Origin of the sequence: Cedecea neteri, from assembly GCF_000758325.1 — a bacterium.
In the GTDB taxonomy this organism is placed as follows: domain Bacteria; phylum Pseudomonadota; class Gammaproteobacteria; order Enterobacterales; family Enterobacteriaceae; genus Cedecea; species Cedecea neteri_B.
This window is the reverse complement of the sequence record NZ_CP009459.1, coordinates 2522724-2638066: the sequence shown is the minus strand read 5'-3', so window position 1 is coordinate 2638066 and position 115343 is coordinate 2522724. Positions and strand designations below refer to the sequence as shown.

Annotated in this window: 97 protein-coding genes and 1 tRNA gene (2 of these 98 cut by a window edge); 44 read left to right on the top strand and 54 right to left on the bottom strand. The window is 53.8% G+C overall.

All coding sequences use genetic code 11. The annotated features are described in order from the left end of the window. Positions 1 to 794, bottom strand: the 5' portion of a protein-coding gene (locus tag LH86_RS12400) for an HARLDQ motif MBL-fold protein (protein ID WP_039301710.1). 88 nt of this gene lie to the left of the window's left edge; the window shows 794 of its 882 coding nt (coding positions 1–794); the start codon lies at positions 792 to 794; its stop codon lies beyond the left edge, outside the window. Positions 795 to 868: 74 nt separating this feature from the next. On the opposite strand from LH86_RS12400, the gene LH86_RS12395 reads away from it, so the two are divergent. The 4 genes from LH86_RS12395 to LH86_RS22580 all read left to right on the top strand — a co-directional run bounded on the left by LH86_RS12395 (position 869) and on the right by LH86_RS22580 (position 3497). Beyond that, positions 869 to 1771, top strand: a complete 903-nt coding sequence (locus LH86_RS12395) for a LysR family transcriptional regulator (protein WP_039306149.1) — start codon at positions 869 to 871, stop codon at positions 1769 to 1771. Between the two features lie 66 nt (positions 1772 to 1837). Further along, positions 1838 to 2287 carry a winged helix-turn-helix transcriptional regulator gene (locus LH86_RS12390; protein WP_039301707.1) on the top strand — a complete coding sequence of 150 codons (450 nt, stop codon included), beginning with the start codon at positions 1838 to 1840 and terminating at the stop codon, positions 2285 to 2287. Between the two features lie 173 nt (positions 2288 to 2460). Further along, entirely contained in the window at positions 2461 to 3249 is a 789-nt protein-coding gene (locus LH86_RS12385; protein ID WP_039301704.1) for an SDR family NAD(P)-dependent oxidoreductase, read from the top strand. 98 nt (positions 3250 to 3347) lie between these two features. Further along, complete coding sequence (locus tag LH86_RS22580) at positions 3348 to 3497, top strand: hypothetical protein (RefSeq protein WP_156107025.1); 150 nt, start codon at positions 3348 to 3350, stop codon at positions 3495 to 3497. On the opposite strand, the gene LH86_RS12380 is transcribed toward LH86_RS22580, so the two are convergent. Genes LH86_RS12380 through folE2 form a run of 6 tightly spaced genes read right to left on the bottom strand, consistent with a single transcriptional unit; the run spans position 3494 to position 9122 of the window. After that, positions 3494 to 4843, bottom strand: a complete 1350-nt coding sequence (locus LH86_RS12380) for a dihydroorotase (protein WP_039301701.1) — start codon at positions 4841 to 4843, stop codon at positions 3494 to 3496. The two genes, LH86_RS22580 and LH86_RS12380, sit on opposite strands and share 4 nt — an antisense overlap. Before the next feature lie 31 nt (positions 4844 to 4874). Next, positions 4875 to 5873 (bottom strand): FecCD family ABC transporter permease, encoded by a 999-nt coding sequence (locus LH86_RS12375; RefSeq protein ID WP_039301698.1) that lies wholly within the window; start codon positions 5871 to 5873, stop codon positions 4875 to 4877. After that, a complete protein-coding gene (locus tag LH86_RS12370; RefSeq protein ID WP_156107067.1) occupies positions 5873 to 6823 on the bottom strand; it encodes an ABC transporter substrate-binding protein in 951 nt (316 codons plus the stop codon). Before LH86_RS12370 ends, LH86_RS12375 begins: the two co-directional genes overlap by 1 nt. Positions 6824 to 6842: 19 nt before the next feature. Beyond that, positions 6843 to 7640, bottom strand: coding sequence for an ABC transporter ATP-binding protein (locus LH86_RS12365; RefSeq protein ID WP_039301692.1), 798 nt, complete (start codon positions 7638 to 7640; stop codon positions 6843 to 6845). 2 nt (positions 7641 to 7642) lie between these two features. Then, on the bottom strand, positions 7643 to 8203 hold the full coding sequence (locus tag LH86_RS12360) for a carbonate dehydratase (RefSeq protein WP_039301689.1): 561 nt from the start codon (positions 8201 to 8203) through the stop codon (positions 7643 to 7645). After that, on the bottom strand, positions 8193 to 9122 hold the full coding sequence (gene folE2 / locus LH86_RS12355) for a GTP cyclohydrolase FolE2 (RefSeq protein ID WP_156107024.1): 930 nt from the start codon (positions 9120 to 9122) through the stop codon (positions 8193 to 8195). The genes LH86_RS12360 and folE2 overlap by 11 nt, the downstream gene beginning before the upstream one ends. A 247-nt stretch (positions 9123 to 9369) precedes the next feature. Here folE2 and LH86_RS12350 point away from each other — a divergent pair, with 247 nt between their 5' ends. Both LH86_RS12350 and LH86_RS12345 read left to right on the top strand, forming a co-directional pair. After that, positions 9370 to 9981 carry a methylthioribulose 1-phosphate dehydratase gene (locus LH86_RS12350; protein ID WP_039301684.1) on the top strand — a complete coding sequence of 204 codons (612 nt, stop codon included), beginning with the start codon at positions 9370 to 9372 and terminating at the stop codon, positions 9979 to 9981. A 127-nt stretch (positions 9982 to 10108) separates the two neighbouring features. Beyond that, a complete protein-coding gene (locus LH86_RS12345; protein WP_039301681.1) occupies positions 10109 to 10786 on the top strand; it encodes a hypothetical protein in 678 nt (225 codons plus the stop codon). Between the two features lie 83 nt (positions 10787 to 10869). On the opposite strand, the gene LH86_RS12340 is transcribed toward LH86_RS12345, so the two are convergent. Next, the gene (locus LH86_RS12340; protein ID WP_039306146.1) at positions 10870 to 11757 is read right to left on the bottom strand and encodes a LysR family transcriptional regulator; all 888 of its coding nucleotides are present in this window, start codon (positions 11755 to 11757) and stop codon (positions 10870 to 10872) included. A 145-nt stretch (positions 11758 to 11902) separates the two neighbouring features. On the opposite strand from LH86_RS12340, the gene attM reads away from it, so the two are divergent. Then, on the top strand, positions 11903 to 12685 hold the full coding sequence (gene attM, locus LH86_RS12335; protein ID WP_039301678.1) for an AttM family quorum-quenching N-acyl homoserine lactonase: 783 nt from the start codon (positions 11903 to 11905) through the stop codon (positions 12683 to 12685). Between the two features lies 1 nt (position 12686). Here attM and LH86_RS12330 read toward each other — a convergent pair whose 3' ends face one another. Next, positions 12687 to 13874 (bottom strand): sensor histidine kinase, encoded by a 1188-nt coding sequence (locus LH86_RS12330; protein ID WP_039301675.1) that lies wholly within the window; start codon positions 13872 to 13874, stop codon positions 12687 to 12689. Then, positions 13871 to 14569 (bottom strand): response regulator, encoded by a 699-nt coding sequence (locus LH86_RS12325; RefSeq protein ID WP_039301671.1) that lies wholly within the window; start codon positions 14567 to 14569, stop codon positions 13871 to 13873. Before LH86_RS12325 ends, LH86_RS12330 begins: the two co-directional genes overlap by 4 nt. Before the next feature lie 125 nt (positions 14570 to 14694). On the opposite strand from LH86_RS12325, the gene LH86_RS12320 reads away from it, so the two are divergent. Both LH86_RS12320 and LH86_RS12315 read left to right on the top strand, forming a co-directional pair. Next, positions 14695 to 15483 (top strand): MipA/OmpV family protein, encoded by a 789-nt coding sequence (locus tag LH86_RS12320; protein ID WP_039301667.1) that lies wholly within the window; start codon positions 14695 to 14697, stop codon positions 15481 to 15483. A gap of 359 nt (positions 15484 to 15842) precedes the next feature. Continuing rightward, positions 15843 to 16181, top strand: coding sequence for a helix-turn-helix domain-containing protein (locus tag LH86_RS12315; protein WP_039301664.1), 339 nt, complete (start codon positions 15843 to 15845; stop codon positions 16179 to 16181). An 80-nt stretch (positions 16182 to 16261) separates the two neighbouring features. Here the strand turns inward: LH86_RS12315 and LH86_RS12310 are convergent. Both LH86_RS12310 and LH86_RS12305 read right to left on the bottom strand, forming a co-directional pair. Then, positions 16262 to 16349 (bottom strand) — tRNA-Ser (locus tag LH86_RS12310). Between the two features lie 157 nt (positions 16350 to 16506). Continuing rightward, positions 16507 to 18132: an ABC transporter substrate-binding protein gene (locus LH86_RS12305; protein WP_039301662.1), complete on the bottom strand. Its 1626-nt coding sequence runs from the start codon at positions 18130 to 18132 to the stop codon at positions 16507 to 16509. 226 nt (positions 18133 to 18358) lie between these two features. Here LH86_RS12305 and yccA point away from each other — a divergent pair, with 226 nt between their 5' ends. Next, entirely contained in the window at positions 18359 to 19018 is a 660-nt protein-coding gene (yccA, locus tag LH86_RS12300; RefSeq protein ID WP_039291604.1) for an FtsH protease modulator YccA, read from the top strand. A gap of 136 nt (positions 19019 to 19154) precedes the next feature. Next, entirely contained in the window at positions 19155 to 19484 is a 330-nt protein-coding gene (gene tusE, locus LH86_RS12295; RefSeq protein ID WP_008461270.1) for a sulfurtransferase TusE, read from the top strand. On the opposite strand, the gene yccX is transcribed toward tusE, so the two are convergent. Next, positions 19481 to 19771 (bottom strand): acylphosphatase, encoded by a 291-nt coding sequence (yccX, locus tag LH86_RS12290; RefSeq protein ID WP_039301659.1) that lies wholly within the window; start codon positions 19769 to 19771, stop codon positions 19481 to 19483. The genes tusE and yccX overlap by 4 nt on opposite strands. Positions 19772 to 19932: 161 nt before the next feature. Between yccX and rlmI the strand changes: the two genes are divergently transcribed. Both rlmI and hspQ read left to right on the top strand, forming a co-directional pair. Continuing rightward, a complete protein-coding gene (gene rlmI / locus LH86_RS12285) occupies positions 19933 to 21123 on the top strand; it encodes a 23S rRNA (cytosine(1962)-C(5))-methyltransferase RlmI (protein ID WP_039301656.1) in 1191 nt (396 codons plus the stop codon). Positions 21124 to 21184: 61 nt separating this feature from the next. Next, positions 21185 to 21502, top strand: coding sequence for a heat shock protein HspQ (hspQ, locus tag LH86_RS12280; protein WP_008461265.1), 318 nt, complete (start codon positions 21185 to 21187; stop codon positions 21500 to 21502). A 29-nt stretch (positions 21503 to 21531) separates the two neighbouring features. Here hspQ and LH86_RS12275 read toward each other — a convergent pair whose 3' ends face one another. Then, on the bottom strand, positions 21532 to 21945 hold the full coding sequence (locus LH86_RS12275) for a CoA-binding protein (RefSeq protein ID WP_008461263.1): 414 nt from the start codon (positions 21943 to 21945) through the stop codon (positions 21532 to 21534). A 168-nt stretch (positions 21946 to 22113) separates the two neighbouring features. On the opposite strand from LH86_RS12275, the gene csgI reads away from it, so the two are divergent. After that, positions 22114 to 22761, top strand: a complete 648-nt coding sequence (csgI, locus tag LH86_RS12270; protein ID WP_039306143.1) for a curli synthesis inhibitor — start codon at positions 22114 to 22116, stop codon at positions 22759 to 22761. A gap of 99 nt (positions 22762 to 22860) precedes the next feature. After that, positions 22861 to 23319, top strand: a complete 459-nt coding sequence (gene mgsA, locus LH86_RS12265; protein ID WP_008461260.1) for a methylglyoxal synthase — start codon at positions 22861 to 22863, stop codon at positions 23317 to 23319. Here the strand turns inward: mgsA and helD are convergent, their stop codons facing one another. After that, positions 23320 to 25374, bottom strand: a complete 2055-nt coding sequence (gene helD, locus LH86_RS12260; protein ID WP_039301653.1) for a DNA helicase IV — start codon at positions 25372 to 25374, stop codon at positions 23320 to 23322. 130 nt (positions 25375 to 25504) lie between these two features. Here helD and LH86_RS12255 point away from each other — a divergent pair, with 130 nt between their 5' ends. Together LH86_RS12255 and yccS are read left to right on the top strand one after the other, a co-directional pair. Next, positions 25505 to 25951: a YccF domain-containing protein gene (locus LH86_RS12255; RefSeq protein ID WP_039301650.1), complete on the top strand. Its 447-nt coding sequence runs from the start codon at positions 25505 to 25507 to the stop codon at positions 25949 to 25951. A gap of 12 nt (positions 25952 to 25963) precedes the next feature. Further along, positions 25964 to 28102, top strand: a complete 2139-nt coding sequence (yccS, locus tag LH86_RS12250; RefSeq protein ID WP_039306141.1) for a YccS family putative transporter — start codon at positions 25964 to 25966, stop codon at positions 28100 to 28102. Here yccS and LH86_RS12245 read toward each other — a convergent pair. Continuing rightward, on the bottom strand, positions 28087 to 28716 hold the full coding sequence (locus LH86_RS12245; RefSeq protein ID WP_039301647.1) for a TfoX/Sxy family DNA transformation protein: 630 nt from the start codon (positions 28714 to 28716) through the stop codon (positions 28087 to 28089). The genes yccS and LH86_RS12245 overlap by 16 nt on opposite strands. A gap of 217 nt (positions 28717 to 28933) precedes the next feature. On the opposite strand from LH86_RS12245, the gene sulA reads away from it, so the two are divergent. Then, the gene (sulA, locus tag LH86_RS12240; protein ID WP_039301643.1) at positions 28934 to 29443 is read left to right on the top strand and encodes an SOS-induced cell division inhibitor SulA; all 510 of its coding nucleotides are present in this window, start codon (positions 28934 to 28936) and stop codon (positions 29441 to 29443) included. A 357-nt stretch (positions 29444 to 29800) separates the two neighbouring features. Then, positions 29801 to 30856, top strand: a complete 1056-nt coding sequence (ompA, locus tag LH86_RS12235; protein WP_039301640.1) for a porin OmpA — start codon at positions 29801 to 29803, stop codon at positions 30854 to 30856. 91 nt (positions 30857 to 30947) lie between these two features. On the opposite strand, the gene matP is transcribed toward ompA, so the two are convergent. Further along, a complete protein-coding gene (gene matP, locus LH86_RS12230) occupies positions 30948 to 31400 on the bottom strand; it encodes a macrodomain Ter protein MatP (RefSeq protein WP_039301638.1) in 453 nt (150 codons plus the stop codon). Positions 31401 to 31576: 176 nt separating this feature from the next. Between matP and LH86_RS12225 the strand changes: the two genes are divergently transcribed. From LH86_RS12225 to LH86_RS12205, 5 genes are all read left to right on the top strand, one after another. Further along, a complete protein-coding gene (locus tag LH86_RS12225; protein ID WP_039306138.1) occupies positions 31577 to 33331 on the top strand; it encodes an AAA family ATPase in 1755 nt (584 codons plus the stop codon). A 68-nt stretch (positions 33332 to 33399) separates the two neighbouring features. Continuing rightward, complete coding sequence (gene fabA, locus LH86_RS12220; RefSeq protein ID WP_008461248.1) at positions 33400 to 33918, top strand: bifunctional 3-hydroxydecanoyl-ACP dehydratase/trans-2-decenoyl-ACP isomerase; 519 nt, start codon at positions 33400 to 33402, stop codon at positions 33916 to 33918. A 232-nt stretch (positions 33919 to 34150) separates the two neighbouring features. Continuing rightward, positions 34151 to 35239 carry an ABC transporter substrate-binding protein gene (locus tag LH86_RS12215; protein WP_039301635.1) on the top strand — a complete coding sequence of 363 codons (1089 nt, stop codon included), beginning with the start codon at positions 34151 to 34153 and terminating at the stop codon, positions 35237 to 35239. 88 nt (positions 35240 to 35327) lie between these two features. Continuing rightward, the gene (locus tag LH86_RS12210) at positions 35328 to 37097 is read left to right on the top strand and encodes an ABC transporter permease (RefSeq protein WP_008461246.1); all 1770 of its coding nucleotides are present in this window, start codon (positions 35328 to 35330) and stop codon (positions 37095 to 37097) included. Beyond that, positions 37090 to 38160, top strand: coding sequence for an ABC transporter ATP-binding protein (locus LH86_RS12205; RefSeq protein WP_039301632.1), 1071 nt, complete (start codon positions 37090 to 37092; stop codon positions 38158 to 38160). The genes LH86_RS12210 and LH86_RS12205 overlap by 8 nt, the downstream gene beginning before the upstream one ends. A 71-nt stretch (positions 38161 to 38231) precedes the next feature. Here the strand turns inward: LH86_RS12205 and rmf are convergent, their stop codons facing one another. From rmf to rlmKL, 6 genes are all read right to left on the bottom strand, one after another. Continuing rightward, positions 38232 to 38399 (bottom strand): ribosome modulation factor, encoded by a 168-nt coding sequence (gene rmf, locus LH86_RS22095; RefSeq protein ID WP_008461244.1) that lies wholly within the window; start codon positions 38397 to 38399, stop codon positions 38232 to 38234. A 259-nt stretch (positions 38400 to 38658) separates the two neighbouring features. Further along, on the bottom strand, positions 38659 to 39225 hold the full coding sequence (gene pqiC / locus LH86_RS12200; protein ID WP_008461243.1) for a membrane integrity-associated transporter subunit PqiC: 567 nt from the start codon (positions 39223 to 39225) through the stop codon (positions 38659 to 38661). Next, a complete protein-coding gene (gene pqiB, locus LH86_RS12195; RefSeq protein ID WP_039301630.1) occupies positions 39222 to 40862 on the bottom strand; it encodes an intermembrane transport protein PqiB in 1641 nt (546 codons plus the stop codon). Before pqiB ends, pqiC begins: the two co-directional genes overlap by 4 nt. Continuing rightward, a complete protein-coding gene (gene pqiA, locus LH86_RS12190; RefSeq protein WP_039301627.1) occupies positions 40852 to 42120 on the bottom strand; it encodes a membrane integrity-associated transporter subunit PqiA in 1269 nt (422 codons plus the stop codon). Before pqiA ends, pqiB begins: the two co-directional genes overlap by 11 nt. Before the next feature lie 16 nt (positions 42121 to 42136). Then, complete coding sequence (locus LH86_RS12185) at positions 42137 to 44044, bottom strand: ABC transporter ATP-binding protein (RefSeq protein ID WP_008461239.1); 1908 nt, start codon at positions 44042 to 44044, stop codon at positions 42137 to 42139. A gap of 5 nt (positions 44045 to 44049) precedes the next feature. Further along, positions 44050 to 46173 carry a bifunctional 23S rRNA (guanine(2069)-N(7))-methyltransferase RlmK/23S rRNA (guanine(2445)-N(2))-methyltransferase RlmL gene (gene rlmKL, locus LH86_RS12180; RefSeq protein ID WP_039301623.1) on the bottom strand — a complete coding sequence of 708 codons (2124 nt, stop codon included), beginning with the start codon at positions 46171 to 46173 and terminating at the stop codon, positions 44050 to 44052. 103 nt (positions 46174 to 46276) lie between these two features. Here rlmKL and LH86_RS12175 point away from each other — a divergent pair, with 103 nt between their 5' ends. Continuing rightward, entirely contained in the window at positions 46277 to 47392 is a 1116-nt protein-coding gene (locus tag LH86_RS12175; RefSeq protein ID WP_039301620.1) for a YcbX family protein, read from the top strand. Here the strand turns inward: LH86_RS12175 and zapC are convergent. After that, positions 47389 to 47931 (bottom strand): cell division protein ZapC, encoded by a 543-nt coding sequence (gene zapC / locus LH86_RS12170; RefSeq protein WP_039291557.1) that lies wholly within the window; start codon positions 47929 to 47931, stop codon positions 47389 to 47391. The two genes, LH86_RS12175 and zapC, sit on opposite strands and share 4 nt — an antisense overlap. A gap of 153 nt (positions 47932 to 48084) precedes the next feature. Further along, positions 48085 to 49095 (bottom strand): quinone-dependent dihydroorotate dehydrogenase, encoded by a 1011-nt coding sequence (pyrD, locus tag LH86_RS12165; protein WP_039301617.1) that lies wholly within the window; start codon positions 49093 to 49095, stop codon positions 48085 to 48087. Between the two features lie 247 nt (positions 49096 to 49342). On the opposite strand from pyrD, the gene ssuE reads away from it, so the two are divergent. The 5 genes from ssuE to ssuB are packed head-to-tail and all read left to right on the top strand — an operon-like array spanning position 49343 to position 53598. After that, positions 49343 to 49918 carry an NADPH-dependent FMN reductase gene (gene ssuE / locus LH86_RS12160; protein WP_039301614.1) on the top strand — a complete coding sequence of 192 codons (576 nt, stop codon included), beginning with the start codon at positions 49343 to 49345 and terminating at the stop codon, positions 49916 to 49918. After that, on the top strand, positions 49911 to 50888 hold the full coding sequence (locus LH86_RS12155; RefSeq protein ID WP_039301610.1) for a sulfonate ABC transporter substrate-binding protein: 978 nt from the start codon (positions 49911 to 49913) through the stop codon (positions 50886 to 50888). The genes ssuE and LH86_RS12155 overlap by 8 nt, the downstream gene beginning before the upstream one ends. Beyond that, positions 50885 to 52030: an FMNH2-dependent alkanesulfonate monooxygenase gene (ssuD, locus tag LH86_RS12150; RefSeq protein WP_039301607.1), complete on the top strand. Its 1146-nt coding sequence runs from the start codon at positions 50885 to 50887 to the stop codon at positions 52028 to 52030. The genes LH86_RS12155 and ssuD overlap by 4 nt, the downstream gene beginning before the upstream one ends. 9 nt (positions 52031 to 52039) lie before the next feature. Beyond that, positions 52040 to 52831, top strand: a complete 792-nt coding sequence (gene ssuC / locus LH86_RS12145; RefSeq protein WP_039301605.1) for an aliphatic sulfonate ABC transporter permease SsuC — start codon at positions 52040 to 52042, stop codon at positions 52829 to 52831. Next, positions 52828 to 53598, top strand: a complete 771-nt coding sequence (ssuB, locus tag LH86_RS12140; RefSeq protein WP_039301603.1) for an aliphatic sulfonates ABC transporter ATP-binding protein — start codon at positions 52828 to 52830, stop codon at positions 53596 to 53598. Before ssuC ends, ssuB begins: the two co-directional genes overlap by 4 nt. Before the next feature lie 85 nt (positions 53599 to 53683). Here the strand turns inward: ssuB and pepN are convergent, their stop codons facing one another. Then, the gene (gene pepN / locus LH86_RS12135) at positions 53684 to 56296 is read right to left on the bottom strand and encodes an aminopeptidase N (RefSeq protein ID WP_039301602.1); all 2613 of its coding nucleotides are present in this window, start codon (positions 56294 to 56296) and stop codon (positions 53684 to 53686) included. A gap of 215 nt (positions 56297 to 56511) precedes the next feature. On the opposite strand from pepN, the gene LH86_RS12130 reads away from it, so the two are divergent. The 5 genes from LH86_RS12130 (at position 56512) to LH86_RS12110 (ending at position 63855) form a co-directional block, all read left to right on the top strand. After that, entirely contained in the window at positions 56512 to 57756 is a 1245-nt protein-coding gene (locus LH86_RS12130) for a hypothetical protein (RefSeq protein WP_052045577.1), read from the top strand. Between the two features lie 263 nt (positions 57757 to 58019). Next, positions 58020 to 59222, top strand: coding sequence for a nicotinate phosphoribosyltransferase (gene pncB / locus LH86_RS12125; RefSeq protein ID WP_039306132.1), 1203 nt, complete (start codon positions 58020 to 58022; stop codon positions 59220 to 59222). A gap of 177 nt (positions 59223 to 59399) precedes the next feature. Next, positions 59400 to 60800 carry an asparagine--tRNA ligase gene (gene asnS, locus LH86_RS12120; protein ID WP_039291539.1) on the top strand — a complete coding sequence of 467 codons (1401 nt, stop codon included), beginning with the start codon at positions 59400 to 59402 and terminating at the stop codon, positions 60798 to 60800. A gap of 596 nt (positions 60801 to 61396) precedes the next feature. Next, a complete protein-coding gene (gene ompF / locus LH86_RS12115; RefSeq protein ID WP_039301599.1) occupies positions 61397 to 62479 on the top strand; it encodes a porin OmpF in 1083 nt (360 codons plus the stop codon). Positions 62480 to 62664: 185 nt separating this feature from the next. Further along, complete coding sequence (locus tag LH86_RS12110; protein WP_039301597.1) at positions 62665 to 63855, top strand: amino acid aminotransferase; 1191 nt, start codon at positions 62665 to 62667, stop codon at positions 63853 to 63855. A gap of 56 nt (positions 63856 to 63911) precedes the next feature. Here LH86_RS12110 and LH86_RS12105 read toward each other — a convergent pair whose 3' ends face one another. From LH86_RS12105 to cmoM, 7 genes are all read right to left on the bottom strand, one after another. Further along, entirely contained in the window at positions 63912 to 64559 is a 648-nt protein-coding gene (locus LH86_RS12105; RefSeq protein ID WP_039301595.1) for an MBL fold metallo-hydrolase, read from the bottom strand. 39 nt (positions 64560 to 64598) lie between these two features. Then, the gene (locus tag LH86_RS12100) at positions 64599 to 65147 is read right to left on the bottom strand and encodes a YcbK family protein (protein WP_039301593.1); all 549 of its coding nucleotides are present in this window, start codon (positions 65145 to 65147) and stop codon (positions 64599 to 64601) included. A gap of 184 nt (positions 65148 to 65331) precedes the next feature. Further along, positions 65332 to 67170: a L,D-transpeptidase gene (gene ldtD, locus LH86_RS12095; RefSeq protein ID WP_039301590.1), complete on the bottom strand. Its 1839-nt coding sequence runs from the start codon at positions 67168 to 67170 to the stop codon at positions 65332 to 65334. A 182-nt stretch (positions 67171 to 67352) separates the two neighbouring features. After that, positions 67353 to 71810: a chromosome partition protein MukB gene (gene mukB / locus LH86_RS12090; protein WP_039301587.1), complete on the bottom strand. Its 4458-nt coding sequence runs from the start codon at positions 71808 to 71810 to the stop codon at positions 67353 to 67355. Next, positions 71807 to 72523, bottom strand: coding sequence for a chromosome partition protein MukE (gene mukE, locus LH86_RS12085; protein ID WP_008461197.1), 717 nt, complete (start codon positions 72521 to 72523; stop codon positions 71807 to 71809). Before mukE ends, mukB begins: the two co-directional genes overlap by 4 nt. After that, the gene (gene mukF / locus LH86_RS12080; RefSeq protein ID WP_039301584.1) at positions 72504 to 73826 is read right to left on the bottom strand and encodes a chromosome partition protein MukF; all 1323 of its coding nucleotides are present in this window, start codon (positions 73824 to 73826) and stop codon (positions 72504 to 72506) included. Before mukF ends, mukE begins: the two co-directional genes overlap by 20 nt. Positions 73827 to 73829: 3 nt before the next feature. Next, a complete protein-coding gene (cmoM, locus tag LH86_RS12075) occupies positions 73830 to 74606 on the bottom strand; it encodes a tRNA uridine 5-oxyacetic acid(34) methyltransferase CmoM (protein WP_039301582.1) in 777 nt (258 codons plus the stop codon). A gap of 132 nt (positions 74607 to 74738) precedes the next feature. Between cmoM and elyC the strand changes: the two genes are divergently transcribed. Further along, positions 74739 to 75518, top strand: a complete 780-nt coding sequence (gene elyC / locus LH86_RS12070; RefSeq protein ID WP_039301579.1) for an envelope biogenesis factor ElyC — start codon at positions 74739 to 74741, stop codon at positions 75516 to 75518. Here the strand turns inward: elyC and LH86_RS12065 are convergent. From LH86_RS12065 to serC, 12 genes are all read right to left on the bottom strand, one after another. Next, positions 75495 to 76388 (bottom strand): YcbJ family phosphotransferase, encoded by an 894-nt coding sequence (locus LH86_RS12065; RefSeq protein WP_039301576.1) that lies wholly within the window; start codon positions 76386 to 76388, stop codon positions 75495 to 75497. The genes elyC and LH86_RS12065 overlap by 24 nt on opposite strands. A 137-nt stretch (positions 76389 to 76525) precedes the next feature. Beyond that, positions 76526 to 77272: a 3-deoxy-manno-octulosonate cytidylyltransferase gene (gene kdsB, locus LH86_RS12060; protein WP_008461192.1), complete on the bottom strand. Its 747-nt coding sequence runs from the start codon at positions 77270 to 77272 to the stop codon at positions 76526 to 76528. After that, positions 77269 to 77451, bottom strand: a complete 183-nt coding sequence (ycaR, locus tag LH86_RS12055) for a protein YcaR (RefSeq protein WP_039291513.1) — start codon at positions 77449 to 77451, stop codon at positions 77269 to 77271. Before ycaR ends, kdsB begins: the two co-directional genes overlap by 4 nt. Positions 77452 to 77499: 48 nt before the next feature. After that, positions 77500 to 78732, bottom strand: a complete 1233-nt coding sequence (locus LH86_RS12050; protein ID WP_039301573.1) for a winged helix-turn-helix domain-containing protein — start codon at positions 78730 to 78732, stop codon at positions 77500 to 77502. A gap of 43 nt (positions 78733 to 78775) precedes the next feature. Continuing rightward, positions 78776 to 79759: a tetraacyldisaccharide 4'-kinase gene (lpxK, locus tag LH86_RS12045; RefSeq protein ID WP_039301571.1), complete on the bottom strand. Its 984-nt coding sequence runs from the start codon at positions 79757 to 79759 to the stop codon at positions 78776 to 78778. Further along, positions 79756 to 81504, bottom strand: a complete 1749-nt coding sequence (msbA, locus tag LH86_RS12040; protein ID WP_039306130.1) for a lipid A ABC transporter ATP-binding protein/permease MsbA — start codon at positions 81502 to 81504, stop codon at positions 79756 to 79758. Before msbA ends, lpxK begins: the two co-directional genes overlap by 4 nt. 37 nt (positions 81505 to 81541) lie before the next feature. After that, positions 81542 to 83809: a ComEC family protein gene (locus tag LH86_RS12035; protein WP_039301568.1), complete on the bottom strand. Its 2268-nt coding sequence runs from the start codon at positions 83807 to 83809 to the stop codon at positions 81542 to 81544. Positions 83810 to 84012: 203 nt separating this feature from the next. Beyond that, the gene (ihfB, locus tag LH86_RS12030) at positions 84013 to 84297 is read right to left on the bottom strand and encodes an integration host factor subunit beta (protein WP_008461182.1); all 285 of its coding nucleotides are present in this window, start codon (positions 84295 to 84297) and stop codon (positions 84013 to 84015) included. 115 nt (positions 84298 to 84412) lie between these two features. Then, the gene (gene rpsA, locus LH86_RS12025; protein ID WP_039301565.1) at positions 84413 to 86086 is read right to left on the bottom strand and encodes a 30S ribosomal protein S1; all 1674 of its coding nucleotides are present in this window, start codon (positions 86084 to 86086) and stop codon (positions 84413 to 84415) included. Between the two features lie 114 nt (positions 86087 to 86200). Beyond that, on the bottom strand, positions 86201 to 86884 hold the full coding sequence (gene cmk, locus LH86_RS12020) for a (d)CMP kinase (protein ID WP_039301562.1): 684 nt from the start codon (positions 86882 to 86884) through the stop codon (positions 86201 to 86203). Positions 86885 to 87076: 192 nt separating this feature from the next. Further along, the gene (aroA, locus tag LH86_RS12015; protein ID WP_039306126.1) at positions 87077 to 88360 is read right to left on the bottom strand and encodes a 3-phosphoshikimate 1-carboxyvinyltransferase; all 1284 of its coding nucleotides are present in this window, start codon (positions 88358 to 88360) and stop codon (positions 87077 to 87079) included. A 77-nt stretch (positions 88361 to 88437) separates the two neighbouring features. After that, complete coding sequence (gene serC, locus LH86_RS12010; RefSeq protein ID WP_039291499.1) at positions 88438 to 89523, bottom strand: 3-phosphoserine/phosphohydroxythreonine transaminase; 1086 nt, start codon at positions 89521 to 89523, stop codon at positions 88438 to 88440. A 338-nt stretch (positions 89524 to 89861) separates the two neighbouring features. Here serC and ycaO point away from each other — a divergent pair, with 338 nt between their 5' ends. The 4 genes from ycaO to pflA all read left to right on the top strand — a co-directional run bounded on the left by ycaO (position 89862) and on the right by pflA (position 96155). Beyond that, entirely contained in the window at positions 89862 to 91622 is a 1761-nt protein-coding gene (gene ycaO / locus LH86_RS12005) for a 30S ribosomal protein S12 methylthiotransferase accessory factor YcaO (RefSeq protein ID WP_039306122.1), read from the top strand. 406 nt (positions 91623 to 92028) lie between these two features. Then, the gene (focA, locus tag LH86_RS12000; RefSeq protein ID WP_039301559.1) at positions 92029 to 92886 is read left to right on the top strand and encodes a formate transporter FocA; all 858 of its coding nucleotides are present in this window, start codon (positions 92029 to 92031) and stop codon (positions 92884 to 92886) included. Positions 92887 to 92937: 51 nt separating this feature from the next. Continuing rightward, positions 92938 to 95220 carry a formate C-acetyltransferase gene (pflB, locus tag LH86_RS11995; RefSeq protein ID WP_039301556.1) on the top strand — a complete coding sequence of 761 codons (2283 nt, stop codon included), beginning with the start codon at positions 92938 to 92940 and terminating at the stop codon, positions 95218 to 95220. A gap of 194 nt (positions 95221 to 95414) precedes the next feature. Further along, entirely contained in the window at positions 95415 to 96155 is a 741-nt protein-coding gene (pflA, locus tag LH86_RS11990) for a pyruvate formate lyase 1-activating protein (protein ID WP_039301553.1), read from the top strand. A gap of 120 nt (positions 96156 to 96275) precedes the next feature. Here the strand turns inward: pflA and LH86_RS11985 are convergent, their stop codons facing one another. The 9 genes from LH86_RS11985 to lrp form a co-directional block, all read right to left on the bottom strand. After that, positions 96276 to 97424: an MFS transporter gene (locus LH86_RS11985; protein WP_008461162.1), complete on the bottom strand. Its 1149-nt coding sequence runs from the start codon at positions 97422 to 97424 to the stop codon at positions 96276 to 96278. 296 nt (positions 97425 to 97720) lie between these two features. Then, positions 97721 to 98581 (bottom strand): dimethyl sulfoxide reductase anchor subunit family protein, encoded by an 861-nt coding sequence (locus tag LH86_RS11980; RefSeq protein ID WP_039301550.1) that lies wholly within the window; start codon positions 98579 to 98581, stop codon positions 97721 to 97723. A gap of 1 nt (position 98582) precedes the next feature. Continuing rightward, positions 98583 to 99200 carry a DMSO/selenate family reductase complex B subunit gene (locus LH86_RS11975; RefSeq protein ID WP_008461158.1) on the bottom strand — a complete coding sequence of 206 codons (618 nt, stop codon included), beginning with the start codon at positions 99198 to 99200 and terminating at the stop codon, positions 98583 to 98585. A 10-nt stretch (positions 99201 to 99210) separates the two neighbouring features. After that, complete coding sequence (gene dmsA, locus LH86_RS11970; protein WP_039301547.1) at positions 99211 to 101652, bottom strand: dimethylsulfoxide reductase subunit A; 2442 nt, start codon at positions 101650 to 101652, stop codon at positions 99211 to 99213. A gap of 345 nt (positions 101653 to 101997) precedes the next feature. Further along, the gene (gene serS, locus LH86_RS11965; protein WP_008461154.1) at positions 101998 to 103290 is read right to left on the bottom strand and encodes a serine--tRNA ligase; all 1293 of its coding nucleotides are present in this window, start codon (positions 103288 to 103290) and stop codon (positions 101998 to 102000) included. 94 nt (positions 103291 to 103384) lie between these two features. After that, on the bottom strand, positions 103385 to 104728 hold the full coding sequence (locus LH86_RS11960; protein ID WP_008461151.1) for a replication-associated recombination protein A: 1344 nt from the start codon (positions 104726 to 104728) through the stop codon (positions 103385 to 103387). Positions 104729 to 104736: 8 nt separating this feature from the next. After that, the gene (gene lolA / locus LH86_RS11955; RefSeq protein ID WP_039301544.1) at positions 104737 to 105348 is read right to left on the bottom strand and encodes an outer membrane lipoprotein chaperone LolA; all 612 of its coding nucleotides are present in this window, start codon (positions 105346 to 105348) and stop codon (positions 104737 to 104739) included. A gap of 175 nt (positions 105349 to 105523) precedes the next feature. After that, positions 105524 to 109237, bottom strand: a complete 3714-nt coding sequence (locus tag LH86_RS11950) for a DNA translocase FtsK 4TM domain-containing protein (RefSeq protein WP_039301540.1) — start codon at positions 109235 to 109237, stop codon at positions 105524 to 105526. Between the two features lie 120 nt (positions 109238 to 109357). Further along, on the bottom strand, positions 109358 to 109852 hold the full coding sequence (lrp, locus tag LH86_RS11945) for a leucine-responsive transcriptional regulator Lrp (RefSeq protein WP_000228469.1): 495 nt from the start codon (positions 109850 to 109852) through the stop codon (positions 109358 to 109360). 492 nt (positions 109853 to 110344) lie between these two features. Here lrp and trxB point away from each other — a divergent pair, with 492 nt between their 5' ends. From trxB to aat, 4 genes are all read left to right on the top strand, one after another. Then, the gene (gene trxB / locus LH86_RS11940; RefSeq protein ID WP_039291478.1) at positions 110345 to 111313 is read left to right on the top strand and encodes a thioredoxin-disulfide reductase; all 969 of its coding nucleotides are present in this window, start codon (positions 110345 to 110347) and stop codon (positions 111311 to 111313) included. Positions 111314 to 111426: 113 nt separating this feature from the next. After that, positions 111427 to 113193: a heme ABC transporter permease/ATP-binding protein CydD gene (gene cydD / locus LH86_RS11935; protein ID WP_039301537.1), complete on the top strand. Its 1767-nt coding sequence runs from the start codon at positions 111427 to 111429 to the stop codon at positions 113191 to 113193. Beyond that, complete coding sequence (cydC, locus tag LH86_RS11930; protein WP_039301533.1) at positions 113193 to 114914, top strand: heme ABC transporter ATP-binding protein/permease CydC; 1722 nt, start codon at positions 113193 to 113195, stop codon at positions 114912 to 114914. The genes cydD and cydC overlap by 1 nt, the downstream gene beginning before the upstream one ends. A gap of 262 nt (positions 114915 to 115176) precedes the next feature. Next, positions 115177 to 115343 carry the start of a leucyl/phenylalanyl-tRNA--protein transferase gene (gene aat, locus LH86_RS11925; RefSeq protein ID WP_039301531.1) on the top strand. Its footprint extends 529 nt past the window's final position, so only the first 167 of its 696 coding nucleotides appear in the window; its start codon is at positions 115177 to 115179; its stop codon lies beyond the right edge, outside the window.

Sequence of the window (115343 nt, the reverse complement as noted above, 5' to 3'; positions counted from 1 at the left end):
TTGCTATCTCCGGCGGCAAGCCGGGCCTGTTTCTCCGCAAGATCAAAGCGCTCCCCTTTATTCGCCACAAAAATGTCCACTTTGTGCGTGGCAAGCGTAGCGAAGCTTTGGCGAATGTCGTTCACCAGCGTTGGATAGTTTTTATTCGCCACCAGATAATAGTCCGGCGTGGCGAGACTGTCGGCATAGATAAGCGTGTGCCCGCCGGGCAGCGCAAACAGCCATGACGTACTGCCCGGCAGGTGGCCCGGCGTCAGCAGCGCTGTCGCGGTCACGCCGCCCAGTTTTAGCGTCTCGCGGTCATGAATGATTTTATCCGTGGTAACCGCCGGGAAGGGCAGAGCGTCTCCCAGCGCAAAATCCTCTTTGCCTCCCCGCGCCATTTGGTCGGCATTCGCCCTGCTGGCAACCAGCTTCGCCCCGCTCCACTTTTTCAGTTTGGCTATGCCTCCGGCCTGATCGAGCCGGGCATGGCTGTTGAGGATGAAACGTACGTCGCGTATGTCAAAACCCAGAGAAGCAATGTTCTCTTTGATGCCCCCGGCGCTGGCGTCCAGCGCGCCGTCGACGAGAATATGTCCCTCGGGCGTGATAATCAGAATGGACGAGAGATTTTCGGTGCCGACATACCAGACATTGTCTGCCATGCGGAACGGTTTAACCGGTTTGGCCCAGCCTTCAAAAAGCGAATAAGGCGGCGCGGCAGACAGAGGCTGGGCTGGATTTAATGCCGCAGAACTGCTGGCAGAGAAGAGTGAAATCATACAGGTAAACAACAGGCTATAACGGTTCACAGGTGGCTCCTTTTTGTCAGGAGGCGCAGTATACTGCCGGGCAATTTAGCCCGATGCAATTGAGAAATGATATCGTGAATATCCTGCAATTAGACATGAACCTGCTGAAGGTGCTGTACGTGATGTTAATCACCGGCTCAACCAGCCGAACGGCGCAGAAGCTGACGCTCAGCGCGTCTGCCGTCAGCCATGCCCTCTCCCGTCTGCGTGACGCGCTGGGCGATCCGCTTTTTCGTCGGGAAGGCAATGCCCAGGTGCCCACACCTTTCGCCCTCGGCATTAAAGAGCGCCTGATCCCGCTTTTTGTCTCCCTGAATGAAGAATTATTTGGTGAAGAGCACGCCGAAGAGCGCCGCTTCCGTCTGGTTCTGCCCCCGGCGCTAAATGTGTTACTCACGCCGGAACTCGCCCGCAAAGGGCATCAGGCCGGGGCGATCATTGAATGCCTGACGTTTGAACGGCGTGCGTGGCGGGACGAGCTGCTGGAGGGCAGAATAGATTTGCTGATTGCGATTGGCGATCATCAAAAACGCGTCAGCGCCCTGCATTATGAACGCGTAGGCAGCACGCGCCTGATTGCGGTTTTCGGCCAGCCGCTGTCCACCAGACTGAGCGGGCGTAAAGCTCTGGCCTTTGACGAACTGACCCAGTTTGATCATTTCTACTGCCACCCCTGGCCGCAGGACATTAACGAGCTCGATCGCCAACAGGCACGTGCCGGATTAGGACGTCGCCTGGCCTTTACCTGTAGCGACTACGCCCAGCTTGCTCCCGCCCTGCGCAATGCCCCGCTGATGGCAATAGTGCCGGCCCCGTGGTTTGATACCCTGAATGATAAAGCCCAGCTTTTTACGCTGCCGCTGTCGGGCGACCAGGCCATTGGCAACCTTTTTTTTCAGTACCGGACGTCTACCGTGGAATGGAAGCACCGCCTGATAGACAGCCTGCGCCGCACGCTGGCCGCCTGGTATCACTGAAATTACCGCCCAGTCTGCCAGCAAAAAGTTTTATAATAGAACCCGGCAAGCCCATCAGGAGGAATAATGAAACGTAAAAGCCTTGAAGACAGCGTCTGTTCGGTTGCCCGCACGCTGGACGTGATCGGCGACTGGTGGTCGTTGCTGATCGTGCGCGATGCGCTAAACGGCATGTCTCGCTTCGGTGAATTCCAAAAAAATCTCGGCATCGCCAAAAATATGCTGACCGTTCGCCTGAAACAGCTCGTCGATAACGGCATTTTTGAGCTTCGTCCAGCGTCGGACGGCAGCGCCTGGCACGAGTACGTGTTGACGGAAAAAGGCCGGGCGCTACAGACCGTTTTAGCGGCTCTTTCACAATGGGGCTGCGAAAACCTCTACGCTAAAGATGAGACGCGCAGCGTCCTCGTCGACAACCAACAGCATCGCCCTATCCGCAAGCTAACCTTACAGGCTGAAGATGGCCGTGAGCTAAAACCGGAAGAAATCATCACCCAGGCACGCCCTTCCTCCTGACCAATAAGCATCTGTTATTCAGGTGCTTATTAATATCCCCTTTAGCAATTCCTGCGCATAACGAAAAAACACCCTTCACACTGGTTGCATAATAAAACCAATAAATCTACATTCACCTAAAGGTTTCATTATGAAACCAAATTAACGTTAATCTACTTCTTGTGAGGTGTTTTATGGCTAGCTCTCGTTCTATTGCAGTCATTACCGGCGCATCTTCCGGTATTGGTGCGGTTTATGCCGATCGTTTTGCGGCCCGAGGATTTGATCTGCTGCTGGTTGCCCGGCGCGAAGATCGCCTGCGCGATCTCGCTGCGAAGCTGGAAGCACGCCACGGCATAACCGTGACGACGCTAAAAGCCGATCTGGTTAACGACCAGGACATTGCCGTCGTTGAGGAGGCCCTGAAAGATCCGCGCATCAGCGTGCTGGTTAACAACGCGGGCACCGCCCACAGCGCAGCGTTTACTGCCGCCAGAGTGGAGCAGCATCAGGCGCTTATCACGCTGAACATTACGGCGTTAACTCGCCTGAGCCATGCCGCCCTGCTTAATTTCCAGCAAAAGAACAGCGGCACGCTGATCAACATATCGTCGATTCTGGCGGTGGAAAGCTGGGTGGGCAGCGCCGTATACAGCGGCACAAAGGGCTATGTATTGAACCTGACGAAAGTTCTGCAGGCTGAAGCGGCTGGCACCGGCATTCGTATTCAGGTGGTGCTGCCCGCGGCTACGGCGACGGAGATTTGGGATCGCGCGGGCGTGTCGGTGGACTCGCTGCCGGAAGGTGCGGTCATGAAAGTGGATGATTTAGTCGATTCCGCTCTGACCGGGCTGGACAGCGGGGAAGCGGTCACCATCCCGCCATTGCACGATCTAAGCCTGTGGGAAACCTACGCCAGTACGGCGCAGGCGATGTTTGATGCGGCGGGCGTCGGCCAACCTGCCCCACGCTACGGGCGTTAATTGACCAGGGCAGATGTCCATGGCATCTGCCCATCATTTACTGACAGGCCGTCATCTCTAGCTATAATGAGGCAAATTTCTGCCAATATGATGCTGTGATGAAACTGTTTTACTATTCAGCCGCCGGCATGGTTGCCGCGCTGATTGTGCTCTGGGGAGCGCTGATTGTGGACAGCGCCAATATCCTGCAACAAATGTCTGAGCTGATGCATTACATCGAAGATTTGTTCCAACCTCGCGAGCGCTAGCGGTTAAACGCCAGCGCCTGGCCGTAAATCCCCTCGGCAACTGACTCTCCGTCCCAGACGAGGCGCCCGTTCACTAACGTGCTTTCAACCACGCCGCCCTGTAAGGTGTGCCCTTCGAAGGGTGACCAGCCGCATTTGTAGGCAACATTGCGGCTCTCAATGCTGGCGCGTTTCCAGGGGTTGATCACCGCCAGATCGGCCCAGTAACCTTCCCGGATATAGCCGCGATCCTTAATCTGAAAACGCTCGGCTACCGCGTGGCTGGTTTTTCTGACGATAAGTTCAGGCGTGAAAATCCCTCTGGCACACATATCCAGCAACGCAGGCAGCGCGTGTTGTACCAGCGGCAATCCCGACGGAGCCGAGAAATAATCATTCTGCTTTTCTGTCAGCAAATGCGGCGCATGGTCGGTCGCAATAATATCAATCACGCCTGTCTTAACCGCCTGCCATAGCGCCCGCTGGTGTTCCGGGCCCTTCACTGACGGGTTGCACTTCAGCCTGTGCCCCAGCGCAGCGTAATCATCCTGATTGAAATAGAGGTGATGAATACAGGCTTCCGCCGTAATTGTTTTTCTGCGTAAGGCCTCAAGAGTGGGCGCAGGTTCAAACAGCGCCAGCTCATCAGCCGTGGTGATATGCAGCACATGCAGCCGCGTGCCGTGTTTTTTCGCCAGCGCAACCGCCTGGGAAGATGAAAGCAGGCAGGCCTCTACCGAGCGAATGGCCGCGTGTTCTGCAGCCGGGATCTGCTCCCAATGTCGCTCTAACCACAGCGCCTCATTACGTTTGATCGTCGGCGTGTCTTCGCAATGCGTGGCCACCAGCCCCGGCGCATGCTGGAAAATCGCCTCCAGGGTGCGTTCATCATCCACCAGCATGTTGCCGGTGGAGGCCCCCATAAACACTTTTACACCGCAGGCCGCATCGGCTGGCAGCGCCTTAAGTTCTTCCAGATTGTCGTTGGTGGCACCGAAATAGAAACTGTAATTCGCCAGTGAACATTCGGCGGCCCGTTGAAATTTGCCTGCCAGCGCCTGTCTGGTTGTGGTTGGTGGCGAAACGTTGGGCATTTCCATATAGCTGGTGATGCCGCCCATCACCGCCGCGCGCGACTCGCTGGCTATCGTGCCCTTGTGCATCAACCCCGGTTCGCGAAAGTGCACCTGATCGTCAATCATGCCCGGCAGCAGCCATTTCCCGCCAAGATCGAGCACGCTCCACGTTGCACGAGCCGGGATCGCAGCGGCTATTTTTTCAATTCGCCCGTCCACGATGAGCAGGTCGCCCTGGTAACGCCGATCCTCATTCATCATCAGCGCGTTGGTCAGTAACAGCGGTTTCATCAGTCGTTTTCTCCGGCTTAAAAAGGCTGCGCTAGCGTCGGGCAACCATCACAACAATAAACAGCCCGCCAATTCCGGCGGTAATAATGCCGATGGGCAGCTCCTGCGGCGCAACCAGTACCCGGCTGACGAGATCGCCGCCGCACAATAAACAGGCTCCAGCCAGAGCGCACAAAGGCAGCAGCCTGGCGTGCTTAATGGCGGAAAAATGGCGGCAAAGATGCGGTACCATCAGCCCGACAAAGCCAATCACGCCGGTCAGCGATACAAAAATGGCGGTCGAAAAAGCGCAGCACAGAAAAATTTCGGTGCGCAGGCGGTTGACGTTAATGCCCAGTGAAAATGCGGTGCGATCGCCCGCGAGTAATCCGTCCAGCGATCGCCATCTCAGCAGGCAAAACGCGGCCAGCAGCAGCACACCACCCAGCGCAAATTCCAGGTTATCCCACCGCGCCAGCCCCAGGCCGCCGAGCGACCAGAACAAAACCGAGCTGGCTGTGCGCTGGTCACCGGCGAATATCAGGTAGCTGGTTAACGCCCCGAACAAGAAAGAGATAGCCAGCCCGCAAATAATCAGCGTTTCGGCACCCCGCTCGCGCTTGAGCTGGAATAAAGACAGCACCGCAACCGAGGAAAGTAGCCCGCCGCCAAAAGCCGCCGCCGGGAGCGTCCAGCCGCCGAAGAAGTCACCGAAGCGGGTAAAAACCAGCACCGCTCCGGCAGACGCTCCCGAAGAAAGTCCGAACAGAAAAGGATCCGCCAGCTCGTTGCGCGTGGCCGTTTGCAGCAGCGCGCCCACAACCGCCAGCCCCGCGCCGGTCATCAGGGCCAGCAGCGTTCTGGGCAACCGGATGTCCAGCACGATCCCACGAATCATCGGCGAAATATCCGTTACCGTGGGGTGAAGCGCGCTGACCACCTGATGCAGACTGAGCCGGACCGAGCCTTCCGTTAAGCTAAGCGCCGCAAAAAGCAGGGTCAGAAACACCGTCAGGCTTGCGGCCCGGCCATAGCGGGAAGCAATCAACATCACTGTGCCGCGAACAGAACGTGAGCGAGCTTCTCAACCGCGGCGATATTTGCCGGACCCGGCGTCAATTCGGCATACTGCAACTTGAGGTAGCGATGCTGTTTCACCGCCGGAGTAAGCTTCATCAACGGGTGACGCTCAAGGAACTGGCGCAACGAATCCGCGCCCCCGCCGGTCTGGTAATCCAGCAGGATGATGACATCCGGCTCGGTGGCCGCCACGCTTTCCCAGGAGGTGGTACCCCAGCTGGTGTCCAGCCCTTCCATGGCGTTTTTACCGCCAGCGGCCTCGATAATGGCCTGCGGCATGGCGTATTTTCCGCTGGTAAACGGTTTGTCTTCCCCGGAGTCATACACAAAGACTTTCAGCGGCCGTGCGCCCGGCTGCGCTTTGGGGAGGGCCGCCAGCCGCGCTTTCCAGCCATCAACCAGCTTCTGAGCAGCCTCTGCCTTACCAAAAATTTTGCCAAGCGTAAGCTCATCGTTATAGAGCAGATCCAGGGTCGCTTTAGTTTTACTTTCGCCGGAAATCGCGCAGCTTTCGCTGAGCACAAAGGTTTTGATGCCGTATCTGGCAAGGCTTTGGGGGGTGACGTCGCCCCCCACTTTCATGCCGTAATTCCAGCCCGCAAAGAAGAAATCTGGCTCAGCGGCCAGCAGCGTTTCAAGCGAGGGATACTTGGGCGCAAGTTCGGGGATCGTCCCCATTTGCCGCTTAAATTCGGGCGTCATTTTGTACCAGCCGGAGATGCCGGTCAGGCCCACAATCTGCGGTTGCAAATCCAGAGCAAAAGCCATCTCCGACATATTCAGGTCGTTGATTACCGCCCGCTTTGGTGCTTCGGTAAAGACAATGGGTTTACCGCAGCTCTCAATGGTCACCGGGAAGCCGGAGGCAAACGCAGCAGAAGAAACAAAGGCCAGCCAGAAGCCGGTAGCGATTTTTAACATCATAGCGATCCCTGAAAATTTACCGTGGGCGTGAAGGTTCAAAGAAACGGACTCGCCTGCCTTGCTGACCTGGATGGTCAACGGTAAAGCTGTCGAGGCCGAAAACGGGGCGGAGGGTTTCAGTATTCAGCGCGGCATCGGGCACGTTAAAAGCCTGCTGTTGCCCCGCCGACAAAATAAGGACTTTGTTGGCAAACCCTTCGATTAAGTTGAGATCGTGCAGGACGGCGATAACCGTTGTGCCACGAGCTTTCACCAGCGCCAGCAGCTCTTCCCGTGCCGCCAGGTCCAGATGGTTAGTCGGCTCATCCAGCAACAGCAGCCGGGAAGTCTGCGCCAGCGTTCGCGCCAGAATCGCCCGCTGCCTTTCCCCGCCGGACAGACAGGCCAGCGATTTATGCCGCAGCCCGAGCACCCCTACCTCTTTCATCGCCCCACAAACAATGCAGCGGTGTTCTGGCTCGGGCATATCACGGGCAAACGGGAGCCTGCCTAACGCGACATAATCCTCAATGGAGAGACGCAAATCTGGGAGATCGTTTTGCGACATGACCGCCACGAGCTTTGCCCGCAGCAGTGGGTTGAGCTTATTTAAAGGGCGGCCCGCAAGCGTTATCTCCCCTTCGGCCCTTAGCTCCTGGCTCAGCGCCCGCAACAGCGACGTTTTGCCGCTGCCGTTTGGCCCAATCACGCTGAGCCGCTCGCCTTTTCGCAGCTGAAAATTAATCGCCACCGGCCAGGATGTGCCCTGCGGACGGACAATCGCCCGCAGGGAAACGCTAAGCTCGGGTGCTGGCTCTGCGGAGGAAAAAAGCATACTCAGAACTCGTTGCGCAGCAGCTGGTAGCCTTCCACCAGCTTGACGTTGGTGTTGGCCACCTCTTCAGAAAACTGCACCGAAGCGGGGTCAACCCGGGAATATTGGGTTAAATCAGAGTCTGGCCCCACGCGCTCGGTGGACGGAATATAGGTTTGCTTCGGCAGTGTCACCCCATCCACCACCGCGTTGTAGCGAATGACGCAGCCGGTTTGTACGTGGCAGTTAAACAGCACGCTGTTAAAGCCGATAAACACCCGCTCGTCGACCCGGCAAGGGCCGTGCACGATAGCCCGGTGCGCAATCGACGTGCCGCTGCCAATGGTCACCGGCGCCCCGCTTTTGGAGTGAATAACCACCCCGTCCTGAATATTCGAATGGGAATGGATCACGATAGGATCCATGTCCCCTTCGGCGTTCAGCTCATCGGCGCGGATCACCGCATAAGGCCCGACATAAACATAGTCATGAATAATGACCCGGCCACAAATGACCGCCGTGGGGTCGATGTACGCTTTGGGAGAGACCTGCGGCAGATGGCCTGAAGGGTTTTTACGCAACATGGTGATTTCCTGTCCAGTGAATACGGGCCACCGCGTTGTGCGCATGGAGGCTTTCCTGATGCTCAACGCGGAGGGCAAAAGCGGCGCTAAAAGGCGCGTCCAGCATCGCCTTGTTCAGGCGGCGGGCAGCGTCTTCGCAAAACATCAAATTTTGGCCGTTGGCATGGGCAAAGGCCTGCTCGTCGCTGCGTTTGACCACCGTCTGCACCGCCGTCCCAAGCGCGGCCTCACAGCGATCGATAACCGCCAGAAACGGCAGCGTGGCAACATCCGGCTTCAGCTGGCAGCTAACCCACGCCCAGCTTCTCTGGCTGTGGGGCGTGCCCGGCATGCCCTTCTCGCCCAGCCAGGCCAGCATTTCTTCGACGGACACGCCACCATGTCGCGAGCCAAAGTCCCGCTGAAACTGCTGCTGTGCGAGGTTACGGCTAAGTGCCGCCGAGGCCGGACAGGTAGAGGAATATGGGATTCCCACCCGGACCGTGACGGCAAAAGCCTTCCCCAGCTCAGCCAGAATACGGATGGGGTAAGCCTTCCAGCCAAAGTGGTTTGAGGTTAAAGATTTGCGGGACAGTAGAAGTTCGCCGGTGATTTCCACGCTGGCGCGGTCGCTACTGCGTTGATGAGAAACCAAAAACTCTCCCAGTAAATGGCGCAATACCGCAGGCGTAATTTCGCCCTGAGTTAGCGCATCCAGCAGCAGATACAGCCGGGACATATGAATGCCCTTTTCCGTTTCCGGCGTACTGAGAAGGTTGATGCCGGCGCTGACTTTCGCCGTCAGAGGGCGACCCGCCACTTCCACCGGAAGATCGATTTGCTCCATGCCGACCCAGGACAGGGCCGTATCGAATTCGGAGCTTGTGAGTGATTGAATATCAGGCAGCTTTTTGGGGCATAACATTGGGGTGACTGTCATATCGCGCATCGTCTAACTTTGGATTTGTTACGTTATAACATAACAAATTCAGTTTATGCAAAGCGACGTTTCACCCAAAAGCGAAACAGCCTGGTCACAGGAGAAAACTCGGTGAAAAACCGCGGATTGACTCGATATATTTTATAGCCCGGCAAGTGTTGCCCGTGTATTCACACAATGATAGCATCATGTAAACAGCCATTTAGACGGCTAGACCGTTAAACTAAAAAGCATTGAGGAATACCGTATGTGGCAAGAAAGGCTCGCGCAGTTGGTCACCACCTGTCATTGGATTGGCGCTAAAGGCTGGGCTCCGGCTACCGGCGGCAATATGTCCATTCGCCAGGATGCTGAGTGGTGCTGGCTAAGTGAATCCGGGCGCGACAAAGGCAGCCTCACCAGCGAGGATTTCCTGCAGGTAGACATTGCCACTAATCAGGCCCCGTCGGGGCGTAAATCCTCCGCCGAAACCGGGCTGCACACGCTGGTTTATCGTCTCTTCCCTGAGGCTAACGTCGTGCTTCACGTCCACACCGTGAACGCCACCGTGCTGTCACGAATTGAGAAAGGCCCGGCGCTAAACATCAGCGGCTATGAAATGCAAAAAACCCTGACCGGCCAGCAGACGCACCTTGATACGGTGCCCATTGCCATTTTTGATAACGATCAGGACATCGATGCGCTGGCAAAACGCATTGAACAGCATGCCGAACAGACTCCGCTTAATTATGGTTTCCTGCTGCGTGGTCACGGCCTGACCTGCTGGGGCAAAGACGTCGCCGAAGCGCGCCGCCAGCTTGAAGGGCTCGAATTCCTGTTTGAATGCGAAATGCAGCGTCGCCTTTACGAGCGCGATTAATTCTAAAGTTTCCTTTTAGCTGGCCGTTAACTTTACGGCAAATAATCTCATTTCACTCCGTGTAACAAAGCTTAAAACATTGTATTCGTCCCACGGAGTGGAGCCAGCTATAGAAAAAGGAATCTCTTTGAGTATTAAAACAATAACCACCGGCGTACTTTCTATTACTTTATTAGCCGGATGCGCTTCCCCAAAAAAACCGGATACAGTAAAAGCTAATAATGGCAGCACACTCGATGTTTCCTCTACTTTTGCGCAGGTGGAAATAAATAATAATCATTATCCGGACACTACCCTGCGCTTAGTTTCCCCGGCGCATTCTGGCGCTGGTATGGGACTCGCTGTTTTAGGCGCGGTATTAGGCGGTGGTGTCAGCACCAATTCCTTTGACAAAGATAGCTATAAGGGAAACTCGATAGACGCGATGCCGGAGCCTACAGCGCGATATTTGACGCCGAAGGCAGAAGGCAAAATTCGTGAGTGGCTTGATAAGCAAAGTGGAAACTACAGCTATAAAGAACCTTTAGTGATAGCGGCCTCGCGCTGGTCGCTGGTGTATACCGACATGTCCGCCAGCAACAGCAACTATGACTTAACGTATCGCGTGTTGTTCTACAAACGTCCTGAAGGGGGAAGTATGTTTAGCTCATTTGTCACTGCTGAATGTTCGCCATCAATTAAAACAGCCCCTCTGGCCGACTGGCAGGCAAATAATTATCAGAAAGTCACCGAAGAAACACAGAAAATGATGGATGCATGCGTGCTTGAACTGGAAAACCAACTCCCTCGCCTGTTAAAAAAATAGTCCCTTAGTTTAGATAAAAATAGCGTCGTTCATATTTTTGGGTGACGCGTTCTATTCTACCTTCATACTGTTTATCTGAGAATTTACACCACAATCTCTTGTAAAGCTTCTGCGAGTGTCCCTTTCAAAAAAGCAACGCAGGCGCTGACTTCGCGGGAGGCTTTATTGATCGGTGGATACAGCAAAAATGCGCTAAACGGCGGTACGGTGTATTCCGGCAGCAGCGCGACAAGCTGGTCGTTTTTCAGCGCTGGTTGACACACTTGGTACTGCAACACGCCGAGCGCTTCACCTGCCATCAGAAACGTGTAGAGCGGCCGCCAGTGATTGGCGCTGAACACCACGTTCAGCCGGGTGCTAACAATCTGGTTATGTTGCGAAATAAGCGGCAGTCGGTTGTCGTTAAACAGGCCGGATACCCGCGCAAAAGCATGGTGAATCAGGTCGTCGGGGGAAGCTGGCGTACCGTTTCGCGCCAGATAATCTGGTGAAGCCACCAGCACCCGCCGCACATTACCCAGTGGATACGCCACAAAATCGCCCTCACCCGGATCACCAAGCCTGAACGAAATATCAACGCCTTCCGTCACTGGATCGACAACACGATCGTTCAGTACCAGTTCAATATTCAGATCGGGATGGTTTGCTCTCAGCCTTAACAAGGCTGGCATCAGGACTTCTTCACCCGCACCATAAGGTGCAGCGATGCGAATCAGCCCTTTTAGTCCCGTTCGCTCATCCACAACTGCCAGCGCAAGGTCTGCCGCAGAGATCGCCACTTTACTGCGTTCATAGAATAGCGCCCCGCTGTCGGTCAGGGACATTCGACGCGTGTTTCGCCGCAGCAGACGGGTGCCAAGATGAGCTTCCAGCCGCTCTATCCTCTCACTCACCGCCGGCTGTCCGATGCCGATATCGCGCGCGGCGGCGGACATACTGCCCCGCTCCACCACCCGCACATAAATTCGCATTGCCGCCAGAAGATCCATGGTTCTGAGTATATCGGTTTATCCGATAGATGAAAGCAGCAACAGAGACCTACCGCGCCAGTGCAATTTTCATAAAACTGGCCGCTTAAGGCGTTATCAAATGCTCTTATTAATCAGGAATATCATCATGACAGAGATCAGGTTTTATCTTTTCCAGTCCGGCACTCAGCGCTGTAAGTATCACGATATCAGGATGAATCAGGGTGAAGGGAAACACTATGAAATCCCTGTCCCCTGGTTTCTTCTGACTCATCCTCAAGGCCACACGATTATTGACGGTGGGCTGGCGGTGGAAGGCCTGGCCGATCCTCGGACCTATTGGGGAGAGACGGTCGAACATTATCAGCCATTCATGACGGAAGAACAGGGATGCGTGGCGCAGCTGGGTGCGCTGGGCATTGAGCCGGAAGACATTCGCTATGTATTACTTTCTCACCTGCACTCTGACCACACCGGCGCGATTGGCCGCTTCCCCAATGCCTTACATATCGTGCAACGACAGGAATACGACTATGCCTTTCAGCCGGACTGGTTCACCGCAGGCGCCTATTGCCGCAAGGATTTTGCCCGCCCGAATCTGAACTGGCAGTTATTGGATGAGGACGGTTTTGATTTACACGGCGACGGAACGCTGCGCTGCATCTCAACGCCGGGGCACTCTCCAGGCCACCAGTCATTCCTGGTCACACTCGCCAGCGGCCAGGCCTTCACGCTGGCGATTGATGCGGCCTATACGTTGGATCATTTTTATGACCGTGCGCTTCCGGGCTTGATGACCTCGGCCAGCGAAGCGGCGCGTTCGGTGGCAAAATTGAGACACCTGACCGAGTGCAACGGGGCAAGGTTAATTCCTGGCCACGACCCCGACGCCTGGCCGCAGTTTACTCTGGCACCGGCGTGGTACGAGTAAGTCAGGTTTCATCTTCGCTGAGCAACACGGGCAAATTTATCGTCATCAGCAACCCGCCTTCGGCAGGCAAACTGGCGCGGATATCCCCCCGGTGCGCGTGACATATTTCTCTGGCGATAGAAAGCCCCAGCCCGCTGCCGCCGGAATCCCTTGCCCGCGAACGTTCCCCGCGGGTGAAACGCTCAAAAATATGAGGCAAATAATCCCCGGCGACACCGGGCCCGGTATCAAGAAACTGGATTTCAATACCCTGCTTAAGATGGCGAAAGCGAATGGACATGCGATCGCCTCTGCTGCAATAGCGAAGCATGTTCTCAATGATGATGGTAAAGACCTGCCCCAGGCGGGCTTCATCTCCCGAATAATAGAATTCATCTTTCACTTCAACTGAGACGGACATTCCGGCCGCTTCCAGCTGGGGTTTAAGCCATGCGATCCTCTCGTTCAGGACTTCAGAAAGCGAGAATACACCGTGCTGGAGCGAGAGTTGCCCCGCGCTCGCCAGGGAAAGGAAATGCAAATCATCGGTCAGGTGGCTGAGGTTTTTGAGCTGCGTCATCACCATATTCAGCTGTTTTTCATCTGCCGGAAACACATGGTCGATCATGCCCTGCAGCCGCCCCATCGCGGCGGTGAGCGGTGAGCGCAGTTCATGTGCGGCCGCAACGTGCGCGGCCTTGAGTTCGCGTTCGTACAGCGCCAGTTGGCTAATCATTTTATTGAAGTTGCTGGCAAAGCGAGTCACCTCCGCCGGACATTCATCCACCCGTTTTGCCTGTTGATTGAAATCCCCCTGGGCCACTATCTCCGCTACGTCCGTCAGGCTGCGAAACTGTGCGGCAAGCGGACGCGTGGCTCGTAAACAGCTGACGATCACAAACGGGGTCGCCATAGAAATAAAGATAAACAGCCATCCCCAGTTGAGAGAGCTGATGGAAGGCGTGCTGTATTCAATTCCCCAGCGAGAGTCCACAATTTCATGAAAACGGACAATGTCTAAGTCAGGATTCGCCCGCAGCGTTAAAAACTCCTGGTAAGCGGCAGGCGACATATGATGTACCACCCAGTAATACTGAACCGCGTAGATGCTCCACATCGCCAGCACGATGAAAAACAGTACGCTGACGGCCACCACGATGATACGAATCGATATCCACAGCAGGAGTGATTTGCTCTTTTTGTTTTTCATGGTTTGCAGAACCTGTAGCCAATGCCGCGCACGTTCAGAATGAGATTATCAACTCCCGCCGCCTCAAGCTTTTTCCTTAAGTTATAGACATGCGTGTCCACCACTCGCTCCAGAGCGTCGCTTTCCGGGAGGCACTCTTCGAGCAAAAACTGGCGGCTGAGCGGCCTCGTCGAGGCACGCATTAGCGTTTTCAAAATAGAAAACTCGGTGAGCGTTAAGTCCAGGCGAAGGGGAGAAAGGCCCTCATGCAACACCTGCGCCGCCAAATTGGTGACATCAACCTCCAGTGGACCCCAGCGTAAAACATCCTCTGCAGGGAGTTGGTTGGCCTGGCTGCGCCTGAGCACGGCCTGCACCCTGGCCATGACTTCGCCGGGATTGTAGGGCTTGACCACATAATCATCGGCGCCATAACGTAAAGCGCCGATCTTGTCATAGGGTTCGCCCATGGCGGTGATCATGATGACCGGCGTATTGCCCTTTCGCCTGACGGCCGCAAGGATTTCCGTACCGTTCATCCCGGGGAGCATGACGTCCAGCAAAATAAGATCGGGCTTCCAGGTTACCACCGTGTTCATACCTGCCAGGCCATCCCCTACCACCGAAACGCTATAGCCTTCGCGTTTAAGATAGGCCTCTAACACATTTGCCGCATCGGCGTCGTCTTCAATCACCAGGACCCGTTTATTTTTCATTAAATGTTACCTTGACAGTTTCTTCACAAATCCCTGGTCGTTCATTGATAAGCCCTCAGCATAATCCTTTTACTGACCGAGTTAAGTATGCACAAAAATATAAACACCTGACGATGAGAATCATTATGTTAACGAAGAAAAGCACAAAATACATAATTGCACCGCTGATAATCTCCAGTATTTCATCATCGTATGCAAGTGAATTTAACTCTGATGAAACTATGACAACCTTTGGCCTTGGCGCTATATCCTCGCCGCGATACAGCGGAGCTAATGAACAAAGCGCAAGTGTTATTCCATTGATACATATTCAGAAGAACAATATATTTTTTGATTCCATGAATGGGCTTGGCATTCATCTTCAAAGTGATAATGGCTTATATTTCGAGCCAACATTAGGCTACGATGCAGGCCGCACGGATAAAAATTCAGGCTGGCGAAAAGGTTCAAATAAACTTAAAGGCATGGGGGATATCTCGTCTACGGTCAATTCTGGCATTGCGCTTGGCTGGGCAGTCGCCCCCTGGCTGGTTTTAGAAGGTAAAACAACGCTGCCGTTAAATGATGGTCAGGGCGTATCTTATTCCACAGCAATTAATTACATTCCTGTTATGAACGAAGATAATTCGCTAACATTTCAGGCCAGCGCGTTATTCGGTGATGCTCGTTACATAAATACCTGGTATGGGGTCAACGAACAGCAACACAGCCGTTCAGGTTTCTCACGCTACAGCAGCGCCGGCGGGTTTTACGGCACGGACACCAGCCTGACGCTGACCCATCAGTTCAGCGAACACTGGGGAGGCTTGTTTAGCCTGAGCTATGCCTGGCTTGATAAGAAGGCCTCTAACAGCCCCATCGTCATGAGAAAAGACGGTACGACCGGTCTGCTTGCCATCAATTATACTTTCTGATCGCTTATGCCATCGCGTGTTCATTAAAAAAGCTGACCGAAGCACAGTTATGAAGTTCGCTCTTATTATGATATTCATCTTCATGGCATTCCCCCCTTCAACGGGAATCCATAATGTTAGAGCGTGCCTGTACGAAAAGGGTGATTTTAACATCTGCAATAACACATACGTTAAAATCATGTATTCAAAACACCATCCGAAATCACCCTTACATAATAACAACATCAAGCATTGTCATTCAGATAAAACAAAAAGCCTCGATCGCTATATTTTATCCTGCCAGCTTAGAAATTTCATTAAGTCGCTACTGCAGCGTTAAACGCGTAACAAAGCATTCACTAACACTGAGAGATATCAGCATGAAAATTTCCGCCAAAGTCATAGAAACCATCACCGGCTGGATAGACAATAATATTCATCGTCGATTACGAATAGAGGATGTTGCTCGCTATTCTGGCTACTCTAAATGGCACTTCCAGAGAATTTTTTTATATTATAAAGGCGAAAGTATTGGCCGATACATCAGAATCAGAAAATTACAGCTGGCGGCACAAGATCTCAAAAACACTCAGGAGCGAATCGTCGATATTTCGGTAAAGTACGGCTTTGACTCACAGCAGAGCTTTAACCGGCTGTTTACCCGCAGCTTTAAGATGTCGCCAGGAACTTACAGGAAAGTTAAAGGTGTACGGGGATGATGTACAAAGCCTTTACTTGCGGCGCGCTGCTTCAGCACCAAAGCAAAAGGGGCTGCCTTTCGGCAACCCCTTGTAAATGTTGGCGGAAGCGCAGAGATTCGAACTCTGGAACCCTTTCGGGTCGCCGGTTTTCAAGACCGGTGCCTTCAACCGCTCGGCCACACTTCCAACGAGGCGAACTATAAACATACCCATACTTCATGTAAAGCACGATTTTGTTCAATCGCCTGAAATTTCATCATATTTGTGTTATTTGCCTGAAACAGCAGCAACATGCTCAGTTTCAAACCGCTTTTTCTGCCCTCCAGAGAGGGCAGCGTCGGCATTAGTGCTTTTTGATGTAAAGATCCTGGGTCAGATACTTGCCTAGCGTGCTTGGGGCATACCCCCCAACGTAAGGTTTCACCAGTTGAACTTTCACATAGTGGTAGATAGGGATGGTCGGAACGTCTTTCGCCAGAATATCTTCGGCCTGCTGATAATACTTCGCGCGTTCTTCCTGGGTGGTGGCCTGTGAAGCTTTGGCGATAATCTCATCGTAAGCAGGATTGCTGTATTTGGAACTGTTCTGGCTGTCCCCAGTGCGGAAGTTGTTCAGATAGGTAGCCGCATCATCGTAATCGGCAATCCAGCCGTAACGCACCAGGTCGTAATTGCCGGTACGTTTAGTATCCAGCATGGTCTTCCATTCCTGGTTTTGGAGCTTCGCCTCAACGCCGATGTTCTTCTTCCACATCGAACTGGCAGCAATGGCAATACGCTGGTGAGATTCCGAGGTGTTATAAAGCAGGTTGAACTGCAGCGGATGAGATTCGTTAAAGCCCGCCTCTGCCAGCAATTTCTTCGCCTCAGCGACACGCTTATCGTGGCTCCAGCTGCCGTATTCCGCAGGCTTAAGCGTTATCCCGCCAATTTTAGGCTGGCTAACCAGCCACGCAGGCTTTTGCCCCTGCCCTAATACCTTACCGGCGATGATGTCTTTATCCAGGGCCAGATTCAGCGCCAGGCGAACGCGTGGGTCGTTAAACGGCGCTTTGGTGGTATTGAATTCATAATAGTAAGTGGACAGATAAGGCGTGATATGGACCTGATCCGGAATCGATTTTTTCAGTGAGGCAAAGAGCGTTTCCGGCACGGTATAGGTGATATCAATCTCACCCGCTTTATAGCGGTTAATATCTGCAGTACCAGAAGCCACAGGCAGATAAGTTACCTTATTAATCACCGTATGAGCATCGTCCCAGTACTGCTTATTACGCTCGCCGACGACTTTTTCGTTCACCACCCACTGCGACAGTTTATACGGGCCGCTGCTCACGAAGTTGGCCGGCTGGGTCCATTTATCCCCAAATTTTTCTACCGCAGCTTCGCTAACCGGTACCATAGACGTATGGCCGAGCATCAGCAAGAAGGCCGACGTTGGCTGGTCCAGCGTCACCTGAACGGTGTTGGCATCCAGCGCCTTCACGCCCAGACTATCGACCGGCTTTTTACCTTCGGCAATGTCATTGGCATTTTCGATGTGCATTGTGCCGGGATAAGTTGCATAAGGGGAGCCCGTTTTAGGATCGACTAAACGCTTCCAGCTCCAGACCACATCCTGCGCGGTGATAGGTTCACCATTGGACCATTTAATGCCTGGGCGCAGATGGAACGTCCAGACTTTGTTGTCCTGGTTATCCCATTTCTCAGCCAGATGAGGTTCGATAGAGCCATCGTTTTTGACGCGAATCAGGCCGTCAAAAAAGTCGCCGATAATATTACTTTCAACGTCGCTCTCCACTTTGTGGGGATCCAGCGATGCGGGTTCACTGCCGTTGTTACGCACCAGCTCCTGTTTGGCTGCAAGCTCGGTTCCTGGCGGAACGTCTGCTGCCCATGCGCTGGAAATAGCGCTGAGCAGACCCAGAGCAACCAATGATTTTGAAAATGTGTTGTTGTTTGCTTTCATGACCTACGCCTTATTAATGTTATTTAACGACGGTACGGCTAACACTCTTAGTCGGCTTTAGGTAATAAAGCAATATTTTTCAGCCACCTATAAGTGGGTGTTATGGCATTAATTTTGTACAATGTGATAAAGTGCACGAGGTAAAGATGGGTAAAAAGGCTTTTGTCTAATAAAGGCGGGCATTATGCTCATGACCATAAAACACCTGTAAAAGAGAGAGTTTAGAATGGATCGCATTATTACCTCCTCGCGTGACCGTTCGTCACTGCTCAGCACCCACAAGGTGCTACGTAATACCTATTTCCTGCTGAGTTTAACGCTGGCATTTTCCGCGTTGACGGCAACCGCCAGCACCGTACTGATGTTGCCTTCTCCAGGGCTGATTCTGACGCTGGTGGGTATGTACGGCCTGATGTTCCTGACCTACAAAACTGCGGATAAACCGGTGGGCATTTTGTCTGCATTCGCCTTTACCGGCTTCCTGGGCTATATCCTGGGGCCAATGCTGAATGCTTATCTGTCCGCAGGCATGGGCGATGTTATTGGTCTGGCGCTGGGCGGTACCGCGCTGGTCTTCTTTAGCTGTTCCGCTTATGTGCTGACTACTCGTAAAGACATGTCCTTCCTCGGCGGCATGCTGATGGCGGGCGTAGTGGTTGTGCTGATTGGTATGGTGGCTAACATCTTCCTGCAGCTCCCGGCCCTGCATCTGGCGATCAGTGCGGTGTTTATCCTGATCTCTTCTGGCGCCATCCTGTTTGAGACCAGCAACATCATCCGCGGCGGCGAAACAAACTACATTCGCGCGACCGTAAGCCTGTATGTTTCTCTTTACAACATCTTCGTTAGCCTGCTGAGCATCCTTGGTTTTGCCAGCCGCGACTAACTGATGCGGTAATCCCCAAAAGAGAATGCCTTGTGCATTCTCTTTTTTTTGCCCTCAACCCTGACGCATTCCGCCCTTAAGCCCGCAGAGAAAATTTGCTACACTTCGCCCGATTTGACGTAAATAGCGGATAACTATGTTGACCTTTGAAGGCAGAGAAATAGAGACAGATGCCGATGGCTACCTGAAAAATAGCCAGGAATGGAGCGAGCCGCTGGCGGAAGAGATTGCCGCCAAAGAAGGCATTACCCTGGCGGTAGAGCACTGGGAAGTGGTTCGTTTTGTGCGCGAATTTTACCTGGAGTTTAATACCTCCCCGGCCATTCGCATGCTGGTCAAGGCTATGGCAAACAAGTTCGGTGAAGAGAAAGGCAACAGCCGCTACCTTTATCGCCTGTTCCCGAAAGGCCCGGCCAAACAGGCCACAAAAATCGCTGGCCTGCCCAAACCGGTGAAGTGTATCTAGTAGCGGATACCAAAGTTGACCCATTCGCGTTCGGGTTGATGTGGTTCAGTCAGAACTTTATCAACCCTTGCGCTGCGTGGCCCGCCGGCTTTTAGCCACGCCAGCAGCTTTTCAACCTGCTCCGCCTCTCCGCAGGCCACCACCTCCACGCTGCCATCATCCAGGTTACGGGCATAGCCGGTTAAGCCAAGCTTTTCGCCCTCACGCTGAGTGCTGTAACGAAAGCCCACGCCCTGAACCATACCGTGTACCCAACACTTCACGCACTGTTTTTCTGTATTCATCATTACCTCCACCTGAACGCGCAAAACAGCTCTAAGTCTAACAAACCCGGTCTTTTTTTCTTTGGCAGTAACCCACTCTGTGAGGCCCCCACGTGAATAAATTGCAATTAGCGGCCCTAAACCGGAAAATGGCGCCCATTTCTTAGCGAAGCAGCAAATAAATTATGAGCGTACGTTTAGTGTTAGCCAAAGGGCGTGAGAAGTCGTTATTGCGCCGTCATCCATGGGTTTTCTCTGGGGCTGTTGCGCGCCTGGAAGGTAAGGCCAGTCTCGGTGAAACAGTTGATGTGGTGGACAGCCAGGGCAAGTGGCTAGCCCGCGCGGCATATTCCCCTGAATCACAAATCCGCGCCCGCGTCTGGACCTTTGATCAGGCTGAAAGTATTGATATCGCCTTCTTTACCCGCCGCCTGCAGCAAGCCCAGCAGTGGAGAGACTGGCTGGCTAAGCGTGATGGGCTGGACAGCTACCGCCTGATCGCCGGTGAATCTGACGGTTTACCGGGCGTCACTATCGATCGTTTTGGCAGCTTCCTGGTGCTGCAGCTGTTGTCTGCCGGCGCAGAATATCAGCGCCCGGCCCTCGTTGCCGCCCTGCAGTCTCTCTACCCTGAATGCTCTGTTTACGATCGTTCCGATGTTACCGTGCGTAAGAAAGAAGGCATGGCTTTGACTCAGGGGCCGGTCAGCGGTGAACTGCCTCCTGCCCTGCTGCCTATTGAAGAACATGGCATGAAGCTGCTGGTAGACATTCAGGGCGGGCATAAAACAGGTTACTACCTCGATCAGCGAGACAGCCGTTTCGCCACTCGCCGCTACGTCGATAATAAACGCGTCCTGAACTGCTTCTCCTACACCGGTGGTTTTGCGGTTTCTGCGTTGATGGGTAACTGCAGCCAGGTAGTAAGCGTGGATACCTCTCAGGACGCGCTGGATATCGCCAGAAAAAACGTAGAGCTGAACAAGCTTGATCTCAGCAAAGCCGAGTTTCTTCGTGACGACGTGTTCAAGCTACTGCGCAAATATCGCGACCAGGGCGAGAAATTCGACGTCATCGTAATGGATCCACCTAAATTTGTTGAAAACAAAAACCAGCTGGCGGGCGCATGCCGGGGCTATAAAGACATCAACATGTTAGCGATTCAGTTACTGAACCCAGGCGGCATTCTGATGACGTTCTCTTGCTCCGGGTTGATGACCACAGATTTATTCCAAAAAATCATCGCCGATGCCGCCGTAGATGCCGGGCGTGATGTACAATTTATAGAGCAGTTCCGTCAGGCGGCCGATCACCCGGTGATCGCAACCTACCCGGAAGGGCTGTATCTGAAAGGGTTTGCCTGTCGAGTCATGTAGCTTGAAAAGGCGGAAATTGCCCGCATATTCGTATGCAGAGTAATGTTCCCGGGAGGTGACTATGATTGCCAGCAAATTCGGTATTGGCCAGCAGGTTCGCCATTCTTTACTGGGCTATCTGGGCGTAGTGGTCGACATTGACCCCGAGTATTCGCTCGATGAGCCACAGGAAGACGATCTGGCCGACAATAGCGCACTCCGCGCGGCGCCGTGGTACCACGTTGTCATGGAAGATGAGGATGGCCAGGCGATTCATACCTATCTCGCCGAAGCTCAGCTCAGTTCTGAAGATGACGACGAGCACCCTGAACAGCCGTCGATGGACGAACTGGCTGCCTCGATACGCCAACAGCTTCAGGCCCCACGCCTGCGTAACTGATAAAAAACCCCGCCGACGCGGGGTTTTTCTTATTTCGCCAGCCCAAGACGAGGAATTTCGATCGCCGGGCATTTATCCATCACAACGCTTAATCCCGCATTCTGCGCCAGCACCGCAGCCTGCTCATTAATCACGCCAAGCTGCATCCATAGCGTTTTCGCTCCCACGGCGATGGCATCCTGCGCCACACCCCAGGCAGCCTCAGAATTACGGAACACATCGACCATATCAATTTTCTTTGGTACGTCCGCAAGCGTGGCATAGCCCTGCTGCCCTAACAGCGTTTTACCCGCGACCTTCGGCGACACGGGAATAACCTCATAACCTTGTTTGAGCAGGTAATCCATCACCCGATAACTCGGGCGATCGGGCTTGTCGCTGGCCCCCACCAGCGCAATGGTACGGGTGGTTTTCAGGATATTTTCGATATCACTTTGTTTCATAGCGCCCCCTAAGATGTTGTCTGAAGTGTATGCCAAAGCCCGTCACCCAGCCATCTTTCTACTGGAAACTCAGGCGCGCAATTTCTGAAAATATGTCTATATGTTAATAAATGGGTCTCAGGAAAAACTTTGAAATATCCATTCAGCATGTTCACCAGGGAGAGTGAAATGAGAGCAGGTCTGCCACTTGCAGGGCTAATATTGATGCTACCAACCCTGGTATGGGGAACCACGCTGCGCCTTTCCACCGATGTGGATCTACTGGTTCTGGATGGTAAAAGAGTTTCCAGCTCGCTCCTTAAAGGGGCAGACAGCATTGAAATAGATAATGGGCCACATCAGTTGGTTCTGCGCATTGAAAAAAAATTAAACAACGCACGCAGCCGGTCTTCTGGGGTATCCCCACCGATAGTGATCAGTTTTGATACCAAAGAGATAGATCAGGTCAATATTGTTCTACCGCTAAAAGATCCTAATCATTCTGGAACTACCTTTCAAATTAAGCTGCTGGACGGCCAGGCCCACCCCATTCCCATCCGAACCGATATATTGGAGATAAAACCCGATCCAACCGGAACGGATTATGAAGAAGAGACACAGCGCTATAACAAATCAGGAAAAAAAGCGTCAATGCCCGGATTCGCAAACCGCATGGCCAACGAAGGCATTCTGCAATTTGCCCAGGCTAATCCAGACCTTCCACCGGCGCAGTCTGAAGTGCTGACAGAGCAACGGCTGAGATACTGGTTCAGTCAGGCCGATAATCCGACACGGGCGCGTTTTTTACGCTGGGCAAATGAGACGCCCACCCCATAGCAATGCCTCGAGATACCTCGCTTTTTTGACGTTCTGCTCTTGCAGCCCCTGGCGCTTTTAGTAATCTGTTAGCAGCCTAAAACTACCCAGGAAAAAAGAATGGAACTAACAACCCGCACCCTTGCGGTAAAAAAACATATCGCACTGGTTGCCCACGATCACTGTAAGGACGCGCTTTTGAAGTGGGTACAACGCCATAAAGCAACGCTTGCCAACCACACTCTCTATGCCACCGGGACAACGGGTAATTTAATTCAGAGAGCAACAGGGCTTGAAGTCAACGCCATGCTCAGTGGCCCAATGGGGGGCGACCAACAGGTAGGTGCCTTAATTTCCGAAGGCAAAATTGATGTCCTGATTTTCTTCTGGGACCCGCTCAATGCCGTTCCTCACGACCCAGACGTTAAGGCCCTGCTGCGCCTGGCGACCGTCTGGAATATCCCGGTCGCCACCAACCTCTCTACCGCAGACTTTATTATTCACTCACCGGGCTTCAATGAGAGCGTGGATATTCTTATCCCGGATTACCAACGCTACCTGAATGAACGCCTGAAATAATCACGGGCGATTAGATGCGGGTACACCCAGCCGCTTCAGTGCCTCAACAAAGACTGAAGGTTCCTGCTTGTTGAACATAAGCCAGACCCGATGCCGTGCTCGCGTCAGCGCGACATAAAGTAAACGCCGCTCCTCTGCATCCGGGAAATCCTCCGGCTGTGGCAGGAGCGCCTGCTCCATGATTGACTCCCGCGCGGGCGCCGGAAAACCTTCCTTTCCTTCCAGCAAACCAAGAATGATCACATAGTCCGCCTGCTGCCCTTTGCTGGCATGGATAGTCATAAAATCGATATTGAGCTTAGGCCATCGTGTCGAGGCTTTTTCCAGACTTTCAGGGCGCAAATGGTGATACCGCGCCAGCACCAAAATTCGCTGTTCGGGCAAGGCATACCCACTGAGTTTGTCCAGCAGATCGTCGAGCCTGTCATCAGCAAGCAGAGTTACCGCTTTTTTGTCCCCTTTGGAGAGGCTATTGAGCGGCTTACGCAGTTGATACGGATTTTGCTGCACAAAACCGTTGGCAATCTCGCCGATTCGGTCGTTAAAACGATACGTAGTATCCAGCGCACAGCTGTCACCTTCCCCAAAATGATGACTGAACGCCGTTGTGAGCGTCATTTCCGCGCCGCTAAATCGATAGATTGCCTGCCAGTCATCTCCGACGGCATAAAGCGAAGTATGGGAGTTCTGCCGTCTTAAAGCAGCCAGTAAGGCGGCCCGCTGGGGGGAAATGTCCTGAAACTCGTCAACAAGGATATGCTTCCACGGGCTGATAAAACGCCCCTTCTCGAGCACATTAATTGCCTGATGAATCAGCCCGGAGAAATCTACCGCCTCTTCGGCTTTCAGGGCGGCTTTCCAGCTTTTTAACAATGGCGCCATCAGCTTAATACGCTTAGTGAAGAGTTCTCTGACCTCTTCTGGCGCACTCTCTATCATTTCAGCCTGTGAGCCTCCGTGCATCCTCATCAGGCCGAGCCAGCGGTCGAGCCGGCTGGCAAGCCGCTTCGCCAGACGTTTGTCCTGCCAATATTCACCCTCCGGAACATCCCACTCAAGCTCTTCGCTAAGCCACTGCCGCCAGCCTTTGGCCATTGCTTTTTTCTCACGGCATTGCTGCTGCCAGCTGTCGATCAGCAACTGATGGCGAGCCGCTGTGTCGCTCTCAAGCTCACTGACTCGAGGGACTTTTTTGCTCCCCTGTTGAATAATGTGCAGCGCCAGCGAATGGAAAGTTCTGGCAGAAATCGCTTCAGTATTAAGGCGGCTGGCTATACGTTCATCCATTTCCTGTGCGGCCTGACGACCAAAGGCTAAAAGCAGGATCTGCTCCTCTGTTGCTTCACCACGCTGTAACAACCATCCGGCACGCGCCACAAGAACGGAGGTTTTGCCGCTACCCGCCCCAGCCAGCACCAGGAGCGAATCTTCGCCATTCACCACGGCACGAGCCTGAGACGGATTCAACGGCGAACTTTCAACCTGCTCAAAGAAAGCGGCATATTTTTCCAGCATCCGTTCGGTGTAAGCGCTATTACGCTGGTGACGGCGCTCTTCACCTTGTTCAAGCCAGGCTTTACATATAGCCCACGCTTCCCGGCAGTTTTCAAACTCACCAAGCCGGGCATGCGGCAGCGGGAGGGCAGAGATAGCTGCACGCAGGTTATCTTGTAACGCCTGCATATCACTTCGACGGAACCACACCTCTTTGCGAGTGCGCTGAGCAATCTCTTCTCGTTGAGCGGTTAATACTTCGGCGGCAACTTCACTCATCTCCGTGCTCCAGTTAAGCCAGAGCGAACTCAGATGATGGAAAAAGCGCTGAGTCTCCGCCCATTCGGTACCGTGCAGGCGAACCACTTTGTCATCAGGAAGAACGAATTCCAGCTCTCCCCAAACAAGGCCACGTTTACAGTTAATCGCTATTAACTGGTTGAATGGAATAAGATATTCGTGGCGATCGCCTTTAACCTCAACGCCGGCAGGCAGCAGTTTGACCCGATTATAAGGGTGCTGAGCTAAATGCTTGCCAAGAGAAGTTGCTTTGAGTTCCATTACGTTGCCCGATCCAATGTAAGAGTTATGGCTCAAGTTTAACTGCCGAAGGAATGACGCTCCAGAGTAAAAACGCGTTATAATTTCTGCGGTTAATCACACTTTTTTTTTCTGTCAGGGAAGCGTCACTATGCGTACCGTACTTAATGTTCTGAACTTCGTGCTGGGTGGCTTTTTGACCACCCTCTCATGGCTATTTGCCACGCTGGTGAGTATTGTACTGATTTTCACCCTACCACTGACGCGATCCTGTTGGGAAATCACCAAGCTTTCCTTTGTGCCCTACGGCAATGAAGCCATTCATGTGGATGAGCTTAATCCAGAGGGTAAAAATACGCTGCTCAATACGGGAGGGACCCTGTTGAATGTGCTCTGGCTGATCTTCTTCGGCTGGTGGCTGTGCATTATGCATATCATGGCGGGCATCGCGCAGTGTATTACCGTTATTGGGATCCCTGTAGGGATTGCGAACTTCAAGATTGCTGCCATTGCGTTATGGCCCGTTGGTCGTCGGGTTGTTCCGGTCGAAGTGGCAAGAGCAGCACGCGAATCCAACGCACGTCGCCGTTTCCAGTAAGGAGCCGTTGTGCTGACCCTAAGCCCACTGGTACGTCGTTACACCTGGAACAGCGTCTGGCTTTACAACTTGCGCATTTTTATTGCCCTTGCAGGCACTGCGGCACTGCCGTGGTGGCTCGGTGAAGTCAAGCTGACGATTCCCCTCACGCTTGGCGTTGTGGCTGCCGCCCTGGCCGATCTCGACGACCGGGTAAGTGGTAGGCTACGAAATTTACTGATCACTTTAATCAGCTTTTTCATTGCTTCAGCGTCTGTTGAACTCCTGTTTCCCTGGCCGTGGCTGTTTGCCGTGGGCTTAACAGTCTCCACCAGCGGATTTATCCTTCTTGGAGGGCTGGGCCAACGCTATGCCACCATCGCCTTTGGTGCATTGCTGATTGCTATCTACACGATGCTCGGTATTTCCCTCTACGAGCACTGGTATCAGCAACCGTTGTTCCTTTTAGCCGGCGCAGTCTGGTACAACCTGCTGACGTTAGCAGGCCATTTGATTTTCCCTATTCGCCCGCTGCAAGACAACCTGGCACGCTGTTATGAAAGCCTCGCGAGCTTTCTGGAAATTAAAGCAGCGCTGTTTGATCCTGATATCGAAGAAGAAAGCCAGGCTCCAATGCTCCAGTTGGCTATGGCTAACAGCCAATTAGTCACCACGCTAAACCAGACGAAAAGCTCATTGCTAACTCGCCTTCGCGGCGATCGAGGGCAGAGAGGCACTCGTCGAACACTTCACTATTATTTCGTAGCCCAGGATATTCACGAACGGGCGAGTTCATCTCATATTCAGTACCAGGCTTTGCGCGATAAGTTTCGCTATAGCGACGTGATGTTCCGCTTTCAGCGTCTGCTCACGATGCAATCACAGGCCTGTCAGCAGCTCTCTCGATCTATCCTGCTGCGAGTCCCTTATCAGCACGACCCACGATTTGAACGCGCATTTACTCATCTGGACTCCGCTCTGGACCGAATTCGTGCCAGCAATGCAACCACCTCAGAGATAAAAGCGTTAGGCTTTCTGATTACGAATTTGAGGGCAATTGATGCACAACTGGCAAACATTGAATCAGAACAGGCGATTGCTGAGCCGCAGAACGATCCCGAGAATCGTTTATCCGACGACAAGCTGACCGGCTTCGATGATATCTGGCAACGGCTAAAGCTTAACCTCACACCTGAATCCGCACTCTTTCGTCACGCGGTGCGGATGTCCCTGGTTCTCTGTGTGGGCTATGCATTTATTCAGTTTACGGGTTTGCAGCATGGTTACTGGATACTTCTGACCAGCTTGTTTGTCTGCCAGCCCAACTACAGTGCAACCAGGCGACGCTTAGCGCTGCGTATCATCGGCACGCTGGTTGGGGTAGCCGTTGGCCTGCCCTTGCTTTGGCTTGTCCCGTCTCTCGAAGGCCAACTGATACTGATCGTCATTACCGGCGTACTGTTCTTCGCCTTTCGCAATGTGCAATACGCCCATGCGACCATGTTTATTACGCTGTTAGTGTTGCTATGCTTTAACCTGTTGGGAGAAGGTTTTGAAGTTGCTCTCCCGCGCGTGATTGATACACTCTTAGGCTGCGCAATAGCCTGGGCGGCGGTGAGTTTCATCTGGCCTGACTGGCGATTCCGCCGGCTTTCACGAGTCGTTGAACGTGCGTTCAACGCCAATTGTCGCTATCTGGATGCAATTCTTGAGCAGTACCACCAGGGACGTGATAACCGCCTGGAATATCGCATCGCCCGGCGTGATGCCCATAACAGAGACGCAGAGCTGGCCTCCGTGGTTTCAAATATGTCTTCCGAGCCTCGAGTCTCCGTTGATATGCGGGAAGCGGCGTTCCGTCTGCTTTGCCTGAACCACTCGTTTAACAGCTATATCTCTGCATTAGGCGCACACAGGGAAAAACTCAACCATGGTGATACGTTAATGTTGCTTGATGACGCCGTTTGCTATGTTGATGATGCCCTACACCACCTGCCAGTCGATGAAGGACGCGTTAAAGATGCTCTGACAGGGCTCTCTACCCGCATCTCACAGCTTGAGACTCGGGCAGAGACCAAAGAACCCCTGGTTCTGCAACAAATTGGGTTATTAATTGCTCTTCTGCCTGAGATCTCACGTCTTCAGCAACAAATCTCTCAGTGCTCCGAGTAAGGCTGGTGGCGCTGCTCATAGCAGCGCCACCAGTCCGTCAGTTCTTTTCTAACATCTGCAGGCAATACAGCCTCATGAACACCACGTATGGCCCCCGCAAGCGCAAGCAACACTTTAATACCTACCGTTTTCCTTGTACTGCGTAGTTTCAACCACGACCGCTTGGCACCAAAGCGCCGTAGCGTTTGGGGATCATTAATACCCACTTCACGCAGCATAACTTCGATATTCAGGGAAAGATTGGGGAGATCCTTAAGGCGGCGAGAACGCACTTTACTCTGCGATTTCTCACGTTGAGCGCTTCTTAACGCCAGGAAAGAGAGTTGGACAAGTTTATCGGGATTTTCCCAAAGTTCTTCATCAACACGATAGTAATTCAGTGCGACTGGAAGCCCACGCTTACTGTACATAAGCGGTGGAGACGCTTTTTTGATGAAATAATCGGCACATTGTTCACTGGCCCGAAGGTAAAGCTCCCCTTCCGCTACCATAGCAAAGACAACACCTTCGACCATCAGACTATAACCACCAAATAACGGTCGATAACCGATTTTACCCAGCGACGAAAGATATTCCCGTGATTTATGAATTCTAAAAAATGTCACTTTTTTCATAATATGTCCTTATATATCAACTGGTAAATAGCTGCTCGGGTTACTCGCCCTCCTAATACCAGAAAATAAGTAAGGTTAAAGATAATGGCAATGACAATTTCACCCGTATCGATTTTGCATACGGAAAATGCGAGACACTTTCCGAAATTCCGGTTGATCTTTGTTCGCACAGGCATTACTGTACATGCATACAGTAACCCATTAGGCGGGACTCACTATGCACTCACATAATGTTCAAACTCACTTTCGTCATGTTGCAGTTACTGCGCACTCCCCTGCACAGTCCCTCTCTGATAACAGCGTACAGGGGTTAATCAGTGAAGTGGTCTACAGTGAAGAGAGCCCCTGGGTTACGCAGTTTATTCTGCTACCTTTATTGCAGCAGCTGGGACAACAATCTCGCTGGCAGCTATGGCTGACACCACAGCAAAAACTCAGCCGCACATGGCTCCAGGCGGCCGGGCTGCCGCTGGCAAAAGTGATGCAGGCAAATCAGTTAGATCCTCTTTGCACCGTTGATGTAATGGTGAAAGCTCTACAGACGGGAAATTACAGCGTTGTGATCGGCTGGCTGCCAGAAGAATTAACAGATGAAGAACATTTACGGCTCACGCTAGCAGCCGAAGCTGGCAATGCAATGGGCTTTATTATGCGTCCAACCAGTACGGGAATATCCGGTTCAAGACCACGAAATGGCCTAAAAATTCATTCTAGTTTGTATCATTAAGTAAATTTAGGAGAAATCCTGGAATTTTTTAATCACGCCATATAATTCGCTGCCATGACTCAAAAATGCCCGCCATATGGCGGTTTGATGGGGTTCAACGAATGCGTTCTTCGTTCAAAAAACGGTCCATTCTGTAAAAAAATATGTATGCAAGTCGTTTTTTTTCATATGCCTGACGGACTTCACACTTGTAACTTTCCAACTACGTTGTAGACTTTACCTCGCCAGGGTTGCTCTTCATAACACCGATATATCGGTAGAGTAACAATTGAGCGTAAACCCGGGCGAAGGATTTAACCCTGGGCTTTAAATTGGTTTAGAGCTCATGGCCTTTTGGATGATAATGAGGCGCAAAAAATGAAAAAGACAGCTATCGCGATTGCAGTGGCACTGGCTGGCTTCGCTACCGTAGCGCAGGCCGCACCGAAAGATAACACCTGGTATGCAGGTGGTAAACTGGGCTGGTCTCAGTTCCACGATACCGGCTGGTATAACAAGGACCTGCAAAACAACGGTAACACCCACGAAAGCCAGCTGGGCGCTGGTGCCTTCGGTGGTTATCAGGTTAACCCGTACGTTGGTTTTGAAATGGGTTACGACTGGCTTGGCCGTATGCCTTACAAAGGCAGCGTAACTAGCGGTGCCTTCAAAGCTCAGGGCGTACAGCTGACCACCAAACTGGGTTACCCAATCACTGACGACCTGGACATCTACACCCGTCTGGGCGGCATGGTATGGCGTGCAGACTCTACAAACACCATCGCTGGTAAAAACCACGACACCGGTGTTTCCCCAGTATTCGCTGGTGGTGTTGAGTGGGCAGTTACCCGTGACATCGCTACCCGTCTGGAATACCAGTGGGTTAACAACATCGGTGATGCACAGACCGTTGGCGTTCGTCCTGACAACGGCATGCTGAGCGTAGGTGTTTCCTACCGCTTTGGCCAGCAGGAAGAAGCTGCACCAGTTGTAGCTCCGGCTCCGGCTCCAGCTCCAGAAGTACAGACCAAGCACTTCACTCTGAAGTCTGACGTTCTGTTCAACTTCAACAAAGCAACTCTGAAACCAGAAGGTCAGCAGGCACTGGATCAGCTGTACACCCAGCTGAGCAACCTGGATCCTAAAGATGGTTCCGTTGTTGTTCTGGGCTACACCGACCGTATCGGTTCCGAGCAGTACAACCTGAAACTGTCTGAAAAACGTGCACAGAGCGTTGTTGATTACCTGATCTCTAAAGGTATCCCAGCGAACAAAATCTCTCCACGTGGCATGGGCAAAGCTAACCCAGTTACTGGCAACACCTGTGACAACGTAGCGCCTAAAGCTAAACTGATCGACTGCCTGGCTCCAGATCGTCGTGTTGAGATCGAAGTTAAAGGTATCAAAGAAGTTGTAACTCAGCCTGCGGCATAAGTTACCCTTCCTTGAACAAAAACCCCGCCATGGCGGGGTTTTTTATTGTCTGATATTTTACGATGGTGAGGTCGTACACCCTTTCAGTGCTTTATTTTTTACCGAGCATGGCCTGCAGATCCTGCTTAAGCGTCGACATCTTGTTTTCCACCTTCTCTTTGCGCTCCGCATCTTCAATCAGTTGAACAACCGTTTCCGAAAGCGTATTGCCGCGGCGCTGTGCAAGCCCGGCCAGACGCTGCCAGACCAGATATTCCAGATCGATGGATTTTTTACGGGTATGCTGATGCTCAGCGTTGAAATGCCTTTTACGCCGGGCACGAATCGTTTGCTTCATGCGGTTATGCAGCGCCGGGTTCATGTGCTGATCAATCCAGCTCTGAACCAGAACCGGCACATTCTCCAGCGTCAGGAGCTGCTCTACCGCCTCTTGGGCTGCACTGGCCTCAATGTATCGCGTGATTAATTCCCCTTCGCGATGCTTCTTAACCAGATACTTCCACTTCCAGCCGCTCTCGAGATTTTCCAACTGTTGATATTTCATTGTGATCTCAGTGTGACCGTGTAACTTAGTTCAGAATAACAGTTTTTCTGCCATTCGCTGAACTGAAAATCAAAGCTGTGAGAGGGATAAAACTGTGTTACTGCTTTATCCGTGTGCTACCCGAGCGATTCTTGTATAATCGCGCCTTTGACATCTCATTAAAAAATATAGCGACTTTGACGACTAATCGACTTGACTGGCGTGCCCTGGTGCCTGATACCGAAAGCTATCAGGAAATTTTTGCACAGCCTTATGATACCGACTCTGCCCCTCTCTCTGCGGTTCAACCTCGTTTAGTTTACGGGATTGAGCAACTCAACCTTTCCGTTTCTTCCGTCGATCTGATGCTGATAAAAGCCCCGGAAGAACAAGAGTATCTGGATCTTATCGCCGCGGCCGTTGAAGCATCCCATGATGAAGCCGAAGAAATCATCGGCGGACATTATCTCATTGAAGGTAGCCGGGTCACCCTGCGCCCGGCCGAGAACGCTGACGATAACTTTGCGTCAAGCCGAGAAGTCATTGCCGCTGACTGGGTTGAGCCGGAGCAACTGTTCGGCTGCGTGCGGCAGTTTGCTGGCGAGGTGTCGCTGGAACCCGGCCTGATCCATCGCGTGAACGGCGGCGTGCTGGTGTTGTCGATGCGTAGCGTCCTTGCCCAGCCGCTGCTGTGGCTGCGCCTGAAACAAATCATGACTCAGGGCCGTTTCGACTGGATTTCACCTGACGAAACTCGCCCGCTGCCGGTAAAAATCCCGTCATTAGCGTTGGACTTCAAACTCGTCCTGGTTGGCGAGCGTGACTCGCTGGCTGATTTCCAGGAAATGGAGATGGATCTGGCTGCAGCCGCTATCTACAGTGAATTTGAAGATAATCTGCAAATTGCTTCTGCCGATGAAATGGCGCTTTGGTGTCAGTGGATCTATGCCATTGCCGCTGAGAAGTCATTGCCTGCACCTGCCGCTGATGCCTGGCAACCGCTGATTCGTGAGGCCGTCCGCTACACGGGCGATCAGGAAATGCTGCCGCTCTGCCCTTCCTGGATTTCACGCCAGCTGCGTGAAGTCGCGCCGTTTACTGAAGAAGGCAGCTTTAACGCCGAACAGCTCCAACAAATGCTCGACCAGCGTGAATGGCGCGAAGGTTTCCTGGCCGAGCGCATGCAGGATGAAATCCTGATGGAGCAAATCCTGATTGAAACCGAAGGCGAAATGATTGGCCAGATTAACGCGCTGTCGGTCATTGAATTCCCTGGTCATCCACGGGCCTTTGGTGAACCTTCCCGTATTAGCTGCGTGGTTCACGTCGGTGACGGGGAGTTTACGGACGTAGAGCGCAAGGCCGAACTTGGCGGCAACATTCACGCCAAAGGGATGATGATCATGCAGGCATTTCTGATGTCAGAGCTGCAGCTTGACCAACAAATCCCGTTTTCAGCGTCCCTTACCTTCGAGCAATCCTACAGCGAAGTGGACGGCGACAGCGCCTCCATGGCTGAGCTTTGCGCCCTGATAAGTGCCCTGGCCAACGTCCCGATTTATCAGCACATCGCGATCACCGGCTCTGTGGATCAGTTCGGCCGCGTACAGCCCGTTGGCGGGCTGAATGAAAAAATAGAAGGTTTTTTCCGCATTTGTCAGCAGCGTGAGTTTAGCGGCGCCCAGGGCGTTATTATTCCTCTGGCGAACGTGCGTCACCTGTCGCTGCATAAAGATGTCCTGGAGGCCGTCGAGCAAGATAAATTCTCGATTTGGGCAATTGACGACGTGGCTGATGCCCTGCCGTTATTAACCAATCTCCCGTGGGATGGCGAAGGGCAAAACACCCTGATGCGTGCGGTGCAGGAGCGTATTGCTCAGGCGTCGGCGCCGGATGTTCGCCAGCGCTTTCCGTGGCCGCTACGCTGGCTCAACTGGTTCAACCACAACTGATCGGACTTGTTGAGCGTACACGTGTTAGCTAACCTGCGTGCTTCATTATAAAAAGGCTTACTGTAGACATGGTAGATAAACGCGAATCCTATACGAAAGAAGATCTTCTTGCCTCAGGGCGTGGCGAACTGTTTGGGGCTGAAGGCCCGCAGTTACCTGCACCTTCCATGCTGATGATGGACCGCGTAGTCAAGATGACCGAGGACGGCGGTAACTTTGACAAAGGTTACGTGGAAGCCGAGCTGGATATTAACCCTGACCTGTGGTTCTTTGGTTGCCACTTCATTGGCGACCCAGTGATGCCTGGTTGCCTGGGCCTTGATGCCATGTGGCAACTGGTTGGTTTCTACCTCGGCTGGCTCGGTGGCGAAGGCAAAGGCCGCGCGCTGGGCGTGGGCGAAGTGAAATTTACCGGTCAGGTTCTCCCTACCGCGAAGAAAGTCACCTACCGCATTCACTTCAAACGCGTCGTGAATCGCCGCCTGATCATGGGCCTGGCTGACGGTGAAGTGCTGGTTGATGGCCGTGTGATCTACACCGCAACCGACCTGAAAGTAGGTCTTTTCAAAGACACCTCTGCTTTCTAATACCGCTGTATCTGGCTTCACCTCGAAAGCACTCATTGTTCGCAGTGGGTGCTTTTTTGTTTCTGTCGTCCGCCTGAGTGACGCTTTCTTGCCGTGGTTTTTATGGCGTTAATTGCTTAAACAACGTTCGAAATCACAAATCGTGAAGATAAAAAACGCCCCCTCTTGTCTGAAAAACGTTATGCGTTATGTTGATTTTTAGTTTCTCAAATGTAACTAGAGGTTAACAATAATGTCGAATAAGTTACGTATATCTTGCCTTGCTTCTGCCGTGCTGCTCTCTACCTCCGCGTTTTCTGCCGTGCCTCAGGGCTACCCGGCGGATTATCAAAAAATCATCGATGCCGCGACCAAAGAAGGCAAAGTGGTGCTCTACTCCACCACCGACACCAAAACCGCGGCCCCGCTTATTCAGGGTTTTGAGGCCGCATATCCGGGCATCAAAGTAGAATATAACGACATGAACAGCACCGAGCTGTACAACCGTTATATCAGCGAGCAGGCCGCCGGCGGTACCAGCGGTGACGTGGTCTGGAGTTCCTCCATGGACACGGCATTAAAGCTCGCCACCGACTATGCCCAGGAATACAAATCCCCTGAGCAAGGCCAGTTGCCGAAGTGGGCAGTCTGGAAAGACAAGGCCTACGGCACCACCTATGAGCCGGTGATTTTTATCTACAACAAACGCCTGATCCCGGCCAATGAAGTGCCTGACAGCCATGCAGCATTGGCCAAACTTATCGCCAGCCAGCCCGAAAAATTCAGCAAAAAAGTCACTACCTACGATATTGAAAAATCCGGTCTCGGCTTTATGCTTTCGGTACAGGATCACAAGGCCGATCCAAATTACTTCCAGACTCTCGCAGAAGTAGCCAAAGGCGGCCTTTCGGTTCAGTCCTCGACCGGCACGATGATGGAGCGAGTCTCCTCGGGTGAAAACCTGATTGGCTTCAACATTCTGGGCTCCTACGCCGAAGCTCGCGCCAAAACGGACACTTCCCTCGGCATTGCTTATCCGAAGGACTACACCCTGGTGCTGTCACGCGTTTCCTTTATCAGCAATGAAGCAAAAAACAGCAACGCAGCAAAGCTGTGGATCGACTACGTGCTGTCTGAAAAAGGGCAAAACATCCTCGCTAATCAGGCGGATATTCCTTCCATCCGTAATGATATCGACGGTGACAACGACATCGACGGCATGACCAAAAAACTCGGCAACGCCCTGAAGCCGATTCCGGTGGATGAAACCCTGCTGGAATACCTGCAGCAGAAAAAGCGCCTGGACTACATCAAACAGTGGCGCGAAGCCGCCTCGAAATAATCCTTTGATGAGGCGCGCCGCCCGGCTGCGCCTCGCTTAACCCGAACACATTAGGCTATTCAGGCTAACTGACCTGAGGGATCGTTACATGGATGCATTACGCAGAAAGTGGCAAAGCCTGCCGCGCGGCATTGTGGTGCTGATAACTGCGCTGGTTATCTATATTCCGCTGTCGTTTATCGTTATACAGAGTTTTCTCTCGGCCCCCTTCTTCTCCCCATCGAAGGAGTGGAGCCTCGAATCTTTTGAATTTATCTTCACCGACTCTGATTTTTACCTGGCGCTAAAGAGCGGCTTTATTCTGGCCTTTGGCCTGGTGGTGATTGCCATCCCGCTGGGCGGCATTCTGGCTTTCCTGATGGTGCGTACTGACCTGCCGGGCAGACGCATCATTGAGCCGCTGATTCTGGTGCCTATCTTTGTGTCGCCGATGGTATTGGGCTTCGGCTACGTGGTGGCCGCAGGTCCGGTTGGCTTCTTTTCCCTATGGGCGCAGTCGCTTCTTGGCTTCGTGCCGTGGAATATCTACGACATGTCGAGCATCGTGGTGATCGCAGGCCTGACGCATGTTCCCCACGCCTATCTGTACATCTCCTCGGCGCTGCGCAGCGTAGGTTCCGACGTAGAAGAAGCCGCCCGTACCGCTGGCGCAACGCCGCTTCAGGTGATGACCGCCGTCAGCCTGCCGATGGTGCGCCCGGCAATGCTTTATGCCACCGTGTTGCTGTTCTTCCTCGGGCTGGAAGTTTTCGGTCTGATGCTCGTGCTGGGCGACCCGGAAGGCAACATGGTGCTGGCGACTTATCTCTACAAGCTCACCAATAAACTTGGGACGCCGTCCTATCATCTGATGGCTGCCGTCGCCGTGGTGCTGATTTGTATCACTATCCCGCTGGTCATGCTGCAGCGCCGCCTGATGCGCACGGCAAACCGCTTTGTCACCGTCAAAGGCAAAGCCTCTCAGGCTCGCGCCTTGCCGCTGGGTAAATGGCGCTGGGTTGCAGGCGCGGTAGTGGCGTTCTGGCTGACCGTCACCATCGGCGTGCCGCTGATCGGCGTTATCCTGCGCTCGTTTATCTCCAACTGGGGCGTGGGCGTTTCACTGTGGGATGAGCTGTCGCTCAATACCTTCCGTACTATCTGGGAACAGCCCAACCTGCTGCGGGCCATCGTCAACTCAATGGCGATCGGGGTCATCGGCGGCGCGCTGGCGGTGGTTTGCTACCTGTTTATCGGCATCGCCATGCACAGAAAGCCAGACAACGTGACCCGCTTCCTGGACTACAGCGTACTGGTACCTCGTGCCGTGCCTGGCCTGCTGGCCGGTCTGGCCTTCCTGTGGGTGTTTTTATTCCTGCCGATGTGGCTGGATAACGCTCTGAAGTCCGGCTGGCTTTCCGGTATGCCGTGGTCCCAGTGGCTGCGGGATAATCTTATCGTCTGGCTACGCTCGCTGCGCAGCACAATATTCAGCGTCTGGCTGGCCTATACCGTCGTGTGGATGGCCTATGGCCTGCGTCTTATCTCATCTACCCTGCTGCAGGTTGGGCCGGAGCTGGAAGAGGCCGCCCGCAGCACCGGGGCAAGCCGCGGGCAGATTACCCGTCACGTCACCATCCCGCTGTCGCGTTACGGCCTGATTGGCTCCTGGCTGCTGATGTTCCTGATCTTTGAGCGCGAATATTCCACCGGCGTCTACCTGCTTTCCCCCGGTACGGAAACCATCGGTTCCATGCTGGTTTCCCTATGGGCCGCAGGCGCCATCGATATTGTCGCCGCTCTTTCCTTTATTAATATTCTGTTCGTGGTGTTAGGGCTCGGCATTGCCCTTCGTTTTGGAGTGAAATTACATGATTGAGTTATCGGTCGAGAACCTGCACTTAACCTACGGCGACAACCCCGTGCTGAAAGGCGTTTCGATGGAGCTGAAACGCGGTGAAGTCGTGTCTCTGCTTGGCCCTTCCGGCAGCGGCAAAACGACGCTGCTGCGCGCCGTCGCCGGGCTGGAAAAACCTACTCAGGGCATCATTGTTATCGGCAAAAGCAACGTTTACGACGGCGCATCCCGCAAAGAGATCCCGGCTGAAGAACGTAATCTCGGGCTGGTCTTTCAGTCTTATGCCCTGTGGCCGCATAAAACCGTCTTTGAAAACGTCGCTTACCCGCTCAAGCTGCGTAAAGTAGCGACGGCGGAAATCAACCAGCGCGTACAGGCCGTTTTGGATCAGCTGGGTCTTGGACACCTCGGCCAGCGCCACCCTTATCAGCTATCCGGTGGGCAGCAGCAGCGCGTCGCGATTGGCCGCGCGCTGGTTTATAACCCGCCGGTGATTTTGCTGGATGAGCCGCTTTCTAACCTGGATGCGAAGCTGCGCGAAGAAGCCCGAGTCTTCCTGAGGGAACTGATTATCAAGCTCGGCCTGTCGGCGTTAATGGTCACCCACGATCAGAACGAAGCGATGGCCATTTCTGACCGTATCCTGCTGCTGAATAACGGCAAAATCGAGCAACAGGGCACGCCGCAGGAGATGTATGGCTCACCGCAAACGTTGTTCACCGCCGAGTTTATGGGCAGTAATAACCGCCTGAACGGTAAAGTGACTGAGGTTCGCGACGGTAAAGCACGCATTGAGGGCAGCGGCTGGGCGCTCTGGGGCAAAGCTGGGGCTGGCGTAGTGGCCGGGCAGGAAGGCACGGCGGTGATTCGTGTGGAGCGCGTACGCATTGCCGATCTGCCGGGGGAAAACGGCATGACGCTGCCGTTGCTAACTAGTATGTACCTCGGTGACCGCTGGGAATACCTCTTCCGCACCTCCGGAGATGATTTCGTGATTCGCGCCTACGGCAATGATATGCGTGATGCTCAGCCGCATCATCTTCAGTTGCCAGAGCAGCACGTCTGGATTTTCCCTAAACCCTGATCGGTTTTACACAGGTCCAAAAAGGCGAAACCTCCGCGATGCGGAGGTTTCTTTTTCTAAAGAGACAGTGATTACGCAGTAACCGCCCTGTCTTCCATGGCTTCTCGCCAGCCTCCCATCCAGTAGGACCTCTGATTCAGAGTCTGATATGGACAAATCTCTTTTGAGCGTCCGGCGATACCTGCCTGATAACCACGTTGATGTGCCCGTTCCAGGCGATCTCGTTTTTGTCTCTTCATGCCTCGTTTCCCTCATTACATTGTCTGGTGGAAAAGAAAACAGTGATTACAAAATGTGCAACCACGGATAAGCAATAACGCGAAATTCAGTGACCGTCAATGCGCAAAATTCACGCCAATGTCATATTTCCGCGATATTCTGGTTATCTTTTCGACAAAAACTGAGACTCCTCTGCGGCTAACCGGTTCAGCAAAAAAGAAAAGCTGCGACCACCCGAAGGTGAAAATCGCAGCTTTTTCGTACCAATCATTTTACCTATCAATTAAGACGTGTGAGCGCCGAAGCAATACTCTTCGCTTCCTGCTGCCAGCCCTGAGCCAGGGTTTTCACCATGGCATCGTAGCCGTCATCCTGCTGCTTCAGTTCGATATGGAACGGGCGCTTAATAATCTCGCCCTGGCGCTTCAGGAGCCACTCTCCGCTGACAATGACCTTGCCATCGTAACGGCCGTGGAAGCCGGTCACATTCACGCTCAGCGCATCCTGATCGTGGCCCAGGGGCTGGGAGGCAACCACCCAGCCTGGCAACGCGCTGCTGAGGTTACTGACCAACGCATTGCGCAGCTGCTGGTCAAGCGGGCTGGCCCAGAGGTTGCTGGTGGCAATAACATACTGCACATCGGTCGTCTGATAAACCACCCCTGTACCGGCCAGGAAATCAGGCACGGTGACCTGATCGACCCACAGTAAGTGGCTTCCAGGCTGGCTCACGGCCTGCATAGCAGGCTGTGAAGTTTGCGGCAACTGATAGTACGTCTTGCCATTGTCGCTCCCGCTACAGGCGGAAAGCGCTAAGACGGCGGCTAGCGTGAGCCACTTTTTCATGGTTGTGCCCTCTTCGGCTGCGGATCCTTTTTATCCTTCGCTTCAAATATCAGCGAGTTGCTCTTGTCGTTCAGCGTGCGCAATACCGGCTGCAGCTCGCGCAGCACCTGATCAAGACGCTGCATATCCGCCACCATCTTGTTATAGGCCGCAGAGCCAGGCTGGAAGCCCTGCATACTGCGGTTCAGCTCGCGAAGCGTTTTCTGCATATCTTCCGGTAGCTGCTGCATTGACTGGCTGGAAGTAATCTTGTTCAGATTGTCCAGCGTCTGCTGCAGGTGGCGCATGGTTTTCTGGCTTTCAGCCAGCGTATTCGTGGCCTGTTCCAGCATCGGGTTAATCGGCAGGTTGTTGATTTTATCCAGCGTCTCCAGCAGTTTTTGCTGAATTTGCGCCAGGCCGCCGCTCACCGTTGGAATAAGCGGGTAGCCCGCAATTTGAGGCAGATCGCCCAGCGCTTTCTCTTTCGGATAGAAATCGAGATCGATAAACAGCGCCCCGGTCACCAGACTCCCGGTTTTCATCGAGGCACGCAGTCCACGCTTGATCAATACCTGCAGATTGGTCGAAATATCCGCGCCATCTTCGAGCATATTTTTCAGACGTTCCGGCTCAATGCGGATCAGCACCGGAATGCGGAAATCGTCATTCAGGCTTTGACGCATTTTATCGTTGAAGAACGGAACCTGTGCCACCGTCCCCAGGCGAATGCCGCGGAATTCCACCGGCGCACCTGGCTGCAGGCCACGGACAGAATCTTTGAAGAACATCAGGTAATCGATATGGTTGGTATACAGCGAATCCTGAATGCTTTTCTGATCGTCGAACAGCTGGAAGTCAGCGCCCGTCTCAACCGGCTTGCCCCACTCCCAGCCTTCAGGCACGTCGAAGCTAACGCCCCCGCTAAACAGTGTGGTTAACGACCCCATCTCCACGCGCATCCCCTGGGCGGACATATCCACGGCGATGCCGCTATCTTTCCAGAAACGGACGTTGCTGGTAATCAGCCTGTCATTTGGCGCCGCAATAAACAGCTGGTAGCTAATCGCTCGCTTATTGGTATCAAAGGTGCTGGTTTCCACCGAGCCTACGCGGTAGCCGCGGAACAGCACTGGATCCCCAGGAGTAAGCTGGCCCGCTTTTTTACTGTCGAGCGTAATGCGAATGCCTTTGGCATCAGGTGGTGCCAGCGGCGGAGCATCCAGCAAAGCATAATTCTCAGGCTGTTCACCTTTGGTCCCCGGCTGCAGCTCAATATAGGCGCCGGACAGCAGCGTGCCGAGCCCGGAGATGCCTTCGCGCCCCACCTGCGGTTTGACCACCCAGAACACGGAATCTTTGTGCAGTAGCTTCTCCATCCCGGAATTTAGCCGTGCCTTGATTTCTACATGGTGTAGATCGTCCGTTAGCTGTGCGCTTTCCACCACCCCGACGTCTACGCTGCGGCTTTTGATGGTGGTTTTACCACCCTCAATCCCTTCTGCGTTGGCGGTGATCAGGGTCACTTCCGGCCCCTGGTGGCTGTAGTGATAAAACAGGATCCAGGCGCCAATCAGCGCCGTTACGATGGGAAAGATCCAAACCGGCGACCAGTTTTTTACCTTCTGCACTTTCGCCTCGCCGTGCTTATTTTCCATGTTCGGAAGACTCCTCATCAGTTACATCGTCAGCGCGATCCCAGGACAAGCGAGGGTCAAAGGTCATCGCAGCAAACATCGTCAAAATCACCACACACGCAAACATTAACGCTCCCATAGCCGGGTAGATATTCATCAGCCCGCCCATGCGCACCAGCGCGGAGAGAACGGCAATCACAAACACGTCGATCATCGACCAGCGGCCGACAAACTCAACAACTTCATAAATCAGGTGCATTCGCTCGCTGTCACGCCTGCCGTGCCCTTTTGCATCCCAGCACAGCCAGGCGATAGCGATCATTTTTAGCGTGGGCACCATAATACTGGCGATAAAAATCACCATTGCCACCGGATAAGATCCTTCACTCCAGAGCAGGATCACCCCGGCTAAAATAGTGGAAGGATATTTGCTGCCCAGCATTTCGGTGACCATGATCGGCAAAATGTTTGCCGGCAGATAAAGCATAATGGAGGTGACCAGCAGCGCCAGCGTCCACTGCAGGCTGTGCCTGCGGCGAACGTGACCGTGTGTCCCGCAGCGTGGGCAGACCAGCGTATCCGCCTCAACGATAGCCGTACAACAAGAGCATGAGCGCAACCCCTGTTTCATGCCCGACACGCCGACTTTTAGCGGTTGGTGTACCGGCGGCATAGGCGCAATGTCATCCCAAAGCCAGCGCCGGTCCACGCACTGGAAAGCTCGAAGCTGCAAAATGCAGAACAGGCACCAGGGAATAAAGCTGCTGCCAACGCCAATGTCCCCATAGGCCATCAGCTTCACGAAGCTAACCAATACCCCGGCGAGGAAGATTTCCGCCATGCCCCAGCTTTTCAACTGGAACAGCACGCGCGCCAGCCAGCGTTTAAGCCCAAAAGGCAATTTTGCCTGGTTGACCAACAGCAGGATGGTTATCAGGCAAAAAGCCGGCACCGCCTGGACAAAAAGCAGAAAGAAGGTACCGAGGCTGGCGTAATCCTCAGAAAACATCACGCCGGGAATTTGCATCAGCGTGACTTCGCTGCTGATCCCGGCCACCTTCATGTTGATGAAAGGAAACAGGTTAGCCAGCAGCAGCATAAACAGCCCCGCCAAAGCGTAAGCCGTTGGCCGCTGACGCGGCAAAAACCACTGCGTGACCAACGGAGTGCCACAGCGCGGGCAGGAGGCTTTGTGGCCATCCTGCAGGGCGGGCAGCGCCACCAGCAAATCACATTGTCGACACAGAATATGCGAGCGATGGTGGTGCGTGGCACACATCGTAACTCTCCTTAGATTACGAGCCGTTTTTCAGCGCTTCCAGGTACTCCCAGCGTTCAAATGCTTCTTCCAGAGCCTGTTCAGCCGCGGCCATTTCCGCCAGAACCTTTTGGGTTACATCATGCGGCTGGTTGAAGAAATCAGCATCAGCAACCTTCGCCTGCAGCGTGCCTAAATCGGCTTCAAGCTGCTCAAGCCGTTGAGGCAACTGCTCTAATTCGCGCTGCAGGTTATAGCTTAGTTTGCTATTGGCACGTTTAACAGGTTCTGCTTTTTGCGATTCGACCTTCTCGGATTTAGCCGCAGCAGCCTGACGCAGCGGCTGAGCGGAACCCTGCTGGCCTTTTGCATCATGGTAACCGCCGACATAGCGGCCAATTTTGCCCTGGCCCTCGAAGATCCAGCATTCGGTCACGGTATTGTCGACAAACTGACGATCGTGGCTGACCAGCATCACGGTGCCCTGGTAGCCATCAATCAGCTCTTCCAGCAGCTCCAGGGTTTCGACGTCCAGATCGTTGGTTGGTTCATCGAGGATCAGCAGGTTGCTTGGCTTTAAGAATAAACGCGCCAGCAGCAGACGGTTACGTTCCCCACCTGAAAGCGCACGCACCGGCGTCATCGCGCGTTTCGGATGGAACAGGAAGTCCTGCAGGTAGCCCAGCACATGGCGCGGCTTGCCGTTCACCATCACTTCCTGCTTACCTTCCGCCAGGTTATCCATCACGGTACGGTCAGGATCCAGCTCGGCGCGGTGCTGATCGAAGTAGGCCACTTCCAGTTTGGTGCCGCAGTGTACGCGGCCGCTGTCGGCCTGAAGCTGGCTCAGCATCAGCTTCAGCAGCGTGGTTTTGCCGCAGCCGTTCGGCCCTACCAGGGCGATTTTATCGCCACGCAGCACCTGCGCGGAAAAATCACGCACCAGCGTTTTACCGGCAACCTGATAGTTAACGTCTTCCATCTCGAAGACAATTTTGCCTGAGCGGCTCGCTTCTTCCACCTGCATCTTCGCGCTGCCCATCACTTCACGACGCTCACCGCGCTCGCGGCGCATCGCTTTCAGGGCACGAACACGCCCTTCGTTACGGGTACGACGCGCTTTGATGCCCTGGCGGATCCACACTTCTTCCTGCGCCAGCTTGCGGTCAAACTCAGCGTTCTGTAACTCTTCCACTCGCAGAGCTTCTTCTTTCGCCAGCAGATACTGATCGTAATCGCCAGGGTAAGAGACCAGCTTGCCACGATCGAGATCGACAATGCGGGTAGCCATATTGCGGATAAACGAACGGTCGTGGGAGATAAAGATAATGCTGCCCTGGAACTCTTTCAGGAATCCTTCCAGCCAGTCGATGGTTTCGATATCGAGGTGGTTAGTCGGTTCGTCCAGCAGCAATACGCGCGGAGAGCTGACCAGCGCCCGTCCCAGTGCCGCTTTACGCAGCCAGCCGCCGGACAACGCAGAAAGCTCGGTATCCGCTTCCAGACCAAGCTGCTCCAGCACTTCGTTAATACGGCTGTCGAGCTGCCACAGACCCTGATGATCGAGGATCTCCTGAATGCGAGCCATCTCGTTGAGGTTCTTCTCGCTCGGATCGCTCATTACTTTGTGGGAAATATCGTGGTAGGCCTTCAGGTATTCCGCCTGCTCTTCCACCCCTTCAGCCACAAAGTCATACACCGTGCCCGCAACGTTACGCGGCGGGTCCTGCTGCAGGCGAGCGACGATCAGATCCTGCTCATAAACCATGCGACCATCGTCCAGCGGGACTTCGCGGTTGAGGATCTTCATCAGCGTTGATTTGCCCGCGCCGTTACGGCCGACCAGACAAACGCGTTCGTTTTCTTCGATATGTAATTCAGTGTTATCTAACAGCGGCGCGTCGCTAAACGACAGCCAGGCACCGTGCATACTAATTAATGACATGACTATTAATCCCGGGATTCGTGAGTGACTAACCAGCAGTTATGGATCTGGCGGTTGCGCGCAAAGTCCTGCGACTGCGTTTTTTGTGTGATTTCCTGTGCAACCAGGCCCAGCTCCGCCAGACCGGCGAAGTCCATTTTGAAGCCACGTTTATTGTTGGAGAACATAATGGTACCGCCGCGACGCAGCAGGCGCTTCAGATCTTTCATCAGCGCAATGTGGTCACGCTGCACGTCGAAAGAGTCTTCCATACGCTTGGAGTTAGAAAACGTCGGCGGGTCAATAAAGATCAGATCGAACTGTTCGTCGCTGTCGCGCAGCCAGCCCAGGCAATCAGCCTGCACCAGGCGGTGGGCGCGGCCAGTTAAGCCGTTCAGGCGCAGGTTGCGCTCTGCCCACTCAAGATAGGTGCGGGACATATCTACCGTAGTGGTGCTTTTCGCGCCGCCCAGCCCCGCGTGTACCGTTGCTGTCCCGGTATAAGCAAACAGGTTCAGGAAGTCTTTACCTTTGCTCATCTGCCCCAGCATGCGGCGGGCAATACGGTGGTCGAGGAACAGGCCGGTATCCAGATAGTCGGTCAGGTTGACCCACAGGCGAGCGTCATATTCGCTCACTTCCATGAAATCACCCTTTTCGCCCATTTTCTGGTACTGACTTTTCCCTTTCTGACGTTCGCGGGTTTTTAACACCAGCTTGTTGGTCGGCAGCTCGAGCACCGCAAGCGTTGCCGCGATGACGTCAAACAGGCGCTGGCGGGCTTTGTTTGGGTCGATGGTTTTCGGGGGCGCATACTCCTGCACCACGACCCAGTCGCCGTAGCGGTCAACCGCCACGTTGTAATCAGGTAGATCGCCGTCGTACAGGCGATAACATTCAATCCCTTCCTGACGCGCCCACTTGTCGAGTTTCTTGACGTTTTTACGCAGGCGGTTGGCGTAATCTTCGGCAATCTGGCCGCTGGCCGAGGCAACGCCGGCAGGATTAGCCGCCAGCTGATAGTTTTTCTGTACACAATCCAGCGGGCCGTTTTTGGCTTTAAACTGGCGGTCGGCGCGCAGCTGCAGGCAGCTCAGCAGTTCAGGCGAGGCGCTGAACAGCGACAGATGCCAGCCGCCAAACTGGTTTTTCAGGTGGCGGCCCAGCAGGCTGTGCAGGGCGATCAGCGCTGGCTCGCTTTCCAGACGTTCGCCGTATGGCGGGTTGCTGATAACGGTTCCCGCCGGGCCTTCCGGCAGCGGATTGGTCAGGTTCGCCACATCCTTAACGTCGAAGCTGATAACGTCAGCCAGACCCGCACGGCGGGCGTTGGCACGGGCGCGTTCAATCACGCGACTGTCGTTATCTGAACCATAGAAGCGAGACTGATATTCAGTCAGGCCGCGACGGGCGCGAACCTGCGCTTCGGTCACCACTTCTTTCCAGACATCAGCATCATGCTTCGCCCAGTTAAGGAAGCCCCAGTGCTTACGGTGCAAGCCTGGCGCACGATCGGTGGCGATCATCGCCCCTTCAATCAGCAACGTGCCGGAACCGCACATAGGATCCAGCAGCGGGGTGCCGTGCTGCCAGCCGGAACGCATCACAATAGCCGCCGCCAGAGTTTCTTTAATAGGAGCCGCACCGGTTGCATCGCGGTAGCCGCGCTGGTGCAGGCCTTCGCCGCTAAGATCCAGGGCGATGCTGGCGGTATCTTTATTCAGCCAGACGTTAATGCGCAGGTCCGGCTGTTCGCGATCGACATCCGGGCGCGGCAGGTTTTTACGGGTGAAGGAGTCAACAATCGCATCCTTTACCTTCAGCGCCCCGTACTGGCTGTTGCGAATGGTTTCGTTCAGGCCACTGAAGTGCACGGCAAAGGTTGCACCCGGCCCAAACAGCGCCGGCCAGTCGATCGCCATCACGCCGAGATAAAGGTCGAGATCGCTGTAGACTTTGCATTCGCTGAGCGGCAGCAAAATGCGCGAAGCCAGGCGGCTCCACATCAGGCTTTGATAGAGTAGACGAGTATCCCCCTGGAAATGTACGCCGCCCTGAACCACCTGGCAGCCCTGGGCCCCCAGGTTTTCTAGTTCAGTTTTTAACAGCTCTTCAAGCCCACGCGCCGTACTGGCAAACAGAGAATTCATATCGTCACTTATCAGGTAAAAAGAAAATTGTGGCGCATTATAGCTAATCCGCAACGCATGTCATAAAGTTGCCCTCTTATATTTGCTTCCCACGGAGGGCGCCGTGATTACTCTGTCTCAACTCTTTATTCACCCGGTAAAATCGATGCGCGGCCTGGCGCTCTCCCACGCGCAGGCAACTATCAGCGGCCTGGCCTTTGACCGCATCTTTATGATTACCGAGCTGGATGGCACCTTTATTACCGCCCGCCAGCATCCGCAGATGGTCCTGTTCACTCCCGCATTCGTGCATGACGGCCTTTATTTATCCGCCCCGGACGGCAGCTCGGCCAGCATCCGCTTTGCTGATTTCGCCGCAACGCCGGAGCCGACAGAGGTCTGGGGCACGCACTTTACCGCTCTCATTGCGCCCGATGAAATTAATCAGTGGCTGAGCGGGTTTTTCTCCCGCCCGGTGCAGCTGCGCTGGGTTGGCGAGCAGCCCACCCGCCGGGTGAAACGCCACGAAGAAGTGCCGCTCTCTTTTGCCGACGGTTTCCCTTATTTGCTGACCAATGAAGCTTCGCTGCGCGACCTGCAAAACCGCTGCCCTGCCAGCGTTAAAATGACCCAGTTTCGCCCTAATATCGTGGTGACCGGGGCTGCCGCATGGGCGGAAGATTCCTGGAAAATCGTGCGTATTGGCGGCGTCACTTTCGACGTGGCTAAACCCTGCAGCCGCTGTATTTTTACGACGGTTAGCCCGGAGCGCGGCCTGAAACATCCGAGTGGAGAACCGCTCAAAACGCTGCAAGGTTTCCGCACCGCCCAGGATAATAGCGGCGCAGTCGATTTTGGTCAGAATTTAATTGCCCGCAACAGCGGAGTTATCCGCGTAGGTGACGAACTGGAAGTCCTGGCCCACAGGCCGGCGAATGTTTATGGCCCAGGTGAAGTAGTGGAAAGCATTAAACCTCAAGGCCAGCCTGAAAGCAGCGTCAATATTGACTGGGAAGGCACGACGTTCCAGGGCAATAACCAACAAATTCTTTTGGAACAGCTGGAAAACAAAGGGATCCGCGTCCCCTATTCCTGCCGGGCCGGAATATGCGGAAGCTGTCGGATTCGGTTGCTGGATGGCGAAGTGAAGGCGTTGAAAAAAGGCGCGATTGGCGCGGACGGCACCATTTTATGCTGCAGCTGCGTGCCCGCAGGGAATGTGAGCGTGGCGGCGCGCTAAACGGCCTGATCGAGGCTGAGGCCGCTGCTTAAAGGCTGCGGTTTCAGTCGGTCATTCATCACTTTAATGGCATCCCCAAGCTGCATAGTGCGGCCAGCTAACGTGAGCCCCTGCTGAGCAAGCAGGCAAAGAGCGGCATTATCACCGGTTTCCACCACCAGCAGGTTCACCTGCTGCATATTCTCACTTAGCCACACACAGGCACCATCTCCGATACCAGGCTGCCAACAGTCACCGTGGGAGACAAAATGCCAGCTTTTTGGCATCTGCGGCTTGAGGAAGCGAATCGCCACCAGGGCGTTGAGCACCAGCTCGGCACGCTGTTCTTTCCCTAACGGTAAATCACGGCATTTTTCTTCAAAGGAGAAATAAAGCGCCGCATCATCAACACAAAAGCCTGAATTTTCAAAGGCATCTGGAGTTAGCATTTTACGAGGAAAGCGCGAACGGAAAAGCATACCATTGGCCAAATCGAGCATCATTCGATCGTGCTCTTCATCGAAATACCAACGCCAGTTATCGTCCGGTTTTATTCGCATAATGCTTACCCTTCATTTATCCCGCTGCTGAATTGCCACTCAAATTCTTACCATATTAATAAAAGACCAATATGTTTAAATAAGCAACAGTAGCGGAATATAAAACAACCAGGGCTGAAAATAAAGCCCTGGTTGTCTGTAAAAGGTAAATGATCAGAGATGGGTAACGATTTCTTTAATCAGCGGTGGGCCTTTAAAAATGAAACCTGAGTATATTTGAACCAGTGAAGCTCCCGCCGCCATCTTCTCACGAGCAGCGATGACTGAATCAATACCGCCGACACCGATAATCGGTAACCGACCATTTAATTCCTGAGACAGACGACGAATAATTTCCGTGCTTTTTAATTGGACAGGACGCCCGCTTAAGCCCCCGGTTTCATCGCAATGCTTCATGTCCTGGACAAGGCTGCGGTCTAGCGTCGTATTGGTTGCAATGACCCCGTCGATATTATGGCGAACTAAACTGTCCGCCACCTGGATCAATTCCTCTTCAGAAAGATCCGGCGCGATCTTCACTGCTACGGGAACATATTTATGGTGGATCGCTTGCAGCGCTTGTTGCTTATTTTTAATGGCGCTTAAAAGATCGTCTAACGCTTCGCCGTATTGCAAGGTACGCAGCCCTGGCGTATTCGGTGATGAGATATTGATCGCAATATAGCCAGCATATGGATAAATTTTATCCATGCAGATCAGATAATCATCTTTCCCCTGTTCAACGGGGGTATCTTTGTTCTTGCCGATATTAATCCCGAGCACGCCGTCGAAATGCGCTTTTTTTACGTTTTCGACCAGGTTATCCACCCCGAGATTATTAAACCCCATTCGGTTAATCAGCCCTTCGGCTTCCACCAGACGGAAGATACGCGGCTTGTCGTTCCCCGGCTGTGGACGCGGCGTCACGGTGCCAATCTCAATGGAGCCAAAGCCCATCGCCCCGAAGGCATCAATGCATTCCCCGTTTTTATCCAGGCCCGCGGCTAAGCCCAGCGGATTCTTGAACGTTAACCCCATGCAGGTCACAGGTTTTGACGGCACGTTCTGGCGTACCAGCCACTCAAGCGGCGTTCCGGTGACAAAGCGTAATTGCTGAAAAGTTAACTCATGAGCGCGCTCTGGATCGAGCTGAAAAAGGGCTTTACGAACGAAGGGGTAGTACATGAACTCTCCTGGATTCCCGGTGTGCAGACCGGGGCGTTATTATTCACGATCCGGGGGATGATTGGAATTGACCTGTCGCAAAAAAGCCTGAATAGAGGCAAACGTTTTCTTTTCCGGCGCGCAATATGCGCTTTTTCGCAAATCTATCCCGGAAAAATCACTTAGCCACGGAAATCATCTCTGCGAGTATCACGCTAATTGTTATCAATGTTAGATAAAAGCAAACAATTAGTTATAAGGAGTCGTGATGCGTGTGATTACCCTGGCCGGAAGCCCTCGCTACCCGTCCCGTTCCAGCTCGCTGCTGGAGTATGCTCGGGAGAAGCTGAGCGCCCTCGATGTTGAAGTTTATCACTGGCACTTACAGAATTTCGCACCTGAGGACTTGCTCTACGCCAGGTTCGACAGCCCGGCGCTGCTGGCGCTCACCGAACAACTCAGCACCGCCGACGGCCTGATTATCGCCACGCCGGTCTACAAAGCCTCGTTTTCAGGCGCGCTAAAAACGCTGCTCGATTTGCTCCCCGAACGCGCCTTAGAGAAGAAGGTTATTCTGCCTCTCGCCACCGGCGGTACCGTGGCACATATGCTCGCCGTGGACTATGCCCTTAAGCCGGTGCTGAATGCGCTAAAAGCGCAGGAGATCCTGCACGGCGTTTTTGCCGACGACAGCCAGATAGCCGATTACCAGCACAAGCCTCAGTTCACGCCCAACCTGCAAAAACGTCTGGACGAAGCGCTGGAAACCTTCTGGCAGGCGCTTCACCGCCGTGACTTTGCGGTGCCTTCGCCGTTTAGCGCCCGTGGGGTGAGCCATGTTTAATTTGCTCAAACGCCGTTCTCCGTGGCTAGCTTTTGCCGGCCTGCTCGCCTTTTCAACCTACAGCAATGCCTCGGACAGCAGCCCGGAACAGCTGCGCATTGGTTACCAAAAAGGCTCCGTCAGTATGGTGTTAGCCAAAAGCCACCAGCTCCTGGAGAAGCAGTACCCGAACACCAAAGTCTCGTGGATTGAGTTTCCCGCCGGGCCACAGATGCTGGAGGCGCTGAACGTCGGCAGCATCGATTTGGGCAGCACGGGCGACATACCGCCTATTTTCGCGCAGGCCGCCGGGGCAGACTTGCTGTATGTAGGCGCCGAGCCGCCGAAGCCTAAAGCGGAAGTGATCCTGGTCCCCGAAAATAGCCCCCTGAAAACCGTGGCGGATTTAAAAGGCCATAAGATTGCCTTCCAGAAAGGCTCCAGCTCACACAACCTGGTGCTGCGCGCGCTGCAAAAAGCCGGGCTTAAGTTTTCCGATATTCAGCCCGCTTATCTGACTCCCGCCGATGCCCGCGCGGCCTTTCAGCAGGGGAACGTCGATGCCTGGGCTATCTGGGATCCGTACTATTCGGCAGCGCTGTTAAACGGCGGCGTTCGCGTCTTAACCGACGGCAGCGAACTGAATCAAACCGGGTCATTCTATTTAGCTTCCCGACCTTATGCAGAAGCAAACGGCCAGTTTCTTCAACAGGTACTGAAAACCTTTAGCGATGCCGACGCGCTCACCCGCACACAGCGGGCAGCAAGCGTTGCTTTGCTCGCCCAAACGATGAGCCTGCCTGAAGCAGTCATCGCCACTTACTTTGACCATCGCCCTCCTTCAGAAATTACGCCGGTCAATGAAGCGACGGCCGCCAAACAGCAAAATACCGCCGACCTGTTTTATGAAAATCGCCTTGTTCCAAAGAAAGTCGATATCCGAACCCGCATCTGGCAGCCCGCCGGCACGACACAAGGAGCTAAGTCATGAGTCTGAATCTTTTCTGGTTCTTACCTACCCACGGTGATGGGCACTATCTTGGCAGCGATACGGGCGCACGTCCGGTCGACTATGGTTACCTGCAACAAATCGCCCAGGCGGCAGACCGCATCGGCTTCACCGGCGTGCTGATCCCGACCGGGCGCTCCTGTGAGGATGCCTGGCTGGTCGCCGCCTCAATGATTCCGGTCACTCAGCGGCTTAAGTTCCTGGTCGCGCTGCGCCCGAGCGTTGTCTCCCCTACTCTTGCCGCTCGCCAGGCCGCCACGCTGGATCGTCTTTCCAACGGGCGGGCATTGTTCAACCTGGTGACAGGAGGTGACGCCGAGGAACTGGCTGCAGAAGGGGTATTTCTTGACCATGAAGAGCGCTATGAAGCTTCCGCCGAGTTTACGCACATCTGGCGGCGCGTCCTCGAAGGCGAAACCGTCGACTATGACGGCAAACACATCCAGGTCAAAGGCGCGAAGCTGCTTTATCCCCCAGTGCAGCAACCTCGCCCGCCGCTTTATTTTGGCGGATCGTCCGACGCTGCTCAGGATCTTGCAGCCGAGCAGGTTGACCTTTACCTGACCTGGGGCGAACCTCCGCATCTGGTAAAAGAAAAGATCGAGCAAGTGCGGGCGAAAGCTGAAGCGAGGGGGCGGCAGGTTCGCTTTGGTATTCGCCTGCACGTTATTGTGCGGGAAACCAACGAAGAAGCGTGGCAGGCGGCAAACCGGCTTATTTCTCACCTCGATGACATCACCATTGCCAAAGCACAGGCCGCTTTTGCCCGCAGCGACTCCGTCGGGCAGCAGCGCATGGCCGCCCTGCACGGCGGTAAGCGAGACAAGCTGGAAATCAGCCCTAATCTTTGGGCCGGTGTCGGCCTGGTTCGCGGCGGCGCTGGCACCGCGTTAGTGGGCGATGGGCCCACCGTCGCGGCCCGCATAAACGAGTACGCCGACCTGGGGATCGACAGCTTTATTCTTTCCGGCTATCCGCATCTGGAGGAAGCCTATCGTGCAGGCGAACTGCTGTTCCCTCACCTTGACGTGGCGATCCCAGAAACTCCTCAGCCGCGCCAGGTTCAGGAAAAAGGCGAAGTTGTCGCCAACAATTTTATCCCGCGTAAAGTTGCGCAGAGCTAGGGAGGCACGATGCAAGCGACTGTTCACAAAGTCTTGCTGCGCCTGGCCCCCTGGGCGCTGCCGGTGGCGATTGTGCTTCTCTGGCAATTAGCGTCGTCTGCAGGCTGGCTTTCCACCCGTATTTTGCCTTCTCCCGAGGGCGTAGTGCTGGCTTTCTGGAGCCTCTCAGCCAGCGGTGAACTCTGGCAGCATCTGGCTATCAGCTCCTGGCGCGCAGGGATTGGTTTCAGCATCGGCGGATCGCTGGGCCTGATCTTAGGCCTGATTAGCGGCCTGTCGCGATGGGGCGAACGCCTGCTGGACAGCTCCATTCAGATGCTGCGCAACGTCCCGCACCTGGCGCTGATCCCGCTGGTGATCTTGTGGTTTGGTATCGACGAAACGGCCAAGATCTTTCTGGTGGCGCTCGGCACGCTGTTCCCTATTTACATCAATACCTGGCACGGCATCCGCAATATAGACCGTGGCCTGCTGGAAATGGCCCGCAGCTACGGCCTTTCCGGGTTTAGCCTGTTCGTGCACGTCATTCTGCCGGGGGCGTTGCCGTCGATCATGGTCGGTGTGCGCTTCGCTTTAGGGCTGATGTGGCTGACGCTTATTGTCGCCGAGACGATCTCGGCAAATTCAGGGATTGGCTATCTGGCGATGAATGCCAGGGAGTTCCTGCAAACCGACGTGGTGGTGGTAGCCATCGTGCTGTATGCGCTGCTGGGCAAACTCGCCGATGTCAGCGCCCGCCTGCTGGAGCGCGTCTGGTTACGCTGGCATCCGGCTTATCAATTAAAGGAGGAGACGGTATGACAACTGCTCGTCTGAACCAGGGCACGCCGCTGTGGCTCCACGGCGTCAGCAAACGCTACGGCGATAAAAGTATTCTCAATCAGCTTGAGCTGCGTATCCCCGCCGGGCAGTTCGTGGCGGTGGTCGGCCGCAGCGGCGGCGGCAAAAGTACCCTGCTGCGGCTGCTTGCCGGACTGGAAACGCCTAATCAAGGCGCACTATTCGCAGGCAGTGCGCCGCTGCGGGACAGTCAGGATGATACGCGGCTGATGTTTCAGGACGACAGGCTGCTGCCGTGGAAAACGGTGATAGATAACGTCGGGCTCGGGCTGAAAAAAAACTGGCGAGACGCGGCTCTTCAGGCGCTGACCGCCGTTGGGCTTGAAAATCGGGCCAATGATTGGCCAGCGGCACTTTCCGGCGGGCAAAAGCAGCGTGTAGCGCTGGCGAGGGCGCTCATTCATCGCCCGCGCCTGCTGTTGCTCGACGAACCGCTGGGCGCGCTGGATGCCCTGACGCGTATTGAGATGCAGGAGCTGATTGTTTCTTTGTGGCAGGAGCATGGCTTTACCGTGCTTTTGGTCACCCATGATGTCAGCGAAGCCGTCGCCATGGCCGACCGCGTGTTGCTTATAGAAGAAGGGAAAATCGGCCTGGATCTGACGGTTGATTTACCGCGCCCGCGCCGCCTGGGATCGGTGAAGATGGCGGAACTGGAGGCTGAAGTGCTGGCCAGAGTGATGAAACGAGGTTCAGAGGAGCCGGCGCGCCAGGTGCGCACCGGCTGATTTTATATCCTCACCCCGTCCCTCTCCCTGGGAGGGAGAGGGGGAAACTTGCCGTTCCCTTTTGTCATTGGGAGAGGGGCTGAACTTACGCCAGCGCTTTGGCAATCTTCTCGAACAGATCCCCGGACAGGTTTTCCAGCCCTTTCAACTGCTCCAGCGCGGCACGCATCTTCGCCTGACGTTCTGCGTCATAACGCTTCAGGCGAATCAGCGGCTCAACCAGACGAGAAGCGATCTGCGGGTTGCGGCTGTTCAGCTCGGTCAGCATCTCGACCATAAACTGATAGCCACTGCCGTCTTTGGCGTGGAACGCGGCCGGGTTGGCTGAAGCAAACGCACCAATCAGAGAACGTACGCGGTTCGGATTGCCCAGGCTGAAGGAACGGTGATTCAGCAGCTCGCGGACCTTCGCCAGCGTGTTGCTGCCAGGACTGGTCGCCTGCAGCACGAACCACTTGTCCATGACCAGGCCATCTTTGTGCCATTTCTCATCGTACTCAGCCAGCAGCGCTTCACGGCATGGCAGCTGCGCGGCCACCGCTGCGGACAGCGCGGCAATAGAATCAGTCATATTGTCCGCCTGCTGATACTGCTCGCGTACCAGTTGCTCAGCAAGTTCAACGTCACCAAACGCCAGGTAGCGCAGGCAAGTGTTGCGCAGCGCGCGCTTGCCAATATCACCGTGATCCACGCGATAGCTGTCGAGCTTATTGGCGTTATAGATAGCCAGGAACTCATCGGCCAGCTCTGCTGCGAGGGTGCGGGTCAGCGCGCCGTGAACTTCAGCAATAGCGATAGGATCGATGGTCTGGAACAGCTCGGCAATTTCATTCTGCGAAGGCAGCGTCAGGATCTCTGCGGCGAGCGCCGGATCGATCTTCTCGTCCAGCAGAATGGCGCGGAATGCATCGGCCACGTGCAGCGGCAGAGAGAGCGGCTGCCCTTGCTGACTGCGGTTCACGTTGATCTTGATGTAGTTTGCCAGCAGGCTCTGCGCCGCATCCCAGCGGGAGAAGTCGTTCCGCGCGTGGCGCATCAGGAACGTCAGCTGCTGGTCGCTCCATTTGTACTCAAGCTTCACCGGCGCGGAGAATTCACGCAGCAAAGATGGCACCGGCTGGAAGTAGACATTATCGAAAACGAAAGTCTGTTCGGCCTGGGTCACGTTCAGCACGTGATGTACCGGATGGCCATTCTTCTGCAGCGGAATGACCTTCCCTTCGTTATCGTAAAGCTCGATATCAAACGGGATATGCAGCGGGTGTTTTTCCTGCTGTTCAGCGGTCGGCGGCGTCATCTGACTGATAGTCAGCGTGTAGTGCTCAGTTTCCGGGTTGTAGTCGTCGCGCACGGTGACAACCGGCGTCCCGGCCTGGCTGTACCAGCGGCGGAAATGAGACAGGTCAACGTTGGACGCATCTTCCATCGCCTGCACGAAGTCATCGCAGGTCGCCGCGCTGCCGTCATGGCGCTCAAAGTAAAGCTGCATGCCCTTCTGGAAGTTTTCTTCGCCCAGCAGCGTGTGCAGCATACGAATAACTTCAGAACCCTTCTCGTACACCGTCAGGGTATAGAAGTTATTCATTTCAATAACTTTGTCCGGACGGATCGGGTGCGCCATCGGGCTTGCGTCTTCGGCGAACTGCATCGCGCGCATGGTACGCACGTTTTGAATACGGTTAACCGCGCGAGAACCCAGGTCAGAGCTGAACTCCTGGTCACGGAAGACGGTTAACCCTTCTTTCAGGCTCAGCTGGAACCAGTCACGGCAGGTAACGCGGTTGCCGGTCCAGTTGTGGAAATATTCGTGGCCGATGACGCGTTCAATGTCGAGGTAGTCTTTGTCAGTCGCGGTTTCGGCACGAGCCAGGACATACTTCGAGTTGAAGATATTCAACCCTTTGTTTTCCATTGCGCCCATATTAAAGAAGTCGACGGCGACGATCATATAGATGTCGAGGTCATACTCCAGGCCGAAGCGGGTTTCATCCCACTTCATGGATGCTTTAAGCGAGGTCATCGCCCAGTCAGCGCGATCCAGATTCCCGCGGTCAACAAACAGCTCCAGCGCAACGTCACGGCCGGAACGGGTTTTGAAGCTATCGCGCAGAACATCGAAATCACCCGCCACCAGCGCAAACAGATAGCAAGGTTTTGGGAAAGGATCCTGCCACTGCACCCAGTGACGGCCATTTTCCAGCTCGCCTTCGGCAATGCGGTTGCCGTTAGCCAGCAAGTACGGGTATTTGTTTTTGTCGGCGATGACTTTGGTCGTGAAGCGCGCCAGGACGTCCGGGCGGTCCAGGTACCAGGTGATGTGGTGGAAGCCTTCAGCTTCACATTGGGTACATAACGCTTCCCCGGATTGATACAGCCCTTCAAGCGCGGTGTTGGTAGCCGGGCTGATTTCGTTCACAATCGTCAGCGTAAAGGCGTCAGGAACCTGCTCCAGAATGAGCGCGCCATCTTCCTGGCGATAGTGCGGCCAGGCGCTACCGTTTACGGCAATGGAGACCAGCGTGAGGTCTTCGCCATCAAGATGCAGCGGAGCGCCCGCTTCGCCCTGACGGACAATTTTGCTGACTGCGGTGACCTGCGTTTTTGTGGCATCAAGGTCAAAGGTCAAATCGATATCGGTTATCGTATAATCCGCCGCGCGATAGTCGTGGCGATATTTGGCTTGTGGCTGTTGTGTCATAAAAAACCTTATACATCGTCCGTAAGATAACGAACTTCAGTCTATTCCTGTTGCCGGAATGTTGCTACGCAGAATCTTCATCTTTGGCGGCCGATAGCCCAAATTTTTTACCGCTTTATGCGGTATTACGCTTTTCTCTCCAGCCCCTTCCGGCACGGAACTCTTCCTTTTCCTCCGCCACTTAATGCAGCCCCTTCCTCCTGAGAGAACTTAATATGCGTATTCCCCCTTCCGGCCCCATGGCTTTTCATCAGGCCGTTGCCCAAAACGATATTGCTACCATCCAAAAACTAAGACAGCAGGGCTACAAACCTGTCGCTCTGGACCAGCACGGAAACTCGCCGCTGGATGCGCTGGCTAACCGCCGAGATATTGACGGCACCACGCGGGCACGGCTTTACCACAGTCTTTTGGCTTCGCTGAATCCCAGTGCGCCGTCGGGCTATATCAAGCCGGAAGCTTTTCATGGCTCTCCCTGGGGCTTTGAAATATTGCGCAGCGGCGCGCTGAAAGGCGGCGTGAACGATCCTAAAGGCGGTTCACAGTCGCTGGAGGGAAAAGTGTTTTTCTCCGATCGAACTCGAGAGTCGGGCAACAAATTTGAAACGCGTGAGAATCTTCGCCAGAAACCGCGCGTGTACGCCAAAGGACTGGGCATTAAGCCCACCACGGTGGAGACGCGCTCGAACCTGTATGTGCTGAGCAAAGCCATCAATCATGCGTCTTCTGCCAGCCATTTCCCGGCCTCAACGCTGACGCTAAAAAGCAGCAATAATCTGGAAGAGGCGGTGTATGACAGCCTGGTGCGTCTTTTGTCGAATAGCGGCTATCGACTAAAAAAGGAAACGCCGGAGCAAATCCTGCAGCAAACCGGCGTCCCGGCGCATATCAAATTCGTGGATAACAGCCACCCGCCTTCCGGGGAACAAACGCGGAAACTGATCGGTAACGCCTTTAAGCGCATTGAAAATGAAATGATCGGCGGAAAACTGCCGTTCCTGAATCTGCTCAACGATGGGCAAACCCTGCCGCTGGTGTTTGGCTTCAGTAAAGTGAATAACCTGAAAACCCATACCATCCATAATTCATTGAGTAACACCGCCTCGATGTTTAACTACCAGGCTGAAAACCATCCTCTAAGCGGGACAGCTAACGGCGGAAAGCTGAAAGAAATTGAAGTGAAATCCCTGGCCGATCTCGCCACGCTGACGCTTGCCTGTAAGGTACAAAACGTCGCATTACCGAAAGACGCCCTGATTCGTATCAACCCAACCCCGAATGAAAAAAAACAGCACGGGCTGAAGGCGCTGTATCTGGATGCATCCGCACTCGCCAGATTTAGTCACGCGCTGCTGGGGTCCGGCGCAACAAATATGGGCAGGATGACGCTCGAACAGCTTCAATCGCTGAATCACAACCTGCGTGAAAAAGCGGAGAACGGCAGTCTTCGCATTCGTTAGTTGCCAGTACACATCGGCGGCCATTCGCCGCCGGTTATTTCACTGAGAAAAGGATGTCGCACGTTTTGTTTAGTACTCTAAACACGATTTAATTCAATGCATTGAACTATATTATCGTGTTAATCACGCCATAAACCACTCCAGAGACTGCCCCCCGATTGTTGTGATCCTGCTTCAATAAACAGATAATCAGGGTATACTCCCGCGTCTTAATTTGCCCGGACTGATGGAAACGCTCCTGTGAGAGGATGCTGAAACGCGCCATGACACGACACGCTTCCCCGATTTTGCAAACGCTTCTGGATACTGACGCCTATAAGCTTCATATGCAGCAAGCGGTTTATCACCGCTATTACGACGTAAATGTCGCAGCGGAATTCCGCTGCCGCGGCGACGACCTGCTGGGCATTCATGCCGAGGCTATTCGTGAGCAGGTAGCCGCGATGCAGCACCTGCGCCTCAGCGATGAAGAATTTCACTGGCTGAAAAGCCTGCCCTTTTTCAAAGCCGATTATCTCGACTGGCTGCGTGACTTCCGCTATGACCCTGCTCAGGTTCAGGTGACCAATAATCATGGTCATTTAGATATTCGCCTCAGCGGCCCCTGGCGGGAAGTCATCATGTGGGAAGTTCCCCTGCTGGCGGTAATCAGTGAAGTCGTTCACCAGCATCGCGCTCCCGGCGTGACGCCAAAAATGGCGCTGGATCACCTGGAAAGTAAGCTGCAGGAGTTTAACGCGCTGACCGACGGGCTGGATCTTTCCCATTTCCGCCTGATGGACTTTGGTACACGCCGCCGCTTCTCTCGTGAAGTGCAGCAGGCTATCGTTGAGCGGCTTAAGCAGGAGCCGTGGTTTATCGGCACCAGCAACTACGATCTGGCGCGCCGCCTCGACCTTACGCCGATGGGCACCCAGGCGCATGAATGGTTCCAGGCACATCAGCAAATAAGCCCGGATCTGGCGAACAGCCAACGCGCAGCATTGCAGGCATGGCTGGACGAATATCCCGATCAGCTAGGAATAGCCCTGACTGACTGCATCACCATGGATGCTTTCCTGCGTGATTTCGGCAAGGAGTTTGCCACGCGCTATCAGGGGCTGCGCCACGATTCAGGTGACCCCGTTGAGTGGGGAGAAAAAGCCATTGCCCACTACCAGAAGCTTGGCATCGATCCTTTAAGCAAAGTGTTGGTGTTTTCCGACAACCTGGATTTAAACAAAGCCGTGGAGCTGTACCGCCGCTTCTCATCCCGGGTTAACCTCAGCTTTGGTATCGGCACCCGCCTGACCTGCGACATTCCGCAGGTTAAGCCGCTGAACATTGTGATTAAGCTCGTGGAGTGCAACGGTAAGCCGGTGGCTAAGCTTTCGGACAGCCCGGGAAAAACCATCTGCCACGACAAAGCCTTTGTTCGGGCACTGCGCAAAGCCTTTGACCTTCCGCTGGTTAAAAAAGCCAGCTGATTCAGCGATAATCGGTGAATAGCCGCTTCGCTATTCACCGCCCTTCTCTCATTCCTTTATTTCTTCATAAGTAACGCGAATTCTGCTTGTCTGATGGCGCGCGACAGGTAACATAGATAGCCCCCATCTGTGGGTTACTATTTTTTTTGTCATTGACCATTTAATAGAGAGAAAACTATGAGCGTTGTGCCTGTAGCCGACGTACTCCAGGGCCGTGCCGCCGTTGACAGCGAAGTCACCGTGCGCGGATGGGTACGTACTCGAAGAGATTCAAAAGCTGGTATCTCCTTCCTCGCCGTCTATGACGGTTCCTGCTTTGATCCTGTACAGGCCGTCATTAATAATTCTCTGCCCAATTACAATGAAGACGTTCTGCGCCTGACCACTGGCTGCTCCGTGATTGTTACCGGCGTGGTGGTCGAGTCTCAGGGCCAGGGCCAGGCATTCGAACTTCAGGCTACCAAAGTCGAAGTGACCGGCTGGGTTGACGATCCGGATACCTATCCAATGGCGGCCAAACGCCATAGCATCGAATACCTCCGCGAAGTGGCTCACCTGCGTCCGCGTACCAACATGATTGGTGCCGTGGCTCGCGTTCGTCACACGCTGGCTCAGGCGCTGCATCGCTTCTTCCATGAAAACGGTTATTTCTGGGTCTCGACTCCGCTCATCACCGCTTCGGACACCGAAGGTGCCGGGGAGATGTTCCGCGTTTCAACGCTGGATCTGGAAAACCTGCCTCGCACCGCAGAAGGCAAAGTCGATTTTGATAAAGACTTCTTCGGTAAAGAAGCCTTCCTGACCGTTTCCGGCCAGCTGAACGGCGAAACCTACGCGAGTGCGCTGTCAAAGGTTTATACCTTCGGGCCGACTTTCCGCGCGGAGAACTCCAACACCAGCCGCCACCTGGCTGAGTTCTGGATGCTGGAACCGGAAGTTGCCTTTGCCGATTTGGACGACGTTGCCGGTCTGGCCGAAGCGATGCTCAAGTACGTCTTCAAGGCCGTGCTTGAAGAGCGCATGGACGACATGAAGTTCTTTGCTGAGCGCGTGGACAAAGAAGCCATTGAGCGCCTCGAACGCTTCATCTCCGCAGACTTCGCCCAGGTGAACTACACCGATGCGGTGGAAATCCTGCTGAACTGTGGGCATAAGTTCGAAAACCCGGTTTACTGGGGCGTCGACCTTTCCTCCGAGCACGAGCGTTACCTGGCCGAGCAGCACTTCAAGGCACCGGTGGTAGTGAAAAACTACCCGAAAGACATCAAAGCTTTCTATATGCGCCTTAACGAAGACGGTAAGACAGTTGCCGCTATGGACGTCCTGGCGCCAGGCATCGGTGAAATCATCGGTGGTTCCCAGCGTGAAGAGCGTCTGGATGTGCTGGATGCACGCATGGCTGAAATGGGCCTGAATAAAGAAGACTACTGGTGGTACCGCGACCTGCGCCGCTACGGCACCGTGCCGCATTCCGGTTTCGGCCTGGGCTTCGAGCGTCTGATTGCCTATGTCACCGGCGTTCAGAACGTGCGTGACGTGATTCCGTTCCCACGTACTCCACGTAACGCCAGCTTCTAAGCCAGCAAAACCAAAGGCCAGCTCTCCGCTGGCCTTTTTTACATTTGACAATAAAAGGTCTATTTTCTTCAACGCTCATTAAGCAAACGTCAATTTCAACCTCCATTCCCGACTACCCCGTTACCAACTGTTTCTATCTCACACTCTTTAACAAAAATTGCGCTTAAGTTTGCTCGCATTTCAAATCAGTGCTGGGCATAGCACAATCGTTCACTTTTCACACAGACATCTGGACATCCAAAAACAAGTCAAAAAATGAACAATTGTGAACAAGAAATACCCATTCATTGAGCTTATGCGGATTAAACATAAGTAATTCATATATATATGTTAACAAGCGAAGCATTTTTGTTGCGCTAAGAATGAAATTTGAAATGGTTCACAAAGTTCCCTGAAATTAATATTTAGTTACACATATTTTCTTTTTGAAACTCAGTTTAGACATTTGTAGCACTTTCAGGCTAGCGAAACGGTTTCATGGATGGAAAGATGCCTGACAGATACAGAAAGACACCAAACTATCATCAATAGTTCCGTAAAGAATTATTGACGGCAGTGGCAGGTGTCCATAAAAACCACAATGAGGGTAATAAATAATGATGAAGCGCAATATTCTGGCAGTGGTTATCCCTGCTCTGCTGGTAGCCGGTGCAGCTAACGCTGCAGAAATCTATAACAAAGACGGCAACAAAGTAGACCTGTACGGCAAAGCTGTAGGTCTGCACTATTTTGCTAAAGACAACGGTGTAAACGCTCAGGGTAACGGCGACAAAACTTACGCCCGTCTTGGCTTCAAAGGCGAAACTCAGATTAACAGCCAACTGACCGGTTACGGCCAGTGGGAATACAACTTCCAGGGTAACAACTCTGAAGGCGCTGATGCTCAGACCGGTAACAAAACCCGTCTGGCCTTCGCTGGTCTGAAATTCGGTGACGCAGGTTCCTTCGACTACGGCCGTAACTACGGTCTGGTTTATGATGCAATCGGCGTGACCGATATGCTGCCAGAGTTCGGTGGTGACACCGGCAACAGCGACAACTTCTTCTCCGGTCGTAACGGTGGCCTGGCTACTTACCGTAACCACAGCTTCTTCGGCCTGGTTGATGGTCTGGACTTCGGCGTTCAGTACCTGGGTAAAAACGAACGTAAAGACAACGCATCACGCTCTAACGGTGACGGCTGGGCGACCTCCGCAAGCTACACCGTTGATGGCTTCGGCATCGTAGGTGCTTACGGCGCGGCTGACCGTACTAACGCTCAGCAGACAGAGACTATCGGCCACGGTGCTAAAGCTGAGCAGTGGGCTACCGGTCTGAAATATGACGCGAACAACATCTACCTGGCCGCGCTGTACGGTGAAAGCCGTAACGCAACTCGCATCACCATCAACAAACAAGATGGCTTCCTGAACAAAACTCAGGACTTCTCTGTTGTGGCACAGTACCAGTTCGATTTCGGCCTGCGTCCATCCATCGCTTACTACAAATCTAAAGCGAAAGATGTTGAAGGTATCGGCAGCGAAGATTACATCAACTACATTGATATCGGCGCGACCTACTACTTCAACAAAAACATGTCTACCTACGTTGACTACCAGATCAACCAGATCGACAAAAACAACAAGCTGGGCGTTGGCGCAGACGACACCGTTGCTGTTGGTATCGTTTACCAGTTCTAATTTCAGCCATTTGTTTGTCTGAAATGTTTAAAAACAGGGCTTCGGCCCTGTTTTTTTATGGCAAAAAAGTAGAATAAACCCGATGTTATCGCTAACTGTCTCTTTTTGTCGCAAACGGTTGGCAATTCGTAAAACAGCAGTTAACCTGAAAGCGATTTCCCCCGATATCACTAATGGAACCCGTCATGTTTGAGAACATTACCGCTGCCCCTGCCGATCCTATTCTTGGTCTGGCTGACCTGTTTCGCGCCGACGACCGTCCAACCAAAATTAACCTCGGCATCGGGGTCTATAAGGACGAGACCGGTAAAACCCCTGTCCTGACCAGCGTGAAGAAAGCTGAGCTTTATCTGTTGGAAAATGAGACCACCAAAAACTATCTGGGCATTGATGGTATTCCAGAGTTTGGCCGCTGCACGCAAGAGCTGCTGTTTGGCAAAAGCAACGCGCTTATTGCCGACAAACGTGCCCGTACGGCGCAAACCCCAGGCGGGACCGGTGCGCTGCGCGTTGCCGCTGATTTCCTGGCAAAAAACACCTCAGCAAAACGCGTCTGGGTGAGTAACCCAAGCTGGCCTAACCATAAAAGCGTGTTTAACGCAGCGGGCCTGGAAGTGAAAGAGTACGCCTACTATGACGCGGAAAATCACAGCCTGGACTTTGATGGCCTGGTGGCCAGCCTGCAGGCGGCGGAAGCCGGTGACGTGGTGCTGTTCCACGGCTGCTGCCATAACCCTACCGGGATCGATCCTACCGCTGAACAGTGGAAAACGCTGGCAGAGATGTCGCTGGCCAAAGGCTGGCTGCCGCTGTTTGACTTTGCTTACCAGGGCTTTGCTCGTGGTCTGGAAGAAGATGCTGAAGGCCTGCGTCTTTTCGCAGCCGCTCACAAAGAACTGCTGGTGGCCAGCTCCTACTCCAAGAACTTCGGTTTGTACAACGAACGCGTGGGCGCTTTCACGCTGGTTGCCGCCGATGCCGACACCGCTGACCGTTCATTCAGCCAGGTAAAATCGGTTATTCGCGCCAACTACTCCAACCCACCGGCACACGGCGCCTCCGTTGTAGCGACGATTCTGAGCAACGACGCGCTGCGTACCATGTGGGAACAAGAGCTGACCGATATGCGCCAGCGCATTCACCGCATGCGTCAGCTGTTTGTGAATACCCTGCAGGAGAAAGGCGCCAATCGCGACTTTAGCTTCATCATTAACCAGAACGGGATGTTCTCGTTCAGCGGCCTGACCAAAGAACAGGTTCTACGCCTGCGTGAAGAGTTTGGCGTTTACGCCGTCGCATCTGGCCGCGTTAACGTGGCGGGCATGACGCCGGATAACATGGCGCCGCTGTGCGAAGCCATCGTTGCTGTGCTGTAATCACCACGCATAGCAAAAGAGCCGCATAAGCGGCTCTTTTTTATTTGAAACCCGCTTTACCAGACCGGCTGCTCATCCTGCAAAAACGGATTATGCAGGCGCTCGTAACCCAGCGTAGACATTGGGCCGTGGCCGGGAATAAAGGTCACATCATCCCCCAGCGGTAGCAGCTTACGTTTGATCGAATCAATCAACGCCGCGTGATCGCCGCGCGGGAAATCGCTGCGCCCTACTCCACCTTTAAAGATAACATCACCCGAAATCAGTAAACGAGAGTCCGCATCGAAGAAAACGATATGGCCAGGCGTATGCCCCGGACAATGCAACACCTGTAAAGTTACATTCCCTACGGAAACACATTCCCCTTCGTTTAACCAGCGGTCCGGCGTCAAAGGCTGACACTCGTCGAGGCCAAACATCCGGCTTTGCTGCGGCAGTCCCTGCAGCCAGAACTCATCTTCTTTTTCCGGCCCCACAACGGGCACGCCGTAATGTGCCGCCAGCTCAGCCGCCGCGCCAACGTGATCGAGATGACCATGCGTCAACAGGATTTGGCTAATCTGCACGCCTTTTTGCGCCACTTCTTGCTTAATGCGCGCCGCATCGCCGCCGGGATCCACCAGCGCCGCCTGCTGCGTTTCCTTGCACCAAATAAGAGAACAGTTCTGGGCAAAAGCCGTGACCGGAATAATGTGATAGTTCATGCTGCTCCATTACCGACAACAAAGCCGGATTCCGTTGTTTTACCAGTGCCTTACCGGCCCGGTGTCAATATGCACAAAGTCGCTGCTGGGGTAGTATCCTACACCACCTGCCCGCATTGATAATGCTGCTTTGCGAATATTGCTTAACGAAACGCCTTCAATATGGAAATCCATCGCCTGGCCTTTGGTGTGGTAGCTTTTTTTCGCTACACCACGGCTGTGGGCACGGAGTTCATTATTGGTGTCGATGGAACGGTAACCGGAAACCAGCTGGACCGGCTTGTTAGTCCCCAAAAGCCCCTGCAGGCGATAGAGTTGGTCAAACAGGGAAGGATCGATGGATTTAATCTTGTTCGCCCGGTAGTCCCGGAAGAAGTGATTAAGTTTTGCTAATTCATCCTGAATATAGCCTCTGCCATCAAAAAACTCAGCTTTCAATGACTCTCCAGTATGCAGGTTATTGAGAGTCAAAATACGCGGGCGTGGTGTCGAGAGGGTGGCAAACGACGGCAAAGGCATGAGAGCGGCACCGAAAGCCACGCCCCCCAAAGCCAGTAGCTTGCGGCGATTAGCGTCAAATTTGTCCATGATATCCAGGTCTACAGGTAATAAAATGATGGTTTAATATGCACTTTTGCGCACAGCCATCGCACCATAACTGCCCGAATCCGGGGAGTCAAGGCACGATAAAACCCAGCAACGGCGGGCCCTGTAGAGGACCCGACTGAGTTTTACATTTTCTACGACCACTAATTCATTAGAAATGTTGCGTTTAGCGGATTAATAACCCGGCTTTTGCGAGGTTTTGTGCGCCAGATCGCGCGGTGAGATCATAATTGTAAATATCTGTACGGAACTCGGTGCGGCCATCTTTTCCGACAAAAGCGGTCAGATAGTAAAGATTAACCGGAATATTATGGCGGATATTGACGTACTTAGTGTTTCCTTCCTGCAAGGTACTGGATATACGGGAATCATTCCATCCGGCATCCTGCAACAGCATATTTGCCAGCTCAGACGCCTTGTTGACGCGTACACAGCCTGAACTCAGCGCCCTGGCATCCTTCTGGAAGAGGTTATGATTGGGCGTGTCATGCAGGTAGATGGCGTCGGAACTCGGCATATTGAACTTGTAGCGTCCAAGCGAGTTCTGCGTGCCGGGCTTCTGCTGGAAGCGGAACGGCAGATTATTCTCGGTGATCGTCGACCAGTCTACGCGCCACGGATCGATCATCTCCGCATTGTTGCTCCAGCCGCGAATCACGCTATAGCCGTGCTGCTCCAGGTAACCCGGATTCTGGCGAACCTTGGGTAAAATATCTTTTCGCGCCAGCGTCGGCGGCACGTTCCACGGCGGGTTAACCACAACGTTGTTCAGCGCGCTACTCATCATCGGAGTTTTACGATCCGGGCGCCCAACGATAACGCGAGAAGCCAGCGCTTCATTACCGTTCAGGTAATACACCAGCGAATAGTTAGGAATGTTCACCATAATGCCGGTTTCGAGTTTATCCGGCAGCAGACGCAAGCGCTGAATATTCAATGCCACCAGGGCCGCACGCTGCTGAGGTGTGACGTTAAGCCAGTCGCGCGTCAGTTGGCCAATCGCACCATCCGAGCCTAGCCCTTGCCATTGCTGGAAGCGTTTCACGCCATCGACCAGATCGCGACTATAAACGCCGCGGGCAGCACCCTGAGATTTTTTCTTGCCAGTCTGAGGAGACGCGTCTTCGACGTTAATCGCTGACGGGCTTATGGTGACATCACCCACGCTGGTCACGCCCGATGGCTTGTCCTGAAGCATTCCGGTTCGGGCAAGAATTTCTCTCAGCGCCCCCACGTCGTTGCTCCACTGCCCTGGTCTCAAGGTCTCTTTACCGGCCATCTGCGGCCACGGGCGGGTATCACCCAACAGGTGAATCAGGGACTGATGCAACTGCGCATACTGCGGATGCTGAGGCGCAAGGCTGTCGATAAAGTTCACCAGAGAACCCTGATCAACGGCTACCTGCCACTGGTTAATCACAGACAGGGGCGGCGTTTTTAACTTGTAAGGCGTGCTGCTATAAAGCCAGCGATTGCCGTCAATCGGGATCCCCGAAACGAACTGCAGGTAACCCATCATGGCGTCGGAAAGCACCACATCGCGCGCCATACCGGTCACTGCGGGATCGGTCAACAGCTCAACCCACTGGTTAAACTGCGGCTGTATTCCGGCAATGGCCACTTCCGCCAGCTGTTGCTGAAAGGCTTTAACCGCATCACGGTTTTCCCACATCGGCTTCATGTCGCGCGCGGCGTAGAAGGCCGACAGGGCGTTGAGATACACTGGCGTGTAACCCGCAGGCAGGCCCGCAATAAGCTGCGACCGGCTCTGTGCCGCCGACATCGTGGAGGTGTTTGTTGGCAAAGTCCCGGCCATCGTGGCCGTTGCCGTAGACTGCGCCAAAGGCTGATTGAGTTCCGTGGGCCGATCGGTCTGGAAAGCAGAACTGTCGGAGGGAACGACGGCAGGCTCGTCGGCCTGGGCCACAAACAGCGGAGCGAAACTGAGCGCCAGGCAGTAACCGACTGCCGATAATCGAAAATCTTTAACTTTTCTAAGCAACATCCCTTGCCCCCTGTTTATTACTGTGCTCACCGTCAAAGGCGGGAAGTATTCACCACTAGTATATAAACAGTAAAAACCATTTGCCTGACAAAATGTAAAGAAAATTAAAGATTAAGACTGTTCGCGACAAAGAAAAAGCGGGCCGTAGCCCGCTTGATAATATCGCATCCAGTATCGCTGGTTTACGAGGCGTCCGCCGTTTCCGAACCCTGTTGCGGCTCTGGCAGCGCCGGGGCCGCAAAGCCACGCAGGCCAACAACGTGAACGTGCTCGCTGTTCTGGAAGACCTTACGCACCAGCTTATAGGTAGTCCCTTTTTCCGGGCTGATGTTCTCTGGAGCCGCAATAATTAACTGCATTTCCAGACGTTCACACAGCTCAAACAGCGTGGCGATGGACTTGGCATCCAGTCGCGCCGCTTCGTCCAGGAACAGCAGGCGGCAAGGGGAAATATCTTTCCCACGCAGGCGCTGCGACTCATCTTCCCAGCTCTGAACAACCATCACCAGGATAGACATCCCGGTACCGATAGCTTCCCCGGTGGACAGCGCCCCACTTTCTGCACGCAGCCAGCCGTCTGAACCGCGGTTTACCTCAACTTCCATTTCCAGATAGTTGCGGTAATCCAGCAGCTCTTCGCCGATGGTCTGCGGCGTGCGCTGGCCCATGTCGATCTGCGGGTTAAGGCGCTGATACAGCTTCGCCAGCGCTTCGGAGAAGGTCAGGCGATTGCTGTTAAACAAATCCTGATGCTGCTCATGCTGCTCGGAAAGTACGTTCAGCAGCGTTGCGTGAGCCTCGCGCACGTTGACGTTCAAACGAACGCTCTTCACCTGGCCGAAGGAGACACTTTGCAGACCCTGGTTGAGCATGCGAATACGGTTCTGCTCGCGCTGGATCGTCTTGCGAATAATGTTCGCCACGCTACGGGAGCTGATCGCCAGTTTCTGCTCGCGCGACGTCAGCTCTTCCGTCAGGCGACTCAGTTCGATTTCCATCTGCTCGATGGCTTCAACCGGATCGTCGGTACGAATGATGTCCTGGCGAATACGCTCGCGCAGATGCTGATAAACCGCGACGAAGAACTGAATCTTGCGCTCAGGACGCTTCGGATCTTCCGACAGACGCAGTACATCGCGCAGATGTTCGTTGTCGGCCACCGCCAGACGCAGCGCACCCAACGCCTTATCCGACATGGAGCGCAGATCGTCCCCGGAGAGATAAGCCAGTTCACGGCGGTGCAGACGACGCTCAACGCCGTTGTCTTTCACCATACGCATGACAGCGCACCAGCCTGCTTTCGCCGTCACAACCTGCTCGCGCATTTCAAAGTAATTACGCTCCAGCTGCTTCAGCTTGCGGGTCAGGTTGTTCATCTCTGCTTCGCAGTAAGTCAGCTGCTTCTCAAGCTGGTTACGGCGCGAGCGGTTGTTGCTGAGCGCGGTATGCAGCTCATCGCGGCGCGCACGCGCTCTTTCTTCAGCCCCGGTATCCGCGCGAACGCCGATATCCTGCAGCTCTTTATGCAGATCCGTCAGCAGCTCTTTTTTGGTATCAAACGAACTTTTCAGCGACGCCAGAAGCTGGTTGTATTGACCCAGCTGCTGGGCATGCTGACGCAGCGCTTCGCGGGAGCGCGTGCGCTCCACTTCAGCCTGTTCCAGACGCTGGCGCAGCTTCTCATTCAGATCGCTGTTACCGTCCAGCATGGCGGCAGAATCGCTGTAGCTAAAGTGGGCGCGGCGCTGCACAACTTCGGTCAGCGCAAACGCGCGCTGGCGGGCATCACGCTGTATTTGCTGCGCATGAGCGTAGTCGTCTTTGAGCTGCTCGAACTGTTCAGGGTCGCTCTGTAGCACGCTAGCAACGCCTTCCAGCTTGATCAACTGGTTGCCGTGCTGGTGAATAAAGCGAGCTGACTCTTCGGCTTCATCCAGGCGTTCCTGGATTTCATCGCAGCGATCGGCCAGCGTTTCGTCACTCAGCAGGCTAATACGCGGCAGCAGGCGGTTAAGCTGGGCCACGCCCTCTTTTGCCTGTTCAAACTGCTGGCGCTGCTGCTGATTGTCATTTTCGTGGTTGTTGATCGCCCGCTCAATCTCACCGCGGCGGCTGTTGAGGTGGCGAATTTCCGCCTCAGGATCGTCTTCAAACGCCACGCCCAAATGCTGGCCGATAAAGCGGCTAAACGACTGGTGCAGGCGCTGGTTTTTTTGCACATCGAAAGAAAGCGTCGCGAAGCGCTCGGCCAGTGACTCACGTTCGTTATGCAGGGCTTCAAGGCGGTTTTCACGCGCGGCACGGCCAAACAGCGGCAGCTCCGGCAGACGCGAATAGCGCCACTGGCGTTCAGCGGTTTTGACGAGCACCGCCGCGTCCATCTCTTCAACGGTGAAGACGCTGTCATCGAACGAAGACGGGTCCCCTTCAATCAGGTACAAGTCTTCCGGGCAATCTTCCAGATTTTCAAGCTGCTCGCGCACCAGCGAAAGATCGGGCACCACGATGGCGTGACGGGATGGGCCATACAACGCGGAGAAGTAAGGCGCATCTTCGAGACCGATATCGTCATAAATTTCAGACAGCAGCACGCCGCCAAAACGTTCGGCCAGCGCGTTGAGGCGCGGATCTTCGGCACCACCAGGCTGGCTGAGGCGTTCGATTTCGTCATCTACGGCTCGTTTACGCGACCCGACTTCGTCACGCTCAACGGTGGATTCGCGCTCGCGTTCCAGCAGTTGCTGCATGTACTCAGTCACCTGCTGGCTGGCTTCGAATTGCTCGCCGCTTTGCTCGCACAGCTGAGTCAGGCTGGTTTGCGCCGCAATCCATCTTGGCGCGCGCAGGTTCAGCGTTTTGATGCTGGCCTGAATCTGTTCCAGCTCCTGACGCAGCGCCATGCGCTGTTCGCTTGCTTCGGCTACGGTTTGCTGCAGCGCGCCGATGCGCTCTTCCAGTTCCTCATGCAGCGCCTCAAGCTCTTCCGGATCGAACTGTTTGCCCTGGCGTTTACAGAAGTCAGCGAGTAAACGCTCGGCTTCCTGCTGTTCACGCAGACGCTGTTCCAGCTCGTTGAGGCGCATACGCAGCGGCTGAACCTGCTCGGCCAGATGGCGCTGGTTGCTGCTGTCGCGCAGTAATTCACGCGCGGTGTCCCAGGCTTCGCTACGACTCACCGGGCCACTGATCGCGGTCACCAGTTGGTAAGCATGTTCGAACTGACTATGCGCCGCCTGAGCCACGCTCATTTTCTGTTCGAGCGACAGCAGTTTGTCGGTTGCCTCGATCTCTTTCGCTTTGAAAGTGTCCAGCCATTCATCGGCGCTGTCGGCGGTTAAATCCGGCAGATGGCAAAGCTCACGAGCACGCTCCAGCGCCTGTAGCGCCTGCTGATACTGAATCGCACGGGTCTGCTGCACGTCCAGCGCCTGCTGATAATCGGCAAGCTGGCTTTTCAGTTCATCCACTTCCAGCTCGGCGGCTTCGGCCCGGGCTTCGTTTTCTTCCTGCTGCTCGTGCGCTTCGGCAACGATTTCGTTTTGCTCTTCAAGACGAATTTGCAGCTCGTCGAGGTCAGCTTCGTAGCGCTCGATCTTTTCCTGCTGGCGAATCGCCGTTTGCACCAGGTTCAGGTGATCGCTTGCGGCCTGGTAATCCGTTTCCAGATCGCCTTCCGCGCCGCTGTGTTCGCCCAGCTCGCGCGCCATATCAACGTGCTTATACTGTTCGGCGGCCAGCTGTTGGCGGCTGACCAGCAGCTCGCGACGAAATTCCAGCGCTTTATCCAGGTGGATACGTCGTTCGTTGGCGTGGCGCATGTAGTCCGCCGCCACGTAGTCAGTCGCTTCCGAGATTAAGTGCTTAAACAAATCACGGTCGGACTGGGTGACGCGAATCGCTTCCAGCGTCATGCGGTTTTCACGCAACGCCGCTTCCATGTCCTGGAAGGCTTTACGCACGCCGCCATTTTCCGGCAGCAGGTAATCACGCAGGGAACGGGTGATCGCGCTGGAAATACCGCCGTACAGCGAGGCTTCAATCAGGCGATAGTATTTGCTACGGTCTGCGGCACTGCGCAGGCGGCGGGCAACAATGCCCAGATCGAACATCAGCGAGTGGTAGTCGGTGATGGAGTTGAACTGCTTGAACTGCACGCCTTCAATGGCTTCAACTTTGTCTTTCAGCTCCTGCAGGCTGAGTACGCGAGCCTGACGCTCATTCAGCGTTTCGGTCAGTAACTGCGTCGGCTGAATCGAGGTTGGCAAGCCCTGAATAGCAAAAGGTTTGATGTCGACTTTACGGTCGCGCCCGGCGACCTGCTGCAGGCGAACCCCTACCACAACGCGCTGATGGCGTGAGTTGATAACGTCCAGCGTGGAGTAACACACGCCCGCTTTCAGCTTACCGTGAAGACCTTTATCGCGAGAACCTGAGGTAGCGCCCGCCTCCGTGGTGTTACGGAAGTGCAGCAAGGTTAAGTCAGGGATAAGCGCCGTGACGAAAGCCGCCATAGTGGTGGACTTACCCGCCCCGTTGCCCCCGGAAAGCGTGGTGACCAGCTCATCGAGATCGAAGGTACGCGCGAAGAAACCGTTCCAGTTAACCAGCGTCAGTGAGCGAAATTTTCCGCGTTCAATCATTCCTGTTCATCCTCCGCGTTATCCAGTCCTGGTTGTGGCTCATCGCTCTCATCATTGAGCTGCAGGCGACTTTCGACCGCCATGGCTTCGCCGTCGCGAATCATGCGCAGCTGAGCTTCGCGCGGGTCATCGCCGGTGCGCACATCAGCGCCGAAGCGGAAGACCGATTCGGTGATGCGGAATTTGCTGCTGTCGTGGCCCATAAACCAGATCATGCCGAGACGGCGCAGGCGAGTCAGTGAAGCACGCACTTTCTCCTGCAGCTTTTGGCGGTCAAGGTCGGACCCGGTGGAGCGGTTGTTCACCAGCTTCAGCAGCTTGTTTTCATCCGCAAGCGTTAGCAGCTCGTCGTAAAGTTCCTGCTGGGTGAAGATCCCTTCGTTAGCCAGTCGTTCCGGGCTGAGATAGAGGTAGCACAGGATTTTGCCCACCATCATATCCAGCTCGGAGAGCACAGAACGAGGGATTAGCGTGGTGGAACGTGGACGCAGATAGAAAAAGCCTTCTGGCGCTCGGATAAGCTCCACGTTATAGCGCGCGTAAAATTCTTCCAGATACTCCTGGAAATCCATCAAAAAGGCGTGGTTGTCCAGTTCCTCGAGACCAATATGACGCCCGGCGCGCAGCTGACTGTCGAGCGCAGGAAAAAGAGGGTTGGCCAGCGCCTGTGCCAGTTTAACCGGCATCACTTGTTCAATATTTGTTGATGACATGCGCCTGTACCTTGGCTCCGTAATCGTTAATGGTTTGCCACTTAGCCGGCAATCCTGTGAAATCCGCTTCCGCTACGCCCAGACGCACCGCCTGGTCTACAACAATACGCGCCACGTCGAAGTGACGCGCGCGTGGGTATTGCACGAGGTAGTCACGTACCACAACGCCCAAATCAAGAGGAGCTTGTTGGGTTTTGTAGACCTGCAGCGCCGCTTCAATCAGCGCCGCCAGCTGTTCACGAATTTCGTTAAATTCTTCAAACTCGAGTTCGCTTGGTAACTCGCCGGTAACCTCTTCATCCCGCAATGCCATCTCTTCGTCACGCATATCCAGCAGGCGATCGGCGCTGGAGTAGGTCAGCGCCCATGGCGCATCGAAGTAGGTTTGCACCGACTGACGCAGACGCTGAGCAAAGACGCGGTTTTTATCCATATCGATAGCGGTACGGATAAATTTATGCACATGGCGGTCGTAGCCAATCCACAGGTCAATGGCCTGCTGGCCCCAACTGATAATGCGGTCCAGTTTGCTTTGCAGGTCGAACACCAGGCGGTCTACAAAGTGAAGATCGTCGCGCCCCAGGGTTGAATCCTGAACGCGCAACAGGTTGGCCTGCAGCTTATCCCCTGCGGCTTCTAGCGTATCCTGCAGTTCACGCAGCGTGCCGGATGTCTCTGACAACAGCAGTTCACAGCTTGAAATCGCCGCCCGCCAGTCTTTGTTCAGCAGTTGGGCAATGTCATCTTTTACCTGCTGCTGCTGCTCGTCCATGATGCGCTGGGTGAGATCGATACTGTCGAAAATCTCCGCCACGGAATATTTGAGCGGCGCATAAACATTGCGATGCCAGTGAAACTCATCGCCATCTTCATCGGCCGCATCAGCGGCGCGCTTAAGCTCGCCCGCCACGATAGAAAGCTGCATAGACAGACGCAGCGTGGAAAACTCACGCTGGCGAATGTAGTAGTCAGTGATGCCAATCCCCAGAGGCGTCAGGCGATAAATGGCATTGCCTTCGGTTAGTTCGCTTACAAAGCGATTGAGCAAACGCTGACGAACCATATCGTTGATGGCGTTGTTAGCGCGCACGTTGATGGTTTCGCTTGTTTGCTCAAAACCATCGCTGACGTGACGAAACGCATCGATCAGCTCTCCCTCGCTCAGCTCACCATCAAGACGCTCGCCGTTTAAGGTGGCCACGGCCAGCAAAAACGTCAGGCGCTCCGTAGGTAGCGAGATTGAAAAATCATTTTTCCTGGCCCAGGCAACCAGTTCAGGCACTGTCTGGGAAAAATCACTCATAATTTATCCTTGGCTCTGCGGCTTAAACGCGGTTACGTGAATATAGCGGCCGAGACTGATAAACGGCTCCTGCCGACAATAACGCGTCTCCAGCGTCAGCAAATCGTCAAAACCATCTCGTTGTTTGTGTTTATCTCGCAGGTAATCGTGAAACACCCGCACGCCGGTTTTACCGGTAATTTGCCAGCCAATTTGCTCCAGCCAGTGGTAAACCTGTTCTGGCTGCAGCGGATTGTCGGGCGAAAGGGTTTTGCGCTTATTTTTTTTCATCCCCTGCAGTACATATTCGAAGTTTCCGACAAACATGTTTCGCATCAGCAGGCCGTTTGCATTGTAGAACATTAGCGACAAAGTGCCGCCGGGACGCAAACAATCCCAAAGGGCTTTTAGCACGGCCTGAGGATCGGTAACCCACTCAAGCACCGCATGGAACAATATCAGATCAACCGGGCTTTCCAAATGTTGAGCCATATCCTGAGCGGCAGATTGTACAAAATGCATGTTGTCGCTCACACCTTTCTCCTGAGCGAGCATTTTTGCACGCGCAATCATTTCGGCGGACACATCGCAAAGCACGACTTCGTGGCCCCGCTCAGCAAAACGGGTGGCCGTTTGCCCCTCCCCACCTCCGGCATCCAACACCTTTAGGGTCGCGGGCTGTGTCGCCAGAAAAGCATCCAGATCCTGCCAGAGAATCGCCTGCCGCAACTGGCCTTTGGTTGTGCCATAGATATTGTGCGAAAACTTCTCGGCAATATCGTCAAAATTGCGGTCACCCATAGGTACAGCTCCGTGGCAAAAGAGGTCATCTGACAAAACCGCTATTTTGGCACAGGCGGGACGAGAATGAACCCATCTGGTGTAATATCACGGGGGTTTACCTGCTGGATGGTTAAAAAGGATCCGAATTTCATGCTTTTTATACTGAAAAAAATCATTGGCGGCCTGCTACTTCCCCTGCCATTCCTGCTGTTAACCATGGGCGTTGCCCTGGTGCTGCTCTGGTTTACCCGCTGGCAAAAAACGGCCAAAGGGTTACTCACGGCCAGCTGGCTGGTACTTTTTCTGATTAGCCTGCAGCCCGTCGCGGACTGGATGTTAAAGCCTATAGAAGACACCTACGCCACTCGCCAGCACGGCGACAACGCTCGCTACATTGTTGTACTGGGCGGCGGCTACACCTGGAACCCGGACTGGGCCCCCAGCTCAAATCTGATCGACAACAGTCTACCGCGACTCGCCGAAGCGATTCGTCTGAAACAACTCAATCCGGGGGCAAAACTTATCTTTACCGGAGCCAGAGCAATGACAAACCCCGTCAGTACCGCAGAAGCTGGCGCCAGGGTTGCGGAAAGCCTCGGCGTTGCCAGAGACGACATCATTACGCTGGACACGCCAAAAGACACAGAAGAGGAAGCCCACGCAGTGGCGAAGATGATAGGACAGCAGCCATTCATTCTGGTGACGTCAGCTTCGCACCTGCCGCGGGCGATGATCTTCTTCACCCGAGCCGGGCTGCATCCTCTCCCTGCTCCGGCTAACCAGTTGGCAATAACCTCTCCGCTTAACCCGTGGGAAAAGGCTATCCCCGACCCGATATGGCTGATGCACAGTGAGCGCGTGGGCTATGAAACACTCGGGCGCCTGTGGCAGTGGCTAAAAGGCCCGTCAGGAGAGCCAGGGCAGCAATGACTTAGAGGCATTGTCAAAAACCGGCCGGTTGAGTCGACCGGTTTGCAGCAGTTGTGCTACCTCATCCCACAGTACATATAACCAGCGCCGCCAGAGGAAAGATTCAGCGACCGGGGCGCGCTGTAAATAGCGCCAAAGCAGGCTTTCGGCCTGGCCAGGCTCAGCCAGGCGAAACAGCTCATATTCTCGCGGAGCCCAAAGCATAACCCCGGGATTAACCATCGCCAGCAATTGATCGCTACGGGAATCCTTCAGCATGCTGCGAAGAGAAAAGTTGCCGTGGATAAGCACACAGTTATCGCTGAAGTCTTCGAACATACGCGGCAGACATTCGCGAGTACGGAACAGAATACGTTTATCCTGCATGGTTAACCCGGTGTTCTGGTACTGATTGAGCGTCGTCCAGAGCACTTCAACGCGCTGGCGGTACCAGTGCGGCCAGATATTTTCCTGAGTACTGTCGACGTTCCCCACACAGCCGCTGCTGTCCACGCGGTGCCAGGCTAACAGGCCCTCAACAATTTGGTCCTTGAGCTGCTCCCAGCGGTCAGGCGTCCGGGTTGGCGCTTCACCGGGAACCCCTCGCAGGCGCTCCATCAGCAAAACGTCCGGGCCAGGATGTTCTTCATGAGTCAACACGCCGTAGACCACCGGCATGCGGACGGTGCCTGAACGTGCCAGCATCGACATTTTCCAGGCCAGCTGTGTCGCCAGGCCCGGCGAGGTAAAGCTCTTGGCGAGCAGCGGCATCGCGTGGCCCCCGCTGTCGTAGAGCGACCAAAGCGCCGTTTCCGCATGTTCGCTAATGCACTCAATACGGCTTAATTTCTCACCCAGCAGGTGACTTAGCTCCTTACGCAGCAATTCCATACCGATTTCCCCTGGTAATACTGTTGATTTAATAATGAGCGCACCAGGCGAAGTTGTCACCACTCCAGATCAATTGGGTTTCAGAAAAAGAAAAACCGGCCTGGTCAGCCGGTTTGATTGTTCACGCTGAAGGTGAATTAGCGCATTGCGAGACGGACGCGTTCAAGATCTTCTGGCGTATCCACGCCAATGCTCGGGATGGCTTTCGCCACGGCAACATGTATTTTTTCGCCGTTCCACAAAACGCGCAGCTGCTCAAGCATTTCGATTTGTTCAAGCTGGCTCGGTGCCCAGCTGACGTAGCGACGGATGAAGCCAGCACGATAGCCATAAATGCCGATATGACGCAGGAAGGTATCGCCAATCTCTTCACGTGAAGCGGCAAAACGCTCGCGATCCCACGGAATCGTGGCGCGTGAGAAATAAAGCGCGTAGCCCTGCGCATCCATGACCACTTTTACCGCATTCGGATTAAACGCTTCTTCCGCTGATTCGATCGGCACCGCAAGCGTTGCCATACCGGCTTTACTGTTAGCGACGTTGTTAGCAACCTGCTGAATAATGACCGGTGGGATCATTGGCTCGTCGCCCTGTACGTTCACGATGACCGTGTCGTCACTGAAGCCACATTTCTCAATAACTTCTGCCAGGCGTTCGGTACCGGACTGATGATCGGGGCTGGTCAGGCAAACTTCTCCACCTGCCGCTTCGACGACTCTTGCAACTTCCGGGTGATCGGTCGCGACAATGATACGTTCAGCGCCGGATTCGCGAGCGCGATCCAGAACATGCAGAACCATGGCTTTGCCGTTGATTTCTTTTAAAGGCTTACCTGGCAGGCGCGTAGACGCATATCGCGCCGGAATAATGGCGACAAAACTCATGGGTTGGTCTCGTCTGAAGTCAGCGTACGGGCTTCGCTTTCCAGCAGAACCGGGATGCCGTCACGCAGCGGGAAGGCCAGGCCATCAGGCTTGCAGATAAGCTCTTGCTTTTCCTGGTTATAGTAGAGCTTGCCGTTACAAACCGGGCAGGCAATGATTTCAAGTAAACGACTTTCCATAATTACTCCAGATGAGTGCCATCAACGGCACCAGAATAGCATAAATGACTAGCCAGTCGGGGGCATTTCCCAGCCAGTACCCCAGCTTTCTCTCAATTCTGCGGGCAAAATACCCAGGGTAAGATGCGTCGCGGATTGCCAGCGCGCAAATTCCGTCAGCGCGCCATGCAGGCCTTCCTGCAAAGCGTCTGTAACTTTTATGCCGTCTTCCAGATAGAGGCTTATTACCTCCAGCGCCCCCTGCTTACGGTGCATTTTGGCATCGATCCTGCCAACCAGCGCCCCTTTGTGCAGCAGCGGCAAAACAAAATAACCGTACCGGCGCTTTTCTGCCGGGGTATAGCATTCCAGCCGATAGGAAAAGTTAAACAGCACTTCTGCTCTGCGGCGGTCCCAAACGACCGGGTCAAACGGTGAGAGCACGGCGCTGTGGGTGGCGTTAAGCTGATTTTGCTGCGCTTTTTCAAGCAGCGGTAGCAGCGAGTGATGCAACAGCATTTCGCCCAACTTATCAACCTGGACGCGAATGATGTTCCCCGCTGAAAGCCAGTTTTCTATCAGAGGTTTTAACGTCAGGTTTTTCAGTCGATAGTAATCTGCCAGCCATTCCGGGCGAAAGATCCCCAAACTACGAGCGCTGTTTTCCAGCATGAGCTGTTCCGCATCTGGCTGCTCTATCAGATGCAGATCATCGTTCCAGTGCGGCATAACCCGCTGAGTTAAATCGTAAACCCGTTGAAAATTACGCCGTTCCGTCACCATCACCTGTCCGGCGGTAAATAATCCTTCAAGATGTTTTTTCTGTGGCTTCCATTCCCACCAGCCGCTCGCGCCTTTGCGTGGATGCTCAAAATCAGCGGAGCGGACGGGGCCATTGTCTTTGATATAAGCCAGCAGCTGGCTTATATCTTCCGCATGCTCCGCCATCCACTCGGGACGATATTTCCAGCCCATGTTCTCAGGGCTCAGCATCCGGTGGCGAATTAGCGCAAAATCTTTTTTCGGCAAAAAACAGGCTTCATGCGCCCAGTATTCAATTAGCTCTCCGCTCGCCAGGGCACGATCAAGCCAGCCGGATTCATACTGCCCAAGGCGACTGAATAAGACCAGGTAAGGGCTACGAGCAACAATATTAATGGTGTCAATTTGCAGTAGCGACATGCGGGAGATCGCGTCGGCAACGTCAGAGGGCCGTGCACGACGGCGAGGCTTTTGGCGTAACCCCTGGGCTGCAAGGTGGAGATTTCGGGCTGCTCGTAATGAAAGTTGTGAAACGGTCATGGCACACCTGTAATCAACGAATGAAAAACCGGTGCCGCAGAGATTAACGCACCAGCGCGAGTAATTGCTTGAGGAGCGTTTCTGCGAGAGGCGAATCGAGCTGCGCATCAACCGGCAGATACCACCAGTTTGTATGGCCCCCGGCAAACGCGCGGCATTTTACGGCATCTTTTTCCGTCATCAATACGACTTGCTCCGCCGTCGCGATAGCCAACATATCCTGTTCGGTAATTGCCTGGTGATCGGCCAGCGCCACTGTTTTCACCGGCGTAATACCGCATTGTGCAAGCGTGGCAAAGAAACGCGGTGGATGACCAATACCGGCCATGGCCACAACCCCAGTAAAATCAGTGACCGGACGACGTTCACCGGTGAGTACGTTAATGGCGGGCCCGGGCTTTAAACGCATGGCGATTTCACCAGCCTGCGGTTCCCCCCCGTTCACGATAATTGCGTCTACACTGCGAAGACGCCCCGCTCTTTCGCGCATTGGCCCGGCAGGTAGCCACCAGCCATTACCGAACCTACGTGCCCCGTCGATCACAACGATTTCTTTATCACGCCCCAGAGCATAATGCTGCAGGCCATCGTCCGTAATGATGATTTGTGGAGCTTCAGCCGCGATGAGGGCTTTTACAGCCTCGCTACGTTTTGGCGCAACGGCGACGGGCGCCCCGGTGCGTTGAAAAATAAGTACCGGTTCGTCTCCTGCTTCGGAAGGCGTGGTTTTTGCGTCAAGCAGCAAAGGGTACGCTGCCGCTTTTCCGCCGTAGCCCCGGGACACAACGCCAACCCGCACACCGCGCTGCTGTAGTTGCTCCACAAGCCAGATAACAACGGGTGTTTTCCCGTTTCCCCCCGCAGTCAGGTTTCCAACAACGACCACAGGTACTGGGGCACGCCATATGGCACGCAGACCAATACGGTAAGACAGGCGAATAACGCCGCTCACCAGGCCATAAAGCCACGAAAGCGGCAACAGCAGCAGGTAGAGAGGTGATTTTCCCGACCAGATACGCTCTATCATTCGCCGAATTGCATCTTATGTAGCTGGGCATAGACGCCACGGTGGGCCAGCAGCTCCAGGTGAGGTCCGCGTTCGACGATACAACCATCTTCCACCACCACGATTTCATCAGCCTGCTCAATCGTCGACAGACGGTGAGCAATCACCAGTGATGTGCGGTTTTTTTGCAGTTCATCCAAAGCGGATTGAATCGCGCGTTCTGATTCCGTGTCGAGGGCAGAGGTTGCTTCATCCAGAACCAGGATTGGGCTATCACGCAGCAGTGCACGAGCAATGGCGATACGCTGACGCTGGCCGCCAGAGAGGAGCACACCATTCTCACCGATCAGAGTATCGAGCCCGTTGTCCATTTTGCTGATGAAGTCCATCGCGTAGGCCATGCGTGCGGCCTTTTCGATATCTTCACGGGTATACTCGCCGGTGCGGGCATAGGCAATATTATTTGCCACGGTATCGTTAAAGAGATGAACATTTTGCGACACCAACCCCACCTGGTTGCGCAGAGACGCAAGGGTGTATTCACGTACATCATGCCCATCAATCAGGATTGTACCTTCCTGCTGCTCGTAGAAACGCGTGATCAGGCTGGCAATGGTCGATTTGCCCGAACCTGAACGCCCTACCAGCGCAACGGTTTTTCCTGCAGGGATGGTCAGATTAATGTTGCGCAGTGCAGGGGCATCACGCCCTGGGTAAGTGAAAGTCACATTGCGAAATTCAACGTCACCTTTAGAACGTTCGATAACGAGCTTGCCGTCGTCCTTTTCCTGCTCCGAGTCAAGGATAGAGAACAGCGTTTGGCATGCTGCCATCCCGCGCTGGAATTGAGCATTAACGTTAGTCAGTGACTTAAGCGGACGCATTAGCGCAATCATGGAAGAGAAAACTACGGTAATGGTACCGGCAGTCAGGGTTTCCATAATGCTAGGGAAGCTAGCGGCATAAAGCACAAAGGCCAACGCCAGGGAAGCAATAAGCTGAATAATCGGGTCAGAGATAGAAGAGGCTGAAACCAGCTTCATCCCCTGATTACGCATGCGGTTACTGACTTTATCAAAACGGTCGGTTTCTACCTGCTGGCCACCGAAAATCAGCACTTCTTTGTGCCCCTTCAGCATTTGCTCTGCGCTGGTCGTCACCTGCCCCATGGTGTTCTGCATGTTTTTGCTGATATTACGGAAGCGCTTAGAGACAAAGCGAATAGCAAAAGACACAATGGGTGCTAACACAATCAGGATCACTGAGAGCTGCCAGCTATACCAGAACATCAGCACAAACAGGCCAATAATTGATGCTCCCTCACGGACGACGGTGATGAGCGCGCCAGAGGAAGAGGAGGCAACCTGCTCCGAGTCATAGGTAATACGGGAGAGTAATGTCCCGGTGGATTGCTGGTCGAAAAATGAAACCGGCATCCCCATCATGTGGCTGAACAAGCGGCGACGCATGTTCATTACCACCATGCCTGACACCCATGAAATACAGTAGCTTGAAACATAGCTGGTCACGCCGCGCAGCAGCATCAACGCAATCACTGCCAGAGGCATCCATAGCAGTACAGAAGAATCCGTTTTACCAAAACCATCATCCAGTAATGGCTTAAGCAGCGAAAGCATGTAGGTATCGCTCGCCGCATTGAGGATTAACGCTATCCCAGCCACAATCAGACCCGTTCTAAAGGGGGAAATCATCGGCCAGAGCCGGCGGAAAGTCTGCCATGTGGAGAGATCTTTATCGTTCTGCATTAAGTCGAACCAGCCTTTTATGAAATAGCCGCACATTCTACCCATTATCTCGGGTGACGCCAAACCACTGATGATACCAACGGGGCAATATTTGTTCTCTGAAGCCAGAGATTTGCCATTTATCACCTTTTATTTCAATTGTCAGTTGCCCTGATTGAGCCGTGTCATGCCACTGATAACCGTATTGTCGGTAACGATTAATAATTGTTGAAGAAGGTAAACGCCAGGCGTTAAACCTGGAAGCAGAAGCCAGTGCCACGGTGCCTGAAACGGCTCTCAGTAAAGGGCCGCTGGACGAAGTTCGGCTCCCGTGGTGCGGAACCTGCAGGACGTTTGCTTCTAGCGTTTGCCAGCGTTTTCTCAGCATAGCTAATTCTGCATTTGCCTCCAGATCCCCTGTAAGCAAAAGGCTGAATCCTCCGTGACTAACTTTAACCACACAAGAGCGATTGTTGTTGCTCCCCTCGAACTCTTCGGGCGGCCACAGCACATCGAATTGAATATCCTGCCATGCCCATTGTTGACCACGAAAGCAAGACTCATGACCCTCCCAGCGCAATGGGCTACGAATATTTAAGGCAGGCCACTGCTGCTTAAGACTTTTCAACCCACCAATGTGATCAAGATGTTCATGGCTAATAACTACCTGCTCTGGCTGAAGGTTTCGCCATTTTAACCAGGGAATAATCACGGCTTTAGCCGCGTCTCCCCCTGGCCATGCGTTGCCCGTGTCATAGAGTAACGCTTTCCCTTCACGCTCAATAACCACGGCAAGCCCATGGCCCACGTCAAGCATATGCACGGCCCAGCTATTGGCCCCCGGCTTTCGCCAAAAAGGAAACGCCATCACAAGCAACACTGCCGCAGCGGTAGCGGAAGAGCTTCGCCAAAAACCGAATCGCCATATCACTATGACCCACCAGCCAATGAAAGCCAGAAACTGATAACGGCGATCGAGTTCTTTCCACCCCTCCAGCAACCCAGCCAATAACCCGAATACTCCGGCAAGTGATTTATCGGCCAGTGACCAAAGCACCTCGCCAATGACAGGGATTTCTCCGAACACCATACCGGCTAAAATTAAAGGCACGCTAACAAAGGTAATCAACGGCACAGCGAAGAGATTAGCAACCAGCGAAGTCATACTGATGCCGTGAAATAAAATCACCTGAAGTGGAATGAGCAACAGCGTAATGCCTGCTTGCAAATAAAGCAGGTCAGCGAAAGGCCGAAGCCAGCGATTTATCGTTATGTGAGGCTGCGGCACCCACTGGTACCAAAAGATAAGCCCGCATACCGCCAGCGCGGAAAGCCAAAGACTTTCAGACAAAATAGCCATCGGTTCGCTAAACACAATGCCCGCGACACAACACAACAATACATCCCAGGATGACCACTTTCTGCCGCTCAGACGCAATATTGCCCAAATGCCCATTCCAACCTGGGTTCTGACCGCCGGAGGATTCATCCCCGACAGCCAGGTGTAAAATAGAGCAACGCTAAAACTCATCACCAGGGGAAAGCGAAACCCTATCATCGAGGCAGGCAGGCAAAACTGCAGAGCCCGAGCAAACAGCCAGCCAATCCCACCGGCTAACGCAATATGCAACCCAGAAATGGCCATCAGATGTGCTGTCCCGGTATCACGCATAATCTTTTTGACGTCTGCGCTGACATCTATTCGCTCCCCAAAACCCAAAGCGATAATCACACCCTGCCACGGGAGATTGGTGGTGGCATTTTTGGCTTGTTGAAGCCATTGACCTCGAAGATTACAACTGCCCGATAGCAGGCTTGCTTTCAATACCCGGCCATTAAACGGCAGCATCTGCGAAAGCGCATAGCGCTGCCCGTCAAAAATACCTTCATTAAGACGCCCATGTACCGGGCGAAGGCGTAGCGTCATTAACCATGTTTGCCCCTCACAAACAGGCTCAGGCAATACGCTATTTCGCAATACAACGCCTGGCGCAGGAAACAGGTAACGCTCATCCCGTTTGACTATCCGCAGTTCATGCCGTTTTTCGCCATCACTTCTCGTAATTTTCACCTGCACGGTCATCGGTTTCTCCCCGAAATCAGAGAACATATCCAGCATTTGCCGCGCGCCCAACAGGCTCCAGCTCAAGAATAAAAGGCAAAGCACCAGATAGCGCACCCAACCGATGCGGCCAAAAAAACCGGCCAGTGTCAGTGCAGCCGCCACGAACAGTAAAATCCCATTTTGTTCTGGAATAACCGACAGCCATAACAGTGGTAAAGCACTCATCAGAACGGCGCCAGCAACGGCAGGAATAGAAAACACATCCACCTCCTTGTTGCAGGAAGTGTGCGGGAATCTTGAGATTAAATCAGGAAACAATCGGAGAAATACGTGGCGACCTGAACCCCGTTGAGTCCGGCTTAACAATGTTGCGTTAGCCTTCGGGAAAGCGCTCGCAGAATAACAAAATCAGTAAAAAAAAACGGCACCTCATTTGAGGTGCCGTTTTTGCTAACTCCAAGGAATTAGCCGTAAATATTGGCGCGGTCACGCAACTCTTTACCTGGCTTAAAGTGTGGAACGTATTTACCTTCCAGATCCACTTTGTCGCCGGTTTTCGGGTTACGTCCGGTGCGAGGAGCGCGATAGTGTAAGGAGAAACTGCCGAAACCCCGGATTTCAATACGTTCACCCTCGGCGAGCGTAGAGGCCATATGCTCCAGCATTTCCTTCACCGCATCTTCTACTGCTTTCGCAGGGATGTGAGATTGCTGGGTTGCAAGTCTTTCGATCAATTCTGACTTGGTCATGATTCCTCCGGTTTCCTTTCAGGAAAATTAGCTTACAGCTCTCAATCGAACAAGGGCGGCCGAAGCCGCCCTGATTTTATACCCTGGCAGAAGCCGGGATACAACGCTCGGACGATTACTCGCCTTTAGCTGCTTTGAATGCTTCAGCCATTGCGTTAGAGAAGTTGCCTTCTTCCTGTTTGTTGTTAACAGTCGCAATTGCATCTTTCTCGTCAGCTTCGTCTTTAGCACGAACAGACAGGCTCACAACACGGTTTTTACGATCAACGCCGGTGAATTTAGCTTCAACGTCGTCGCCAACGTTCAGAACCAGAGTTGCATCTTCAACGCGGTCACGGGAAGCTTCAGAAGCACGCAGGTAGCCTTCTACGCCATCTGCTAATTCAACTGTAGCACCTTTCGCGTCAACTGCAGTTACTTTACCAGTAACGATAGTACCTTTCTTGTTCAGCGCAACGTAGTTGTTGAACGGATCTTCTGCGAGCTGCTTAACGCCCAGAGAGATACGCTCACGCTCTGCGTCAACCTGCAGAACAACGGCTGCAATTTCGTCGCCTTTTTTGTATTCACGTACTGCTTCTTCGCCTGCAACGTTCCAGGAGATGTCAGACAGGTGAACCAGGCCGTCGATGCCACCGTCCAGGCCGATGAAGATACCGAAGTCAGTGATAGACTTGATTTTACCTTCAACGCGATCGCCTTTGTTGTGAGTCTCAGCGAACTGCTGCCATGGGTTGTTTTTGCACTGCTTCAGACCCAGGGAGATACGACGACGTTCTTCGTCGATATCCAGAACCATAACTTCCACTACATCACCAACGTTAACAACTTTGGATGGGTGGATGTTTTTGTTGGTCCAATCCATTTCGGAAACGTGAACCAGGCCTTCAACGCCTTCTTCGATTTCAACGAAGCAGCCGTAGTCGGTCAGGTTGGTCACGCGGCCAGTCAGTTTGGTACCTTCTGGATAACGCTTAGCGATAGCTACCCATGGATCTTCGCCCAGCTGTTTCAGGCCGAGGGAAACACGAGTACGCTCACGGTCAAACTTCAGTACTTTAACAGTGATTTCGTCGCCAACGTTCACGATTTCGCTTGGATGCTTAACGCGTTTCCATGCCATATCGGTGATGTGCAGCAGGCCATCAACGCCACCCAGGTCAACGAATGCACCGTAGTCAGTGAGGTTCTTAACGATACCTTTAACTTCCATGCCTTCTTGCAGGTTTTCAAGCAGCTGATCGCGCTCTGCGCTGTTCTCAGACTCGATAACCGCACGACGGGAAACAACAACGTTGTTGCGTTTCTGGTCCAGCTTGATCACTTTGAACTCAAGCTCTTTGCCTTCCAGGTGCAGAGTGTCGCGAACTGGACGAACGTCAACCAGGGAACCTGGCAGGAACGCACGAATACCGTTCAGCTCAACAGTGAAGCCACCTTTAACTTTGCCGTTGATAACACCAACCACAGTTTCAGCTTCTTCGTAAGCTTTTTCCAGCGTGATCCAAGCTTCGTGACGTTTAGCTTTTTCACGGGACAGCAGGGTTTCACCGAAGCCGTCTTCTACTGCGTCCAGCGCAACGTCAACTTCGTCACCAACCTGGATTTCCAGTTCGCCGGCTGCGTTTTTGAACTGCTCTGCAGGGATTGCAGATTCAGATTTCAGGCCCGCATCAACCAGAACGACGTCTTTGTCGATAGCAACAACAACGCCACGAACGATGGAACCCGGACGGGTTTCGATTTCTTTCAGGGATTCTTCAAACAGTTGAGCAAAAGATTCAGTCATGTTTAATCTTCAAAAGTTAGATTAACGTCCATCTGGCCTCATGCCGGATGGGGTTGTTTTACATACCCGCTCACACTCCGTTGCAGCGGGGGTACTACAAAATGGGTCGCTATCTCAAGCGAGCGCCAGCTTTTCACGGGCGTATTGTAGCGCTTTTTCAATCACTTGCTCAATGCTCATACTGGTTGAATCCAGTACTAAAGCATCGGCAGCAGCTACTAACGGCGCTACAGACCGATTGCGGTCGCGATCGTCGCGTTCCTTGATCTCGGCCAAAAGGCGCTCAAAGTTAACACTAAAGCCCTTCTCCTGCAACTGTAGCATGCGCCTGTGGGCGCGCTCTTCAGAGGAGGCATCAAGGAAAATTTTCACCGGCGCATCCGGGAACACAACGGTCCCCATATCGCGGCCGTCTGCAATCAGGCCCGGCGCTTCCCGGAAAGCGCGCTGACGGCGCAGCAAAGCTTCGCGCACACGCGGGAATGCGGCCACCTGAGAAGCCGCGTTGGCCACTTCCTGAGTGCGAATTTCAGCGCTAACGTCTTCCCCTTCGAGAATCACTTCCAAATTGCCGTCGATGGAAATAAACCGAACGTCCAGATGGGCCGCAAGGGGCACCAGCGCGTCTTCGGAAGCTACATCAACATGGTGATGTAACGCCGCGAGCGCCAGAACGCGATAAATCGCACCAGAGTCCAGCAGATGCCACTGCAGCGCTTCGGCCATGGCCTTACAAAGCGTGCCTTTACCGGCGCCACTTGGGCCATCAATCGTTATTACCGGGGCGGATGCCGTCATCGTTTTCTCCTCTATCGCTGGATTCGCGTGTGGTAAACGCCGCGCATTATACGCCGCAACCGCCAGGACTGTTATCTTTCCTGGTAAATATCCAAGGGAATCAGGCTGAGTGTAGAAGAATTGCGCAACGGGCGTTGTAAGGAATCGTAGAGAGAAAGAAAAACCGCATCAGGCGATGCGGTTTTACAAACGTTATACAGGGGTACTAATGCGAGCTAACTGCTCGAAATAATCAGGGAAGGTTTTCGCCGTGCAGCCTGGATCAAGAATCGTTACTGGCGTATCGGACAACGCCACCAGCGAGAAACACATCGCCATACGGTGATCGTTGTATGTGCCGATTTCAGCAAACGTCAGCTTAGCCGGTGGTGTAACGCGAATATAGTCTTCACCCTCTTCAACTTCTGCGCCGACTTTCCGTAATTCCGTCGCCATCGCGCTCAGACGATCGGTCTCTTTTACGCGCCAGTTATAAATGTTACGCAATGTAGTCGTGCCTTTAGCAAACAGGGCCGCTGTCGCGATAGTCATTGCCGCATCCGGGATGTGATTCATGTCCATGTCGATAGCGTTTAGCTCACCGCGTTCGCAGCTAATAAAGTCATCGCCCCAGGTCACTTTGGCGCCCATTTTCTCAAGTACATCAGCAAAGCGAATATCGCCCTGCACGCTGTTCCGCCCGATGCCGGTCACCTTGACCACACCACCTTTAATTGCTCCTGCGGCCAGGAAGTAAGAGGCTGAAGACGCATCACCTTCTACCAGGTAAGCCCCTGGAGATTGGTACTGCTGCGCGCCGCGAATCAGGAAGCTGCGATAGTCGCGGTTTTCAACTTCCACGCCGAAGGTTTTCATCAGATGCAGCGTGATATCAATATAAGGTTTGGAAACCAGTTCACCTTTAATAGTGATTTCAGTGTCATTTTCTGCCAGAGGCGCGGTCATCAGTAGCGCGGTCAGGAACTGGCTGGATACGCTGCCGTCCACTTCAACCTTGCCGCCGCCAAAGCCACCGCGCAGACGCAGAGGCGGGTAATTTTCTTGCTCAAGGTACTCAATGTTCGCTCCGCCCTGGCGTAGCGCATCGACAAGATGGCCGATTGGACGTTCCTTCATCCGCGGCTCGCCAGTCAGCACAATATTGTTACTGCCGAGGCACAACGCCGCGGCCAGAGGACGCATAGCGGTGCCAGCATTCCCTAAAAAGAGTTCCAGCTCACCCTGGGCCTGCAGAGGCCCGGCCACGCCGGTGACTTCACAACGGGTACGATCCGCCGAAAGCGTATAGCTCACACCTAGCGCCTTCAGCGCGTTAAGCATATGGCGGACATCATCGCTATCCAGCAAATTGGTCAGCACCGTGGTGCCATTGGCCAGCGCGGCCAGCAGGAGCGCACGGTTAGACACGCTTTTTGAACCCGGCAGATTAATGGTGCCGTCGACCAGCGAGATGGGTTGTAACGTCAGGGATTCCAGCATGGGAAAAATACTCTCAACTCAAACAGAATAAAAACCCCGCAGACGGGCCGCGGGGCGAATTGCTAAGGCATTAATTAACCGTGGCGACGCTCGAAGTCCACCATGAAATCCGTCAACGCTTTGACGCCATCGAGCGGCATCGCGTTATAAATCGAGGCGCGCATACCGCCGACAACGCGGTGACCTTTCAGGGAATGCAGGCCCGCAGCGAAAGACTCTTCAAGGAACACTTTGTCCAGCGCGCTATCCGCCAGCTGGAACGGAACGTTCATCCGGGAGCGGTTGGAAGCCGCAACATCGTTACGATAGAAATCGCTGTTATCAATCACGCCGTACAGCAACTCAGCCTTGGCCTGGTTGATTCGATCCATTGAGGCAACGCCGCCCTGCTCTTTCAGCCATTTAAAGACCAGGCCTGCCAGATACCAGGCAAAAGTTGGCGGCGTGTTAAACATTGAGTCGTTATCGTTCAGCACGGTGTAATCGATAATCGACGGGCACGCTTTGTGTGCCTTACCCAGCAAATCTTCACGAACAACGACCAGCGTCAGGCCAGCAGGGCCGATGTTTTTCTGTGCGCCAGCATAGATCACGCCGAAACGGCTGACGTCGATAGGGCGAGACAGGATAGTAGAAGAGAAGTCGGCGGCAACGACGGTATCACCAAAATCAGGGGTTTCGTCGATTGAGATACCGTCAATTGTCTCATTCGGGCAATAATGCAGAAACGCGCTGTTATCAGACACCTGCCATTCGCTCATCGGCTTGATAGCGCGTTTACCGTCCACGGTAATTTTCACATCATGGGCAACCGGCTGGCAGTATTTTTTCGCTTCTTTAATTGCGCTATTTGCCCAGTAGCCGCCGTCAATGTAGTCGGCAGTAGTTTTGTCACCGAGAATATTCAGCGGTACGCCAGCAAACTGGCCGCGACCGCCGCCGTGGCAGAATAAAACTTTATAGTTGGAGGGGATTTGCAGCAGATCGCGAAAATCTTTTTCCGCCTCTTCAGCGACCTGAATAAACTCTTTACCACGGTGGCTAATTTCCATTACGGAAGTGCCGAGCCCGTGCCAGTCGCACAGTTCCTGTTGTGCACGACGAAGTACTTCAGCCGGCAGCATCGCCGGGCCAGAACTAAAATTGTATACCTGTGTCATTTCCCCTCACCACGCCTCGAGCAATAAGTTTTTATTACATTATCGGTTTTATCATTCAGCGGCGCAGTGTTGCAACGGTTAATCCCTCGCGGAAGACCAATGTGAGCAAAATCACACAACACAATCTTCCGGCAAGCGAAAAAACTGCCCGATTTCCGGCGGCAAGGCAATACGGCGGACATGCCCCATGGCGGCCAGTCATTTTACTACCATAACAGCGAGTTACTGTAAGCAGGTATAGCCTGTTATGCTAGCGTCGCCTGCACCGGGCTGAAGATAGCGTCTGCCCGGTAAAACCCGTATCATTGCGCGTTTTGCGTACCATTAAAGTGAACCCCATGACCCAGACATTTATCCCCGGCAAAGATGCCGCCCTGGAAGACTCCATCGCTCGCTTCCAGAAAAAGCTGACCGACCTCGGTTTCAATATCGAAGAAGCCTCCTGGCTTAACCCGGTACCAAACGTTTGGTCGGTGCATATCCGTGACAAAGACAGCGCCCTGTGCTTCACCAACGGTAAAGGTGCGACCAAAAAAGCCGCGCTGGCATCTGCGCTGGGTGAATATTTTGAACGTCTGTCGACTAACTACTTCTTCGCCGACTTCTGGCTGGGCGATACGATTGCAAACGGCCCGTTTGTGCATTATCCGAACGAGAAATGGTTCCCGCTGCCGGAAGATGACCAACTGCCTGAAGGCATCCTCGACGATCGTCTGCGCGCTTTCTACGACCCGGAAAACGAAGTCGGTGCCGGGATGCTGATCGATCTGCAGTCCGGGAACGAAGAGCGCGGTATTTGTGCCCTGCCATTCACCCGACAGTCAGACCTGCAGACTGTTTATATCCCGATGAACATCATTGGTAACCTGTACGTCTCCAACGGCATGTCTGCGGGCAACACGGCTAATGAAGCGCGGGTTCAGGGTCTGTCTGAAGTCTTCGAGCGCCATATCAAAAACCGCATCATCGCAGAAAGCATCAGCCTGCCAGAGATCCCACAGGATGTGCTGGCCCGCTATCCGGGCGTCGTGGAATCTATTAAAACGCTTGAAGCTGAAGGCTTCCCTATTTTTGCGTATGACGGTTCTCTGGGCGGTAAGTACCCGGTTATCTGCGTCGTACTGTTCAACCCGGCCAACGGAACCTGTTTCGCCTCCTTCGGCGCACATCCTGATTTTGGCGTTGCGCTGGAACGTACCGTCACCGAGTTGCTCCAGGGGCGCGGTCTGAAAGATCTGGATGTCTTTACGCCGCCAAGCTTCGACGATGAAGAAGTCGCTGAACACGCGAACCTGGAAACACACTTCATCGATTCCAGCGGCCTGATTTCCTGGGATATGTTCAAGCAGGACGCCGATTACCCGTTTGCTGACTGGAGCTTTGCTGGCACAACGGAAGAAGAGTTCGCTACGCTGATGGCTATCTTCAAGTCGGAAGATAAAGAAGTGTATATCGCCGACTACGAGCATTTGGACGTCTATGCCTGCCGTATTATCGTCCCAGGCATGTCTGATATTTACCCTGCCGACGACCTGCTGCTGGCCAACAACAGCATGGGCAGCCACCTGCGTGAAACAATTCTTGCGTTACCGGACAGTGAATGGGAGCAACAGGACTATCTGGATCTGATTGCCCAACTGGACGACGAAGGCCACGATGATTTCACCCGCGTGCGTGAATTACTGGGCCTGGCTACCGGGAAAGATAACGGCTGGTACACACTGCGCATTGGCGAGCTGAAAGCCATGCTGGCGTTAGCGGGTGGCGATCTTGAGCAGGCGCTGATCTGGACCGAGTGGACCATGGAGTTCAACGCTTCCATCTTTAGTCCGGAGCGTGCCAACTACTACCGCTGCCTGCAAACTCTGCTTCTGTTGTCACAGGAAGAAGAGCGCGAGCCTCTGCAATACCTGAACGCTTTCGTCCGTATGTACGGGGCTGAAGCCGTAGATGCCGCCAGCGCGGCGATGAGCGGTGAGGCCGCCTTCTATGGGCTGCAGCCAGTGGATAAGGATCTAAAAGCCTTCCCGGCGCATCAGGCTCTGCTGGCCGCGTACGAAAAGTTACAGCGCGCTAAAACCAAATATTGGCAGGTATAAAGTAATTTATTGACAACTTCCAGGTGCGTGTAGCACCTTGTCTGAGCTATATTACGGGGCGCTTTTTGCGCCCCTTTTTATTATTGCAACAATAATAATTTATTATGTAATTTTTTAGTTAATTTCAGGTAAATGGTTATTTTTTGATAACGGCAACAATGTTATCAAAATATAAAAATACCCCATTATAATTAACCAATTTCATGTCAGGGAGAAGCCAAATTCAATTTTATTTATAATTATTAAAATTTATTTTTTCATTTAAAATCAAAATATTATGATGAAAAACAGGAAAAGACCTGCTTTTTCAGTGCCTATTAGCTTGGCGAGATATGATCCACATCAATTTTTACTCTATAATGCTTTGTTAGTATCTCCTCGCCGAATTAAATAAGAGAGAGTTAGTGTGAAAGCTGACAACCCTTTTGATCTAGTACTTCCACCAGCGATGGCAAAAATTGCCGAAGATGCTGGCGTCTATAAAGCAACAAAACAGCCGCTAACGACCTTTTACTTAGCGATTACCGCCGGCGTCTTCATTTCGATTGCCTTCGTGTTCTACATCACCGCCACAACCGGCACATCCACGATTCCGTTTGGGATTGCCAAGCTGATTGGCGGCACATGTTTCTCATTAGGTTTAATTCTTTGTGTTATCTGCGGTGCAGACCTTTTCACCTCCACCGTGCTTATCGTCGTTGCCAAAGCCAGCGGCCGTATCACCTGGGGCCAGCTACTGCGTAACTGGGCTAACGTCTACATCGGTAACCTGATCGGTGCCCTGCTCTTTGTGCTGTTGATCTGGCTGTCCGGCATGTATATGACCGCCAACGGCGCATGGGGGCTGAATGTCCTGCAAACCGCCGACCATAAAATGCACCACACATTTGTTGAGGCCGTCTGCCTTGGCATTCTGGCGAACCTGATGGTGTGTCTCGCCGTCTGGATGAGCTACTCCGGCCGCAGCCTGATGGACAAAATGTTTGCTATGATCCTTCCGGTTGCCATGTTTGTTGCAAGCGGCTTTGAGCACAGCATCGCAAATATGTTCATGATCCCGATGGCTATCGTGGTTCGTGACTTTGCCAGCCCGGAATTCTGGACCGCCGTAGGGTCTTCTCCGGAAAGTTTCTCGCATCTGACCGTGTTGAACTTCATCACCGATAACCTGATTCCAGTCACCATCGGAAACATCATCGGCGGAGGTTTACTGGTTGGGTTGACATACTGGGTAATTTATCTGCGCGGTGGCGACAAGCATTAAGCTAAGTCAGTACGCAGGTTTAAGAACTCCACATTAGAAGGTAGGTGTTACATGTCCGAGCAAAATGAAAAGTTAGCCACAGCCTGGGAAGGTTTTGCTAAAGGCGACTGGCAGAATGAAGTCAACGTCCGTGACTTTATTCAGAAAAACTACACCCCGTACGAGGGTGACGAGTCCTTCCTGGCAGGTGCTACCGACGCAACTACCAAACTGTGGGACAGCGTGATGGAAGGCATTAAACTGGAAAACAGTACTCACGCGCCAGTTGACTTCGATACCGACCTCGCGTCTACCATCACCGCTCACGACGCGGGCTACATCAACAAGTCCCTCGAAACTATCGTGGGTCTGCAGACCGATGCTCCTCTGAAACGCGCTATCATTCCTTTCGGCGGCATCAAAATGGTCGAAGGTTCTTGCAAAGTATACGGTCGTGAACTCGACCCAATGCTGAAAAAGATCTTCACCGAATACCGCAAAACCCACAACCAGGGCGTGTTTGACGTTTACACCAAAGACATCCTGAACTGCCGTAAATCCGGTGTTATTACCGGTCTGCCAGATGCCTATGGCCGTGGCCGTATCATCGGTGACTACCGTCGCGTTGCGCTGTACGGTATCGACTACCTGATGAAAGACAAGTTCGCTCAGTTCAACTCACTGCAAACCAAACTGGAAAACGGTGAAGATCTGGAAGCAACTATCCGTCTGCGTGAAGAAATCTCCGAACAGCACCGTGCGCTGGGTCAGATCAAAGAGATGGCCGCTAAATATGGCTACGACATCTCAGGTCCTGCGACCAATGCTCAGGAAGCTATTCAGTGGACTTACTTCGGCTACCTGGCTGCGGTTAAATCTCAGAACGGCGCTGCAATGTCCTTCGGTCGCGTATCCACCTTCCTGGATGCTTACATCGAGCGCGATATCAAAGCAGGTAAAATCAACGAACAAGACGCTCAGGAAATGATTGACCACCTGGTCATGAAACTGCGTATGGTTCGCTTCCTGCGTACCCCAGAATACGATGAGCTGTTCTCCGGCGACCCAATCTGGGCAACCGAATCTATCGGCGGTATGGGCGTTGATGGCCGTACTCTGGTGACCAAAAACAGCTTCCGCTTCCTGAACACCCTGTACACCATGGGGCCGTCTCCGGAGCCAAACATCACCATTCTGTGGTCTGAAAAACTGCCACTGAACTTCAAAAAATACGCGGCTAAAGTCTCCATCGATACCTCTTCTCTGCAGTACGAGAATGACGATCTGATGCGTCCTGACTTCAACAACGATGACTACGCTATCGCATGCTGCGTAAGCCCGATGATCGTTGGTAAGCAAATGCAGTTCTTCGGTGCTCGTGCAAACCTGGCGAAAACCATGCTGTACGCTATCAACGGCGGCGTTGATGAAAAACTGAAAATGCAGGTTGGTCCTAAAGAAACACCAATCACTGCCGACGTTCTGGACTACGACAATGTGTTGGATCGTCTGGATCACTTCATGGACTGGCTGGCTAAACAGTACGTTACCGCGCTGAATATCATTCACTACATGCATGATAAATACAGCTACGAAGCGTCTCTGATGGCTCTGCACGACCGTGACGTTGTTCGCACCATGGCTTGTGGTATCGCGGGTCTGTCCGTTGCGGCTGACTCCCTGTCTGCAATCAAATACGCGAAAGTAAAACCTATCCGTGACGAAGATGGCCTGGCTATCGACTTCGAAATCGAAGGTGAATATCCACAGTTCGGTAACAACGATCCTCGCGTAGATGACATCGCCGTTGACCTGGTTGAACGTTTCATGAAGAAAATTCAGAAACTGACCACCTACCGTGGCGCTATCGCGACCCAGTCTGTTCTGACCATCACCTCTAACGTGGTTTATGGTAAGAAAACCGGTAACACCCCAGACGGTCGTCGCGCAGGTACTCCGTTCGGTCCAGGCGCTAACCCAATGCACGGTCGTGACCAGAAAGGTGCTGTTGCCTCTCTGACTTCCGTGGCTAAACTGCCGTTTGCCTACGCGAAAGATGGTATCTCTTATACCTTCTCCATCGTGCCAAACGCGCTGGGTAAAGACGATGACGTGCGTAAAACCAACCTTGCAGGTCTGATGGATGGTTACTTCCACCACGAAGCAAACATCGAAGGTGGTCAGCACCTGAACGTCAACGTAATGAACCGTGAAATGCTGCTGGATGCGATGGAAAATCCTGAGAAATATCCTCAGCTGACCATTCGCGTATCCGGTTATGCCGTTCGCTTCAACTCGCTGACTAAAGAGCAGCAGCAGGACGTCATTACCCGTACCTTCACTCAGTCCATCTAATTCCTTGTCAGACTGAAGAAGCGTACTATATAAAGGCTCCACTCCCGTGGGGCCTTTTTACTCACCTCCCTACCCTCAGCCTGCTTTGCCAGCTATCTATACTCTGGGTATCTGTCAAAACAGACTTAACACAGCCGGCTTGAGCTGTGCACGACACAGGCCCTGGACGGGCCACATCTGGAGAGATCACCGCAATGTCAGCAATCGGACGAATTCACTCTTTTGAATCCTGCGGTACCGTGGACGGCCCCGGTATCCGCTTTATCACCTTCTTCCAGGGCTGCCTGATGCGCTGCCTGTACTGCCACAACCGCGACACCTGGGACACCCACGGTGGCAAAGAAGTGACGGTGGAAGAGCTGATGAAAGAAGTTGTTACCTACCGCCACTTCATGAATGCATCCGGCGGCGGCGTCACCGCGTCCGGCGGCGAGGCTATCCTACAGGCCGAGTTTGTACGTGACTGGTTCCGCGCCTGCCACAAAGAAGGGATTCATACCTGCCTGGACACCAACGGCTTTGTTCGCCGCTACGATCCTGTGATTGATGAGCTGCTGGAGGTCACCGACCTGGTGATGCTCGATCTCAAGCAGATGAATGATGAAATCCACCAGAATCTGGTCGGGGTTTCAAACCACCGCACGCTTGAGTTTGCCCGCTATCTGTCGAAAAAAGACATTAAGGTGTGGATCCGCTACGTAGTCGTGCCGGGCTGGTCCGACGATGATGATTCCGCGCATCGCCTGGGTGAGTTCACCCGTGATATGGGCAACGTTGAAAAAATCGAGCTGTTGCCGTATCACGAGCTGGGCAAACACAAGTGGGTGGCAATGGGCGAAGAATACAAGCTGGATGGCGTACATCCGCCGAAGAAAGAAACGATGGAGCGGGTGAAAGGTATTCTGGAGCAGTACGGCCATAAAGTGATGTACTGATTCGAATCGTGCTCCCCTCTGCGGGAGCACGTAAATTTACTTGCTGACCTGTTTACTTCTCAGCAAAGCCCTACCAGTCACAAATTCCGGTGTGACGGCATCCTGGACACAATAAATTAATTAAGCGTGAGCCACCGGGGTTGGATGATGGCCCGCTTTGCGTAGCAGCATCATCAGGTAAACAAATGACACCGCAGCCATCATGATAAACAGCACGTTATCAGAATAATTTTGCATCAGCAGCGCAGTAACCGTCGGCCCGATCAGGCTCCCGATGGTGTAGCTCAACAACAGCGCCTGATTCATCGCCACCAGTTGATGACGTTCGATTCTTTCGCAAGCCCAGGCCATCGCCACCGGGTAAAGCGTGAACCCGAAAGCCCCAAGCACGAATAATGCAGGCCCCATGGCAGCGTTGCTGAGCATGGCCAGACAGCCGAGAATCACCACGAACACCTGCACACGCAGCACCAGCAGACGCCCATATTTGTCCGCCAGACGCCCCATCGGCCACTGACCAACAATACCCGCGCTGATCATCAGCGCCATCCAGAAGCCAATACCGGAGTCACTCACGCCCTGATGGTTCAAATACAACGGCATCAGACCATACAGAGAGCCGAGTACGATACCCGACATAATGCAGCCGTTCACGCCCAGCCGAGCCTGGCGCAGACGCAGCATCGGCCAGACCGGGGTGTTATCCCGGTGCTCATCGCCGTCGCTGACGATATGGGTAAACAGCAGCGGAAGGATAGCAGCCAGCACCAGCGCGGTAGCCCACGGCAGAACGTTCATCAGCTCAGTAGAAAGCTTGCTGACCATCAGCTGGCCGACCACCATCCCGATGTAGTAAACAGTCATGTAAGCCGCGAGCAGACGGCCACGATTGCGGGAAGTCCCGCTGCACATCAGCGCACTTTCAACCACAACCCAAATCATGGCGCAGCCCACGCCGGCCACAAACCGCCAGACCATCCAGCTCCAGAAACCGACCATCAGCCCGAGGCCAATACAACCCACGGCAAAAATAATAGAGGCAAGATAGTAGCTGCGGTTGAACCCGTGACGCTTAATCACCCATCCGGTAATCAATGTCCCGACCAGGTTGCCGGTAAAGTAGGCAGAGCCCACCATCCCGACCTGCCAGGTAGGAAGATTATCGTGAGCCAGCCAAAGCGGGACGAGCGTGTTTAAAACCGCCATCGCCAGAGTCAGCAGCAAAAGCCCGCAAAGCAGGAGCAATACGGGACGGGTATAGGTGGTCATGGGTATCAAACCGTGAGGAAATCAGGAAATTTGTGCGCATCATGCCACCGGCAAATTGATTGTCAATCCAGCAATAATGGGGGGTAAGAGGGGTTTTGACGGGGACGATTTGAAAAACTTATCCTGCTAATAAGTGACCGGGGTCACGTAAATTGTATCTCCCTGTTTTTGATGCGATATAGCGAAAAGCAGGCCAAAATGAGCAATGAAAAATTTCATGGATATTCAGGTGAGATTTTCTTATCTGAAAGCATGAAAAAGCGCGCCCGCAGGCGCGCTTATAACTCGATGAAATGTTAGCTCGCGATCGCCATACCAACCGTCATATGCAGCCCGTAGAAAACGCCACGACCGATAAGTTCGCCTGCAATCACCAATACCATCGCCAGCGTCAGCAGACCAACGCCAGGCCGATAACCTTTCAGCTGCGGAACAATCCAGCCAACCAGGGCTATCACCAGCAGAACCATCCGCCACGCCATCAGCGAGCCGTACTCCGGTACCAGCGCAGAAGCCTGCTGAATAGAGTTATGCAGCGTTGCCAGCTCCATGCCCTGCATCAGCACGACAACCATGCTAACCAGCAAGGCGAGCAGCGAGACAACAGGCAATATACGCATCCCCCAGCCGCTAACCCCGGCGGCAGAAAGCAGCAAATAGCCCAGCAGTGGACCACCGATAAACATCGTCAGGAAGAAGCTCAGCGGCGTCCAGACGCTAAACCAGGTAGGGACCGTGTCGATCAGGTAAACCCGGCTCATCATCCAGACAAATACCACACCCAGAATCATGGTCAGTACGGCCCAGATCTTACCAAGCGCCAGGGGCATTTTTCCGAGCACGGTCAAAAGCCACCAGAAGCCGCCCACGGCAAAGAATACTGAGCCGCTGGCAATTTCATTGCTCAGCGCCGAGCTGCCTAGCCGGTTAAGGGAGTTGAACGCTCGCAACGGCGACCCGAGATGCAGAATTGAGGCAATAAAGCCGATGCCCATCAGGATCCACAGCACCATCATTAGCCATTCGGTGCGCTTGCGAACCGCCCTGTCCTTCACGCCATACAATAGTGCCAATGCCATAACGATAAACCCGCCCGCAACGCACTGGCCTAACACCGTAAAGACCATCAGCGGCCATTCATGCCATCCGTTTCCCATCTCACACCTCCTTCGGGTTGGCCAGATAACCGCTGGTATCCCCACTTGGGCGGCTATTAGCGTTAGGTTTAATCACGATGTTTGGTTTTGTGAAGTGCGATGCAGGCAGCGGGGCAATGGCGGCCTGAGTACCGTACTTTTTGCGTAATTCGTCGACAGGCGCCAAATCCAGCGCGCGCAGCGGGCAGGATTCCACACAAATCGGCTTTTTCCCCTCGGCAACGCGTTCATAACAGCCATCGCACTTGGTCATGTGGCCTTTCTCTTCGTTGTACTGCGGCGCACCGTACGGACACGCCATATGGCAGTAGCGGCAGCCGATACAAACCTCTTCGTTCACTACCACAAACCCATCTTCCCGCTTATGCATGGCGCCGCTCGGGCAGACCTTAGTACAGGCCGGATCTTCACAGTGGTTACAGGAGATAGAAAGGTAGTAGGCGAAAACATCCTGGTGGAATACGCCGTTATCTTCCTGCCAGTTACCGCCCGCATATTCATAAATGCGGCGATAGCTGACTTCCGGACTCAGGTTCTTAAAATCCTTGCACGCCAGTTCGCAGGTTTTGCAGCCGGTGCAGCGGCTGGAGTCGATATAAAAGCCATATTGGGTTGTCATTTACTGCTCCTTACGCCTTTTCAACCTGGACCAGGTTACTGTGGGATGGATTGCCTTTTGCCAGCGGTGACGGGCGCTGAGTGGTCAGCACATTGATGCTGCCCCCGCGGTCGACTTTATTGGCATCGGGGCTATACCAGGCGCCTTCCCCTAAGGCGACAACGCCAGGAATGATGCGTGGCGTGACTTTGGCGCTAATGCGCACTTCTCCGCGATCGTTGAAAATACGGACCTCATCACCATTCGCGATCCCACGCTGGCGTGCATCCAACGGATTAATCCACATCTCCTGACGACAGGCGGATTTCAACACGTCGACATTGCCATAGGTCGAGTGCGTCCGCGCTTTGTAATGGAAGCCAGTCAGCTGCAGCGGCCATTTCTCCGCCAGCGGATCGCCAACGTTCTCAAAACCAGCGCTATACACCGGCAGCGGGTCGATGACATCCCCTTCTGGCAGTTCCCAGGTGGCGGCAATGTCCGCAAGCTGAGCCGAATAGATCTCAATTTTCCCTGACGGCGTCGTTAATGGGTTGGCATAGGGATCTTCACGGAAGGCTTTGTAGGCGACGTGATGCCCTTCCGGGTCACGCTTTTTAAACATCCCCAATTGGCGGAACTCATCAAAGCTCGGCAGCTCAGGGATCGCTTCCTGAGATTGAGCATACAGGTGACGCATCCAGCCTTCCTGGGTCCGTCCTTCCGTGAAACGCTGCTCCACGCCCATACGCTTCGCCAGTTCAGTCGTCATTTCATAGATGGTTTTGCATTCAAAACGCGGCTTGATGGCCTGTTCGGCAAAAATCACATACGACATGTTGCCGCAGGAGGCATCGAGGCAGAAATCCATCTGCTCAGAGGCCGTGCAATCCGGCAGAAGAATATCGGCGTATTTCGCAGAGGACGTCATGTGGTTGTCGATCACCACGATCATTTCGCATTTTTTATCATCCTGCAGAATATCGTGCGTGCGGTTGATCTGAGAATGCTGGTTAATCAGGCAATTACCGGCATAGTTCCAGACCATTTTTATCGGTACATCCAGTTTCTCTTTACCACGCACGCCGTCGCGGGTGGCCGTCATCTCCGTGCCGCGCTCAATGGCATCGGTCCACATAAACATCGAGATACTGGTTTGCACCGGATTATCCAGCGTAGGCATACGCACAAACGGCAGGCTATAAGAGCCTTCACGAGCCCCGCTGTTACCCCCGTGAATACCGACGTTACCGGTCAGAATAGAAAGCATGGCGATTGCGCGGGAAACCAGCTCGCCGTTGGAGTGACGCTGCGGCCCCCAGCCCTGGCTGATAAAGGCCGGTTTAGCGCTGCCAATTTCCCGGGCAAGTTTGATAATACGATCGGTCGGAATACCGGTTATCTGCGAAGCCCATTCAGGCGTTTTGGCAACACCGTCCACCCCCTGACCGAGGATGTAAGCTTTGTAGTGGCCATTGCGCGGTGCACCTGCCGGGAGCGTTTTTTCATCATAGCCCACGCAGTATTTGTCCAGAAAAGCCTGATCTACGAGGTTTTCGTCAATCATTACCCACGCGAGCGCGGAAATCAGCGCCGCATCGGTACCTGGGCGAATAGGGATCCACTCGTCTTCCCGGCCTGCGCCGGTGTCGGTGTAACGTGGGTCAATGATAATCATTCGGGCATTGGACTTTTGACGAGCCTGCTCGAGGTAATAAGTCACTCCGCCACCGCTCATCCGCGTTTCGCCCGGATTATTGCCGAACAGCACCACCAGTTTGCTGTTTTCAATATCGGATGGGCTGTTGCCGTCCGCCCAGCCGCCGTAGGTATAATTCAGACCGGCGGCAATCTGTGCGGTGGAATAGTCCCCGTAATGATTGAGATAGCCCCCGCAGCAGTTCATCAGTCGGGCAATCAGCGTGGAACCCGGCGGCCAGGAACGCGTCATGGTTCCGCCCAGCGTACCGGTGCCATAATTCAGATAAATAGCTTCGTTACCGTACTCTTTAATGATGCCCTGCATGCTGTGGGCGATGGTATCAAACGCTTCATCCCAGCTGATACGCTCGAACTTCCCTTCGCCGCGCGCGCCAACGCGTTTCATCGGGTATTTCAGGCGATCGGCATTGTAGACCCGGCGACGCATAGAGCGACCACGCAGGCAGGCCCGAACCTGGTGTAAACCTTCGTAATCGTCATCGCCGGTATTATCAGTTTCGACATATTTAATTTCACCATCCACCACGTGCATACGCAACGGGCAGCGGCTGCCACAGTTGACCGTACAGGCGCTCCAGACCACTTTCTCTTCACCACCAGGGTTATCCGGTTGGGCGGCAAAAGCAAGCCTGGAAAAAGGGAGTGAGAAGGCGCTAGTTGCAGCAGCTAAACCACCGATTGCCGTGGTTTGGACCAGCTTACGACGGCTGACCTCTGCCGCGAGAATCGCGTTAGGGGTTTTATCAGTCATAGTGACCTACTTGTTTTGCTCACAGTTAAAATAAGCCGACAGCGGTCACGCGGGTTGAGAGCCCACATTCCGTTGCGCAGCTAAAGGATGAAAGGGGTGTCCGGTTTATTTTTATTGAAGGATTGACCTGGCCGCGTCACGCCATGTGAAGCACGGCCGTCAAATGATGATTAGATTGAAGTTTTAATTGAACAATCATCACCCGCTTCCGGTGAGCAATAATACTTCTTTGGGAGTAGGGGTTATTGTCTGGTATCAAGAAAGGCGGTGTTGACGTAAAAGCTCGGAATTACGGTATAAAAAAAGCGCCCTGAGGCGCTTTTTAAATGCATCACAAACGGTGGATTACCCGATGTATTCCAGGCCATTCATGTAAGGACGCAGCACTTCTGGTACCTGAATGCGGCCATCAGCCTGCTGGTAGTTTTCCAGGACGGCGACCAGAGTACGGCCCACGGCCAGACCAGAACCGTTCAGGGTGTGAACCAGGCGAGTTTTCTTGTCTGCTTTACTGCGGCAGCGGGCCTGCAGGCGGCGAGCCTGGAAGTCCCAGCAGTTGGAGCAGGAAGAGATCTCACGGTACGTATCCTGTGCTGGCAGCCAGACTTCCAGATCGTAAGTTTTGCGTGCACCGAAACCGATATCACCGCTGCAAAGCAGCACTTTACGGTATGGCAGACCCAGCAGTTGCAGAACCTTCTCCGCATGGCCGGTCATCTCTTCCAGCGCATCCATAGAGTCTTCAGGACGAACAATCTGCACCATCTCAACTTTGTCGAACTGGTGCATACGAATCAGCCCGCGAGTATCACGGCCGTAGGATCCAGCTTCAGAGCGGAAGCACGGCGTATGTGCAGTCAGCTTCAGCGGCAGGGAATCTTCGTCGATGATCTCGTCGCGAACCAGGTTAGTCAACGGCACTTCTGCGGTAGGAATCAGCGCATAGTTGCTGCTGTCCGCTTCTTCTTCCAGCGGACGGGTGTGGAACAGATCGCCGCCAAACTTAGGCAACTGCCCGGTACCGTACAGCGTATCCTGGTTAACCAGATACGGAACATAGTTTTCCATGTAACCGTGCTGTTCGGTATGCAGATCCAGCATAAACTGGCTCAACGCACGGTGCATACGCGCCACCTGCCCCTGCATTACTACAAAGCGGGAACCGGTGAGTTTAACCGCCGCAGCGAAGTCCAGGCCTTTTGCCATTTCACCCAGGGTGACGTGATCGCGTACTTCGAAATCAAATTTACGCGGCTCGCCCCAGCGGCTAACTTCGACGTTTTCGCTGTCGTCTTTGCCCAACGGCACGCAGTCATCAGGAATGTTTGGCAGGGTCAGCGAGATATCGCGAATTTCTGCCAGCAGAGAATCAAGCTCGTTTTTCGCTGCATCCAGCTCTTCGCCCAGCTGGTTAACCTGCAGGCGCAGCGGCTCAATGTCTTCTCCGCGCGCTTTCGCCTGGCCGATGGATTTCGATCGCGAGTTACGTTCAGCCTGCAGATTTTCCGTTTTGACCTGCAGTACTTTACGACGCTCTTCCAGAGAGCGCAGCGTGTCTACATCCAGCTTAAAGCCCCGGCGTGCCAGTTTTTCAGCGACTGCGTCTGGCTCTGTACGCAGCAGATTGGGATCGAGCATGCTTATCCTGTGCTTATCGAATTGAATTTATAGGAGTGCGGCCACAGCCTGCGGCCGCTTTGATAGTCTTGCTAACCTTACCGCAACGCCTGCATTAGCGGTAGCGTTTTGTGGGGCTTTTCTGATCCTGCTCGGTAAGCCAGGCTAGCTTTTCGCCAATCTTACCTTCCAGACCTCTGTTGGTAGGCCGATAGTAGCGAGTTTGTGCCATTTCAGGTGGAAAATAGTCTTCCCCTGCGGCATAGGCATTGGGCTCGTCGTGGGCGTAACGGTATTCCTGGCCATAGCCCATTTCTTTCATCAGCTTCGTTGGGGCGTTGCGCAGATGAACGGGCACGTCATAATCAGGGCGTTCGCGCGCATCCGCCATTGCAGCTTTAAACGCGGTATAAACGGCGTTACTTTTCGGCGCACAAGCCAGGTAGACGATCGCCTGCGCAATAGCCCTTTCCCCTTCCGCTGGCCCTACGCGGGTGAAGCAATCCCAGGCGGCAATGGCCACCTGCATACCTCTGGGATCCGCATTACCAACATCTTCAGAGGCAATCGCCAGTAAACGCCGTGCAACGTAGAGCGGATCGCCGCCCGCGCTAATAATGCGCGCGTACCAGTAAAGAGCGGCGTCCGGGGCAGACCCTCGAATTGATTTATGTACCGCTGAAATCAAATCGTAAAAACGATCGCCTTTATTATCGAAACGCGCGCTGCGTTCGCCAGCAATCTCCGTTAGCAATTGGGTTTGCAAAATCCGATTGCCGCTGGCGTCAATTTCAGCCATATCCGCCATCATTTCGAGCGTATTCAGTGCCCGGCGCGCATCGCCGTTCACCAGCTCGGCAATAGCTTTACGCGTTTCGTCCGGCAGGATGATATTTTGCCCGCCGTAGCCTCTGGCTTTATCGTTCATCGCCTGATCGAGCACCAGCTCAATATCAGCCACGGTCAGTGATTTCAGCAGATAGACACGGGCGCGGGAAAGCAGCGCCGAGTTCAGCTCAAAAGAAGGGTTTTCGGTTGTCGCACCGATGAAAGTAATGGTGCCGTCTTCAATATGCGGCAGGAAGGCATCCTGCTGACTTTTATTGAAGCGGTGAACTTCGTCGACAAAAAGAATGGTGCGGCGCCCGGCATTGCGGTTCTGCCGCGCGCGTTCGATGGCCTCACGGATATCTTTTACGCCTGAGGTTACCGCAGAAATACGTTCGACATCCGCGCTTGCATAGCGAGCAATCACTTCAGCGAGGGTGGTTTTACCGGTGCCCGGCGGCCCCCAAAGAATCATGGAATGCAGATGACCTGCTTCAATGGCTCGGGGCAGAGGTTTTCCATCAGCCAGCAGATGCTGCTGACCGATGTACTGCGCCAGATTTTCTGGCCGCATACGCGCGGCCAGCGGCTGGAAGGTATTCTCTGAAAAATCGAGCGACAGGTTGCTCACTCAAGCCTCTACTTACGTTGGTCGTCCACCGTGACGCCTTTTGGCGGGGTGAACGTAAACTTACCGGCATCCACTGCGCCGTTTTGCTGAGCCTTCAAAGTATAGCTGCTGCGCTGGTCATCCTGCTCTACCGCGCTGAACTGATGGATAGTGCCGTCACGGCCAACGTTGATGGTGAACTGCTTCAGGTTACCCGAGCTGCTTTTTGGCGTCAGCACGAAGTCATCGCCATTTTGCTTGATGTTGTATTGCTTCCAGTCGCTGGTCTGGTTGCGGGCAATCAGCATAAACGGTGTATTGCTGGTGGCGTCTTTTAGCCAGGTGGCCGTTACCTGCTCAACAAACGGGTTGTAGAACCACAGGGTTTTACCGTCGGAAACAAGGATGCTTTCATCGGGCTGAGTCATGTGCCAGTTGAACAGGTTTGGGCGCTTAACCCACAGGTCACCCTGACCGTCCTGTACGGCAGCACCGCTACCATCGGTGACTTTCTGGGTGAAGCTGGCGTGGAAGCTGCCAACTTTATCAAGGCGGCCCTGCAAATCCCCGGCTGCGTCAGCCCAGGCTCCGGTTGCGGTCAGGCCAGCTAACAGCGCGCAGGCAATTACGATTTTTTTCATTATGTTCCCTCTGGATTCATTGACCACCTGACGATGGCGCTTCTGCTGCTCACTCTAGTGAAGTCTTCGGTTACCGCAACAGAAGAATAAGCTGATTTTCCGGTAATTTACCCATCTTTGCAAAAAGAGCCGCAGGCGCGGCTCTTTTTTGCTCAATGACTGGCGCTCGGTCGGATTACTCAAACTGAGGCGGCGCAAGAACCTCGCGGTTACCGTTATGCCCCTGCGGGCTCACGATCCCCTGCGCTTCCATCTGCTCCACGATCCTCGCGGCTCTGTTGTAGCCGATGCGGAACTGACGCTGCACGCCAGAGATGGATGCTTTGCGTTTCTCAACCACGAAAGCGACAGCCTGATCGAAGAGCGGATCCAGCTCTTCGTCACCGTCCATCCCGCCGCCACCGCCGTCACCGCTGCCTTCATCATCGGTAATGCCGGTGATGTACTGCGGACGGCCACGTGCTTTCCAGTCCTGCACCACCGCATGTACTTCTTCATCACGCACAAAGGCACCGTGCACACGAATCGGCGTCGTGGAGTTTGGTGCGGAGTAAAGCATATCCCCCATGCCGAGAAGTGATTCAGCGCCGCCCTGATCAAGGATGGTACGCGAGTCAATTTTGCTCGACACCGTAAACGCGATACGGGTTGGGATATTAGCTTTAATAAGGCCGGTAATGACGTCAACTGATGGACGCTGGGTAGCCAGAACAAGGTGAATACCTGCGGCGCGCGCTTTCTGCGCGAGGCGGGCGATCAGCTCTTCTACTTTTTTACCTACCGTCATCATCAGGTCGGCAAACTCATCCACCAGCACCACGATGTACGGCAGTTTCTCCAGCATTGGATGGCTGACTTCCATACTGTCGCCAGGCTTCCAGAACGGGTCAGGAATTGGGCGCCCCATTCGCTCTGCTTCCAGCACGCGTTCGTTGTAGCCCGCAAGATTTCGCACGCCCAGTGCGGACATCAGCTTATAGCGGCGCTCCATTTCGTTCACGCTCCAGCGCAGCGCATTTGCGGCGTCTTTCATATCCGTAACCACTTCGGTCAACAGATGTGGGATGCCTTCATACACCGACAGCTCAAGCATTTTCGGATCGATCATAATGAAGCGAACGTCTTCCGGCGTTGCTTTATACAACATGCTGATGATCATGGCGTTTACGCCGACCGACTTACCGGAACCCGTTGTACCGGCTACCAGCAAGTGAGGCATTTTTGCCAGGTCTGCAACCACAGGCTCACCGCCGATGTCTTTACCCAGAACCACGGTCAACGGAGAGCCGTTGTCGCGGAATTTAGCACAATCGAGAACTTCACGCAGATAAACGGTCTGGCGCTTTTTGTTAGGCAACTCAAGGCCTACGTAAGGTTTACCCGGAATAACCTCAACCACACGCACGGCGACAGTGGAGAGTGAACGCGCCAGATCACGGGATAGGTTAGAGATACGGGCAGCCTTCACGCCCGGAGCCAAATCCAGCTCGAAGCGGGTAATGACTGGGCCAGGGGAATAATCCACTACATCCGCTTTAATGCGGTAATCCGCCAGGCGCGCTTCAACCAGACGCGCCATCTGCTCCATCGCAAAGGTATCTACCGGTTCAACCTCCGTTGGAGGAGAAGTCAGTAGATCCAACGACGGCAGCGGCGTGGTCGGTTTCTGAAGCGGGCGGTCGTCGCCATTGCGCATCAGGAACGGGTGGATCAGGCTCTCTTTTGGCTCTGGCGCAGCGGGATGATGCTGAGCCGCCTGAGCATATTGAGAAGGCTGTGCCGCGGGTTGACTGTGCTGAACTGGCTGCGGGGCCGGTTCAAAGCTCGGGGTAAACAGCGGCTCGCTCGGCGTATCATCCACCAGCTCCTTCAACGATGACTGGAAATCAAAGTCGTCCAGAGAGAACGGCGCATTGTTCTGCTGTGGCTGCTCGCTATAGCGCTGTTGCTGCTGCGCAGCAAACTGACGCGCAAGTTCTGCCTCTTCCGCCTCGGCCTGCTGTTCTTCAGACCAGCTTTCGTCTTCGTACTCTTCGCCATAGCGCTGCTGTTGCTGGGCTGCAAACTGGCGAGCCAGTTCGTGCTGCTGCAGCGCATCGCTTTCATCGCCGTAATCGTCTTCAGACTGCTGGTTCTCGGCAAGTCTCGCCTGCTCTTCTGCCATTCGCTGGGAAGGCAGTTTTATGCCGTAGGAGGCCAGTTCACGACGAGTCGGAACGCGTACCCGGTTCGGACGTGGCAGTTGAGGGCCAATACCTTCTTTTACTTGAGGACGTGGCACATCGCTGGTGATACTGAACACGGGTGAAAATGCCGCCGCAGCAGCTGCAGTTTTAACTGCCTGCTGAACGCCTGATGCACTCTGCGTTAAATCCGGCACTGGCATTTCTGGTGCCGATAACGACGAGGAAACGGGCGCAGATGTCGGTATCGAAGGTTGAGCCTGCTCCGGCATCGCAGATTTTACCGGCGCATAGCTGTAAGGATCAGGCTTTGGCTCATTGACTGGTTGGTACCACGCCGCAAGCTGTTCACGTTCCCGGGCTCGCTTCTCTTCCACTTCTTCAAAGTGGTACATCGGCGGGCGAACGTATTTCACCTCTTCTACCGGCTCAGGTACGGGCTGTGGTTCAACGGCTGGCTGAGCCACTGGCACAACCGGTTCAGACCAGCTTTGATGTGTCTCAGGCACAACCTGCTGTTGGATGCTTGCCGGGTGCGGCGAACTGTAATGATCCGGGGCAGGCGCAATAACCGGGTCTGGCGTGACCGTTGTCGGTGCCGGTTCCCAGGCAATCGTTGGGGCAGCAGACTCAGCGTCAACGACGGGGGCAGGTGTAGATACTGGAGGCATTGGCGCAACCGGCGGTACTGGCGTAGCCCACGACTGACTAGCGGCTGTTGCGACAGTTGCCGCGGCAACAGGCTCAACGGCAGAATGCCCGCTGAACAGCGGATCGTATTCCTGATCTTCAGGCAAAGTGGCTTTATGCCCGGAGAACAGCACATCGTTCGGATCCGCTTCTACGCCACGAGCGCTGAACAACACGTCGTCTTCAGCGTCGTCCATACGCTTGCCGGAGAACAATGCAGCATCTGTTTTGCGGCCGTTAGGATTAGCAAACTTCTGCGACAGGCGCTGCTTGCGCGCAAGCGCCCCGCGTAAAATGCGCGCCCGACGAGATTCACGTTTCTCAGCAGAAACCTGCGGCGCTTCGTCTTCGTCATGCTCTTCTTCGTATTCGTCCTCATCCTGCCAGGTGTTATCCCTGCGGGTGCGGTTGCTGGCAAAAGTCAGCACGGTCAGCACCGCGCTGCCAAGTTTCTCAGCAATACTGACCCAGGACCAGCCGGTGAACAGCGTCAGACCAGCAGCCCAAACGCAAAGCAGCGCAATTGTGCCACCGCTGCTATTCAACAGCGGCATCATAGCGGTGCTAAGCAAACTGCCCAGCACGCCGCCCGAAGCGAAGTACCAAATATCGTCCGCGTTGATGGCCGCCAGACCACAAGAGGTCAGCACCATTGCAAGAACGCCGATCAGGCGCAGCGAAACGGCAAAATAATCGATGAATTCTTCACTATCGCGCTGGCGCCAGGTGAACCAGCAGCCACCGATGATAATCACCGGAATGGTGTAGGCCATCACGCCAAAAATGAAGAACAACGTATCGGCAAACCACGCTCCCGGCGCGCCACCCAAATTATGGATTGGCTCATGCCACGCGGTTTGCGACCAGCTGGGGTCTGAGGGGTTAAAGCTTAACAAGGCAACCATCAAATAGATGGCGAATAAGGCAACAAGGATCAGCAACGCCTCGAGTAAACGGCGCCCGCTGCTCAGTTTCCGCAATGTTACTTCTTTATCTTCGGTATATTCCTGGCTCAAGAAAGGCTCTCCAGGTCCTTAAACTCAATGGAGACAACAGCACCGGCGGCCTGCCGGGCTGTTGCTGTATGGATTCCCAGGAGTGTAACCAAAATACGCCAATTTTGCACCTGGCCCGTATTAACGGGTCTTAATGACCAAACGGTTACTCTGTTTGACCTCTTCCATGACAACATAAGTACGGGTGTCGTTCACGCCCGGCAGACGCAGCAGGGTCTCACCTAAGAGTTTACGATACGCCGACATATCCGGTACGCGTGTTTTCAACAAGTAGTCGAAATCACCGGATACGAGATGACACTCTTGAATTTCTTCAAGTTTCTGCACTGCGGCGTTAAATTGCTCAAACACATCCGGGGCGCCACGATTCAGAGTAATCTCAACAAATACCAGCAGCGAGGCATCCAGATAATGCGGGTTTAACAGCGCCGTATAGCCCTGAATAAAACCCTGACGTTCCAGACGACGAACGCGCTCAAGGCACGGCGTCGGCGAAAGCCCAACACGCTTTGAAAGCTCAACGTTAGAAATGCGCCCATCCTTTTGCAATTCGTTGAGAATATTGCGATCGATACGGTCGAGATCTTTGCCCGGGCGCTTCTTGCTATCTACCATTATTATTGTCTCTCTCTATTCCTTCCTTCACCTGCCATAACCCTGGTGACGTCAATGTTCAGGGTGTACGTGAGAAGACCGATGCCTTGCGGCTGTCATCGACATCACGCATAGCGTCTGTCCACGTCATGCGTAAATTTCAATAACTCGGTAAATTTGCATCAGGTTTGCGCGAGAGCACGCGGCTTCCACATCACCAAATGTTTTTCTTCCTCGAATGTTTTCGCAAATGCTTAGGGGATTGTCAAAGCAAAACATCTATTTTTAGTGGAACGTGCCATATATTCCTTTTGGCTGATGATTATTCATCATTTTCGCACCGTGATTACCATGCTATTACAATGATTATTTATGCACATGACGGCGATATTCATTGGGCTTATAGGCAGCATCAATGACACACATCGTTAACAACATTGCTGCACTCTTTTTTTACTGCAACGAATTCCCTACAATCACCCTCATTGTCTGTAAACGTTCAATGAGGATCTCATGGGCACAGCTAAACACAGTAAGCTGCTTATTCTTGGCTCCGGCCCTGCGGGCTATACCGCAGCGGTCTACGCTGCACGCGCCAACTTAAAACCGGTTCTGATTACCGGGATGGAAAAAGGCGGTCAGCTGACCACCACAACCGAAGTCGAAAACTGGCCTGGCGATCCTAACGACCTGACCGGTCCGTTACTGATGGAACGTATGCACGAGCATGCGGCCAAGTTCGAAACCGAAATTCTGTTCGACCACATCACCAGTGTCGATCTGCAGAACCGTCCTTTCCGCCTTGTGGGCGACAGCGGCGAATACACCTGCGACGCACTGATTATCGCTACCGGAGCATCTGCACGCTACCTTGGCCTACCTTCTGAAGAAGCGTTTAAAGGCCGTGGCGTTTCTGCCTGCGCCACCTGTGATGGTTTCTTCTATCGCAATCAGAAAGTCGCGGTCATCGGCGGCGGGAATACCGCAGTTGAAGAAGCGCTTTATCTGGCCAACATCGCTTCAGAAGTGCATTTGATCCACCGTCGCGACAGCTTCCGTGCGGAGAAGATCCTGATCAACCGTCTGATGGATAAAGTGCAGAATGGCAACATTGTGCTCCACACCCACCGCACGCTGGAAGAAGTCACGGGCGATCAAATGGGTGTTAGCGGTCTTCGCCTGCGTGACACGCAAAACACCGATATTACCGAAGAGCTGGAAGTCGCTGGTTTATTCGTGGCTATAGGGCACAGCCCGAACACCGCCATTTTCAATGGTCAATTGGAACTGGAAAACGGCTACATTAAAGTGCAGTCTGGCATTCATGGCAACGCCACGCAGACCAGCATTCCGGGTGTATTTGCCGCAGGCGATGTGATGGATCATATTTATCGTCAGGCCATCACTTCTGCCGGAACCGGCTGTATGGCTGCTCTGGACGCCGAACGTTATCTCGACGGCCTGGCCGAACAGTGTAAATAATTTAAAGATGTTAAAAAAGGCGGCCTTGCAGGTCGCCTTTCTTGTTTCTGCCATGTAACATTGCCTGTCAAAATTGCCTGAGAATTCCTTCTTCTACCAGCATCTGGCACGCGATGAATAAAACCCGTCAGCAAGAACTTAGCCTCTGGCTAAAGCAGCAAAGTCTTATCTCTCGCCGTTGGCTGGGCTTGTCACGTCTGCTCGGTTTGGTCAGTGGTTTACTGATTGTGGCCCAGGCCTGGCTGCTCGCCCGCATTCTCCAGCACATGATCATGGAAAATATTCCGCGTGAAGCATTGCTCATGCCGTTTATTTTGCTGGTTCTGGTATTTGTGCTGCGCGCGTGGATCGTGTGGCTACGGGAAAAGGTCGGCTTCCACGCAGGACTGCACATTCGCCAGGAAATTCGCCGCCAGGTACTCGACAGATTGCATCAGGCAGGCCCGGCCTGGATTCAGGGCAAACCCGTCGGGAGCTGGGCGACGTTGGTGCTTGAGCAAATAGAAGACATGCACGACTACTATGCGCGCTACCTACCGCAGATGTCGCTGGCGGTCATGGTGCCTTTGCTGATTATTATTGCCATTTTCCCGATCAACTGGGCAGCCGCGCTCATTTTGCTTGGCACCGCGCCGCTTATCCCCATTTTCATGGCGCTGGTAGGCATGGGCGCAGCCGATGCGAACCGCCGTAATTTCCAGGCGCTGGCAAGGCTCAGCGGCCATTTCCTCGATCGTCTTCGCGGGATGGAAACACTCAGGGTATTTAACCGCGGTGCGGCGGAAACTGAAAATATTCGCGCGGCAAGCCAGGACTTTCGTCAGCGCACCATGGAAGTGCTGCGTATGGCCTTTCTTTCTTCCGGCGTGCTGGAGTTTTTCGCCTCGTTATCGATCGCCGTGGTGGCCGTCTATTTCGGCTTCTCTTACCTTGGCGAGCTGAATTTCGGCCATTACGGTGCCGGAGTGACTTTATTCGCTGGCTTCCTGGCGCTCATTCTTGCCCCTGAATTCTTCCAGCCGCTGCGCGATATGGGCACTTTCTATCACGCCAGGGCTCAGGCCGTGGGTGCGGCAGAGACCCTGAAAACCTTCCTCGACGCGCCGCTGCAACATCCAGAGCAAGGAACCGTGCAGCTTTCAGGCAACGGGACTTTTACTCTTGAAGCTCGCGAGATGACAATTCTGTCCGCAGAGGGAAAAGTACTGGCCGGGCCGCTGAATTTCATGCTTCCCGCCGGGCAACGCGTGGCGCTGGTGGGCCAAAGCGGTGCGGGCAAAAGCTCCCTGCTGAATGTCCTGTCCGGTTTCCTGCCCTATCAGGGGCAGTTGCTGGTCAATGGCGTCGAGTTGGCACAGCTTTCACCTGAATGGTGGCGCACACAGCTTAGTTGGGTGGGGCAAAATCCACAGCTACCAGCAGCTACATTGCGTGACAATGTACTTCTGGGGATGCCGGAAGCGGATGATGCTCGTTTGCAGGCAGCTCTGGATAAAGCCTCGGTAACAGAGTTTCTGTCGCAGCTGCCAGAAGGCATTGACACCCCAATCGGCGATCAGTCTATCCGCTTATCCGTGGGTCAGGCACAGCGAGTAGCCGTAGCCAGAGCGTTACTCTCCCCTTGTGGTGTTTTATTGCTGGATGAGCCTGCCGCGAGCCTGGATGCCCACAGCGAACAGCGTGTAATGGAAGCGCTCACGGAAGCGTCCCAGAAACAAACCACACTGATGGTGACTCACCAACTGGACTACATCAGCACTTGGGATCAAATCTGGGTGATGCGTAACGGGCAAATTGTTCAGCAGGGAAATTTCGAACAACTTTCCGCTGAAGAAGGCCCCTTCGCTGTATTGCTGGCGAGCCGCCAGGAGGAGATTTAATGCGCGCATTGCTGCCTTATCTGGCGCTTTATCGTCGCCACAAATGGTTGCTGTCTTTAGGCGTTGTTCTGGCGATTATCACACTACTTGCCAGCATTGGCCTGTTAACGCTCTCCGGCTGGTTCCTTTCTGCCTCTGCCGTGGTAGGCGTTGCCGGGCTCTACAGCTTTAACTACATGCTGCCTGCCGCTGGCGTTCGCGGGGCGGCGATCACCCGCACCGCAGGCCGCTATTTCGAGCGCCTGGTCAGCCACGATGCTACTTTCCGCGTCCTGCAGCATTTACGCGTGTCGACCTTTAGCAAGCTGCTGCCTCTCTCCCCTGCCGGACTGACGCGCTTTCGCCAGGGAGAATTGCTAAATCGCGTGGTGGCTGACGTCGATACGCTCGATCACCTTTATTTACGGGTTATTTCCCCGCTCGTCGGCGCTTTTGTCGTTATCCTGGTAGTGACTTTTGGCCTGAGTTTTCTCGACATAACTCTGGCGTTAACGCTTGGAGGAATTTTACTCGCGACGCTTATCTTGTTACCGCCGCTGTTCTACCGCGCCGGGCAGCCAACCGGGGAAGCGCTAACCGTTCAACGCGGTAACTATCGCCAACAGCTAACCTCCTGGCTGCAAAGTCACGCGGAATTAACCATTTTCGGCGCAGCAAACCGCGCACGCGAACAGTTAGATGCCACAGAAAACAGCTGGCAGGAAGCACAACGTCGCCAGGCTGGGTTAACCGCTCTGTCGCAAGCTGTCATGCTGCTCATCAGCGGTATTGCCGTGCTGACGATGCTGTGGATGGCATCCGCAGGTGTAGGCGAAAGCCAATCTCCCGGCGCGCTGATTGCCCTGTTCGTCTTTTGTGCCCTGGCAGCTTTTGAAGCGATGGCCCCGGTTACCGGCGCTTTTCAGCATCTTGGCCAGGTCATTGCCTCCGCGCTGCGCGTGACGCAAATCACCAGCCAGACACCTGAAGTTATTTTTTCTGAAGCAATGCAGCTCGAGCAACGTCAGGCAGCTCTGGACATTCGCGGGATGAACTTTACCTATCCAGGACAGAGCCAGCCGGCACTAAAAGACATTTCATTGTCTGTCAGCAACGGGCAGAGAATAGCGATCCTCGGTAAAACAGGCTGCGGTAAATCCACTTTACTGCAATTGCTGACCCGCGCATGGGATGCTCAGCAGGGAGAGATTAAACTTAACGGCATCGCCCTTAGCGCTTTTGATGAAGCCACTCTGCGCAAAGCAACGAGCGTTGTCCCGCAGCGCGTACACCTGTTTAGCGCCACGCTTCGCGATAACCTTTTACTGGCGTCTCCAGAGGGCAGCGATGCCCACCTCAGTACCGCTCTGACTCAGGTAGGACTTGAAAAACTGCTTGAAGACGGCGGGCTTAATAGCTGGCTCGGCGAAGGTGGTCGTCAGCTTTCCGGCGGGGAGCTTCGTCGCCTTGCGATTGCCAGAGCAATACTGCATAACGCCCCTCTTATGCTGCTGGATGAACCTACCGAAGGTCTGGATGCAGAAACAGAGCGTCAAATCCTTGATTTGTTAGCTGAAGTCACCAGAGATAAAACTGTGCTGATGGTCACTCACCGCCTGCGCGGTTTGAACGCTTTTGACAGCATAATTGTGATGGACAACGGGCAAATAATTGAGCAAGGTAATCACGCCGAATTAATGGCGTCCGGTGGACGTTATTATCAATTTCGCCAGCGTCTGTAGGCGTTCCTGATAAACTATGTATAACCCTAAATAATTCGAGTTGCAGGCAGGCGGCAAGACCGTAAGTCCCCAGGAGCATAGCTAACTATGTGACTGGGGTAACAAATCTGTCGGGAACAGATTTGAACGTTGCTCGCAGCGGCCCTTCAGGGTGAGGCTCATGGATGAGCCGAATAACGGGTGCAGTCAACGCACCTGCAGCTTGAAGTATGACGGGTTTATCAATTTATTACTGCTCTATTGCTCTGGAGTATTGTCCGTCATGCGCCTGGTACAGCTGTCTCGTGACTCGATTGCCTTTCCTTCGCCGGAAGGGGCGTTGCGTGAACCTAATGGGTTACTGGCGCTTGGCGGCGACCTGACTCCAGCACGCCTGCTGATGGCCTATCAGCGAGGCATCTTTCCGTGGTTTTCTCCCGGCGACCCTAT

Coding starts and splice junctions, on each gene's coding strand:
- LH86_RS12100 (WP_039301593.1), bottom strand. CDS start 65,147: ATGGACAAATTTGACGCTAATCGCCGCAAGCTACTGGCTTTGGGGGGC.
- LH86_RS12330 (WP_039301675.1), bottom strand. CDS start 13,874: ATGAAAAACAAAAAGAGCAAATCACTCCTGCTGTGGATATCGATTCGT.
- cydC (WP_039301533.1), top strand. CDS start 113,193: ATGCGCGCATTGCTGCCTTATCTGGCGCTTTATCGTCGCCACAAATGG.
- LH86_RS12210 (WP_008461246.1), top strand. CDS start 35,328: ATGGATGCATTACGCAGAAAGTGGCAAAGCCTGCCGCGCGGCATTGTG.
- dmsA (WP_039301547.1), bottom strand. CDS start 101,652: ATGACTGATAAAACCCCTAACGCGATTCTCGCGGCAGAGGTCAGCCGT.
- LH86_RS12065 (WP_039301576.1), bottom strand. CDS start 76,388: ATGGAATTGCTGCGTAAGGAGCTAAGTCACCTGCTGGGTGAGAAATTA.
- LH86_RS12390 (WP_039301707.1), top strand. CDS start 1,838: ATGAAACGTAAAAGCCTTGAAGACAGCGTCTGTTCGGTTGCCCGCACG.
- pyrD (WP_039301617.1), bottom strand. CDS start 49,095: ATGTACTACCCCTTCGTTCGTAAAGCCCTTTTTCAGCTCGATCCAGAG.
- LH86_RS22580 (WP_156107025.1), top strand. CDS start 3,348: ATGAAACTGTTTTACTATTCAGCCGCCGGCATGGTTGCCGCGCTGATT.
- yccA (WP_039291604.1), top strand. CDS start 18,359: ATGGATCGCATTATTACCTCCTCGCGTGACCGTTCGTCACTGCTCAGC.
- attM (WP_039301678.1), top strand. CDS start 11,903: ATGACAGAGATCAGGTTTTATCTTTTCCAGTCCGGCACTCAGCGCTGT.
- rlmKL (WP_039301623.1), bottom strand. CDS start 46,173: ATGAATTCTCTGTTTGCCAGTACGGCGCGTGGGCTTGAAGAGCTGTTA.
- pflB (WP_039301556.1), top strand. CDS start 92,938: ATGTCCGAGCAAAATGAAAAGTTAGCCACAGCCTGGGAAGGTTTTGCT.
- asnS (WP_039291539.1), top strand. CDS start 59,400: ATGAGCGTTGTGCCTGTAGCCGACGTACTCCAGGGCCGTGCCGCCGTT.
- ssuC (WP_039301605.1), top strand. CDS start 52,040: ATGCAAGCGACTGTTCACAAAGTCTTGCTGCGCCTGGCCCCCTGGGCG.
- pqiA (WP_039301627.1), bottom strand. CDS start 42,120: ATGTGTGCCACGCACCACCATCGCTCGCATATTCTGTGTCGACAATGT.
- pqiB (WP_039301630.1), bottom strand. CDS start 40,862: ATGGAAAATAAGCACGGCGAGGCGAAAGTGCAGAAGGTAAAAAACTGG.
- LH86_RS12370 (WP_156107067.1), bottom strand. CDS start 6,823: ATGTTAAAAATCGCTACCGGCTTCTGGCTGGCCTTTGTTTCTTCTGCT.
- LH86_RS12110 (WP_039301597.1), top strand. CDS start 62,665: ATGTTTGAGAACATTACCGCTGCCCCTGCCGATCCTATTCTTGGTCTG.
- LH86_RS12215 (WP_039301635.1), top strand. CDS start 34,151: ATGTCGAATAAGTTACGTATATCTTGCCTTGCTTCTGCCGTGCTGCTC.
- LH86_RS12255 (WP_039301650.1), top strand. CDS start 25,505: ATGCGTACCGTACTTAATGTTCTGAACTTCGTGCTGGGTGGCTTTTTG.
- mukF (WP_039301584.1), bottom strand. CDS start 73,826: ATGAGTGATTTTTCCCAGACAGTGCCTGAACTGGTTGCCTGGGCCAGG.
- LH86_RS12205 (WP_039301632.1), top strand. CDS start 37,090: ATGATTGAGTTATCGGTCGAGAACCTGCACTTAACCTACGGCGACAAC.
- LH86_RS12375 (WP_039301698.1), bottom strand. CDS start 5,873: ATGTTGATTGCTTCCCGCTATGGCCGGGCCGCAAGCCTGACGGTGTTT.
- LH86_RS12275 (WP_008461263.1), bottom strand. CDS start 21,945: ATGAAACAAAGTGATATCGAAAATATCCTGAAAACCACCCGTACCATT.
- LH86_RS12340 (WP_039306146.1), bottom strand. CDS start 11,757: ATGCGAATTTATGTGCGGGTGGTGGAGCGGGGCAGTATGTCCGCCGCC.
- lrp (WP_000228469.1), bottom strand. CDS start 109,852: ATGGTAGATAGCAAGAAGCGCCCGGGCAAAGATCTCGACCGTATCGAT.
- helD (WP_039301653.1), bottom strand. CDS start 25,374: ATGGAACTCAAAGCAACTTCTCTTGGCAAGCATTTAGCTCAGCACCCT.
- LH86_RS12350 (WP_039301684.1), top strand. CDS start 9,370: ATGTGGCAAGAAAGGCTCGCGCAGTTGGTCACCACCTGTCATTGGATT.
- ycaR (WP_039291513.1), bottom strand. CDS start 77,451: ATGGAAAGTCGTTTACTTGAAATCATTGCCTGCCCGGTTTGTAACGGC.
- serS (WP_008461154.1), bottom strand. CDS start 103,290: ATGCTCGATCCCAATCTGCTGCGTACAGAGCCAGACGCAGTCGCTGAA.
- ssuD (WP_039301607.1), top strand. CDS start 50,885: ATGAGTCTGAATCTTTTCTGGTTCTTACCTACCCACGGTGATGGGCAC.
- mukB (WP_039301587.1), bottom strand. CDS start 71,810: ATGATTGAACGCGGAAAATTTCGCTCACTGACGCTGGTTAACTGGAAC.
- ihfB (WP_008461182.1), bottom strand. CDS start 84,297: ATGACCAAGTCAGAATTGATCGAAAGACTTGCAACCCAGCAATCTCAC.
- LH86_RS12105 (WP_039301595.1), bottom strand. CDS start 64,559: ATGAACTATCACATTATTCCGGTCACGGCTTTTGCCCAGAACTGTTCT.
- matP (WP_039301638.1), bottom strand. CDS start 31,400: ATGAAATATCAACAGTTGGAAAATCTCGAGAGCGGCTGGAAGTGGAAG.
- ldtD (WP_039301590.1), bottom strand. CDS start 67,170: ATGTTGCTTAGAAAAGTTAAAGATTTTCGATTATCGGCAGTCGGTTAC.
- LH86_RS12320 (WP_039301667.1), top strand. CDS start 14,695: ATGTTAACGAAGAAAAGCACAAAATACATAATTGCACCGCTGATAATC.
- LH86_RS12365 (WP_039301692.1), bottom strand. CDS start 7,640: ATGCTTTTTTCCTCCGCAGAGCCAGCACCCGAGCTTAGCGTTTCCCTG.
- mgsA (WP_008461260.1), top strand. CDS start 22,861: ATGGAACTAACAACCCGCACCCTTGCGGTAAAAAAACATATCGCACTG.
- lolA (WP_039301544.1), bottom strand. CDS start 105,348: ATGAAAAAAATCGTAATTGCCTGCGCGCTGTTAGCTGGCCTGACCGCA.
- tusE (WP_008461270.1), top strand. CDS start 19,155: ATGTTGACCTTTGAAGGCAGAGAAATAGAGACAGATGCCGATGGCTAC.
- LH86_RS11980 (WP_039301550.1), bottom strand. CDS start 98,581: ATGGGAAACGGATGGCATGAATGGCCGCTGATGGTCTTTACGGTGTTA.
- LH86_RS12360 (WP_039301689.1), bottom strand. CDS start 8,203: ATGTTGCGTAAAAACCCTTCAGGCCATCTGCCGCAGGTCTCTCCCAAA.
- LH86_RS12325 (WP_039301671.1), bottom strand. CDS start 14,569: ATGAAAAATAAACGGGTCCTGGTGATTGAAGACGACGCCGATGCGGCA.
- ycaO (WP_039306122.1), top strand. CDS start 89,862: ATGACCCAGACATTTATCCCCGGCAAAGATGCCGCCCTGGAAGACTCC.
- LH86_RS11985 (WP_008461162.1), bottom strand. CDS start 97,424: ATGACCACCTATACCCGTCCCGTATTGCTCCTGCTTTGCGGGCTTTTG.
- sulA (WP_039301643.1), top strand. CDS start 28,934: ATGCACTCACATAATGTTCAAACTCACTTTCGTCATGTTGCAGTTACT.
- trxB (WP_039291478.1), top strand. CDS start 110,345: ATGGGCACAGCTAAACACAGTAAGCTGCTTATTCTTGGCTCCGGCCCT.
- LH86_RS12155 (WP_039301610.1), top strand. CDS start 49,911: ATGTTTAATTTGCTCAAACGCCGTTCTCCGTGGCTAGCTTTTGCCGGC.
- ssuB (WP_039301603.1), top strand. CDS start 52,828: ATGACAACTGCTCGTCTGAACCAGGGCACGCCGCTGTGGCTCCACGGC.
- pncB (WP_039306132.1), top strand. CDS start 58,020: ATGACACGACACGCTTCCCCGATTTTGCAAACGCTTCTGGATACTGAC.
- LH86_RS11975 (WP_008461158.1), bottom strand. CDS start 99,200: ATGACAACCCAATATGGCTTTTATATCGACTCCAGCCGCTGCACCGGC.
- LH86_RS12185 (WP_008461239.1), bottom strand. CDS start 44,044: ATGTCATTAATTAGTATGCACGGTGCCTGGCTGTCGTTTAGCGACGCG.
- LH86_RS12380 (WP_039301701.1), bottom strand. CDS start 4,843: ATGAAACCGCTGTTACTGACCAACGCGCTGATGATGAATGAGGATCGG.
- cydD (WP_039301537.1), top strand. CDS start 111,427: ATGAATAAAACCCGTCAGCAAGAACTTAGCCTCTGGCTAAAGCAGCAA.
- LH86_RS12385 (WP_039301704.1), top strand. CDS start 2,461: ATGGCTAGCTCTCGTTCTATTGCAGTCATTACCGGCGCATCTTCCGGT.
- LH86_RS12315 (WP_039301664.1), top strand. CDS start 15,843: ATGAAAATTTCCGCCAAAGTCATAGAAACCATCACCGGCTGGATAGAC.
- mukE (WP_008461197.1), bottom strand. CDS start 72,523: ATGTCATCAACAAATATTGAACAAGTGATGCCGGTTAAACTGGCACAG.
- hspQ (WP_008461265.1), top strand. CDS start 21,185: ATGATTGCCAGCAAATTCGGTATTGGCCAGCAGGTTCGCCATTCTTTA.
- pqiC (WP_008461243.1), bottom strand. CDS start 39,225: ATGAAAAAGTGGCTCACGCTAGCCGCCGTCTTAGCGCTTTCCGCCTGT.
- LH86_RS12305 (WP_039301662.1), bottom strand. CDS start 18,132: ATGAAAGCAAACAACAACACATTTTCAAAATCATTGGTTGCTCTGGGT.
- LH86_RS12050 (WP_039301573.1), bottom strand. CDS start 78,732: ATGACCGTTTCACAACTTTCATTACGAGCAGCCCGAAATCTCCACCTT.
- cmoM (WP_039301582.1), bottom strand. CDS start 74,606: ATGGGTGACCGCAATTTTGACGATATTGCCGAGAAGTTTTCGCACAAT.
- LH86_RS12130 (WP_052045577.1), top strand. CDS start 56,512: ATGCGTATTCCCCCTTCCGGCCCCATGGCTTTTCATCAGGCCGTTGCC.
- rlmI (WP_039301656.1), top strand. CDS start 19,933: ATGAGCGTACGTTTAGTGTTAGCCAAAGGGCGTGAGAAGTCGTTATTG.
- csgI (WP_039306143.1), top strand. CDS start 22,114: ATGAGAGCAGGTCTGCCACTTGCAGGGCTAATATTGATGCTACCAACC.
- ompA (WP_039301640.1), top strand. CDS start 29,801: ATGAAAAAGACAGCTATCGCGATTGCAGTGGCACTGGCTGGCTTCGCT.
- elyC (WP_039301579.1), top strand. CDS start 74,739: ATGCTTTTTATACTGAAAAAAATCATTGGCGGCCTGCTACTTCCCCTG.
- msbA (WP_039306130.1), bottom strand. CDS start 81,504: ATGCAGAACGATAAAGATCTCTCCACATGGCAGACTTTCCGCCGGCTC.
- folE2 (WP_156107024.1), bottom strand. CDS start 9,122: ATGACAGTCACCCCAATGTTATGCCCCAAAAAGCTGCCTGATATTCAA.
- ompF (WP_039301599.1), top strand. CDS start 61,397: ATGATGAAGCGCAATATTCTGGCAGTGGTTATCCCTGCTCTGCTGGTA.
- serC (WP_039291499.1), bottom strand. CDS start 89,523: ATGACACAGGTATACAATTTTAGTTCTGGCCCGGCGATGCTGCCGGCT.
- ssuE (WP_039301614.1), top strand. CDS start 49,343: ATGCGTGTGATTACCCTGGCCGGAAGCCCTCGCTACCCGTCCCGTTCC.
- pflA (WP_039301553.1), top strand. CDS start 95,415: ATGTCAGCAATCGGACGAATTCACTCTTTTGAATCCTGCGGTACCGTG.
- cmk (WP_039301562.1), bottom strand. CDS start 86,884: ATGACGGCATCCGCCCCGGTAATAACGATTGATGGCCCAAGTGGCGCC.
- rmf (WP_008461244.1), bottom strand. CDS start 38,399: ATGAAGAGACAAAAACGAGATCGCCTGGAACGGGCACATCAACGTGGT.
- fabA (WP_008461248.1), top strand. CDS start 33,400: ATGGTAGATAAACGCGAATCCTATACGAAAGAAGATCTTCTTGCCTCA.
- yccX (WP_039301659.1), bottom strand. CDS start 19,771: ATGATGAATACAGAAAAACAGTGCGTGAAGTGTTGGGTACACGGTATG.
- zapC (WP_039291557.1), bottom strand. CDS start 47,931: ATGCGAATAAAACCGGACGATAACTGGCGTTGGTATTTCGATGAAGAG.
- pepN (WP_039301602.1), bottom strand. CDS start 56,296: ATGACACAACAGCCACAAGCCAAATATCGCCACGACTATCGCGCGGCG.
- kdsB (WP_008461192.1), bottom strand. CDS start 77,272: ATGAGTTTTGTCGCCATTATTCCGGCGCGATATGCGTCTACGCGCCTG.
- lpxK (WP_039301571.1), bottom strand. CDS start 79,759: ATGATAGAGCGTATCTGGTCGGGAAAATCACCTCTCTACCTGCTGCTG.
- rpsA (WP_039301565.1), bottom strand. CDS start 86,086: ATGACTGAATCTTTTGCTCAACTGTTTGAAGAATCCCTGAAAGAAATC.
- LH86_RS12245 (WP_039301647.1), bottom strand. CDS start 28,716: ATGAAAAAAGTGACATTTTTTAGAATTCATAAATCACGGGAATATCTT.